We start from the raw sequence: 101277 nt of genomic DNA on the forward strand, positions 1-101277 counted from the left end.
GCATTTGGAAACACAAAATATGTGTATGCTTGGAGATTGACACCCACAGACCCGACACCAAAGGGAAAACGGGAAAAACCCTCACTTCGTGAACTGGAACAGCAGATAAGACGGGATATAGAGGACGGTATCGACAGCACAGGCAAGAAAATGACGCTTTGCCAACTCTACGCCAAACAGAACGCACAGAGGACAAATGTGAAGAAAAGCACACAGAAACAACGGGAACAGCTCATGCGGTTATTAAAAGAGGACAAGTTAGGTGCTAGGAGTATTGACACAATCAAGCTCTCTGACGCTAAGGAATGGGCGTTACGCATGAAAGACAAAGGCTTTTCCTACAATACCATTAACAACCATAAACGCTCGTTAAAAGCGTCATTCTATATCGCCATACAAGACGACTGTGTAAGGAAAAACCCTTTTGATTTCAAGTTGAGTGAAGTCTTAGAAAATGATACCAAAGAGAAAGTCGCATTGACAGAAGAACAGGAACAAGCACTACTGTCATTCATCAAGACGGACAACGTGTATCATAAGTATTACGATGATGTACTGATACTGTTAAAGACAGGACTTCGTATCTCGGAACTGTGCGGACTGACAGTAGCCGATATTGATTTCAAGAATGAGGTTGTGATTATCGACCACCAGTTACTAAAGAGCAAGGAACAGGGCTATTACATTGAAACGCCTAAGACAAAGAGCGGAACAAGGCAAGTGCCATTAAGCAAAGAAACGATACAGGCATTTCAACGGGTTATGAAGAAACGCCCAAAGACAGACCCATTTGTGATAGACGGACGAAGCAATTTCCTATTTGTCAATCACAAAGGCAAGCCGAAAGTTGCCATTGATTACAATGCCTTATTTGTCCGCATGGTAAAGAAATACAACAAGCACCACATGGATAACCCCTTGCCACATATCACACCGCATGCGTTGAGACATACGTTCTGCAGTCGATGCTTTGAAAAAGGAATTACCCCAAAGGTTGTTCAGCAGCTCATGGGACATGCTCATTATTCCACAACAATTGATATATAAACACATATATCAGAAGAGATGATGGGAAATGAATTGGAGAAATTCAAAGTAGCAATGAATGCCTGATGGACGGCTGCTTACGAAGAGAAGTTTTCGTAAGACTTCGTAAAATAAATCCTACGAAAATGATAAAAACCTTTACGAAAATAATGACAAGGCGGGTATCGGGGGTAGAAAAATAGTAAAAAAGTTGTACGAAAAAAAGCTTCGTAAAATAAAAATGAAATGAAGCAAAGCTGCTAGTGGAAAACACGAAAATAGTCAGTAAGTAAGCCAATTTTGAGGGTTGAGTCCAAGAGGCTCAGGTTCAAGAAGTTGCAAAACAGATGGGCATGTAAGCGAAGCTTGCACTTCAAATTAAATAAGATTTTTTAAAGGCTCTGAAAGCCTTATAAACACTTTATTCTCTGGTGATTATAAGTTTTTCGGAGCTTTTTTCTATGGAAAAAGGGAAATATAGGCAGTCTGTACCACCTGCATCCTGCAATTTTTTTCGTAGATTACTGATGTGCTTCTTAAGCGAACGTTCTGTGCAGTCTTGTGTATCCAGGCTTAAGTGACCGATCGACAATGACTGTCTCTCTGTCTGTATTTCATTTCCGAAGCTGAACAGTAATCCGTGCAAGAAGTTCTTTTATTTCAAACGGTTTGGTCATATAGTCAGCAGCATCACCGAGCAAAAGATTCAACATCAATCTTGGCACTGAGGACAATTACAGGAACATTCTGAATCTAGGGCAGAACTTCTGCCAGCATATCTCCAATCGAAATATCATCATCAATAATTTCTATGGTTTTCATTTTTTCCTCATTTTCTCCAATTATGGATTGCGGTGTGATCATTGGAACACAGCTTGCCATCTGTCTCTTGTTGCGGGAAAAATTATTATCAGACATATAAACGCAGGATCAAGTTTCAGAGGTGGTGTTTAAAAACTCCCCGATGAGTATCGGGGAGAAATATTATTCGTATAGAGTTACCAGAAATTCAGAAGGAGAAAAAACCGATACACAGATGAATCGTCTTTACTTAGAATAAGTTTGCATGAATCAACCGGTTACGAATCTGTGGTCCCAATATCATAGCAAGAACCATTTTGATTAAATCTCCCGGAATAAACGGGATGACACCTGCCATCAATGCGGCCAACAGATCCATGTGTGCTTCATATGCCAGACATGCAGTACCAAAGGCATAGCATACAACATGATAAAGCAAAGCAATCTGTTATTAATCTTGCGGTTAATTACCATTCCTGCTATGATAGCCATTGGAATAAATCCAATAAGATAACCGCCTGTCGGTCCAAACAGTTTTCCAGGACCACTGGTAAATCCGGAAAATACAGGAACTCCCACCAGTCCGATCAGTAGATACACCAGATAGCTGATGGTCCCTCTTTTTACCCCCAACATATACAGTGCAAAATAAATAGCCAAGTTCGTCAGTGAAATCGGTACCGGCCCGATTGGCAGTGAAAAAGGTGCCAGCACACAGATTACTGCGGTCATTACTCCAATCGCAGCAATCTGCTGAATGGAAAATTTTTCTTTTGTATTAATTGTAAGATTACTCATTTTTTTAAGCCATCTTCCTGTGATAATCTCTTTCACAAGGTTTCTCATAATCCCTACTCCGAAGCTGTAATAAACCATCTAATGTAATTCGATTTTATCATTGACTTGGAGAAATAGCAAGTTGATTGAGGAGTGACCAGGGTCACCCTGCCCCGCTATACATGCATCAGTTTTTTCCGAAACTGCGAAGGCGAACAGTGGTTATACATCTGAAAACTCCGATTAAAATTACTGACAGAAGAGAATCCCGAGGCTAGTGCAATATCAGTGATTGAGATTTTGGAATCGGTCAGCAGTTCTTCTGCGTGGCGGATACGCTGGCGTGTGAGGTATTCTTGGAAGGTTATTCCTGTAAATTCTTTAAAAAGTCTGGAAAAATGATATTTGCTGAATCCTGCGATTTCTGCAGCCTGTTCAAGTGTCAGATTTTCCCGAAATGAGGTATCGATATACTGACAGACCGTTGTGAATTTTTCCATGTATTCTCTTCGGGAGGAAAAGGATACATCGGTAAATCGAGGAGTATGTTCGAAATTATGGCGTACTAGCAGAAGAACAATCTGAATAACAGCAGAGGATACCCAGGCATCGGCCAGATAATTACTTTTTTCAGCCTCCCGGATGATTTCCTTGAATTTTGCAGACACTTCCTGAAAGAGTTCCGGACAGGAAGCCGGCGTAAGGCAAACAGCTTCCGGTAACAGCAGCAGTGCGCTTCCCATACCGGGTATAGAATAAAAAAGCGACAATGGTGCCTGAAAAATCAAGCGCTTACCGGTGGCAGGCGCCTGCAGTGAATGAATTTCCCCACTGTTGATAAATAACAGATCAAGGGGATTTAGTTTGTAGCACTCATTTCCTATTACGGCCTGATAGCCGTTTTCTAAAGGCATGATAATTTCAATACTTGTATGCCAGTGTGGCGGATAATCTTCAGTCTCCTGATTTTTCATCAATCGAAACTGTGAAGAATCATATGCAATCGTTTCTTTCATTCCTTTGAGATCTTCAATCATAGTAAAAGATAATCCCTTTCAAAAATAGCAAAATATAGGAAAAGTATAGCAAGAATCAATAAGGAAAACAATAGATTCTTTTTTATAATATAGAAAATGAACAAAAAAGGAGATTACTTATGGCTAAAACATTTAGAGAACGGGCGGAAGAACTTGTAGCACAGATGACGCTGGAGGAGAAGGTTTCCCAGACACTTCACGGAGCGGCAGAAATCGAGAGATTGGGAATTCCCAAATATAACTGGTGGAATGAGGCACTTCACGGAATTGCCAGAACGGGAACAGCGACATTATTTCCACAGGCAATAGGTCTGGCTGCATCTTTTGATGAAGAACTGGTTGCGGAGATGGCTGATATCATTGCCACTGAAGGACGTGCAAAATATAATATGCATGTGAAATATGGTGACAGAGACATCTATAAAGGTTTAACATACTGGGCACCTAATGTAAATATTTTCCGTGATCCGCGCTGGGGAAGAGGTCATGAAACGTATGGTGAGGATCCCTATCTTACATCACGCCTGGGCGTGCGGTTTATTCAGGCACTTCAGGGAGATGATCCTGTATATATGAAGGCAGTAGCCTGTGCAAAGCATTTTGCTGTACATTCCGGACCGGAAGGAGAGAGACATCATTTTAATGCTGTTGCATCCAAACAGGATATGTATGAGACTTATCTGCCGGCATTTAAAGCCTGTGTGCAGGAAGGAAAAGTAGAAGCTGTGATGGGTGCATATAACAGGACAAATGGAGAACCATGCTGCGGCAGTAAGACACTTCTGCAAGATATTTTGAGAGAAGAATGGGGATTTGAGGGGCACGTTGTCAGTGACTGCTGGGCAGTGCGTGATTTCCATGAAAATCATCATGTAACAAATGCACCGGTGGAGTCCGTAACGATGGCTATGAATCACGGTTGTGACTTGAATTGTGGTTGTACATACCCTCATCTGGTTCAGGCAGTACGTGAAGGAAGAGTTGATGAAAAACGAATCAATGAGGCGGTCATCAATCTTTTCACCACACGTATGAAGCTTGGTATGTTTGAAGAACCGGGAACAGTTCCATTCGATAGTATTCCTTATACAGAAAACGACACACCGGAACATAACCGTATAAACGAAAAGATTTCTGAAAAAACTCTGGTTCTTCTGAAAAATGAAGGAGGACTTCTTCCTCTGAATAAGAATAATATGAAAACCATCGGAGTCATCGGGCCAAATGCCAATAGCAGAGCAGCACTTGTGGGTAACTATGAGGGAACTGCTTCCCGCTATGTAACAGTTCTTGAAGGAATTCAGGATTATGTAGGCGATGATGTTCGTGTCATGTACTCGGAAGGATGTGCTTTATTTAAAGACCGTGTCTGTGTTCTCTCAGAACCAAACGATCGTCTGGCTGAAGTGAAAGGCGTATGCGAGGCCAGTGATGTGGTTATTGTCTGCCTTGGATTGGATGCTACACTGGAAGGTGAAGAGGGTGATACAGGAAATGAATTTGCCAGCGGTGACAAACCGGATCTGAACTACCCGGGGCTGCAGAATGAAATCCTCAAAGCGGCATATGAAAGTGGAAAACCGGTGGTTCTCGTTTCATTGACCGGAAGTGCTATGGATCTTAGCTGGGCTGACGAGCATATTCCGGCTATCGTACAGGCATGGTATCCTGGATCAAGAGGTGGAGAGGCTGTGGCACGTCTGTTGTTTGGAGAGTGTTCACCAGAAGGTAAACTGCCGGTAACCTTCTATCGTTCCGTGGAAGAACTGCCGGAGTTTACGGATTATTCCATGAAAGGAAGAACTTACCGTTATATGGAACAGGAAGCGTTATATCCCTTTGGCTATGGACTGTCATATACAGAGTTCAGTCTGTCAGAACCTGAGATTACAGTTTACGAAGGAGATAAGGTGTCCGAAACAGGAATCATTAGAAAGGGTACAGGAATGACTGTACGGACAGTGATTCGAAATATCGGTAAGATGGCCGGAGGAGAAACCGTACAGGTTTATGTAAAATCCTGCTGTGACGGAACTCCAAATCCCCAGTTAAAGGCTTTGAAAAAGGTATTTCTGAATCCGGGCGAGGAGCAGGAAGTCGTTCTGACTTTAAAACCGGAAGCTTTCGAACTGTTTGATATCGATGGCGCTGCACAGATTCTATCCGGTGAATACTGTGTTTATACAGGCACTTCACAGCCGGATAAAAGAAGTAAGACCCTGACAGGAAAAGGTGGATTTGTCAATACATTCGCAGCTGAAGTGTAAAACTGTGGTCTGGAAAGGAGCATGGGAAAAGTGATGAGATTATCTTCATTAGTCAGTGACGGGATGATTCTCCAGAGAGATGTAGAAAACAGTATCTGGGGATATGGTGAAAAGGGAAGAACGGTAGAACTGTCTTTTGAAAATTTTCAGGTTAAAACCATCTGTGGTGATGACGGATACTTTGAACTGATGATACCGGAAATGCCTGCCGGCGGTCCGTGGGAGTTCAGGATGACAGATGGGGAAGAAGAACTTGTGATTCATGATGTACTGTTTGGTGATGTATTTCTTCTGGGAGGGCAGTCTAATATGGAACTGCCAATTGAGCGGGTGATGGACCGGTATGCAGATGAAATTCTGCATACTTCAGAGGATGAAATCCGCATGTTCGAAGTCCCCAAGGAATATGTATTTGGAGAAAAACGTCAGGAATTAGAAAAGGGCTGCTGGATTAAAGCGAAAGGAGAAGAACTGCAGCTGTTCAGTGCTGTGGGATATTTTGCTGCAAAAGAAATTCATGATAGGGAAAGAATACCGGTTGGACTTCTGCAGACTGCTGTGGGAGGTACACCGGTGAAATCCTGGTGCAGCGAGGAGACTGTTACAGCTCTGGGTTATGATGCTGCGGAGATTGAAGAATGCCGCCAGAAAGGATATCCGGAAGCGACCATCAAAGCGGAAGAAGAAAGAGAGCTTTGGTGGAGAAAAGAGGCGTTGAAGGAATCCGGTGTGGATTGTGCTACAGATAGTAAGGGCAGTTTTTGTATTCCGGGATTCTTTGAAAATACTGTGTTGGATCAATTTTATGGCGGATTGCGCTTTACAAAAACCTTTGTGCTGGATGAAAAAGATGAACCGGAAAAAGGAGAAGCTATTCTTTATTTCGGTGCTATGATTGATGCAGATAAGATTTTAATTAATGGCACATTGATCGGTGAGACGGAATACCAGTACCCACCCAGAATTTATCGGATACCGGAGGGAATCCTTCATGCTGGAGAAAATATCATTGAAGTAAAATTGATGGTTTTCAGACAGGAAGGAGGCTTTGTACCTGGAAAGGTGTATGAACTTTGCTTTGGCAGTAATCTGGAGAAAAAGGTTTCTCTTTCCGGTGACTGGAATTATGAAATCATCCACCGGATGGAATCGCTGCCTCAGATGACATTTTTCCAGTATAAAGCATGTGGACTTTATCAGGGAATGCTCTATCCCATCAGAAGATGGAAAATCAAAGGATGTTTCTTTTATCAGGGTGAATCCAATACCGGGCGGCCGGAAACCTATGAGGAGGAATTTGGCACGATGATCGAGGAATGGAGAACCCTCTGGCAGATGCCGGATATGCCGTTCATTTTCGTTCAGCTGGCAGGATTTTCTGATGGCAAACTTTATACGAACGGCATACAGTGGGCAAGACTTCGTGAGGCACAGAGAAAAACAGCCGGTTTGCCATATGCCATGATGGTACAGGCTTATGACCTGGGAGAATACAACGATCTGCATCCTACCGATAAGAAAACAGTCGGCGTACGTGCAGCACTTGCGGCAGAAACATTGATTTATGGCAGAAACGTATCATACCGAAATCCGGAGCTTGCTGCAGCCATTAGAAATACTGGAAGTATAAAGTTTGTTTTTGAACCGTCAGGCATTGTATTGCATACAGAGAAAAGAACTCCGGATCTGAAAGAAGTACCGGGAGTTTCTCTGCGACAGGATAAGAATGAACCGGTCAGAGGTTTTGATATTATTTGTAAAGATGGAAGCAGTAAGGCAGTTGAGGGAAGACTGACAGGAGAAAATACTGTCGAAGTATCCATAACGGAAGACACCGTTGGAGTATCCTATGCATGGAATGACTGTCCGTGGGAAGCAAATTTATACAGCGATGAGGAATTGCCGGTAGTTCCTTTCCAGATTATATTTCAGGAGATATCATAAGAAATGAAAATATTTGATGGTGGGTACTGTGTACCTTTTCTAGTAGAGGAAGATGCTTATGAGGGTGTAAAAATGAAGATGGCTGCCGATATCCGGTGAGAATGTATGTGGAACCTTTTGGAAAACCTCGCCTGATGGTTTCACGTGCAGATGATGACAGAATCCTTGTGAAAAATTATGGGATCTGTGAATCAATGGAAATCCGAGATTTTCTCTATGCGGGAAATCGTGAGGTCATCCTTGAAGTGGCGAATGACGGTGAAGGCTCTTTTCTCTGTGAAATAGAAGCAGAACCCTGTAAATGGCTGAAACTGGAAATGAGCAGCAGAGAGGTAAAAGATCAGGAAATTCTCAAGCTGATTTGCTGCCCGGGCAGTTCCGGTGAATGCTGATGGGGACTGGTGCGAAGATAATCCGGTTGTTTCGTATTATTTGATGGCTGAGGAAGAGGCTGTATATACAGCAGAAATCTGGACATCACCATCAAATCCTGATGTACCTGGAGACCATCTGTCTCTTGCGGTGAGAAATGCAACAACAGGTGAACTATGGAAAAAGGCAGACACTGTTCCGGAGAACTATCGGGCGGGAAATCCGGATGATGATTTCTGGGCTGCGGGTGTCATAGAACAGGTTCATAAAACCTGCGTACCGATTTATCTGCACAAAGGATTCAATGAAGTGCAAATAGAACTTTTAAGCAAAATTCCTGCTGTAGAAAAAATTATTTTCTACAGGGAAGGCACCACCCCCCGGATCTCATGTATGGGTCCTGCAGAAAGCTGGAAGAGATAGTGCTGGATGTTTGAGACATGATATGGTATGATAGCCACAGGAGGGCAGCGTATGAAGAGACTGATTGTTAGATTAGAACATATTATGAATGACTTTAACCTGAAGAAAAAGCTTCATATTCTGTATATCTATTGTATGCTGATACCACTTATCATTACAGACAGTGTTATCCTATTTATTGTGGTTCAATCCGAGAGAGTGGAGCAGCGGCATGTGATGGAAAATGATGCAAGTGCTGTTATATATAATCTTTCCCGGGAAGTGGAAAATGCCGCAATGAAAGCAAAAAATATTTATATGAACGAGTATATCGAGGAGTTTTTGAATCGACAGTATGAGACTCCTCTGGATTATGTGACGGGACATCAGGAATTTATGAAGAATTCACTGTTTGAGACCAGTATGGGTACGGATAATACAGTGGTTACGATTTATGCGGACAATGATACTATTATCAATGGCGGACATTTCATCCGTCTGTCTGATGTGCGTGAGACAGAATGGCATAGATATTTGCAGGAAGCGGGAAATAATTCAGTATTGTATTTTTATTATGACCAGTGGAAAAGTCCTGCAGTGCAGCCGCGGCGCAGCGTGTTATTTATCAGAAAACTAAATTTTTCCGGACAGGACAGCTGTGAAAAAATAGTGACGATTGAAATGGATTACAGTAGTCTTGTACGCAATCTGGATAATATGAATTATGAGTCTGAGATCTATATATGTAAAGATAATAAGATTTTGCTTTCTAATAACGGATATAATCAGCCAGGGCGGCCTTTTAGCGAATGGAAGGAAAACATACAGCCGGATTATCAGAAAGAATACAGTGCTTATGGAGAACATCTACAGATTGCAGTCTGTAAAAGAAGTCGTGGGATACGGGCACAGATATGGAATCATATGCCGTTGATTGTTTTTCTGGTGTTGATTAATACGGTGATGCCGTGGATTCTGATGCGGCTTATTAATCGTTCTTTTACTGCCAGGGTGGAAGAATTGAGCAAAGCATTTGATCACGTAGATGCGGATCATCTTCAGGAAATCTCATATGTGCGGGGGAAAGATGAAATAGGCAGTCTGATGCTCAATTATAATCACATGGCATCCCGCCTGAATGATCTGATTCAGACGGTGTATAAGGATCGTCTGAGAGAACAGGAGATGGATATTGCCAGACAGAATGCAGAACTTCTGGCACTGCAGAGTCAGGTGAATCCTCACTTCCTGTTTAATGCCCTGGAGAGCATTCGGATGCACAGTATCTTAAAGAAAGAGTATGAAACTGCGGATATGGTGGGAAAACTGGCCGTGATGGAACGTCAGAATGTGGATTGGAGTACAGATTTTGTCAGAATGAAAAAGGAACTGGAATTTGTGGAGGCATATCTGGGACTTCAAAAGTATCGTTTTGGAGACAGACTTTCCTATGAGCTGGACATAGAACCGGAATGTGAGGATATTCAGATTCCAAGACTGACTTTCGTAACTTTTGTGGAAAATGCATGTGTACACGGGATTGAGAGTAAAACAGCTTCCTGCTGGATTTTTGTCCGGGTTTATCGTAAACATGAGGATATCTGGATCGAAGTGGAGGATACCGGAAGCGGTATGGATGAGGACAAAGTGGCTGAAATAAAGGAAAAGATGTGTAATGCAAGCATCGAGAAACTAAGAGAAAAGGGGCGTGTAGGTATTATCAATGCCTGCCTCAGACTGAAAATGATAACGGATAACAAAGTGTGTTTTCATATAGAGAGTGAAGTGGGAATCGGTACTACTATTCAGATCAGGATGCCGATAGACTCTCTGGATGATAGAATACAGATGTACAGATAAGACTTCAACAGGGGTCTTGGGAATGGAAAAGAAACAAAGGAGATAAGAACATGCTGCGGGTTTTGCTGGTTGATGATGAACCTTTTATTGTACAGGGACTTATGGTGTTTATTGACTGGGAACAGGAAGGGTATGAGATTGTATATACTGCTGCCGATGGAGCAGAAGCACTTACATATCTGAAAGAGCATAAGGTGGATCTGGTCATTGCAGACATTAAGATGCCGGTAATGAGTGGACTAGAACTTTTGGAGACAATACGCAGAGAAAATATTTCAGATGCTTATTTTATAATTTTAAGTGGTTACAGCGATTTTTCCTATGCACAGCAGGCAATTCGTTATGAATGTATGGAATATATTTTGAAACCGGTGGAAAAAGAGGAACTTTTGGGTGTACTGCGCAGAGTAGCCAAAGTGTCAGAAGCTGCCAGGGAAAATGAAAAGAAAAAACAAAAGCTGGAACATGAGTATCTGGCCAGAAATATCATTTCACTTCTTTGCGGAAAATACGACCGAGTTAATCTGGAATATATAAAAAGTCATATGAATCTTTCAGACAGTGTCAGATATGTTTATTTGGAACCCTATAATATAGGAGACATGTCCGAACAGGAGGATGGGGAATACCGTCTGATTCAGAGAAAACTGTATCAGGCCTGTCAGGATTTCCTGAAAGAAGACTGCAGTCACTGTTTCTTTGATGTGTCCTGGAATGAGAAGAATTACGATATAGGTTTTATTTACTGTGATTATATGGCGAAGAACCGGGCAATCAGTGAAGTTGAGTATCTGAGCGACTTTCAGGAGAGTCTTGAACTGGCAATTCAGCGTCCTGTAAAATTGCTGGCGGGTAAAAAAGTATCAGACATTTCTGGACTGGCAAAATCCTATAGTACCGCCTGTGTATTGAACTCTCTGGAAGCATTTCGTGCAAAAAAGAAAATGTATTTTTATGAAGAAGAGGTACAGATTCATAATGGGGGTATTATCCTGTGCAAACAGAACCTGGATGCGTTGATATCAGCCATTGAGCAAAACGATAAGATACAGATCCGTAAATGTGTGGAAAATCTGTATGAAGAAATGCAGCAGATGGGACTTGCCGCAGATACAGTGAATCTTAACATTAATTATTTCCTGTTTCAGCTGATTTATCTGGCAACCGAGCAGGATGATTGTGTCGATCAGAAAGAAATTCTACATTTCATTGGTGAAAGTACATTTGAAGAGGGAGTCACCAGAGGCAGCAGTGTGCATATGGTGCATTTTGCTCTGGAGTATGCAGAATATCTGGCTCAGCTTCGCAAAAATATTTCCAGGGGAGGCGTACTTGGAGATATTGAGAAAGAAATACGCGAAAATTATGCAGAGAATCTTACTTTGAGAGAATTGAGTAAAAAGTACTATGTGAACAGTGCTTATCTGGGACAGATATTCCGGAAAAAGTTCGGACAGTCATTTAAAGAGTATCTGAATAACTATCGGATGGAGCAGGCAGTTCAGAGACTGTTGTATACCAGTGATAAAATCTATCAGATTGCTATGGATGTGGGATATAAAGACTGCGATTATTTTATTAACCGTTTTATTGCAGCAAAGGGATGCACACCTGCAAAGTTCCGCAGACAGGGCGGAGTATTGAAAAACTGAGAAAATGGAAGAAATTTTCCAAATGAAAAAAGACAGGATAAATGATAGGGTTCTATAATTTGTCCTGTCTTTTTGTATGCTTTGTCCGGTTGAGGTTTTTTTTGTAGAAGGTACAATATAGTAAATTGATAAGTCGTATTTGTTCTGCAGACGAATAGGAAAATATTTATAGTATCAAAAGAAATAGGAGGATGGGGTCTATGAAAAGAAAATGTTTAATATCCCTTATGCTGTTAGCGGCGGTGTCAATGGCGGCCTGTGGCAAAGCAGAAAAAGAAACAGACACAGGTGCAGAGTCATCTGATGGCGAAGTAAAAGAATTTACTGCATTCTTTGCAGTTCCCGGTTCAGAAATCAATGATGATAATGAAATTCAGCAGAAAATTGCTGAGATTACAGGTGCTAAATGTAAAGAGACATGGCTTACAGGACAGACTGCTCAGGAAGCAGTAGGAACATTAATCGCCGGTGGTGAGTATCCGGATATGATTGATGGTGGAGATGGTATGGCACAGCTTTATGATGCTGGTGCACTGGTTGCACTGGATGATTATATCGATAAGTATCCGAATATCAAAGAATATCTGACTGAAGAACAGTGGGATAAGCTTCGTCAGGATGATGGACATATTTACTGGATTCAGCAGTTCGGCAATATTTATGGTGAAGAGAAAGCAACTACTCATAATGATGAGGCTTTCTGGATACAGGCTCGTGTTCTTGAATGGGCAGGATATCCTGAAATCAGCACAATGGATGAATATTTTGACCTGATCGAAAGTTATAACGAAGCAAATCCTGTGATGGAAGACGGAACAGCCCATATTCCTTACACAATCCTCTGTGATGACTGGCGTTATTTTTGTCTGGAAAATGCTCCTCAGTTCCTGGATGGATATCCAAATGATGGTTCTGTTATTGTAGATCCGAATGAATTAAAGATTATCGATTACAATACAACACCTACTGCTAAAAGATATTTCGGAAAATTGAATGAAGAGTATCAGAAAGGCATTGTAGATCCGGAATCCTTTACACAGACTTATGATGAATATATTGCAAAACTTTCCACCGGACGTGTGCTGGGTATGATTGACCAGTGGTGGGATTTTGCTTATACCGTAAATGATGCACTGAAACAGCAGGGACTTGATAAAAAGGGATGTGACTACATACCACTTCCGATTACGATTGAAAAAGGAATGAAGAACCAGTGGCATAACTCCGGCGGTGCTCTGAATGTTGCCAGCGGTCTTGCTATTACCACTAGCTGTGATGATGTAGAAGGTGCTCTTCAGTTTGTGAATGATCTTCTTTCTCAGGAAGTACATGACCTTCGTTACTGGGGTATTAAAGATGTTGATTATTCTGTAGATGAAAATGGAGAGTATTATCGTACAGAAGACATGAGAAAGAAGGATTCCGATACAGCGTATAAGGCTTCTCATAAATGTGTATATTCTTATTTCCCACAGTATATCGGAACAAGCCGTGATGGAATCAACGCAATGCAGCCACAGTATCAGGCAAAAGAGTTTTATGAGGGATTGTCAGATGATGTAAAAAAATGCTTCGATGCTTATGGTGCTGAAACATATGTAGACATGCTTGGAACCAGTGAGGCTCCGGGACCATGGTATCCAATGTATTCTTTCTCAAGTGCTATGACAACAAGCACACCTGGTGGTATTGCATGGACAAAGATGGGAGAAATCAAGCATGAATATCTTCCTAAAGTAGTAATGGCATCAGATTTTGAAGCTGCATGGGATGAGTACATGAGTGTATACGAAAAATGTAATCCTCAGGATTTCCTGGAAGAAATGCAGACAGAACTTGATCGCAGAATGGAAGAAGCCAAGAAGTATCAGTAGAATATAAGTGAATAAATCGGGCAGATGTCGGTTTCGGTATCGCGTGACAGACCGGTTCATCTGCCCTCTCTTTTTAGGAGGAGACTATGGCTGCTATAGAAAAAAGAAAAAAAGAAAAAGTAACAGAAATGAAAGTGAAAATCACTTGGAAAGAAATAAAAAGACAGAAAGCTCTGCTGATCTGGTCAGCCTTTATTGTATTATATGGTGTGATTTTCTGCTATTTGCCACTGGGAGGATGGCTGATGGCTTTCCAGGATTACCGTCCCAAGGATGGACTTCTGCATTCTCAGTTTGTAGGATTGGCAAAGTTCCAGCAGTTGTTTTCTGATGCCACATTCCTGCGTGTTATCAGAAATACACTGGCTATGGGTGTAATCAACCTGGTAGCAACCTTCTTTATGGCAATTTTATTTGCTATTTTGTTGAACGATGTAAAATCTCAGGGTGGAAAAAAAGTAGTGCAGACAATCTCTTACCTGCCGCACTTCCTGTCCTGGATTATCGTTACTGGTATTCTGCATGACGCACTGTCCGGAACGGGTATTGTAAATGAGTTTCTTTTGAAATTCGGTATTCTTGATCAGCCTCTGAATTTCTTCGCTCATCCAAAATTCTTCTGGCCAATCGTGGCATTTGCCAATGTATGGAAGGAAACAGGATGGAATGCCATTATTTATCTTTCTGCAATTACATCCATTGACCCTTCCCTTTATGAAGCGGCCAATATTGATGGGGCCGGAAGATGGCAGAGAATCCGCTATATTACATTACCGGGAATCCGTCCGACTATTATGATTCTTCTTCTGATGAATGTAGGTAACGTATTAAATGCAGGTTTTGAAATCCAGTACCTGTTAGGTAATGGTCTGGTACAGAGCGTGGCACAGACAATTGATATTTACGTATTGAAATGGGGTATCAGCCAGAATGACTTTGCAATTGGTACTGCGGCAGGTATCTTCAAGAGTTTTGTCAGCATCGTGCTTGTTGTCATCGCCAATGAGATTGCAAAACGGACCGGTGACGAGCGGCTGTTTTAGGAAAGGAGAAATCAGACTATGGAAAAACTTCACAAAAGGAAAAAAACATCGGTTGGGGATACCATCTTCGTGATATGTAATACCCTGTTCATGATTCTATTCGTGCTGATTACACTATATCCGATTCTGAATACAGTGGCAATTTCACTTAATGACGGTACGGATGCATTGAGGGGTGGGATTTATCTGTGGCCCCGAAAATTTACCTGGAAGAACTATCTTACCGTTTTACAGAAAGATAACCTGCTGACAGGTGCTTATATTTCTGTGGCAAGAACAGTAGTTGGAACTTTGCTGGCCCTGATTGCCAATGCAATTCTGGCATTTATCGTCAGCAGAAAACGTTTCCTGTTCAAAAAACAGTTGTCACTGTTCTGGGTTATTACCATGTATGTAAACGGTGGCATGATTCCAACATTCCTGCTGTACAAAAACCTGGGAATGACAAACAGTTTCTGGGTTTATGTAATTCCTGGTATGTTCAGTGCCTTTAATATGTTAGTTATCCGTACCTATATGAACGGTCTTCCGGAGAGTCTGGAAGAGTCTGCACAGCTTGATGGTGCCGGATACACAACGATTTTCTGGAAAATCACTTCACCGCTGTGTAAACCGGTGTATGCGACCGTAGCTTTGTTTGTGGCAGTTGGTCAGTGGAACTCCTGGTTCGATGCCATGCTGTACAACCGTATGAGCGACCACCTGACAACCTTGCAGTATGAGTTGATGAAACTGCTTTCTTCCGTTACCAATCAGGGTAATTCTGTAGAAGCTATGAAAAATGCAGCAGGTGCAGTTACTCCAACATCTGTACGTGCAGCAGCTACCGTATTGACCATGTTGCCGATTGTCTGCCTGTATCCGTTCCTTCAGAGATACTTTGTAGCCGGTCTGACCATCGGAGGAGTAAAGGAATAAGATAAAGATGGAAAAGGGAGCCGTTTACACAGGAATTTATCCAAATATATTCGAATTAGCCGGATATGAGAAAAAGGAAATAGAAAATAGAATAGATCAAATATTTCAGACTCTTTTTTATGGGAGTGATGAGGAAAGAATTTATCATTCCGTTGGTTGTGAGCTTGGATACATAGAGGATACCGGTAATCTGGATGCACGTACGGAAGGTATGTCTTATGGTATGATGATGTGTGTGCAGATGAATAAAAAAGAAGAGTTTGACAGGATATGGAAATGGGCAAGAACTTATATGTATATGACCGAAGGTGAAAATGCCGGATATTTTGCATGGTCCTGTGGAACAGACGGCACAAGAAACGCTGATGGTCCCGCACCGGACGGAGAAGAGTTCTTTGCAATGGCATTATTTTTTGCCTCTCATCGCTGGGGCGACGGGGAAGGGATTTTTGCTTATAGCGAAGAGGCAAAAAAGTTGCTGCATACCTGTATTCATAAAGGAGAAAACGGAGAAGCGGGACGTGCCATGTGGGATCCGGATAACCACCTGATACGTTTTATTACCGAAGTGGATTTTTCAGATCCTTCCTATCATCTGCCTCATTTTTATGAATTATTTGCACAGTGGTCTTACGAAGAAGACCGTTCTTTCTGGGAGGAAGCAGCGAAGGCAAGCAGGGAATACTTGAAGAAGGCATGTCACCCTGTGACCGGCCTGTGTGCAGAGTATGCAGAGTATGATGGAACCCCTTGCACAAAAGGGCAGAATATCTGGGGGAGACATGACTGGTATTACAGTGATGCCTATCGCACGATTGCTAATATTGCTCTGGATTATGCCTGGTTTGGTGCAGATGAGTGGGAAGTGGAAGAAGGAAAGCGCTTTCTGAAATTTTTCTGTGAGACAGCAGGGGAGGAACATCAGGATGGAATTTTTGCCATTGATGGTACGGTGATTCCCGGGAAAGCCCTGCATCCGGTGGCTATGACAGCAGTAAATGCACAGGCAGGATTGCTGGTACAGAATGAACATGCTCTTGCCTGTGTCCGCAAGTTCTGGAATACACCTCTGCGCACAGGAAACAGGAGATATTATGATAATTGCCTTTATTTCTTCGCTTTTCTTGCATTAAGTGGAAATTATAGAATCTATTAACAGGAGATATTGATATGCATTTTGCAAACAATCCAATTTTGCCGGGTTTTCGTCCGGATCCTTCCATCTGCAGAGTGGGAGACGATTATTATCTTGTAACATCAACCTTTGCTTATTTTCCTGGTGTTCCTGTTTATCACAGCAAAGATCTGGCTAACTGGGAGCAGATTGGTCATGTACTTACCCGGGAATCTCAGCTTCATCTGGAAAATGCCGGACATTCCAGGGGAATTTATGCACCGACCCTACGGTATTTTCAGGGGCGATATTACATGATTACAACAAATGTTTCTCATCGAAACAATTTTATTGTAACTGCTGAAAAACCGGAGGGACCCTGGTCTGATCCTTATTATCTGGATGAAGATGCTCCGGGGATTGATCCCAGTCTGTTTTTTGACGAAGATGAAGATGGAACAGTTCATTGCTATTATGTAGGAACAAGACCAAACCAGAAGCACGGAGTTCGTTATAATGGGGACTGGGAGATATGGGTTCAGGAACTTGATTTGAAGACAATGGAGCTTATTGGTGAAAGCAAAAAAATCTGGAAAGGTGCCATGCATCATGTGATCTGGCCGGAAGGACCTCACCTTTACAAAAAGGATGGTTATTATTATCTGATGAATGCTGAGGGAGGTACAGGACCAAATCACAGTATGACGATTTCCAGAAGCAGAAGTGTGTGGGGACCATATGAGGGCAATCCCAATAACCCTATTCTGACTCATCGTCATCTGGGAAATGATTATCCCATCACTGCTGTGGGTCATGGTGATCTGGTGGACGATGGCCATGGAAACTGGTATGTGGTTATGCTGGGTTCCAGAAAATGCGAAGGCTATGTAAATACAGGTCGCGATACATTTCTTGCGAAAGTGACATGGGAAGATGGATGGCCTGTTGTGAATCCGGGAGTCGGTATGCTGGAGTCGGTAGTCGAACTTCCGGGAGATGGGGCAGAAATGAAACCTGAAAGCCAGGTATACCATTTCTTCGAGAAGAAACTCCCGATGGAATGCATGACTCTTCGGAAGCCTCTTTGGGAAAAATACGATCTTTTCCAGAGAAGTGGATATCTGAGACTTCCGACTTTGCCGCAGACATTAAATGAAACATCCTGTCCTGCTTTCGTTGCTGTAAGACAGAAGGAATATCTGTATCTTGCATCTGCGGGAATAGAGTTTTCCCCCTGTGTAAATGGGGAGGAAGCTGGTCTTGCCATTCTGTGTGATGAGACACATCATGTTCGGTTTACCAAAATGATGTGTGACGGTAAGGTGCAGCTGGTACTCGATCGTCGTCTGGGTGACAAAGAAGAAAAACTGGCTGCTGAAGAAATCGAAGACGGATTTGTAAATCTGGAAATCAGAGGCAGAGGACAGAAGACAGATTTCTACTATAAAGTTCAGGGAAAAGAAAAGATGCTGCTTGTTTCTGATGTGGATATGACAGGATTGAGTACTGAACTGGCGGGCGGTTTTACAGGTTGCTGCCTAGGAATGTATGCATCCTCCAATGGTGAAATTTCAGAAAATCATGCGGACTTTGCATGGATGGCTATTGAAAACCAGTAAGAGTATCCGTTATAATAATTAAAGATTCTAAGCTGTGTACCCCCGGAAATTCCAGCGGAATTTCCGGGTACTATTATCTTGAAAAGGGTATCATGTTATGCAAAGCATGGTGCACCCCTCATAGCAGGTACACCGAAGCATACTTTAATTTCTAAGAGAGGAAACGGATATATGAGAAAGTACTGGAAACAATGTACACTTTTATGCTGCGTCGTAGCTCTGGTGGGAACAGCATTTTGGCAAATAGGAAATAGGAAAAAGTCGGAGATTAGAAAATATTCGGCTTTTTTTCCGTTCCAGGACAGGAGATTGATGAAGATAATGAGATAAAAAAGAAAATCGCGGAACTGACAGGAGCAGAATGTGAAGAGATATGGCTGGTAGGACAGACTTCCGATCAGGCTATTGCTTCCTATATTGCCGGAGGAGAGTATCCGGATTTTATTTCCGGCAATATTGATTTATATGAAGCAAATGCTTTGATTCCGGTTGATGAGTATTGGGATGAATACCCGAATCTGCGCAGTTATTTTACTGATAGTCAGTGGGAGCTGTTAAAACAGGAGGATGGGCATATTTACTGGATCCCCCAGTTTGGGAATCAAAAAAATCCATCAGAAGATATTCTGCATAATGGCGAAGCATTCTGGATACAGACAAGAGTATTAAAATGGGCGAAGTATCCGGAAATACGTACGTTGGAAGAATACTTTAATCTTATTGAGGCTTATGTGGACGCTCATCCTCTGGATGACCTTGTACCATATACTGTTCTTTGTGATGACTGGCGATATTTTTGTCTGGAAAATGTGCCGCAGTTTTTAGATGGCTATCCTAATGATGGCTGCTGCATTGTGAATCCAAATACATTAAAAGTGGAGGATTATAATACCACAGCCACGGCAAGAAAATATTACCGGATATTAAATGAAGAATTTCAGAAAGGAATTCTTGATCCAGAGTTCTACACACAGACTTATAGTGAGTATCTGGAAAAACTTGCTACCGGACGTGTTCTTGGTATGTCAGATCAGTGGTGGCAGTTTTATTATACCGTGGATGATATGTTGCGTCAGCAGGGAGAGGGAATGAATTATGTGCCTCTTCCCATTACAATCGACAGAAATGTACAAAATAAGTGGCATACCCAGAATGGAACTCAGCCAGATGTTTCAGGAGGAATATCTGTCACAGTAAGTTGTAAAGATGTAAAGGGGGCTTTTCAGTTCCTTAATGATTTGCTCAGAGAGGATATTCAGAAACTTCGTTTTTGGGGAATTGAAGGGGTAGATTATGAAGTGGACGAGAACGGATTGTTTTATCTGACCGAAGAGCAGAGAGATATGGTTGCTGATTCGCAGTATAAAAATACACATTTTTGCTCTTATGCTTATTTTCCACGATTAGAAGGAAATTATGAAGATGGAATCAATGCTTTTTCACCGGAATTTCAGCCGGAGGAATTTTATGCTGCTCTGCCGGAGGATGTGAAAGAATGTTTGTCAGCGTATGGATGTAATGACTATGTAGATATGCTGGGAAATCATGATATACCGGGAGAGTGGTTTCCCGTGTATGCCTATGCGGATATTCTGACAACGGGTTCTGAGGCAGGACTGGTATGGAAGAAAATGGATCAGGTGAAACGTGAATATCTGCCACAGCTGGTTATGACAGAGGATTTTGATTCTATCTGGGAGAAGTATATGGAAAGTTACGAATCCGTTCATCCGGAGATATTTTTTGCAGAAATGCAGAAAGTAGTGGATGAGCGGACGGGAAACAAAAGTGAATGATGACAAGGAGACTTATACAATGAAAGATTTTTACAATCCTTTAATTGGCATGGACTATCCGGATCCTGATCTGATACGCGTGGGGGATACCTGGTATATGATCAGTACAACCATGCACTTTATGCCGGGGGGTGAGATTCTTCGTTCTTATAATCTGGCAGATTGGGAGCGTGTGGGTTACGTTTTTGATGATCTGGATCATACACCGGCACAGTGTATGGAGAATGGAGAAAATATTTACGGACAGGGTATGTGGGCAGCATCCCTGCGGTATCATAATGGCATATTCTATGTGTGTTTTGTTGCCAATGATACCCATCGAACTTATCTGTATCAGTCAGAAAATATAGAAGGGCCGTGGAAAAAACAGTATATCGAAGGATTTTACCATGACTGCTCTCTTTTGTTTGATGATGACAGAGTTTATATTGTATATGGAAATACACAGATTTATATTACAGAATTAACTGCTGATCTGAGCAGTCCGAAACCTGGAGGATTGCACAGAAAGATAATTGAGGATACAGGAAATGTGCGTCTGGGATATGAAGGAGCTCATGCATATAAAATTAACGGTAAGTATTATGTATTTCTGATCCATTGGCCCAATGACGGAGCAGGAAGAAGAACAGAGGCATGTTTTATATCAGATAGCCTGGAAGGTGAATTTATCGGACGGGATATACTGGATGATGATCGAGGATATTTTAATTTCGGTGTGGCACAGGGAGGAATTGTAGATACCCCGGAAGGCGAATGGTATGCCTTCCTTTTTCAGGATTCTGGAGCTGTAGGGAGAATTCCGATTTTGGTTCCGGTAGATTTTACCCATGGATTTCCGGAATTTGGAAGTAATGGTAGAATAGTGGAACCAGTTTTGCTACGGGACAGAAAACCGGAATATGTATACGAACCCCTGACTGCGAATGACAAGTTTCAGTATAAAAAGGAAGATGGAAAAATATCGTTTCATAAAGCATGGCAGTGGAATCATGTGCCAGATGATCGCCTGGTTGACTGTGATGAAAATGGAGGATTAAAACTAACTGCTGGTTATTTGTACCATGATTTGTGTGAAGCACGAAATACATTAACGCAGAGAATGATCTGGCCCGGGTGCCGTGCTTCGGTAGTTGTTGACGGAACGAATCTTAATAATGGTGATTATGCAGGAATCTGTGCACTTCAGGGCTGTTATGGAATGATTGCCATAACGCGTGAAGGGGAGCGGTATTATCTGGTTATGCGTGCAGGAAGTCCTGCTGATGACAGTCGATATCCTGTCATCCGAAAAGGCGGAAAACCTGTGGAGTATGAGAGGGTTAAGTTGGATTGTGCGGTTGCTCATCTGGAACTCTGTGCTGATTTTTCTGATATGAAAGATATTGTAGTTTTCCGATATTGGAGTCATGGCGAGTGGAAAAGATTAGGGAGCGTACATAAATTGTATTTCAAGTTGGACCATTTTACAGGCTGCAGAGTTGGATTGTTTTGTTATGCATCTGAGAAAACAGGGGGAACTGCAGTGTTTCGTGATTTTACATTGCAGAATTTATGTATTGACAACCGATACCAGCCTTAGTATTATCTCATCTTTGACACTTAAGTAGATTAAAACACCTCGCAAACCCAGTGTTTATGCTGGTTGCGAGGTGTTTTGCTCTCGTTTTGAAGTATGGTAATTTATTCCCTGCCCTTACTTTTTTTCTGAATCGTTTTCATCTGACTTTTCGTAATGAACTGAAAGTCTGTTTCAAAACCGCACACTGAATGCAGAGTATCGGTTAGCTTATCCCGTGTATACAGAGGCATGAATCCCTGTTCCTGTACATCAGCAAAATTCATGGTTTTGAGTTTGTCCAAAATCGTTTCACAAGTATAAATGTTTCCTAAACTCTTTTCCAGATAACGGTAGATGACTAATGAAAGAAAACAGATCAAAAAATGTGCTTTGATGCGTATTTCATCTTGCAGATATACAGGTCTGGCTTCAAAATCGGTTTTCATGATGCGGAAACATTCTTCGATTTCCCATCGTCCCTCACTTACTTTCAAGATATCTTTTACATCATCGTACAGCAGATCTGTTGTTACTGCATACAATCCATCATAAAGTGCTTCGTTTTCAATCTTATCTGTATCCAGATAGTTTTTGATCTTCGCAATCTCACCATCTTCAGTAACAGCGGTCTTTCCGATAAATCTGGCTGGATCGTTTGGATTTTTTCGTTCTTTTTTTATCTTCCCGGATTTGAGCATTTTTTCAGCACGCTCCACTTGGGTATCACGTATCGCTTTCTGATATTTGGCATATTTAGGAGAGTATGTGATGATAAGACGTTGGTGCAGGGAATGCGGAGTATAAGGCTCATCCTTATAATATAATCCAGAATCGTCTTCTGGAATCCTTGAAAGATCAACCGGTGAATCATCCGAGACACGCTTAAAGCCTGTCTTATCCAAAGCCCAATTTTTATCCTCTTTATTTAGCTTTTTAATAGACTGAGTAACGATAAATGCCCGTTCTCCTGCATGATTGATTCTTTTAATGGCTTCTGAACCAAGCCCTGCATCGCTGCAGTAGATAAATTTAGTGCAGCCAAAATCCCGAAGCACTTTTTCTTCCAGAGGTTTTAATGAAGTCTGTTCATTTGCATTTCCTGGGAAAAGTGAGAAAGCAAGAGGGATTCCGTCTCCATCCATGAACATTCCCATCTGTATGATTGGGTTTGGACGGTGTTCTTTGCATTTACCGTATTTTTTGTCACCATCTTCCTGCTCGAGCTCAAAGAAATAGTTTGTACAATCATAATAGAGTATCTTATCATTTCTCTTTTCAAGAAGATGGCTGTTTTTGTATACCTCAGCTTGAATAAAATCACATTCGTTTCCTAATACATCAAGAGCCCGGTATATGTCATGCAGCTGATAGGAAGGTTTTTCCAAAAATTCAGAAGCTACTTTAAATGAGGAACGTTTACTTACTGGTTCTAAAATCCTGGCATAGATCAGGTCAGAAAGAATGGCATTGATATCATATTTGAATTTATGTTTGTCCCGAAGCTTTCGGCAAGTCTTATCAAGATGAAGACGATAGTAAAAAGCCTGCGGAAAAAGATATCCTCCCCGATAAAAGGCCTGCTGATTATAATCAAGCTTTTGGTCAGCATGAAAAGTTATCTGGACAGATTTAGTCTGTTGCTCTTTTTTGTATTTTATTGTTTCCAATCTGGCTTCTTCTCTAGCCCATTTCATAACATCATCACGAGTCGGTCCGTGCTCAGGGAGTAAATCTTTGAGTGTACCAAGTTTACGGACAATCACAGAAGTACTAACCCCTTTGTTGTTGATGTATCCTTTTGAAATATAAAAGGATTCTGAATTTTTTGATTTTGATGTCGTAACTCGCATAAAAAAATCCTCTATACCTTATTCTATCATATACTGCAATAAAATACAATAGATTAAAACAATAGATCAGGGTTGTTTCACGAACTATTTCAAGAGCATTTCTAACTCATACAATCTTAATTCTACATCTCCCATATTGTTTCTGTCGATCTGCTCACATAAAAAAGCGCAAATTATCCCTATCCCCTTTACAATGCCTTTTTTCAGAGATATTCTTTATACATAGTCAATACAGACCGGCTATGCCTTTAAACACATATCGTTCTCGCAAGTCTGCGTTGTCACAAAAACAGTCCATCATTTCTGTCATTATATTTGTGATACCTGTCTCGTGCATTGCCAGACGCAGGATGTTATATGCATATTTTCTGATGAGCGCCAGATTATTTCGGGATTTTTTGGCAGGTGAGCGATCTTCCCTGAATGTGTCGTCCAACACATGATGGAGCCGGTTTTCTATTGACCAGTGCATTCTTTTTATGCTGCCCAGCTCCTCTGCGGTAAGAATAAGGTCTGTTATCAGTGCGGTACACTGAATATCCTTTCCGACCCCTTCTTCCGCAGATGGTCCTGGAACTCTTCTGGATCCTTTTTTCATAAACTCTTCCCTGGATGGAGTGACATCGTTCTTCTGGCTGTCCTTTTCAACCGGCACTCTTACCTGCTTGATCCGTCCAATACTCTGAACGTTCGCCCATTCTTTTCGGCTTTTGGTCAGGTTTGAGGCATCTTTACATATTTGACAAGTCCTATACTCATTTCTGTCCCGATTTTTTTCCATCTGACTGATTTCTTCATATTTCTCAAGATACTCCCGCATTACAGGATCTGTAGTTTCGCCTTTTTTCTTTTTAGCAGTTTCCGCTTCCAGTTTGTCCATGAACGTATGGATCTCCTCATAAGCCTCTGGTTGGTTTTTCTTTACTGTCAGCACAAAATGTCCTTCCTGTTCATGGATCTGGTCCATGATTGCGGTCTGCGTTCCAATCGCATCAATCGTTATAATACTTCCACTGATATCCAGAAGTTTCAACAATTCAGGAATCACCGCAATCTCATTCGTCTTTGAATCTACAGGAAGCTGTGCAAGCAGCAATCCCCGGACAGTTTCCACGACGTTCAAAATCATTGGAGTTGCCGCACATTTTGTCTTTTCCGTTGCGCCACAGAGTGCTTTCCCGTCAATTGCAAGATGGGTATTCTTCGAGTCCACGATTTCTCCAATCCATTCCATAAAAGCACACAAGGCTAATTCCTCATCAATTCCGCTCAGCATCCGACTAATCGTGGAAGGCGAGGCGATCCCGTATTTCAATTCCATATGTTTCCGCAGCCATTCCAGGTTATGTTTGCACCAGTTAAGACTCCTGCGGATCGTTGTCCTGCCACAAAGAAATCCGATTGTGACACATACCAGCATTTCTGCCAGATCGTGTCTTTTCTCTCTGTTGCATCGATAATCTGGAATCTGCCTGAAATAATGAATCAGTTTTTCTGTCAGAAATGGTTTTTCAGCACATTTCCAGAGCCACCTGTATTTTCTCCAGAAGTTCCTGCTGTTCCTCATTAACTTTTGAAATGATTTCAGTTTTATCCAGACATACTAAATAGATTGTCTCTAACTTATGCAGTTCTTCCAGACCCACGCCCCATTTTTTATATATTCTGCGGGACAAAGACGATATCTGAGCTGCAAACTGATAACGAAAATCCGATTCTTTTTTCATCGTTCGTTTTTTCTGGATATAAGAAGTTGGAGATTGCTTGAAAAGAATAATAGAAAGTACATCTTCCCAATCATCCCCTAATGGTTTTTTCCAGTCATCCGGGCACAATTCCCAGACAGTTTTTGAAAACCCGTATTCCCATACTTCTGCATCTGTTAAAGATACCTTCTTTTTGTTGCTTTGTATTACCCCTTCCGGAGTAATAATGCCGATATAAGTATCGACCGGCTGCGGATATTTTTTCCCTTTTACACGCCGGGATGTTCTTTTATAAAGGTAATAAGAATCCCCCTTTTTTTCACGGTAGTTCCCTTTACACGGTGTTTTTGAACCCATTCTGGATATTTTTTCTCAGTTACTGGCATAATGTCCTCTCCTTTTCATATAGGTGGTACATACCTATACTTTATAGACATTACAGAATAAACGCATGAATGATAATTCCTTTAAAGTCTATCTTATAATTGGCATTATTTCCGATGCAATCTGTATGCGAAACCGACTAAATCTATCTTGTAACACACGATTACGTACATTTTGTGGAATTAGAAAATATAAATTCATACAAAAATATTTTATTACAGGTGCTAATTTCTGTTCATGCGTTTATTCTGATAGACATTATACCTCTACTTGACCTAAAAGTCGAGGGTTATACACGCTTATGTATAGCATATATAACCCTCGATGAAATCTGATCTTTTTAGAATTTTAAAATATCTTCATGAAACAACCCTGACAATAGATTTGACACAAAAAAAGCAGGTTTTATGCGACCTGCAAGTACTTTTTCTATAATTCAACTGTCAAACTCCCGCGTACACTGGTTGCGTATTTTCCTGATTTGGATTATACTTAAACTATCAGGAGAAAGGAGGAACGATTGTATGCCACAAACAATTCAAACACTGCTTACTCAGTATTTATCAGAAGTACAAAAGATTTACGGTGCACATCTCAAGAGCGTTATTTTATATGGTTCCTATGCAAGAGGTGATTATTCATCCGATTCTGATGTCGATATCATGTTGTTGGTGGATCTGACGCCGGAAGAAATGGATCCTTACTCCGATGCATTGTCGGAACTGGGATATGAGTATAATGTAAACTATGATATCTGGATGATGCCGGTTGTGAAAAACCTTCAGCATTTTAAGCAATGGGCAGCAGCATATCCGTTTTATACCAATGTACAGAAAGAAGGGGTGCTTTTATATGAAGCAGCCTGATTCGTTGGATGTTGGAACAAAAATGGATGTGGTCCGTCATCGTTTAAATGTTGCAAGAGAAGACCTGGATACGGCTAATCTTACATTTGAGGCAGGGCAGTATCGAGCAGCCAATAACCGTGCATATTATAGTATCTTTCATACCATCTGTGCGGTGCTTGCAAAAGAGGGTGTTGCTTTTAAACGACATAAGGATACGCTCAGCTACTTTAACAAAAATTATGTACAGCCGGAGATTTTTCCTCGTGAACTGGGAAGGAAAATTGTAAAGGCAGAGGAAATACGTCATGCAAGCGATTATGATACCTTTTATATTGCTTCCAAAGAGATAACTGCACAACAGATAGAGACAGCTACAAAGATTTTAGGACTTGCAGAACAATACCTGTTTGTGGAAGAAAAACAACAGGATAAAGGGTAACAGGGACATTAGAAACCGGTACATGGACAGAAAATAGTCTGTGTGCCGGTATTTTTTTATGGAGAAAATATCTGTGAACTATTATATGGATAATTTGTACTTTCCGATGATTTTAATGAACTTTTGGTGTCTGATTACGGACACTTTCTGAACTTTGTTCTGATACAATGGTTATGCTGATGAAAGAAGGCATAGAAAACTGAATTAAATTTGAGAGACGGAAGCCTCAGTAGTTAAAAAAAGACTACTGGGGCTTTTTTTCGTGCCTGAATTTCTCAGCCAATACCTGCAGGTTTTACCTGGCAGTAGTTGGTGGAGCAGGCATGAACCAGATCAGAGGACCGCCTTCTGAATTTGAAACTGGCAAACAAATTTCAAATTCAGGAGGACGGATATGTATATTGAACACCCATATTTTGTTGGAGACAAATATTTCGCAAAGGTAGACGGCGAATTTATAGAGATCACGAAAGAAGTGGCATATGCCATGAGTAATTTTTATCGAAGCAGCAAGCCCAGAAAAATTGAAGTAAAAAATGAAAAGGGGGAAGTCATTGGAATGAAAAATAGAGAAATACCATTCAGCAGCACAGGAGATGAAGAAAACGATTTTTCAATAGAGGATTACCCGGATATGAGGTGCTGCGTAGAAAACAGTGTAATTGAAAAAATCGAAGCTCAAAAGATCCATAAGGTAATCAATGGTTTGAGTCCGGAAGAAAGAATGATTATCTATGCGATTTATTTTGAAGATAAGACACAAGAAGAATTGGCTTCAATTATGGGAGTGTCACAACAGGTGGTAGCATACCGGTTGAAGAAGATTTTGAACAAAATGCGGGAGATTTATATGAAAAATAAAAAAAGTTGAAAAAAATTTTTGTAAAATCCCGAGTCACTTGACTTTAGTAATTAGGGAGAGTTTTAAGGACTCCTCAAAAGTACATTGACAGCTGAATATCCAGTAGTAACTGACGTGACATCTTATGCAGGGAGCACAAGGAAACTGCCGCCAAGACTCTGATGAATATCGGACGAGCGAATAAGCACTGACCGAAAATCAACTGGCAGGTTGATGATGCGACGATCTGTATAGGGTGCGATACACTTGCGGACTGTGAAAAGTCCGTAACCGGCAAACCTATGAACTGTCGGAGCCTGCGTGCGTGAGCATTTGGGTTGTGATCTGGCGAATGCAGTCAGATAGGTTATTATTCCCTACCTGCGAAAGCAGGATAAACGATTCGGGGTATCGAGGATAAATAGAATCGAGCGAGCACTGTTTAATAATCGAAAATTGGCTATAGAGGTTATGCGGCAGAGCGTTCAATTTGAATGACTCTGCCGTATTCCTGTGGAGCTAATAATGGATGCTTTACGATTAAATGTCAGGATGGGAGGAACAAATAAATGAAAATTGAAAGAGGCGATATCCTTATGGTTAATTTGGGACAGGTTCCGGGTACTTCCCTTCAGAGTGGAATCCGTCCGGTAGTGGTTGTCAGCAATAACAAAGCGAATACATACAGTCCGGTGGTAACGGTAGTGCCGTTTACTTCAAGGGTGTACAAAAAACGGTATCTTCCGACCCATGTGTTTATTAACTGTTATGAAATGGTTGGCTTGAAACGGCATGGGCTGGTACTGGCGGAACAGATCACAAGCATTGATGTTCAGAGTATCATCCAAAAATGTGGTCATGTCAGTTCTGATGCAATGCGGAGGATTACCAGAGCGGTGGAGATTCAGACAGGAGTTTATGAGGAGGGGGATTATGACAGCAGAAGAATATAGAAAGTATCTGGAACAGGATTTTAGAGATGTAAATATTGATGAAATGACAGATTTACTGACTGTGAAAGCAGACAGGAATAAAAGCCTGAAGGAACGGCGGGAATCATATCTGAATAAGGTAGGAAATCCGTATCTGGTCCGGATCGGCAATATGAAGGTCAAAGTAAGGTTTGCCAATAACGGGATATCTTTGGAGCAGGCATTTGAAAATATGCTTCTGAGTGTCTGAAAAAGTACTGGAAAGTTTGGGGTGGCTGTGCTAAAATGTCTGTAAGGACAAATTATGCAGCCCCCTTTTATTACATGGGTTTTTTGACGTAATAAGAGGAGGTAAGATATGTATCAGAATTTCAATAAAATCTATCGTGCCGCCATCTATGTCAGATTATCCAAAGAAGATGGCGATCTTTCCAGTTCTGCAAAAATGGAAAGTAACAGCATTTCTAACCAGAAGGCTCTGATTCTGGATTTCCTGAAAGACAAAAAAGATATAGAAGTTGTTTCCGTCCGGGTTGACGATGGCTACTCAGGCTCTAATTTCGAGCGCCCTGCATTCCAGGCTATGCTGGAAGATATCAGGCGTGGGATTGTTGATTGCGTAGTGGTGAAAGATTTATCTCGGTTTGGGCGGGAATACATTGATTCCGGGAAGTACATTGAACGTTTATTCCCGGCTCTTGGTGTGCGCTTTATTGCCATAAATGACAATTATGACAGCCTTCAGGGAAAGAATCAGGCCGATGAAATTATTATCCCATTCAAAAAATTAATCAACGATGCTTATTGCCGTGACATTTCCATTAAGATCAGAAGTAACCTTGAAATTAAGAGGAAAAAGGGAGAATGTGTGACACCTTTTGTGGCATTCGGGTATCAGAAAGTTAAGGCAGACAAGCATAAGCTGGAGATTGATCCGGTTGCAGGCAGTGTAGTACAGGACATCTTTAAGATGAAACTGCAGGGAATGAGCCAGGATGCGATTGCCAACCGCCTGAATGAATTGGGTGTGCTTTCACCATTTGAATATAAGATCAGCAGCGGGAGTCATTATGAAACCGGGTTCCGACAGAAAGAGCAGGCTCTTTGGAGTTCTGTTGCGGTACGCAGAATACTGGAAAATGAGGTTTACATTGGAAACCTTGTGCAGGGGAAACGTACGACACCGAACCATAAAGTGAAGCAGTCCTACGTAAAGCCGGAAGATGATTGGATCCGTATTGAAAAGAACCATGAGCCGCTGGTAAGTGAAAGGGATTTTGAGATCGTCCAACGGCTTTTGGGGATGGATACCCGTACTTCTCCTGACCAGAAGCAGGTGTATCTGCTGTCCGGCATTGCTGTATGTGCGGATTGCGGGGCACCGATGACGAGAAAGGTCTCAACAGTTGGTGGAAAGAAATATGCCTATTATTTATGTTCCACAAATAAAGAAACGAAACGCTGCTCCAGTCACAGAATCCCGGAAAAAGATCTGGAAAACGTGGTATTGGTAATGCTGAAACAGCATATCCATAACATCATGCATTTGAAAAGGGTGTTGGAGTTTATCGGGACTGTACCATTTCAGGAAATCAATGTGAAAAAACTCCAGGACAGGCTGGAAAAGAAAAAAATGGAAACAGAACGCTGTAAGGAACTCCGCATGATGCTTTATTCCGATATGAAAGAGGGCATCGTATCAAAAGAAGATTATGTAGAACTTCATGCAGCATATGGAAAAAGGCTTAGGAATGCAGAAGAGAGTATCCGGGCAATCCAGAAAGAAATGGATAACATGTTGGAAAAAGCAGATGCTTCTAACACATGGCTGGATTATTTTGTGAAATATCAGGATATTGAAGTGCTGACCAGGACGGTAATCGTGGAACTGATTCGGGAAATCAGAGTCCATGACAAAAAGAATATTGAGATCATCTTTGACTTTAATGACTGCTACCAGGCATTGTTGACACAGCTTCCGGCTATGGGAGTGGAGGTTGCAGCAGATCCGGATAACAATCTTCAGGTCAAGATAAAGGAGGTTGTATAAAATGGCACGAAAAAGCAGGAAAAGCATTCCTGAAACGGTCAGCAGTGCAGCCGTCCAGGAAGAGATCAAAAGACCGTTCCGGGCAGGGTTATATGCAAGGATTTCTATGGAAACAGAGGAAACGATAGAGAGGGGGACGATAGAAACCCAGGTGGAACTGATGAAAAACTATGTGGCTGATACAGAGGATATTTCGGTTGCAGAAGTTTATAAGGATTCTGATTATTCCGGTACAAATTTTGACCGTCCTGGATTTACGCAGATGATGGAAGATATCAAGCATGGGAAAATCAACTGCGTGATTGTAAAGGATTTGTCCAGGCTTGGCAGGAATTATGTAGAAACAAGCAATTATATTGAGCGTGTATTCCCGTTCTTTCATGTACGGTTCCTGGCAGTGACGGATGATTTTGATTCTTTCCGTGAGGGAGTAGATCTGACTGTTCCCTTAAAGAATATTATCAATGAGTTCTATTCCAAAGACCTTGCAAAAAAGAGCAGCAGTGCAAAAAAAGCATTGTGGAGAGAAGGGAAATTTACCGGTGCCTGGGAACCCTATGGATATAGGAAATCAGAACAGGACAGGCACCAGCTGGTAGTTGACGAGGAAGCTGCCGGACATTTACGGGCGATTTTTTCTATGTATATGAATGGATGCAGTTACAGTGATATTGCAAAAAAACTCAACGCTGATGGCGTCTTGTCCCCAACTTTGCAGAGGGAATATTATAGATCCGGGGAAAAGCCATCCCCAGAGTCCAAACCGTGGAATAATTATGAAGTAAAACGTGTGCTTCAGGATGTTCATTGTACCGGGGATTCCGTATATGGAAAATATCAGCAGAGCGTTTTCCAGGGAAATAAGCAGAGAAACAGACCGGAGAGTGAGTGGATCTATGCAGAGAATACCCACGAAGGGATTATAGATAAAGAGCTGTTCCGCCAGGTACAGGAAAAAATCCGGGAATTTACGGAAGAATATAAAAAGAGGCATCAGCTGAATAATGGAGCCATCCGGAGCCAGAATTTTTATACCGGCAAGATCAGGTGTGGAGGATGTGGCAACCGCATGATCCTGTCCAGAGAAAAGTCCGGAACATTTTATTATATCTGCGGTGCCAATGCAAACCATAAATCAGGAGGAAACCAGTGCAAGGGGCACAGGGTCAAAAAAGAATACGTGGATGAAGATGTCCTTCGTCTGATCCAGTCACATATGAAAAACGTACTGGATACAGAAAAAATGATCCGGGAAATGAACTCCGCTTCCAGAAACCAGACGCAATATTTGCTTTTGGACAAGGAAGTAGGGAAATTTCGGCGGGAACTGAGCCGGATCAGTAAGCGTAAATCTGATTTATATGAGGATTATTCGGAACGCCTGATTACAGAAGAAGAGTACATGCAGTTTTCCCGTATCTATTCCAATGAAATAGAAAACATCAAGAGCCGTCTGGATGCAGTATTGACGGCGCAGGTACGGTATTCCCAAGATTATCATATCGAAGAAGGATGGGGGAAAGTGATACATACTTATATGTCTAAGCGGAAGCTGACAAAAGAAATGGTGGATGCCTTTGTGGATTCCATTATTATCCATGGTAAGTATGATTATGAAATCAAACTGGTATATGATGACCAGTTCGCTGAATTGCAAAAGATAATGAAAGAGAAGGAGGCACAGTCAAGATGACAGAAAATAGGAAAACAGCTGTCTATATCCGTTTATCTATGGAAGATGAGAATGTGGATGGCAGAACCAAACTGGAAAGTGACAGTGTGACTTCTCAGAGGATCCTGTTGAAATCGTTTGTGATCGATCAGCTTGGTGTGGATGAGTCGGATATCCTTGAATATGTGGATGACGGTGTCAGCGGCACCCATTTCAAACGCAATGGTTTTCAACAGTTGCAGGAGGATATGAAAAGCGGACAGATCGGCTGTGTAGTTGTGAAAGATTTCTCCAGGTTTGGCAGGGACTATCTGGAAGTGGGATTTTATATTGAGTATATTTTTCCGCTTCTTCAGATCAGATTTATTTCCATTAATGACAGTTATGACAGTGAAGCCAGCTCTGGAATGACCGGCGGTATGAATGTAGCTTTGAAGAATCTGGTTTATAACATGTATAGCCTGGATTTGTCGAAAAAAATCTCATCCGCAATGCAGACCAGAATGAAAAACGGAACAAGGCTTCCGGTAAATGCCAGATATGGTTATAGAAAGGGCAAAGATGGAAGGTTGGAAATTGATCCGGATTCGGCTAAGGTGGTGAAGATGATTTTCCAGATGGCTGCAGAAGGTATGAGCTTTGCAGAGATCACAAGGGAACTGAACAAACAGGAAATTGCCACCTGTGATGAGCAGAAAATGTCAAGAGGAGAGCAGGTTCAGTTCCGACGATTTGATACCATCATGAAAAAACGCTGGAATCCAACCACAGTATCTGCAATCATACGGGATGAGATTTATATCGGAACCCGGATATGGGGTAAAACACGCTGTAGTATGCACACCGGTCATAAGGCGGTTCTTAATGACGAGTCTGACTGGATCAGGCTGGAAAACCACCATGATCCGATTGTTGACAGGGAACTGTTTGAAAAAGCGAACAGACTGCATCCGAAAAAATCCAGAGGTGTTGCAGAAACAAGAACCAATTATACGCTGGCAAGACGCAAGAAACAGCCAGCACTGATGCTGTGTGCACACTGTGGTCATTGTCTGGTAAGAGAAACGGAGCATCTACTGAAATGCTCGGATGGGCGTACCAGCGGTGATCATGTCTGTCGAAGCCTGGTGGTCAGACGTGAGCCAATGGAAAAGCATATCCTGGAACTTGTTCATCAGTTTGCATCTTCCATGCTGGAAAACCGGAAGATTGTTAAATCAAAGAACCAGAGCAAAGGTATGGGGACGAATGTTGCAGAATTGTTGAAACAGAGCCGCCAGTTGTCTTCTGAAAAAATGAGACTTTATGATGGGTACAAAGATGGTTGTATTGATCGGGAACTGTACAAGCAGAAAGCAGAAAAGATAGGCAGACAGCTGGAAGAAATCAGACGAAAGATAGCAGAGTCTGAACGTGATGCAAAGATGCTTGAGCAGGACAATACTGCGAAGGAAATGAAACTGGAAGAATTTCTGAACATGGAGAAATTCGATACAGAGAAATTACGGGAGATCATCAAGGTTATCCGGGTGCATAGCCAGGAGGAAATCGAAATTGAATGGAATTGTGATGATGTATTTTTAGGGCAGAGATAAAATGTTCTGGACAAGAGCGATTTTGTGGAAGATAATAAAAGTGTTGGGTACCTGATTGGAATGGTCAGGTACTTTCCGGCAAGAAAAAAGAATTATTTTTTTTGTCCCATACTTGACACGTCCTCATACGCTACGCCATACGTTCTGCACAAGACTGGCAAGCAAGAACATGAACCCGAAAGATTTACAGTATATCATGGGGCATTCAAATATCAGTATCACAATGAACTGGTACGCTCATGCGTCCATAGATACCGCAAAATCAGAGGTTCAGCGTCTGATTGCATAAGAAGTATTTACCACGATTTTAACCACGATTGACAGGGAAAATATAAGAAGATAAGCCTAGATATGTGAGGTTTACCACAAAAGCAAAATGCCCGTAGAGCCGATAAAATAAGGCTTTGCGGACATTTAAGAAGATATAAAAAGATAGTCAAAAAGATATATATAATTTAATATAAATATTTAATAATTATGTAAGAGGATTCTAAACGAAGGGAGGATTATAAGAATTATGCAGTAATTGTATTTTGAGGGGAGAGAAAGGAGAAAAGAAAGATGAAGAAAAGATTTCAAAGAGTTATGGCCTGGATGTTGACTGTCCTGATGATATTGACTTACATACCAACAGATGTATGGGCCGATGGTCAGAATGTACAGGAGAATACAGTACAGCAGGAGGAGACAGATTCAGCAGGGTTAAACGATGTGAATAAGGAAGAATCCGGTGAATCGGAAGATAATGATCAGGAGAAGAAAAACGATGTATTGTCAGAAGATGCAGAAGGGAATGCAGAAACGGACAGTATAGATGATAACAGTGTGACAATGCTGGCAAATGAGCAGGTAACAGTGGAGTCTCTGGAAATCATATCCATGCCATACAGAACCAGTTATTACTGTGGATTCGAGGAGATTGAACCATATGTCTCTATATATGGTATTGAACTTCTGGCATCTTATAGTAATGGACATACAGAAACTATAACTGCTGATTATACAGAGAGTCCTCAGGACAGTTATGGAAACATGCTGTATTTGGAGAAAGACAGCAGATGGCTGGAGACGCCGGGAGAATATGAGATAATACTGCATCTGGGCGATGCCGAGGCAAAAGTTCCGATCAAGACGCAGGACGTGTTTGAAACGGCACCTGTATTATATGAACAGGATACAGAACTGAAGTTTGAAAAAGATACTTCCGGAAACTGGTGTACATGGGCAGTAATAAAGCCTTCAGAAACAGGCACATATGCATTGGAGCGGAATTTTGATAATACGCGTCTGGAAATGTATAAGTCTGATGGTACATTTGTGGGAGGATATTGGGGGGCAGTATCCAGGTGGAAATTAGAGGCCGGTGAATCCTATGTCTGTTTCTGCAGAGATTATGATTATTCTGAGGACAATTTATACAAGGCTTCTTTACAAAAGACAACTGCGGTTGAAAAGGTTGAGATTATCCGTCAGCCATATAGTACCTCTTATGTTCAGGAGCTGGACCGCCAGTTTGGCTTCTCGTCAGAAGGAATTGGATTGAGAGTCACATATGATAATGGTGATACCACGTTCCTGGGCTATGATGAGGATGGAAATTATATAGATGAGGACAAGTATGGAAATTATTATTGGCAGAGAGAGTCAGATTGGGATGAAATCATCTCTAAGCCGGGAATTTATGATGTGCATGTAGGCGTTGATGAAGTGGAGGCGGATGAGCCTGTTAAAATCCAGGTACTGCCTCTTGAGAATATTCCTCAGATAACAGAAGCAAATTATTTTTCCATAGGTATGTCAAAGGAGAAAAAAGAGTGGAAAAAAGTAGTTCCAAGCAAGAGTGGGCAATATAATATAAGCGTTTCAGAGTGGACCTATATCTATATATTGGATGAAAATTTTGAACAGATAGATGCTGACTATGCTATGGATATGTCGGCACCTATGGATGCCGGTAAAACATATTATATTTGTTTTCAAAGCGATAATTTAAGAGAATATGCCGGAATCGTACAATCAGTACCACAGGTAACAGCACTTACCATGCTCCAGGAGCCAGTCAAGAAGAAATACATTAAAAATTTAGATTATAATTATTATCTGAATGACCTGGAATTGGAACTGACCTATGAAGATGGAAGTACCTATACCATGTCATGGGATGAAATTGGAGAGAATGGAGACTGGAAAGACTCATACGGTAATTATCTCAGAGTAAAGATTCTTAAGGATGGCAGTGAGGGTGAGTGGACAAGCGAAGCAGGTACCTATGAAATGGTATTGTCCGTTCAGGAACAAAGTGTAAGCCTGGAAATAGCGGTAGAAGAGATCAGCAGTGAAAATGTCCCTGTTTTGACAGATACTGATCAGGAGTTTTTCTATGAAGAGGCAGGAAATACTTATGTGCAATTTGTACCGGAAGAGGACGGCGTTTACGGACTGAGATTTCAGAACCCTGTGAACTGCCGTAAATATAATCAGGAAACAGGCGGTTACGAGTATTGTGATGGCCAACAGATTAATCTGGCATTAAGCGGCGGAACAGCCTGCTATCTGGAAATAAGCAAAATGTATGAGGAGGATGTAAGCTTTGTCGCCAGAGTGGAAAGAATCCCTGAACTGGAAAGCGCTACTATTGTTTCTGAACCGGTAGAAACCTCATATATATTGGGATTGACGGATGGAGAAATAATTTTAGACGGAATGAAGCTGCAGCTTAACTACAGGGACGGAGAAACTACATATATAAATTACAAAAAGGATGAGTATAATCAGGATAAATATGGCACACAGGTAATATATCAGGGATTAAAAGATGTCAATGGTGAGGTGACAAAGCCGGGTATTTATAAAGCAGAAATACAGATAGGTACTATTGTAAAAGAGGTACAGATCACCATAAAATCTCTTTCTGAAATAGAACCCATAAACCTGGAAGCGGGAAACACCGTAGAAGGAAAAACGGGGATTGGATTTCAGTATTTCAGTTTTACTGCACCAGAAACGAAAGACTATTATATAAAAATGGATGAAGAAAGACATGTGCTCTGGAAGGAGAAAGATGCCGGAGCATTGAATTCCATGTGGACAGATAATGGTTTGCTGAAGTTTAAAGGCGGCAGAACTTATATATTGGCAGTTGAATTTCGGGAAGAGAGCAATTATAAGATAACGGCTGGTCAAATTCCGGAAATCAAAGCTTTACAGATTAAACAACCTCCGCGTACTGAGTATTATTACGGTTTGCAGAAAAGTCTGGAAGATTATGAACTCAGATATGAAGTGATTTATGAAAATGGTGAGAAAGAGGTCCTTTCCAGATATGAAACATCGAAATATGGTATGAATTTATCAGAGGAAAGTCCGTTTGATCAGTGGAATCTAAAAGATGAAAAGGGTAATCTCCCGGTAGGAGATTACCAGATGATATACAGACTGGGGACGGCCAGTATGAATGTAACAATTTCGGTACTTTCCCTGGATGGTCTTGACAGCTTGAAAGAAGGGGGATATCAGTTCCTGACAGGGGATCAGGTGTTACGGTTTGTACCGAAAGAGACGGGAAACTACCGTCTGATGTTCCGGGTGACCGGTAACATAACAGTATATGATTCTGAATATGAATACTATTGCGGCGATTCTTACTGCAGCGATATACTTATAGAATCAATGGAGAAGGATAAGACGTATTATTTTATGTTGCAAGATACCCACAGTTCAAACATGGACCAAGCGGTAATGATTGAAAAAGAAAAGACAGTGGTCAGCCTGCAGGCAGATACCTCAAACATACAGACGGTATATCGCCAGTATCTGGACAATGTTAATTTTGATGAGCTTTATTTAAAAGCTATATATGATGATGGCACCAGGGAAACAATTTATAATTATAGTTCAGGAGTTTCCATAGATTTTCAGACTGTAGGATTTCCTTTGGAAAAAGTGGGTACTTACCCTGTAACAATTTCTTACAAAGGAGCAGAAACTACATTTAATATTGAATGTGTTCCAGCGGATACAGGGGAGTTAGCTCTGCTGGAGGAAGATGAAACCAATATAATACCATTCTTAATGGATGAAGCCAGAAAGACTGTACTATTTATTCCATCTCAGACCTCTAAGTATGTGTTCTCTGCAAGAGATGGATATCATGATGAGAGTATACAGATTTGGGATGATACCGGAAACTGTATTGTAGAGAAAACAGATTGGCTCGATCATGGTGTGGCAGTTGATTTGGTAGGGGGAAAAGAATATCTCATTAGTTTGACATCGGGCTACAAGTGCAGTGTGGAATTAAAGGTTTCCAGGATATCTGATAAGATTGTAAACATGCAATTTGATAAATCCTCCATAAAAGATTATTATTTGTATGATGACTGGGGACCAGGGAGTGATGAATATGCAATTGCGGTTGATGTTGAATATGAAAGCGGAGAAAAAGAAATACTGAAAAGCGGTCAAAAAGGAAAATACGGAGCTGCCATGACGATATCAGTCAGACAAAATGGCAGGGAAGATAATAAAGTTACAGCTTCGTATCTTGACCACAGTATAGACGGAACACTGAATCTGTGTACAATAGAAAACGCACCACTTGATATAGTTAAGTTGGGAAAAAATACCTTAGATGTAAACCGCCAAGTGATCTATTACAAATTTACGCCGGAGGAAGATGGAATTTATAAATATAGCGTGAATTATGATATGATTACGCAGACCTCCCGTTTTACGAGTGCGGATGGCAGCAGCCAGACAGAATTAAAAAAGGGAACCACATATTATCTGAAGCATTATATTGCTCCTGAAACCAAGCGTGTAGAAATCACTGTTGAGAAGGTAAAGGAAGTCAGCAAGATAGAAATTAAGAGGAAACCTGACAAGACAGTTTATGCAGCAGATTGGGATTATAATGTGGAGAATGAGGGTCTGGTAATACATGCTGTTTATTCGGACGGTACAAGCAGAGATATAGCACTTGAGGACCTTGCTTTTGAAGGATTTTCAGTTGATTACCCGGGTATAGAAAGCTCTCTTTATAATACAGAACCTGGAGACTATAAAGGAGTGGTGAGCTGGAGAGATGTATCGGCATCTTTTGATATAAAAGTTTTGTCTTTAAAAGACATTTCACAGGAAGTTAAGGAAAATGAGATACAAACTTCTGAAAGCAAAGGACGTAAACTGTATAAATTCATGCCCCAAAAGGATGGCATCTATTGGTATGTTTCTGATGTATATACTGCGGTAAGAGATGAATCCGGATACGAAGCTGACATACTTTATACACAGCAGATGGGATTTCAGAAGCTTATGCGGCTGAAAAAAGGAAAATGGTACTTTTTTAGTGTGGATTTCACAACCAGTAACCAGAAGTTCTGCATCTGTCCACAAAAATCAGTCGCGGATATCCAGGTGAAAAACAATACGGTTACAGTGATGGAAAATTCCAGTTTATACAGTCTGGAAGAGGATGCAGTAATCATCTATGAAGATGGTTCAAAGGATACTATAAATTTTGGCGAGGTATTGGATACAGGCGGTTCTCTTGAGCTGATTTCCCTCAAGGGAACGAGAGTTATAGGAAAACAGCCAATCGTGCTGAAGTTTTTAGATAAAATGATAAACTGTACACTTAATGTGATTCCTGAAGAAGAATATGAAATGAAAGAATTTAAAATAGGGGAATCACAGAGCTTGGAACAGAGCTGGGTTTACTTCAAATTCAGGACATCTGATAAGCCTTATTACAGGTTTTTTACAGACTCAGAAGAAAGTGTGAGACTACAGTTTTATTCCAAAGGCTATATCAACACTAGTCATTTGATGCCGGTTTATGCGAGCAAGGATGTACCTGCAATTGTTAAGCTGGAACCAAACACAACCTATCGATTAAGTGTCAATGGAAAGGCTGGTAATTCATTAAGCGCAGTCGGAGTATCAGGACTTGAAAAAATTGAAGTGCTCAATAAGGGACAGGAAGAATTATTCCAGGGCGAATATATCAACCAGGATACAATTGAGGCCTATTACTATGGTTTAAAGCTTAAAATAACAGATACAGATGGAAATTCCTGGACAGAAGTTTATAATCCTTATATGAATAGGAGTATAATTCAGGTAGGATTAGAACAGCAGGCCGGAATAGAAAAGTCAGGAAAATGTAAGACGTGGATTGATTACTGCGGTAAAAAAATCACACAAACACTTCCAATTACAGTTATTTCCAAGTCGAAAAATCTGATAGATTTGGGAGATGGGGCTAAAAGTCAATTTAAACGAAATGCATCAAGGTGGAAACAGGTATATAAAATAACTCCAAGTATGGATGGAGCCTACAAAATCAATATGAACACATTGGAGCCTGTCTGGAATGTGGAGATTAAGTTAGTAGATGAAGAAGGGCAGAAACTGATTGACACCCAGAATAATATAGGAAAAGCGTTTGCTATGGAAGAATCACTGACAAAGGGAAAAAGTTATTATTTAATTATTACGTCATACCCATTGCTTACCGGTGAACAGACAGCATCCGTGGAATTCCTTCCGAAAACAATTCTGGTACCGGTTAAAGAGGTTAAGTTAAATGCTGCTCAGCTGAATTTTGCAAAACTAAATGAAACAAAACAGCTGACAGCATCTGTGACACCGGAAAATGCAACGAATAAAACCGTCATCTGGACAACAAGCAATGAAAAAGTTGCGCAGGTGTCCAACGGAAAAGTGACATCTAAGGGGCCCGGAACCTGCACAATTACAGCGAGTGCAGGAGGTATATCAGCAATCTGCAAAGTGAGTGTGAAGTCTCCTGCAGAAAAAATAACTTTAAACAAAACTTCTGCGACAGTTTATACTGGGAAAACGTATACTCTGGTACCTGATTTGACGCCGTCCAACAGTACAGATTCTGTAACATGGACTTCATCAAATACAAAAGTGGCAAAAGTATCATCTAAAGGCGTTGTGACCGGAGTAGCAAAGGGAACTGCCACAATCACTGCAAAGACAACCAGTGGAAAAACGGCTGCCTGTAAAGTGACAGTGAAAACAGCAGCAACAAAGGTGACACTGTCCAAGACGTCAGTGACTGTGAACAAAGGAAAAACATATACACTGAAAGCCACTATGTCACCGTCAGGTGCAAATGACAGTCTGCAGTGGAGCAGTTCAAACAGTAAAGTGGCAAAAGTTTCCACTTCCGGTGTTGTGACCGGAGTTGCCAGAGGTTCAGCAACGATAACTGTAAAGACAGGAAGTGGAAAAACAGCTTCCTGTAAAGTGACAGTAAAAGTACCTTCCACAAAAGTGTCTTTAAGTAAAACTTCGGTTTCTTTAAATAAGGGAAAAACCTATACCCTGAAAGGCACTATGTCACCAAGTGACAGTACAGACAGTCTGAAATGGAGCAGTTCAAATACAAAAGTGGCGAAAGTATCCTCTTCGGGTGTGGTGACCGGAGTGGAAAAGGGAAGCGCTGTGATTACAGTGAAGACTACCAGCGGAAAAACAGCTACCTGCAAAGTGACAGTAAAAATTCCATCTACCAAAGTAACTATGAGTAAGACTTCCATTTCCGTTAATGTTGGAAAAACCTATACTTTAAAAGGAACCATGTCACCAAGCAATACAACGGATACTTTGAAGTGGAGCAGTTCTGATACTAAGATTGCAAAAGTATCTTCAACAGGTGTAGTCACAGCCGTGGCAAAAGGAAGTGCTACGATCACGGTAAAGACCACCAGCGGAAAGACAGCTACCTGTAAAGTTACGGTAAAAGTACCGTCCACCAAAGTGACCATGAGCAAGACTTCCGTATCCATCAATGTGGGAAAGACCTATACCCTGAAAGGGACCATGTCACCCAGTAATACAACGGATACATTGAAATGGAGCAGTTCCAATACCAAGATAGCCAAGGTATCCTCAACAGGTGTAGTCACAGCCGTGGCAAAAGGAAGTGCTACGATCACGGTAAAGACCACCAGCGGAAAGACAGCTACCTGTAAAGTTACGGTAAAAGTACCGTCCACTAAAGTGACCATGAGCAAGACTTCCGTGTCGATCAATGTGGGAAAAACCTATACCCTGAAAGGGACTATGTCACCCAGTAATACAACGGATACATTGAAATGGAGCAGTTCCAATACCAAGATAGCCAAGGTATCCTCAACAGGTGTAGTTACAGCCGTGGCAAAAGGAAGTGCTACGATCACGGTAAAGACTACCAGCGGAAAGACAGCTACCTGTAAAGTTACGGTAAAAGTACCGTCCACTAAAGTGACCATGAGCAAAACTTCCGTGTCGATCAATGTGGGAAAAACCTATACCCTGAAAGGGACTATGTCACCCAGTAATACAACGGATACATTGAAATGGAGCAGTTCCAATACCAAGATAGCCAAGGTATCCTCAACAGGTGTAGTCACAGCTGTGGCAAAAGGAAGTGCTACGATCACGGTAAAGACTACCAGCGGAAAGACAGCCACCTGTAAAGTTACGGTAAAAGTACCGTCCACTAAAGTGACCATGAGTAAGACTTCCGTTTCAATCAATAAAGGAAAGACTTATACGTTAAAAGGAACCATGTCGCCCAGTAATACTACAGATACCCTGAAATGGAGCAGTTCTAATACAAAGGTAGCCAAAGTTTCCTCAACAGGCGTGGTAACTGCAGTGGAAAAGGGAACAGCGACTATTACAGTGAAGACTACCAGCGGAAAAACCGCCACATGTAAAGTGACAGTGAAAATTCCATCCACAAAAGTAGCTCTCAGCAAAACATCAATCAGTGTTTATAAAGGAAAGACATATACACTGAAAGGAACTTTGACTCCGGGAAATTCTACGGATACCCTGAAATGGAGCAGTTCCAATACAAAAGTGGCAACTGTATCGGGCAGCGGAGTGGTAAAAGGTATCAGTGCAGGAACAGCTTCGATTACAGTGAAAACCAGCAGCGGAAAAACAGCAACCTGCAAAGTGACTGTAAAAGAAATAAAGGCTGCCTCTATTCAGTTTGACAGTGGAGAGATGAATTTGACTTCCGGCCAATCGGTAAAGGCTGGTATTACTGTTCTCCCGGTCAATACAACGGATAGTATTACCTGGAGCAGTTCCGATGACAGTATAGTGCGTGTATCGTCGGATGGTGTTATAACCGCAGTAAAAGAGGGAGAAGCGAGTGTTGAAGCGAAAACTTCCAGTGGAAAGAAATGTAGTTGTAAAATTACAGTATCTGCTTCGACAGATAATACAGAAGAAACAGCACAATGAAATAGTTTAACGATTTGAGGAATCAGGCTGCAGAGAACTGTTCTGCAGCCTGATTCCTTTTCGCAATAGTTGTCTAAAGATTCCTTAATAATTATATTGCAATCACTTGGCAGAGTATGTTATCTTGTATAAAGAAGGTTTGGCAATGGTGAGCAGCCGAAAAAATATATATGTAAATGTTGGAGCGCAGTATGGACACAAAAGATGAAGCAAAAGAAGAATTAAAACAGGATTCCCCGGAGAATGAAAAAATAAAGTTTACTGTACATAAGAAAATAATAAGGATCATAGTAATTGCAATAGGATTTCTGGCCGCTTTTATTTCCCTGCTGATAGCTACCAGTATATCCTGGATGTTCAGGACATGGACAGGTCTTACGATGAATGAGCTGATGTTTCATATACAATCGCCTATACAGGGAACAGATCATGGCATCATTATCAGCTACATATTATCATGTATTCTTGTATCTATAGGCATCACTATGCTGATAGGCATTATATATAAATTTGTGAAGAAAAAAAGGGGGCTGATACTTTTAGCATCTGCGGTTGTATCCGTCATAGCTGCCGGTACTTCTATAAATCACATGTGGAGCAGATTGGATATTAAGGCCTATGCCAGCAATAAAAATACATATTCCACATTTATTGATGATAACTATATAGATCCAAAATCAGTCAATATTACTTTTCCGGAACAGAAGAGAAATTTAGTATATATCTATTTGGAATCTATGGAAAATACTTATGCAGACGAAAACCATGGCGGCGCATTTGAGAAAAATGTTATTCCGGAACTGACGGAACTTTCAAATAAGAATGAGAATTTTTCCGGTGATCATAAAACATTAAACGGCGGTATTTCCCTAAATGGCACGGGATGGACGGTTGCAGCCATGTTTGCGCAGAGTTCGGGACTTCCCCTTTTGATTCCTATTGAAGGTAATTCCATGAATGAGCAGGATTCATTTCTGCCGGGTCTGACTACAATTGGAGATATTTTAAAGGAAGCGGGATATACGCAGAGCCTGGTTTTGGGATCGGATGCAAATTTTGGCGGCAGAAAGTTGTTTTATACACAGCATGGAATGTATGATATTTATGATTATTACTACAGCAAAGACAATGGTCAGATACCGGAGGATTATCATGTTTTCTGGGGATACGAAGACAGTAAATTGTTTGATTTCGCAAAGCAGCACCTGTTGGAAGCCGGCGCTTCCGATGAACCTTTTAATATGACTATTTTAACAGTAGATACCCACTTTGAAGATGGCTATTTGTGTGAAGATTGTCAGGATACTTTTGGGGATAATCAATATGCAAATGTTATGGCATGTTCCAGTAAACGTGTGACTGATTTTGTGAATTGGATACAGGAGCAGGATTTTTATGAAAATACAACAATAGTTATTTCCGGAGATCATCCCACTATGGACAGTGACTTTTGTGAAGATGTGGATAATAGTTATGACAGAAAAGTCTACACTACCTACATAAATTCTGCTGCAGATACGAAGAATGATACTTACAGACAATATTCTACTTTTGATAATTTCCCGACCACACTGGCAAGTCTGGGCGTGGAGATAGAGGGCAACCGATTAGGTCTGGGAACCAATCTATTTTCATCAGAGGCAACCTTGATGGAAAAATACGATAAAAACACAATAGACATTGAGCTGGACAAAAAGTCAAAATTAATGGAAAAGCTTACGAAAGATATTGTAGTACCGGAGCCGGAAGAAGAGCTGACGGCCGAAGCAGAAGAGGATTCATCTGAAGAGCCGGAAATCATACCTGCAGAGATAGAAGTGACACCATACGATTTCAGAACCGGAAAATATGAAGTCATGGTGAAAAATCTGCCGGCAGACACAGATGTTCAGGCGCTGCGCTGCGCGGTATGGGCGGAAGAAGACCAAAGTGACTTAAAATGGTATGAAGCGGAATTACAGGCAGACGGTTCTTATATTACGAAAGTATGGGCAGCGGATTTTGCTTACAAGGTATCAGAGTATAATATTCATATCTATACATTAGATACAGAAGGGGAACCGCATCTGCTTGCAGAAGCAGCAGGAGAGATAACGAGATAATAAAATCCCAGGTGCAAACAGCCACCTGGGATAAATTTTAATATTTAAATAAAAAAAGGATGCAGGAGATGGGACTTGAACCCACACGATATTGCTACCACAGGCACCTGAAGCCTGCGCGTCTGCCAATTCCGCCACTCCTGCATCTTCTATTAAGTTGGTGTTCTCTCGAACACAAGTGATATAATACACGATTCAAACAAGAAAGTCAATACCTTTTTTAAGAAAAAATAAAAAATCTGCCGGCAACCGCAGTCACCGCCAGAAAGTATTGTCAAAAACAAAAAAAGGATGCAGGAGATGGGACTTGAACCCACACGATATTGCTACCACAGGCACCTGAAGCCTGCGCGTCTGCCAATTCCGCCACTCCTGCATCTTCTATTAAGTTCGTGCTCTCTCAAGCACAAGACATATATTACACGATTTTACAGGAAATGTCAACACTAATTTTCAAAGTTTTTAAAAAAATTAACGCAATTCTATTTCCCGACATATTCCGAAGGTTTTTCCGCGTTTTCCGGCCTTGTTCTTTCCTTATAAAATGACAAAAACACCCCAGAATAAAATCAGTATATATTCCCATCATAATAAGGAAATGCCAAATACATAAACCGCATTTCTGCTCCGAAATTCCTGTTTATTATTATCCGGTTTTCGGGCTGTCGAATTTTTTAAAATACAACCGCGAAAAAACAAGAAAAAAAGGTTGAAAAACACCAGATGTTGTGATACACTTTTTACAATTTGGGGAAAATTTGGGGAACCATTAACAGTACGCTATAGAAAGGAAGACAGGTGAAAGCATGAAAGCATTTTTAATACTGGAAGACGGCACCGTCTTTACCGGGACCAGCATAGGGTCGAAGAAAGAAATTATCAGCGAAATCGTCTTTAATACCTCGATGACAGGTTATCTTGAAGTTCTTACAGATCCTTCTTACGCCGGACAGGCAGTCTGCATGACATATCCTTTGATTGGTAATTATGGCATTTGCCATGAGGACCAGGAATCTTTAAGACCGTGGCCGGATGGCTACATTGTCAGGGAATTATCCCGTATTCCAAGCAACTTCCGCTGTGAAGACACCATACAGAATTTTCTGAAGAGATATGATATCCCCGGGATCGCAGGGATTGATACAAGGGCCCTTACCAAGATCTTGAGGGAAAAAGGAACCATGAACGGCATGATTACTACCAATGCAGACTATAAACTGGAGGAGGTTCTTCCAAAATTAAAAGCTTATACCACCGGCAGGGTCGTGGAGCGTGTGACATGTGAGGAGAAGAAAGTGCTGAAGGGCAGCGGACCCAAGGTGGCTCTTATGGACTTTGGGGCAAAAGATAATATTGCCCGTTCCCTGAATAAGCGCGGATGCCAGGTTACCATATATCCGGCATTTACAAAAGCAGAGGAGATTCTGGGAGATGATCCTGACGGCATTATGCTCTCCAACGGTCCTGGTGATCCGAAAGAGTGTACGTCTATAATAGAAGAAATCAAAAAGCTTTATGATTCCCAGGTACCGGTTTTCGCGATCTGTCTCGGACATCAGCTCATGGCACTTGCAACGGGCGCGGATACCAGGAAAATGAAATACGGCCACAGAGGCGGAAATCACCCCGTAAAGGACCTGGAAACCGGAAGGGTATATATTTCATCACAGAACCATGGATATATGGTAGATACGGACACTCTGGACCCTCAGGTGGCTGTACCGGCATTTGAAAATGTCAATGACAAAACAAATGAGGGTTTAAAATATATAGGAAAGAATATTTTTACCGTACAGTTCCATCCGGAGGCTTGTCCGGGACCACAGGATTCCGGATACCTGTTTGACAGATTTATGAAAATGATGGAGGTGAGCGAATAATGCCGAAGATTCAGGATATTAAAAAAGTGCTTGTGATCGGCTCAGGCCCGATCATCATCGGTCAGGCAGCAGAGTTTGACTATGCGGGAACGCAGGCCTGCCGCTCCCTGAAGGAAGAGGGAATTGAGGTCGTTCTCCTGAACTCCAATCCCGCTACCATTATGACAGATAAAGATATCGCGGATAAGGTATATATTGAGCCTCTGACCGTGGAAGTGGTAGAGCAGCTTATCATCAAGGAAAAACCGGACAGCGTACTGCCCACTCTGGGTGGACAGGCCGGACTGAATCTGGCTATGGAGCTGGAAGAGAGAGGCTTTTTAAAAGAACAGAATGTGCGCCTGATCGGTACCACCTCTGAGACGATCAAGAAGGCGGAGGACCGTCAGGAATTTAAGGATACCATGGAGAAGATCGGTGAGCCGGTGGCAGCTTCCCTGGTTGTAAAAACCGTGAAGGATGGTATTGATTTTACAAATAAGATCGGCTACCCGGTCGTTCTGCGCCCGGCATACACTCTGGGCGGCAGCGGCGGCGGTATTGCCTATGATGAGGCGCAGCTTGTGGAAATCCTGGAAAACGGCCTTCGTCTCTCCCGTGTGGGTGAGGTGCTGGTGGAGCGCTGTATCGCAGGATGGAAAGAGATTGAGTATGAGGTTATGCGCGACGGTGCAGGCAACTGCATTACCGTATGTAATATGGAAAATATTGACCCGGTCGGCGTGCATACTGGTGACAGTATCGTTGTGGCACCTTCCCAGACGCTGGGCGACAAGGAATACCAGATGCTGCGTACCTCTGCTTTAAATATCATCACAGAGCTGGGAATCACCGGCGGCTGTAACGTGCAGTACGCTCTGAATCCTGACAGCTTTGAATACTGCGTCATTGAGGTAAATCCCCGTGTATCACGCTCCTCTGCACTGGCTTCCAAGGCTACCGGATATCCCATTGCCAAGGTTGCGGCCAAGATCGCCCTGGGTTATACACTGGATGAGATCCCGAACGCCATCACAGGCAAGACTTATGCCAGCTTTGAGCCTATGCTGGACTACTGTGTTGTGAAGATCCCGCGTCTGCCCTTTGATAAATTCATCAGCGCAAAGAGAACCCTGACGACACAGATGAAGGCAACCGGTGAGGTTATGAGTATCTGCAATAACTTTGAGGGTGCTCTTATGAAGGCCATTCGGTCTCTGGAACAGCATGTGGACAGCCTTATGTCTTATGACTTTACCGGGCTTACCGAGGAGGAACTGACAGAAGAGCTGAAGATCGTGGACGATATGAGGATCTGGAGGATCGCTGAGGCTGTCCGCAGAGGGATTTCCTATGAAACGATCCATGCAGTCACGAAGATTGATCTGTGGTTCATTGACAAGCTGGCAATCCTTGTGGAGATGGAACAGGCGCTGGCTTCAAAGGAACTTACGGAAGAACTGCTCCGTGAGGCAAAGCGGATTGAATTCCCGGATAATGTAATTGCGCGCCTGACCGGTAAAAGGGAAGAGGACATCAGAGAGCTGCGCCGGGAGTGGGGCATCACTGCCGCTTATAAAATGGTAGATACCTGCGCGGCTGAGTTTGCAGCTGCCACACCGTATTATTATTCTGTTTACGGTGGGGAAAATGAGGCGGATGGGAAGTCCGATAAGAAAAAAGTTCTCGTTCTGGGTTCCGGTCCTATCCGTATCGGCCAGGGAATTGAGTTTGACTTCTGTTCCGTGCACTGTACCTGGGCATTCAAAAAAGAGGGCTATGAGACGATCATTATCAACAACAATCCGGAGACTGTAAGTACGGACTTTGACATTGCAGATAAGCTGTATTTTGAACCGCTGACTCCGGAGGATGTGGAGAATGTGGTAAATATAGAAAAACCGGACGGCGCTGTCGTGCAGTTTGGCGGACAGACGGCTATCAAGCTCACAGAAGCCCTGATGAAGATGGGTGTGAAAATTCTGGGAACATCTGCGGAGGATGTGGATGCTGCGGAGGACCGGGAACTTTTCGATAAGATTCTGGAGGAATGTCATATTCCGAGACCTCAGGGGCATACAGTATATACGGCAGACGAGGCGATCCGTGTGGCAAATACACTGGGATATCCTGTGCTTGTCCGTCCTTCCTATGTGCTTGGCGGACAGGGCATGCAGATTGCCATAAACGATGAGGACGTGGACCAGTATATCGGCATCATCAACAGAATTGCCCAGGAACATCCGATCCTGGTAGATAAATATCTGCAGGGCAAGGAGATCGAGGTGGATGCCATCTGTGACGGTGAGGACATTCTGATCCCCGGTATTATGGAACATATTGAGCGTGCGGGTATTCACTCCGGCGACAGTATTTCCGTATATCCCGCGCGTACCATCAGCGATACAGCAAAGAAAACCATTGAAGAGTATACCAGGAGACTGGCAAAATCCCTGCATGTTATCGGTATGATCAATATACAGTTTATCGTGTGCGGCGAGGATGTGTATGTGATCGAGGTAAATCCCCGTTCCAGCCGTACGGTACCGTATATCAGCAAGGTGACTGGCATTCCTATCGTACCGTTGGCAGCCAAGATGATCCTGGGATATAAGTTAAGAGAACTGGGATATGAGCCGGGCCTGCAGCCTGAGGCAAAGCATATTGCCATCAAGATGCCGGTGTTCTCCTTTGAAAAAATCCGTGGGGCTGACATCAGCCTGGGACCGGAGATGAAATCCACAGGTGAGTGCCTGGGCATTGCAGAGTCTTTCAATGAGGCACTCTACAAGGCATTTTTAGGGGCAGGCATCAATCTGCCGAAGTACAAAAATATGATCATTACCGTGAGGGATGAGGATAAGCAGGATATCGTACCGATCGCCCGGCGTTTTGAGGCACTGGGATACCGCATTTATGCAACCAGAAGCACTGCCAGAGTCTTGAATGAGAACGGTGTGAAGGCTGTCCGCACAAATAAGATTGAGCAGGCATCCCCTAATCTGATGGACCTGATTCTCGGACATAAGATCGATCTGGTGATCGATACACCGTCTCAGGGCGTGGAAAAGGCAAAGGATGGGTTTATTATCCGCCGGAATGCCATTGAGACAGGTGTCAATGTGCTGACTGCCTTAGATACGGCTGAGGCGCTTGTGACCAGTCTGGAGAATACAGATATCCAGAAGCTGGAGCTGATCGATATCGCAGCAATATAATACTGTGACATAATGAGAGACAACCGCCGTATGAAATTTTGCGGCGGTTTCTTGAGTATTTTGTCAGGTCTGCGCATGACTGTGCAGTTTCTTACATAAGGGAGGGTGTAATGGATTTTATTGAATTACTGAAGGTTATTTTTCTTGGGATTGTGGAGGGCATCACGGAATGGCTTCCCATCAGCAGCACCGGCCACCTGATACTGGTGGAGGAATTTGTAAAGCTGGATGTGAGTAAACAATTCTGGGAAATGTTCATGGTGGTGATCCAGCTTGGCGCTATCATGGCAGTGGTGGTGCTGTATTTTAAAGATCTCTGGCCATTCCACAACAGAAGACCAAAACATCATAATGTGACAAAGATAGAGAAAGCAGCCGGTTTTATCTGCCGTTTTGTCCAGATAGATAAAATGATCATGTGGTTTAAGATCGTTGTGTCCTGTCTGCCCGCTATCATCGTGGCGCTTCCTTTTAATGATTTTATTGAGGAGAAGTTCAATAATTATTTTGTGGTGGCTGTCATGCTGATCGTGTATGGTGTGCTGTTTATTCTCATTGAGGACTACAACAAGAAAAGAGAGCCGGCGGTAAACTCCATTGCTGAGATATCCTGGAAGATGGCCCTTCTCATCGGTGTATTCCAGCTTCTGGCCGTGATTCCGGGAACTTCCCGTTCGGGAGCTACCATTATTGGCGGAATCCTACTGGGGGCTTCCAGAACCGTTGCGGCGGAGTATACATTTTTCCTGGCAATACCCACCATGTTTGGCGCAAGTCTCTTGAAGCTGGTCAAATTCGGCCTGCATTTTACCGGGGCGGAGCTCATGATACTGGTTGTGGGAATGGTGGTTTCCTTTGTGGTTTCCATTCTGGCTATTAAATTTCTTATGGGATATATCAAGAAGCACGATTTCAAGGTGTTCGGCTGGTACCGGATCGTACTGGGCGTTATTGTGCTCCTCTATTTTACGATTGCCGGTTAAGGGGCAGTCTGAAGACGTGTTAAATGGGCATTGCAGCTGCAATGCCCTTTTGTTGTCTGTAAAATAGGGGTAAGCTATTTTACAGACAATAGAGAAATGGGAAACAATATGTCAGTAATCCCTGCCTATATTTCTGGCTGTCATATAGGCAGTAGATGTAGCTGCCGTGATATTCTGCGGGGTCACACAGTCCCCCAGCATGTAAAATTCAGGTGCGCAGCAGGCAAGAGCTGTGGTCTCCTCCCTCAGCGGCTTCTGACCGGCTGCATAGACAACCTGGTCTGCCTCGTAAAAGCTGTCGCCCTCCGGTGTCCGGCAGGCAACCCCTTCGTCTGTGATCTGTACAGCCTGGGTGTGAAAGAAAATCTTAAGGCCGCGCTTTTTGATTTCTGTATGCAGCCCGAGCATGTGGAGAAAATTGCCTCCGTCGCTCATGTGGTCTGTCATCTCCAGGATCGTGACCTGTTTTCCATAGCGTATGAGATGCAGTCCAAGTTCAATTCCTACCAGGCCGGCTCCCAAAATGACCACTTTGGGACCCAGCTTGTCTGCCAGAGGATAAGCCTCCTGGGCAGAAAACACGTTGTTACTGTCTATACCTGGTACCTGCGGCCGGGCTGCTTTTGCACCCAGGGCTGCGATGATGACGTCTGCGTTTAAGTCCTCCGCATATTCTGGCGTCACTTTCGTCTGCAGGCGAAGTTCTATATTTTTATCTTCCTCAACACATTTCGTCTGCTGGTTTAAATAGTAATCCAGGTTTTTCTTAAAGGCGACGTTTTCTTCACAGCGAAGTACACCGCCCAGCCGCTCATTTTTTTCACAGAGAATGACTTTATGTCCCATTTTGGAACAGGTAAGGGCTGCCTGCATGCCGCCCACGCCTCCGCCCACTACCAGAACTTTTTTCTTTACCTGCGCACAGACAGGCGCATGGCGCAGTTCCAGTTCACGGCCGGATTCCGGGTTGATGGCACAGTAGGGTTCCCCGTTGGTCAGTTCGCTGGAAAAGCAGGAGAGACAGCGCATGCATTTTCTTGCCTTGTCCTCATGCCCGGTACGGATTTTATTGGGAAAATCCGGGTCCGCCAGCAATTCTCTGCCCAGTTCCACAATATCGGCTTTTCCCGAAGCAAGGATGTCTTCCATAAGCTCAGGGTCTGAGAGCGCGCCGATGGTGGCTACCGGAGTGTTTACGTGTTTTTTGATCTCTGCGGCCAGATGCACATTGCATCCATCCTCCAGAAACATACTGGGATGGGTGACAGCGAAGACTTCCTCCACCTCATGATTGCCGGCGGAGACATGGATCAGATCCGCATGTCCGTCAAGCTGTCTGGCAATGGCAATGCCGTTTTCTATGTCATAGCCTCCATCATAGCATTCAGAGCCGCTTATGCGGACTTCCACGGGGAAACCTGCCCCGCAGGCTTTGTGAATACCGTCTACGATGGAGAGCAGCAGTCTGCTTCTGTTTTCAATGTCCGGTCCGCCCCATTTGTCCATTCTGGTGTTGGTGATGGGGGACAGGAACTGGTGCAGCATCCATCCGTGTCCGGCATGTACCAGAACCATGCCGAAGCCGCATTTCTTTGCGAGAAGAGCAGCGTCTATGTATTTTTGGATGGTGCGTTCAATGATTTCCTCTGTCATAGGGCGGATCTTTCTGCCCGCGCATTCACACTCCACCGGGCCGTAGGCTATGCCTTTGGCCTCCGCACCGAAAAAGGACAGGTCACGGTTGGCGAACATGCCGGTATGCTGCAGTTCCAAAGTGGCTACGGCGCCGTACTGGCTGATGCCGTAGGCAATCCTGGAGATGCCCCGGTCTATATTGGGAGTGTCGAGAGCAATGTGTGTTGCCCCGCCTCGTCCAAGCTCCCCGTCTACAATTCCCTCGAAGGTGGCAACGCTGGCAGCGCCTCCCATGGCTTTTCTGCCATAGTAGGCTGCAGCGCCGTCGTTTAAATAGCCATCGCCATTCAGATTCTGGTAACCGGTCGGGGAGGCGAAGATTCGGTTACGGAAAAGAACGTTGCCGAGCTGAATGGGGGCAAACAGATGAGGGTATTTAAAATCTGATTTTTTCATTAAGGATATACTCCTTTCACATGGCTCCCGCCAGCGCGAAGCCTGGGAGGCTGGCAGGAGAGAGTTAGGATGCTCTGTCTTAATAGTATCCCGGAATCCGTAAAGTGTAAATCCATGAATCTGATTGCTTTTTTTGTCGGATGGTGTACAATGTGTATGATGGGTTGAAAAAAGGAGAAGTATATATGAGACTGAACAGTATTATGATATATTACCAGTTGTCCAAACGGTTTAAAATAAATCATGCACAATATTCACAACAATATTCTGTGGGACGCCCTGTCTTTTATGAGCCTTCTGTCTATACGGAGGGGAGAGCTGTCATTGTGGACGCGGAGAATGCTCTACATTGTGTCAGGCATTTGACAGGCTGCGTCCTTCTCTTGGCAGGTTATCCTAACGGGAGCTTTGACTGTGGGAGGAACGACGCAGTCTTTCTGGATGCAGGGATATCGGAGCGGACTTTGTTCAATGCGCTGACAGAGATATTTGATACCTTTGATACCTGGGACGAAAAGCTCAGCAGGATAGTAGGCGGAAATGTGGGATATCAGGAGATCCTGGACAGCTGCCGGAGTGTGCTTCCGGAACCGGCTGCACTTATGGACGGGGATTTTAAATATATCGCATACACAAGCGATGAGGGTATGCGCCGCAAATTCGTGGATGATATGAACCAGCTTCCCCTGGATGATGTCAATGATCTGACCAGCATGCCGGGGTTCAAGGAACTGGAGGAGAGAAAAGAGGCTTTTGTCTATACGGCAGGCGAAGTGGTGATCTATAAAAATATATATCATGAGGGTGCTTATGTGGGCCGCCTGTCCCTTCTGATCGAGGAGGGCCAAAGTGAGGAAAAGACAGAATATGAGAAGGCGGTTTTTAACCACCTTGCCGGTTATGTGGAACAGCTCTATGATCAGTGCGGAGGGTTTGAACTTGGGTCTCCGCGACTGGCTGACCTGCATCACATGATGAAAAAATGTCTGGAGACAGACGGGGCGGACGAGGGCGAGCTTCTGCGCCTTTTGTGGGCCAACAAAAATCTGCCGGGAGACGTTTACTATATGCTCACCATCCGTGAGAATATCCTTCAAAGAGGAAAGGCATATAATATGAGGTATCTCTGTTCACAGATGGAACGGATGTGGCCCGGGGCATACTGTGTGACGCATAACGGGGACATTGCCATGCTGTTTAACCGGAATATGTTTTCAAAATCCACGGATCTGGAATTTCACAAGGAAATGGTGTATTTTCTCAGGGAGAGTGTGCTGGCAGCCGGCTGCAGCCGGGAGTTCACGGATATTTCCTGCATGCGCAGCGCTTACCGGCAGGCAGAGTTTGCCATGGAGATGGGGCTTAGAAAAAATTTTACCTATTGTTATCACAAATTTGATGATTATGCCCTGGATTTTCTGTTAAAATACGGTGTGGGAAATTTTCTGCCGGAACAGCTCTGCAGCAGGGAGCTGCTGTCCTTGTACCGGTATGACAGGGAAAATGAAACTTCCTATTATAAAACACTTTTAACTTATGCGTGTCTGCAGTATAATGCAGTGGCATCCGCCAAGGCGCTGTACATACACCGAAGCTCCTTTATAAACAGGATGGAGCGGATACGGGAACTGATACATCTGAACCTGGAGGATCCGGAGGAGAGGCTGTATCTGCTGTTATCCTTCCGGATCATGGAGGAATACGGTTCCAAAAGCGGGGAAAAATGAGAAGAAGAGGAAATAGAGATGGAGTGCATTTATGGAGAGCAGAGATAAACAGATCCTGGATTTGGCTATGGAGGCCGGCAAGACCCTGCTGGATGCCGGGGCGGAAATCTTCCGGGCGGAGGAGACCATACAGAGAATCGCCAAAGCCTATGGAATAGAAAAATGCAGTGCCTTTGTGATGAGCACCGGGATATTTCTGACTGCGGAGAGCAAAGGGGAGGACATTTATGCCCAGGTCAGGCATATTCCCATCAATTCTGCCAGACTTAACCGGGTGGCAGCCGTGAACCAGCTTTCCAGGGAGATTGTGGAGGGCAGATATACCGTGGAGGAGGCCTGGGAGCGTCTGGAAGCCATTAAGCAGATGCCGGGTAAAAAGAATATTACAAGGATTCTGGCATCAGGCGTAGGCTCTGCCAGCTTCTGCTATGTGCTGGGCGGCGGTATCTGGGATGCAGCGGCAGCCTTTTTGTCAGGTTTTTTACTGTACGTGCTTCTGGTTGCGCTGGAAAAAAGAGAGAAGAAGACATCAAAAATCGTACTGAACTTACTGGGAGGATTCTGGGCTTCCTTTCTGGCTGTGGTCTTTTACCGTCTGGGAATCGGAGAAAATTACGGGAGCATCCTTGTGGGTTCCATCATGCCCCTGGTACCGGGTGTCTCTTTTGTGAACTCCATCCGGGATTTTGCGGACGGTGATTATATCGGAGGCGGTGTCCGGATGCTGGATACCCTGCTGGTGGCTCTGGGCATTGCCCTTGGGGTGGGCCTTATGTACATGCTCTATTACAAAGTGACAGGAGGGGTACTTTTATGATCATGATACAAGGTGCTGCGCAGTTCGTGGCTGCGTTTTTGGGTACTGTGGCTTTTTCCGTGCTGTTTTCCGTCCCGAAGGAACATTATCCCCTGTGCGGGACCATAGGCGGATTGGGATGGCTGATCTGCTGGATCTGCACCAATCCCTTCCATATGAGTGCCGTGACGGGAAGCTTTATCGCCACAGTCTTTATTGTGACAGCTTCGCGCATCGGAAGCACTGTGAGAAAATGCCCGGTCACACTGTTTCTCATTGCCGGCATATTTCCACTTGTACCGGGAATCGGCATCTACAGAACGGTCTACTATACATTGATGCAGGAGAGTGCCCAGAGCCTGTACTACGGGAGACAGACCATCGGAATCGCTTTGGCCATGGTGCTTGGAATCGTGTTTGTATTTGAGATACCTCAGAAAACCATCAACCGGGTCAACCGGATATTCAAGGGAAAAAACAGGAGGAAAAACTGATTATTTCCAGTTTCATTTAAAATTTCTTTAGAGTTTTTCGTTTTATTTTAGAAAATCGTCATAGTTTCATCACATTTTTTCCCTATAATAGGTCTTGGATAGTTGATAAACCACTCACTATCTCCCCCCTCAAGTTGAAAAGGCCCGATACGCGAGTATCGGGTTTTTTCTTTTCCACGGTTGCTTTTTTTCGGCGCCCTGTTATAATAATATCATCACACCAGTTTGAAAAGGGGTACTTTAATATGACAAAAAAAAGAGTAGTAGTGGCATTGGGACACAGAGCATTAGGTACCACATTGCCAGAACAGAAAAATGCAACGAAAAGAACAGCAAAAATAATCGCCGATCTGGTGGAAGCTGGAGCAGAGGTGATCATCACCCACAGCAACGCTCCCCAGGTGGGGATGATCCATACAGCAATGAACGAATTCGGAAAGGTACATCCTGACTACACCGCAGTGCCCATGTCTGTCTGCGCGGCAATGAGCCAGGGCTACATCGGCTATGACGTACAGAACGCCATCCGTGCAGAGCTTTTAAGACGCGGCATCTACAAACCGGTGAGCACAGTCCTCACCCAGGTCACAGTAGACCCCTACGATGACGCCTTCCACGAACCGGTAAAAGTGATCGGAAGGACCCTGACCGAGGAGGAAGCGGAAGCGGAGGAGAAAAAAGGAAACTACGTGACAAAGACCAGCAGCGGCTACCGCAGAATCGTAGCAGCACCGAAGCCTCAGGACATTGTGGAAATTGATGCCATCCGTGCCCTGGCGGATGCGGGCCAGATCGTCATTGCCTGCGGCGGCGGCGGAATCCCCGTCCTGGAACAGGGTGAAGAGCTTCACGGAGCCAGTGCGGTCATCGAAAAAGACCTGATCAGCGGCAAGCTTGCAGAGATGCTGGACGCAGATGAGCTCCTCATCCTCACAAGCGTAGAGAAAGTGTCCTTAAACTACAAATCCGACACCGAGCAGTACCTGGACCACATCACCACCGCCCAGGCCAGACAATACATGTCAGAGGACCAGTTCGAGCCCTCCACCATGCTCCCCAAAATAGAAGCTTCCGTAAACTTCGTCGAAAAGAAAAAAGGCCGCCGTGCAGTCATCACCTCCATAGAAAAAGCCAAGCCCGCCTACCTGGGCAAAACCGGCACCATCATAGAGTAAGCGTAACTATTCAGCCAGCTGAATCGTTACGGGTATTCGCCCATTAAAAATCGCTTCGCGATGGGGCGAATACCTGCCGCCACTACTCTTTTGCACGGTCAGCGCAGTAAATGCGCAGACCTGACTGAACAGTTACGAATAAGCAACGATGTGGTGAACCAAATACCAAAGCTATGACCGAGTCCTCATAATACCCATACTATAATACAAAAGAACTAAAGCCCAATCCCTGAACCGCCGCCCCCAATTTACCGGCTGCCTTTCAGAATCTCCAGCTTTAGTTCTTTTTTGTTTCTTTTCATCTTTTTACCACCGCTGCGAAGAAAGTTGTTCCTATGTTCCGCCTGAGAAAACCAGGGATGAGGGGAGGGGCGGCGTGTATGTTTGTGGCAGCGAGGTTAAGTGGAAGGTTCTGTGAGATCCACCGCCTACGGAGACTTAGGCGAGAGCCCATTGGCGAGCGTCTTAGTCGCAGTTGGCGGTTAGCTCACAGGTTCTGCAACGTCGAGCGGCCACAAACATACACGCCGCCCCTCCCCTCATCCCGTCCCCCAGCCACAAGACTTTACTTCCCCCACCCACCCATTTTCCACAAAACCCTTGCCTCCACAACAACCCCTATGTTATTCTATATTCCAAAGGGCACCCCGTACACCTCACCATTCCCGGCAGCAGCATACCTGCTTCCGGTATCCATGAAAAGGGCAGACGATTCATCTGTCTGAATCATTACGGATATCAGCCCGTCTAAAATCGCTTTGCGATGGGGCAAATACCTGCTGCGGCTGCTCTTATATACAATCAGCGCAGTAAATTACGCAGATCTGATTGAACAATTATGAAAGGGGACAGATTGAGAATGAGACTGACTGAACTTTTACAAAACCTTGAATATATATGTGTACAGGGAAGCCTGGACACAGAAGTGAGGAGTGTAGTCTTTGATTCCAGAAAAGCGGATAAAGACTCTCTTTTTATTTGTATCAAAGGCGCCGTGTCCGACGGACACAAATACGCGGAGGACGTTGCTGCAAAGGGCGCCTCTGTTCTGGTCGTACAGGACCATGTGGCCGTACCGGAGCACGTGACTGTGATAAAAGTGCCGGACAGCCGGTATGCTATGGCCTGCATCTCTGCGGCATGGTTCGGGCACCCGGCCGAGAAGCTTAAAGTCATCGGCATCACAGGAACAAAGGGAAAGACCACAACCACCTACCTTGTAAAATCCATTCTGGAAAATGCAGGCCACAAAGTGGGTCTGATCGGCACGATTGAAGCCATTATCGGTGACAAAGTCATCCCGGCAGCCAATACGACTCCGGAATCCTATGTGGTACAGCAATATTTTGCAGAGATGGTGGAGGCCGGATGCGACAGCGTGGTCATGGAAGTTTCCTCCCAGGGCCTGATGCTCCACAGAACCGCGGGCTTTCTGTTTGACCTGGGAATCTTCACCAATATTGAACCGGACCACATCGGCCCGAATGAGCACAAAGACTTTGAAGATTATATGCACTGCAAGGGCATGCTGTTCAAACAGTGCAGAGTCGGCATTGTGAATGCGGATGATGAACATCTGGAAAAGGTACTGGAGGGCCATACCTGCAGTCTGGAAACCTTTGGATTCAGTGAGAAGGCTGACCTGCGGGCAAAAGACCTGCACCTGGTCACAGGAAAGGGCACGCTGGGCATTGCCTATCAGGCAGAAGGACTCATGAATTTTCCGGTGGAGATTGACCTTCCCGGCAAATTCAGCGTGTACAATTCCCTGACGGCCATTGCCATCTGCCGTCATTTCGGAGTCAGTGTGGAAAATATCCAGAAAGCCCTGAAAGCGGCTAAGGTAAAGGGAAGGATTGAGATGGTCAAAGTCTCCGATGACTTTACCCTTATGATTGATTATGCCCATAATGCTATGAGTCTGGAGAGCCTGCTGACCACCCTGCGGGAGTATGAGCCTGCGCGCCTCGTATGTCTGTTCGGATGCGGCGGAAACCGTTCCAAGCTCCGTCGTTATGAAATGGGGGAAGTATCCGGCCGTCTGGCTGACCTGACCATCATAACCTCAGATAACCCAAGGGATGAGGAGCCGCAGGCCATTATAGATGACATTAAGATCGGGATCAGCAAAACAGCAGGCCATTATGTGGAGATCGCAGACAGAAAAGAAGCCATTGCCTATGCGATCCGTCACGGACAGCCGGGGGATATCATTGTGCTTGCAGGCAAAGGCCATGAGGATTACCAGGAAATCAAAGGAAAGAAATATCCCATGGATGAGAGGAATTTGATCAGGGATATTCTGGCAGAGCAGGCCTGAAGGGGCCGGCCGGAATACGGAGTGGATATATGAGCAGATTATATGCAGATATCATAGTGGATATCTCCCAGGAAAAGCTGGATCGGACGTTTCAGTATGAGATTCCGGAACATCTGCAGGACGACATTCAGATAGGAACCAAGGTAAGAGTCCCTTTCGGAAACGGCGGCAGGGAGATTACCGGCTATGTCATAGACATAACCGGACAGCCCAAGGTGGAGGCTTCCAGGATGAAACAGATCCTGGGGCCTGAGAGCCAGGGGATTCCCATTGAATCCCGGCTCATATCCCTGGCATCATGGATCGCCAAAAACTATGGCTCCACCATGAACCAGGCCCTTAAAACGGTGCTTCCGGTTAAGGAGAAAAAGAAAAAACAGGAGAAGAAATTTCTGGTACTGAAGGCTTCTCCCAGGGAGGCACGACTGTTTTTGGAGGTGTGTGAAAAAAAGCATTTTAAAGCAAAAGCACGTCTCATGACAGGTCTTCTCGAACAGTCTCCTATGCCCTATGAACAGGCGGTGAGTGTGTGGAAGGCCTCCCCTTCTGTGATCCGCGGCCTGGAAGAAAAGGGCATGATTTCCGTGGAGAGTGAGCGGATCTGGAGAAATCCGGTGCATACAGAACAGCAGGATATCATCAAAAAAGAGTTGAACGCCTGCCAGAGAGAAGCGGTGGATCAGATTCTGGATGAGTGGAAATCAGAGACACCGCGTCCCACACTGCTCTACGGTGTCACAGGCAGCGGCAAGACGGAAGTCTATATGGAACTGATCGAGGAGGTCCTTGCAAAAGGACAGCAGGTCATTGTCCTTATCCCGGAGATTGCCCTTACCTATCAGACGGTGGAACGTTTCAGCCGGAGATTCGGTTCGGGTGTCTCTTTTATGCATTCCCGCCTGTCAGCCGGAGAGCGTTTTGACCAGTTTGAGCTGGCCAGAAAGGGGGAGATTTCTGTTGTGGTGGGGCCGCGCTCGGCCCTGTTTACCCCATTTCCGAACCTGGGGCTGATTGTCATTGACGAAGAGCATGAGTCTTCCTATAAAAGTGAGAAGACACCCTGCTACCATGCCAGAGAAGTGGCAGTCCAAAGAGGACAGGTGGAAAATGCCAGGATCGTCATGGGTTCCGCCACCCCTTCTCTGGAGAGCTATGAGAAAGGTATGAACGGTTCCTACCAGCTTCTGACCCTGGACAGCAGGTATGAAAACCGGGCGCTGCCAAAAGTGTACACTGTGGATCTGAAGGAGGAGCTGAAGGCAGGGAACCGTTCCATCTTCAGCACACTTCTCCAGGAAAAGATCAGGGAGAGGCTGGAGAAAAAGGAACAGGTGATCCTGTTTTTGAACCGCAGGGGATACACCGGTTTTGTAAGCTGCCGTTCCTGCGGGCACGTGATGAAATGCCCTCACTGTGATGTCTCACTGACTTCCCACAGAAACGGAAAATTGATCTGCCATTACTGCGGCTACACCATCCCGGATGTGCAGAAATGTCCCTCCTGCGGTTCTCCTTTTATCGGAGGCTTCAAGGCGGGGACTCAGCAGATCGAGGAGATGGTACACCGTCTGTTCCCACAGGCCCGGGTGCTCAGAATGGACGCGGATACCACGAGAAAGAAGGACGACCATGAGAAGATACTGGCCGCTTTTGCCAGAAAAGAGGCAGATGTGCTGGTGGGTACCCAGATGATCATAAAGGGCCACGATTTTCCGGATGTGACTCTTGTGGGGGTTCTTGCAGCGGATCTTTCCCTAAATGGGGAGGACTTCCGGGCAGGAGAGAGAACTTTCCAGATCCTGACCCAGGCTGTGGGCCGTGCGGGAAGAGGAAGAAAGCCCGGAGAAGCAGTGATACAGACATACCAGCCGGAGCACTACAGTATCCGGGCGTCAGCCGGACAGGACTATCCCGGATTTTACAGAGAGGAGATCGCCTACCGGATGCTCATGGGCTATCCCCCCGCAAGAGCCATGGCGGCTGTGCGGGGCGCCTGCGCAGATGAAAATCTTTTGTATCAGGGGCTTTCTTATTGTAAAAAATATATAGAGAAGATATATCCCGGAGAGGATCTGATCCTCATCGGACCGGCGCCTGAGAGCGTGTCAAAGGTCCAGGATATGTATAAGATGGTGCTCTATATGAGACACCGAAACCGCAGGACTCTGGTACAGATCAAGGACTGTCTGGAACGGTATATTGCGGTAAATAAGGGATTTGACAAAATGTTTATCCAGTTTGATTTTAATATATGATTAGTCAGAATGAAAAGGAGAAAAAAGAGATATGGCACTGAGAAATATCAGAACACAGGGAGACAGTATACTGACAAAGAAATGCAGAAAAGTGGAGGCTATGACACCAAAGCTGAAAGAACTCATTGAAGATATGTTTGAGACTATGTATGACGCCTATGGAGTGGGCCTGGCAGCTCCCCAGGTGGGCGTGCTGAAACAGATCGTGGTGATCGACACCACAGGGGAGGACCCTCACGTGCTGATCAATCCCGAGATCATTGAGACATCCGGCACCCAGACCGGGGACGAGGGCTGTCTGAGCCTTCCGGGAATGTCAGGTACTGTGACACGCCCCAATTACGTGAAGGTGAGAGCGCTCAATGAGGATATGGAAGAATATGAACTGGAGGGAACGGAGCTGCTGGCAAGGGCCATCTGCCATGAGACAGACCATCTCCAGGGAAAAATGTATACAGAACTGGTGGAGGGCGAGCTTCGCAGGAACAGCTATGAGGAGGATGAAGAATGAGAGTAGTCTTTATGGGTACCCCGGATTTTGCCGTGGGTACGCTGGAAACCCTGATTGCAGCCGGTCATGAGGTGGCAGCCGTGGTAACACAGCCGGATAAGCCCAAGGGCAGAGGAAAAAGCCTGATGCCCACTCCGGTGAAGGAGGTAGCCCTTGCCCATCAGATTCCTGTATTTCAGCCGAAAAAGGTACGGGACCCGGAGTTTGTGGAAACCCTCAGGACGATCGCACCGGATGTGATCGTGGTGGCTGCTTTCGGGCAGATCATCTCAAAGGAAATTCTGGATATGCCCAGATATGGCTGCATCAATGTGCATGCCTCTCTTTTACCCGCTTACCGGGGGGCAGCGCCTATTCAGTGGGCTGTCATCAATGGGGACAAAGAATCAGGCGTCACGATCATGCGTATGAGTGAAGGCCTGGACACCGGTGATATGATAGATAAAGTGGTAGTCCCTCTGGAGGAAAAGGAGACCGGCGGCAGTCTGTTTGACAAGTTAAGCAAAGCAGGTGCCGCACTCTGTGCAGAGGTGCTGGTAAAACTGGAAAATGGCACTGCCGTCTTTGAAAAGCAGCCGGAACAAAGTACCACGGCTTATGCTTCCATGATTGACAAGAAGATGGGAAAGATCAACTGGGAGCGCCCGGCAAAAGAGATTGAGCAGCTCATCCGCGGATTGAATCCATGGCCCAGCGCATACACATCCGTGAACGGTAAAAACCTGAAGCTGTGGACCGCTTCTGTAGTCCACGAGGCAGGCAATGGCGTTCCGGGAGAAATTCTGGAGGCCGGAAAAGAGGGGCTGCTGGTAAAAACAGGAGATGGGCTTCTGCTCATTCAGGAGCTGCAGCTGGAAGGAAAGAAAAGAATGGATACCGCAGCTTTTCTGCGGGGATATACAGTAGATAAAGGATGTATCCTTGGGGAGTAAAGAGGAAAACAAATGACAGGCAGAGTGAATATAAGGGAGTTAATCTTAGGAATACTATTAGAAATAAACAAAGAGGGGCAGTACAGTCACATTGCCATACGCGGCACGCTGGATAAATACCAGTATCTGGAGAAGACAGAACGGGCATTCATCACCAGAGTATGTGAGGGAACCCAGGAGAACCAGATACGGATTGATTATATCATCAATTACTTCTCAAAAGTGAAGGTGGAGAAGATGAAACCTCTGATCCGGGAGCTTCTGCGAAGCAGTGTATACCAGCTTATTTATATGGACAACGTTCCGGACAGCGCGGTATGCAACGAGGCGGTTAAGCTGGCAAGAAAAAAGGGATTTTACAATCTGACAGGATTTGTGAACGGGGTTCTCAGGGGAATTGCCAGAGATTACAAAAAAATCCCCTTTCCGGGCAGGGAGAATAAGGTGGAGTACCTTTCTGTGACCTACTCCATGCCTGTGTGGCTGGTCGTTCGTTTTATGGACCAGTTCGGGTTTGAGAATACGGAGAAAATGCTTCAGGCCTCCATGGAAGAACGCCCGGTGACCGTCCGTATAAAAGAATATCTCACGGACCGGGAGCAGGTGATACAGAGCCTTAAAAAAGAGGGCGTGAAGGTGGAGAAAGCGCCCTATGCAGACAATGCCTATTATTTGAGCGGTTATGATTATCTGCCTGCGCTGACTGCCTTCCGCATGGGAAATATCCAGGTGCAGGATGTAAGCTCCATGCTGGCCGGTGAGGCAGCCAATCCGCAGAAAGGCAGTTTTGTCATTGACCTTTGTGCAGCTCCTGGAGGAAAGTCCCTCTGCGTGGCAGATAAAATGCGGGGAACCGGTATGGTGGATTCCAGGGATGTAAGTGAGAAGAAAGCGGACCTGATCCGTGAAAACGTGGAGCGTATGGGCATGGCTAACATCAGTGTCTCAGTACACGACGCTACCGTGTTTGACCATGAGTCTGTGGAAAAAGCTGACCTTGTCCTGGCAGATGTTCCGTGTTCAGGTCTGGGTGTTATGGGAAAAAAGACGGACATCAAGTACAAGATCACGCCGGGAAAGCAGGAGGAGCTTGTGGAGCTTCAGCGGAAGATTCTGGAACAGGCAGCCTGCTATGTAAAACCCGGCGGTATACTTCTGTACAGCACCTGCACAGTATGCAGGGAGGAGAATCTGGAAAATGTGCTCTGGTTTACCAGGGAGTACCCGTATAAACTGGAGAGTATCGATGATTTTCTCTGCGAGGAATTGAGAAGCGAAACTACAAAACAAGGATATTTACAGCTTCTGCCGGGAGTCCATAAGTGTGACGGATTCTTTTTGGCAAGGCTTAGAAGGATAGAGTAGAATGGAACCAACAGATATAAAGTCTCAGTCCCTGGAAGAATTGAAAAAGACTGTGGAAGCTCTGGGAGAAAAACCATTCCGGGCAAAACAGCTCTATGAGTGGATGCATGTAAAACTGGCCAAGAGCTTTGAGGAGATGACAAACCTTTCCATGACGTTCCGCGGGAAATTAAAGGAGTCCTGTATTCTCACCACGCTTACGGCTCTGGATGTGCAGACATCTAAGATAGACGGCACACAGAAATACCTTTTTGCTCTCCATGACGGCAATGTGGTGGAAAGTGTGCTCATGCGGTATAAGCATGGGAACAGTGTATGTATCTCCTCACAGGTGGGGTGTAAGATGGGCTGCAGATTCTGTGCCTCCACCATAGGCGGATGGACCAGGAACCTGACGCCTGCAGAGATGCTGGAGCAGGTATACCGGATTCAGGAAACCAGCGGCGAGCGGGTGTCCAATGTGGTGGTCATGGGTACCGGTGAACCTCTTGACAATTATGATACCCTGCTTCGCTTTATACATATGATAAGCGATGAAAACGGTCTTCATATCAGTCAGAGAAACATTACAGTCTCCACCTGCGGGCTCGTACCCAAGATGGAGGCGCTGGCAGATGAAAAACTGCAGATCACACTGGCTTTATCGCTCCACGCGTCCAGCCAGGAGAAGCGGGAAGCTCTTATGCCCATCGCTAAAAAATATACCATCACACAGGTGCTGAACGCCTGCAGGAATTACTATGAAAAGACCGGGCGGCGCATCACATTTGAATACGCTTTGGTGGGCGGCGAGAACGATTCCCAGGAGGATGCAAGGCGCCTGGCACAGCTGCTCAAAGGCCTGAACTGTCATGTGAATCTCATACCTGTGAACCCCATAAAAGAGCGCAGTTACGTCCGTTCTGATAAAAAAGTTATCGGGAATTTTCAAAATAAACTTGAAAAATACCAAATTAATGTTACTATTAGAAGAGAAATGGGCCGGGATATCGATGGGGCCTGTGGACAATTAAGAAAAAGTTATATCGATAAGAAAGAGGATTCGTAGGATGAAGTCATATTCTATCACGGATGTGGGACAGAAGCGGACAGTGAATCAGGATTTCGTATTCACGTCTGAGACCCCTGTGGGCAATCTGCCAAACCTCTTCGTAGTTGCGGACGGCATGGGCGGACACAAGGCAGGAGATTTCGCTTCCAGTTATGCGGTAGAGGTTCTGCTCTCTACCATCCGGGAAGATGAGAACAGCAATCCGGTGAAGATCATACGGGCTGCTATTGAGAATGCCAACACCCAGCTTCTTAGAGAAGCATCGGACAATGAGACTATGAGCGGTATGGGTACCACCATGGTGCTGGTGACCATTGTAGGACATTATGCATATGTGGCCAACGTGGGAGACAGCAGGCTGTATCTGGTTGATGAAAATAAGATATCGCAGATTACCAAAGACCATTCCCTTGTGGAGGAGATGGTCCGCATGGGAGAGATATCCAGGGATGATGCAAGAAATCACCCGGATAAAAATATTATTACCAGGGCACTTGGAGCAGGAAGAGATGTGGATGTGGATTTCTTTGACATTCGTCTTACTCCGGGTGATATTTTGCTGCTGTGCTCAGACGGCCTTTCCAATATGGTGCCGGACGAGGATATCAGGCAGGTGATACGGACCAGCGAAACGCTGGAGGAGACTGGCCGCAGGCTTGTTTCCATGGCAAACGACAACGGAGGCAGAGATAATATAGCAGTAGTTCTGGTAGAACCAGAAACAAAAGAGGTGGAAGTATGTTAAATGTGGGAGTTATCGTAGGAGAGCGGTATGAGATTGCCGGCAGAGTAGGCTCCGGCGGTATGGCCGATGTCTACAAGGCAAAGGATCATAAATTAAACCGTTTTGTGGCCATGAAAGTTCTGAAGCCGGAGTTCAGCGCTGACACGAACTTCATTAAAAAGTTTCAGAGGGAGGCGCAGGCCGCTGCAGGTCTCGCCCATCCCAATATTGTAAATGTATTTGACGTAGGAGAGGACCAGGGAATTAACTACATTGTTATGGAACTGGTGGAAGGCATTACATTAAAAGAATACATCTCCAAAAAAGGAAAACTGACTGTAAAAGAGGCAACCAGCATCGCCATTCAGGTGGCAATGGGACTGGAAGCTGCTCACAACAGAAATATCGTGCACCGGGATATCAAGCCCCAGAACATCATTATTTCTACAGACGGCAAGGTAAAGGTCACAGACTTTGGTATTGCCAGGGCAGCGTCCTCCAATACCATCAGCACCAACGCCATGGGTTCTGTACATTACAGTTCACCGGAGCAGGTGCGCGGCGGCTACAGTGATTACAAGAGTGACATCTATTCCCTGGGCATCACCATGTATGAGATGGTGACAGGCAAGGTTCCCTTTGACGGGGATACCACAGTGGCAATCGCCATCAAACATCTGCAGGATGAGATGCTTCCTCCGTCTGAGTTTGTGCCGGAGCTTCCCCACAGCCTGGAGGAGATCATTCTGAAATGTACACAGAAAAGCCCGGACAGACGTTACAGCACCCTTGCGGAGCTGATCAACGACCTGAAGCATTCCCTGATCGATCCCAACGGAAGCTTTGTCAATCTGGCACCTCTGAGCAATCACGCACAGACTGTGGTCATTTCACCGGATGAGATGAAAGAGATCAAGAATGCGGCCTATGCGCCGTCCGGTTCCAATTCCAGCCGCTACAATGACGAGGATGAGGATGATGACGACGACTACGGTTATGATGACGACGATGATGACGAGGATGAGGATGATGATAACGGCAAAGGAATCAGCACAAAGCTGGAGAAGGCCATGACCATCGGCGGACTGATCGTGGGAGCTATTATCATCTGTATTCTGGTTTACTTCATTGTGTTCGCATCGGGCGGGCTGAAGTTTAACAATAAAGATAAAGACAATGATAAAAAAGTTGAAAATACAGGCGGCACAGATAAAGAAAGCACCGAAAAAGTGGAGGTTCCTGACCTGACCGGCAGCACCCCGGATGAGGCGCGGACAGCCCTTAATAACCTGAAGCTTGGTTACAAAAAAGGCGGCGAGGAGCCGTCCGATACTGTGGAAGCAGGTAAGATCGTCCGCCAGGAGACAGAGGCTGGATCAAAAGTGGATCCTCATACAGAAATCGTATGCTATATCAGCACAGGAACCCAGGAGGTGGAAATCCCTGACCTGGAAAATGAGACCCAGACCTCCGCAGAGGCAACGTTAAAGGAACTGGGACTGCTGACACAGATCAGCAAGGCAAACAGCAGTTCTGTGAGCATTGGAAATGTCATATCCACAGATCCCGCTGCAGGAACATCTGTAAAGACAGGCACCACAGTCACCCTGACCATCAGTACCGGTGAAGGGGATACGGCTGCAAGGGTACCGGATGTGCGCGGATGGGCAGAGGAAGATGCTAAAAGTGCAATCTCAGAGGCAGGTCTCGTACCTGTAGTACAGACCGGTTCTGACCAGACTGTGGACGTAGGTGAAGTATATGACCAGAGTATTGCTGCGGGAACGAGAGTGGACTCAGGTACAACAGTCACCATATATGTGAGAAGCCAAGATGCCGCCGGTGAAACACCTGCAGATGAAGGTGGAACCTGGAAAGCAGAAGGCCAGGCGCTTGGACAGCCGGCAAGCTACCAAGGCGGTAAAGTCAAAATAGAGCTGGTCCAGACAGATGACCAGGGGAATACCTACTCTGACCAGTCCATGGAAGTGGAAAATCCGGAGTTCCCGCTGTCTATCAGCGACCTGACGGGACGTCCGGGAATCGCAACCGGCACGGTAGGCCTCTATGAGTGGATTGGTGACAGCTATCAGATCATCGACCAGTACGATGTAACATTCCAGAAGGTAGATTAATGCAGGGAAAGATTATTAAAGGAATTTCCGGATTCTACTACGTAAAAGTAGCAGAATCCGGAATTTATGAATGTAAGGCAAAAGGAATATTCCGAAAAGAAAAAATAAAACCCCTTGTGGGTGACAATGTGGAGATTGAGGTCCTGAATGAAGAGGAAAAGCTGGGAAATGTGGTGGATATCCTTCCCAGAAAGAATGAGTTGATCCGCCCGGCAGTTGCCAATGTGGATCAGGCGCTGGTGATATTTGCCGCCAGGGAGCCGAAACCCAATTTCTCTTTGCTGGACCGCTTTTTGGTTATTATGGAACGTCAGGAGATTCCCGTGGTCATCTGTTTTAACAAGCAGGACCTGGCTGACGCTGAGGAAGCAGGCAGGATGCAGGAAATCTATACTTCCTGTGGTTATCAGGTTCTGCTCACAAGTGCCGCCCAGGGGGAAGGCACGGAGGCGCTCAGAAATATCCTGAGAGGAAAGACCACGACCGTGGCGGGTCCTTCCGGAGTGGGGAAATCCTCTCTCACCAATCTTCTGCAGCAGGAAGTGGTGATGGAGACAGGAGAGATCAGTAAAAAGCTGGGAAGAGGACGCCATACTACAAGACATTCCCAGATCATTGAGGTGGAGCCTGACACGTACCTTCTGGATACGCCGGGATTTACTTCTTTTTATGTGGAAGATATGGATAAGGAAGAGCTGCGCCATTATTTCCGGGAATTTATAAAATACGAGGGAACCTGCCGGTTCCAGGGCTGCACCCATACCCATGAACCCGGATGCAGCGTAAAAGCAGCACTTGAGGCGGGAGAAATCCCGAAAGAACGATATGAAAGTTATCTGGAGCTTTACCGGGAGCTTGCAGACAAGAGGAGGTATTGAGATGAGATATGAACTATCACCGTCCATTCTGGCAGCGGATTTTGCGTGTCTGGGGGAACAGATAAGCAGGGTGGAGCAGGCCGGGGTAAAATGGCTGCACATTGATGTGATGGACGGCAGCTTTGTGCCCAGTATTTCCCTGGGAATGCCTGTCATCACATCCATCAGAAAAAAGAGCAGTATGTTCTTTGATGTCCATCTGATGGTGCAGGACCCGGAGCGTTATATTGAGGACTTCAAAAAGGCAGGTGCAGATATGCTCACTGTACATGCCGAGGCATGTACTCATCTGGACAGGACGCTTAACTGTATCCGGGAGGCTGGTATGAAGGCAGGTGTTGCCCTGAATCCTGCAACACCCCTTGTGATGGTGGAGCAGGTGCTGGAGCTGGTGGACATGGTCCTTCTTATGACTGTGAATCCTGGGTTTGGCGGACAGAAATACATTCCCTACTCCGGTGACAAGATCAGAAGACTGAGGAGAATGCTGGATGAGAGAGGTCTGGATACGGATATTGAAGTGGACGGAGGCATTTCCGCCAACACCATTGACCGGGTCCTGGAGGCAGGCGCCAATATTCTGGTAGCCGGCTCAGCCGTGTTCGGCGGGGATATTGAGGCAAATATCAAGGTTCTGACCAATCATATAGAAGAATTCAGGAACAGGCAGTAATAAACACGTTCTGAGAGAGGGACAGGAAATATGGACACAATACTTTTGTGCGGCGGGCATATGGATGATGCGTTTGTACTCGGCTGCATAGAGAACATCGGCCCGGACTGCATCATCGGCATTGACAGAGGGCTGGAATTCTGTTACAGGAACCGGATCGTTCCCCAGTATATCCTGGGCGATTTTGACAGTATCAGTCCGGAGGTGATCAACTGGTACAGAAGCCGGAAGGAAATCCCCATCCGGGAATACAAACCGGAGAAGGATGCCACAGATACCCGTATGGGAATGGAACTGGCAATGGAGCTTGGCAGTGATCGGATTTTCCTGTTTGGAGCTACCGGCGGCCGCCTGGACCATTATATGGGGAATCTGCAGTCTCTGATCGTTCCGGCAAAGGAAGAAAAAGAAGCCTGGATCCTGGATGAGCAGAATGCCATCACCGTGCTTTTCGGCAGCAGAATGATCAAAAAAGAGTGTGCTTTCGGCAAATATATCTCTTTTTTTTCCATGGGAGATGAAGTGCGCGGAATCACTCTTTCCGGGTTTAAATACCCCCTGAAAGAGTATGATATGACAAATTTCGACGGAATCGGTGTGAGCAACGAGCTGGCCGAAGATACAGCATTAGTGGAATTTCGACAGGGATTTCTGCTGATGGTCATGTCAAAAGACAGGTAGAAAGAACGAAAAAAGTCGATATTTTTTTAATAGATGTCGAATAACAAGGCGGGTCAAAGGCTTGATTCGCCTTTTTAGGTGTGTTAGAATGAGGTCATGTGAAGGAATACAGAAGAAAAGAGGACATAAAAATGAAGTTAGGAATTGTCGGTTTACCGAATGTAGGGAAGAGTACCCTTTTTAACTCTCTGACAAAAGCTGGGGCGGAATCAGCAAACTATCCGTTCTGTACTATAGATCCCAATGTGGGCATTGTGGCTGTGCCGGATGAGCGATTGAAACTCTTAGGGGATTTTTATCATTCCAAAAAAGTGACGCCGGCGGTGATTGAATTTGTGGATATCGCAGGACTTGTGAAGGGGGCTTCCAAAGGTGAGGGCCTTGGAAACCAGTTCCTTGCCAATATCCGGGAGGTGGATGCCATTGTACACGTTGTAAGATGCTTTGAAGATGAAAATGTAGTACATGTTGACGGAAGTATTGACCCGCTGCGCGACATTGAAACCATTAATCTGGAACTGATATTCTCGGATCTGGAGATCTTGGAGAGAAGGACTGCTAAAACAACAAAGTCTGCCCGTATGGATAAAGAGGCAGCAAAAGAGCTGGAACTCTTAAAGAGACTGAAAGCTCACCTGGAGGACGGAAAACCGGCCTCCACATTTGAACCCGATAACGAGGATGAGGAAGGGTTTATGAAAGAGTATAACCTCCTCACCGGAAAACCGGTTATCTATGCGGCCAATGTATCCGAAGATGACCTGGCAGACGATGCGGTCTCCAATCCTCATGTACAAAAGGTAAGGGAATATGCAGAAGAAACAGGAAGTGAAGTATTCGCCCTGTGCGCTCAGATAGAGCAGGAAATCGCGGAGCTGGATGATGATGAGAAGAAGGAATTCCTGGAGGATCTGGGAATAGAGAAGTCAGGGTTGGAGAAACTGATAGTAGCCAGCTACAGGCTGCTTGGACTTCTTAGCTTCCTCACATCCGGTGAAGATGAGACGAGAGCATGGACCATAAAAGTAGGAACAAAAGCGCCGCAGGCGGCAGGAAAAATACACACGGATTTCGAACGAGGCTTTATCAAAGCTGAGGTTGTGAATTACAGGGATCTGCTTGACTGTGGTTCCTATGCGGGAGCCAGGGAAAAAGGACTGGTCCGCATGGAAGGAAAAGACTACGTTGTGCAGGACGGCGATGTGATTTTATTCCGCTTTAACGTTTAAAGGAGGCTTACTTATATGGATATGTCCATTCGCTTTCCGCACCTGGGGATCACGCTTCCCCATGTGGGAAAAACAATAACGGTCTTTGGCTTTGATATTGCCTATTACGGAATGGTTATCGCACTGGCTATGATCGTTGGGATCTCCATTGCCATGAAAGAGGCGAAGCGCACAGGACAAAATCCGGACACTTATCTGGATATGCTAATGATTACCATGGTAACTTCTGTAATAGGGGCGAGAGCTTATTATGTCATCTTTAGCTGGGAAGACTATAAAGACGACCTGTTACAGATTTTCAATACCAGAAACGGCGGACTGGCAATTTACGGGGGGATCATAGTCGGTGCTGTTACGGTCTACGTCTTTGGCAGATTAAAGAAGATGAACTTTCCTCAGGTGGCGGACACGGTATGTATGGGGCTTGTTGCCGGCCAGATCATCGGACGGTGGGGCAACTTTTTCAACAGGGAGGCTTTCGGAGGTTACACGGACAGCTTTCTTGCCATGCAGCTGCCGGTCTCCGCGGTGCGGAAGGGTGAGATCACATCTGCTATGTGGGACCATCTGGTAACGATAGGCGGTGTGGAATACATCCAGGTCCATCCCACATTCCTCTATGAGGGAGTGTGGAACCTGGGAGTCCTGCTGTTCCTGTTCTGGTTCCGGAAAAAGAAAAAATTCCAGGGAGAACTGTTTTTATGCTACCTGGCAGGTTACGGAGCCGGAAGGCTTTGGATAGAAGGACTTCGTACGGATCAGCTTTTGATTCCGGGGATAGGAATTCCGGTATCACAGGTGTTATCCGCCGTTCTCGTGGTATGTTCCCTTATGCTTATCGTACACAACAGGAGGAAGAGGCAAAAAGAACAAGGAGTGTAGCGATGAGAGATAAAGAGTTAGAAATACGAATAGAAGACGCACGGCAGAGACTGGACAGAGCAATCACAGAAAAACGAGGCATGCAGACCATTATGGGACTCAGCCTGGTATTGGACCGTTTGATAGAAGAACATATTTGTATAGACCAGAAAAACGCAGAACTTGTGGGTTGATCCCACCACCTCTGCCATATATTGGAAACTCTTGAAAAGAATCGGCAAAATGGCGTAAAATCCTTGATTTTACGCCATTTTTCGATTCTTTTAATATTTCTAAAGAATATATGTTCCCCTTGCTTTTTTCCCGGTTGTGTTATAGAATGGGCATGTAAGTGGTAGAAAGTGGTGAAAAGTGGTGGCAAATGGGGAGCTAGTGGCAGAAGCGCCCGTTGTCCCATGGAGGGTGCGAAGGGGAGACTCGCATCTTCACGAAAGAAGGTGACATTCATATGTTCATGGGAGAGTATAGTCATACGATCGACGCAAAAGGAAGGCTGATCATTCCGGCTAAGTTCCGCGATGAATTAGGCGAGGATTTTGTGCTGACAAAAGGTCTGGACGGTTGTCTGTCTATCTACCCAAACAATGAATGGAAGGATTTCGAAGAAAAGCTGAAAGCTTTACCGCTTAATGATAAAAATGCAAGGGCCTTCGTACGTTTTTTTGTTTCCAGTGCAACACAGTGTGAACTGGACAAGCAGGGGAGAATTCTCGTACCGGTAACGCTGCGGGAGTTTGCTGGTCTGTCGAAGGACGTAGTGCTCACAGGAAACCTCACCAGGATTGAAATCTGGAGCAAAGAAAAATGGATGGAGAACAGCAATTGTGAAGATATGGATGCCATCGCAGAAGGGATGCAGGCAATGGGTATCTTAATATAATTGCAGGAAGGTCGAGGAAACTATGGAATTTAAACACAAATCCGTATTGTTAGAAGAGACGATCCGGAATCTGAAGGTAAAACCGGATGGGATTTATGTTGACGGAACGTTAGGAGGCGGCGGCCACGCCTATGAGGTGTGCCGGCAATTATCTGCCAAGGGGAGCTTGATAGGTATAGATCAAGACGAAGCTGCAATCGAGGCTGCGGGTGAACGGTTACAGGAATTTGGAGACAGAGTTACGATTATCCGCAGCAACTATTGCAACATGAAAAAAGAACTGCAGAAAATAGGGATTTCGTCTGTGGACGGGATCGTGCTGGATTTGGGTGTTTCGTCCTACCAGCTCGACAACGCTGAGCGTGGGTTTACCTACAGGGAGGACGTGCCCTTAGATATGCGTATGGACCGAAGAGGAAGCCGTACCGCAAGAGATATTGTAAATACTTATACTGAAAACGAACTGTATCGTGTACTCCGGGACTATGGGGAAGAAAAATTCGCTAAGAAGATTGCCAGAAATATCTGTACGGCCAGGAGTGAGAAGCCTATAGAGACCACCGGAGAACTGATTGAACTTATAAAACAGTCCATTCCCATGAAAATGAGAGCAGTGGGTGGACATCCTGCGAAAAAAACATTTCAGGCAATTCGTATCGAGCTGAATCAGGAGTTGGAAGTCTTGAGAAATTCCCTGGATGATATGATTGAACTATTAAATGACGGCGGACGTATCTGCATTATCACGTTCCATTCTTTAGAAGACCGCATTGTGAAGACTATATTCAGAAGGAATGAGAACCCATGCACATGTCCGCCGGATTTTCCGGTCTGTGTTTGTGGAAAGACGTCGATGGGGAGAGTCATAACCAGGAAACCAATACTTCCGGATGAGGAGGAGATTGCTGTAAATAAGCGTTCCAAGAGCGCAAAGCTGCGTGTCTTTGAACGGACCAGAAATGAATAGGCGGAGAAATCTGAATCGGGGTTGATTTCATGAAAAAAGTATCCGGGAGTGAGGGATATGACAGCAGAAAAGTAAATAGAGGCACCGGGTATTATGTGGATGGGAACACGGTCCGCCGTGTTGAGGAAGTACCCCAGCGTAAAAAAAAGCAGGTAAGTACAGCCGCACAGAAGAACAGAGCCAGAAACATGCAGATGAGCAAAGGGTATGTTATGTTTTTGGCAGTGATGTGTGTGGCTGTCTTGTTTGCATGCGTACATTTTCTGAAACTGAAATCCGAACTGACAGAGCAGAAGAGCCAGCTTACCGCAGAAGAACTCAAATACAGCCAGTTAAAGGCTGAAAACGACGCGTACTACAGTGAGACCATTTCCAGTGTGGACCTGGATGCCATCAGAAAAAAAGCCATTGAAGAGCTGGGAATGAAATTTCCCACTGAGGATCAGATCAAGTATTATACACCGGGCGGCAGCAGCTATGTGAGACAGTATCAGGATGTGCCCGAAAAGTGACGGTACATAGGACAAAGCAGGTGATAGATTGAATAAACAGGAATCAAAGAAAAGAAAAATGACAGGCACCATGAAGAAAAAGCTGGCGGGATTGTTTGTGTTGATTCTGCTGGCTTTCGTATTTCTGGTTATCGGGATTACCATTATCAATGCCAAGAGTGGTGACAAATACACCAAACAGGTGCTGGCCCAGTCCCAGCAGCAGTACGACAGCACCACCATCCCCTACAAACGGGGAGATATTCTGGACAGAAGCGGAAATATCCTGGCTACCAGCATAAAGGTCTACAATGTGATCCTGGACTGCCAGGTGGTGAACTCCAATGAGAATTACAAAGAGCCCACAAAAAAAGCACTGTCCGAGTATCTGGGGATTGATGAGGATACGGTGGAAGATCTGCTCACCAGCGCGGAGACAAAAGAGAGCCCTTACCAGATCTTAAAGAAGCAGATCTCCATGGATGAAAAGAAGAATTTTGAAAAGATGACAGAAATTCCGGCGGATAAGAAGGAGGCAGAGGCACTCTCCGAGGAGGAAACAGTCCGCAGGAATAACACACAGGGCGTGTGGTTTGAGGAGGATTACAAGAGAACCTATCCCCTCAATGAGCTGGCCTGTGATGTGATAGGTTTTACTTATTCCGGGAACACCGCGGACTGGGGACTGGAGGGCTACTACAACAGCACCCTGAATGGCACAGACGGCAGAAAGATCGGTTATTTCAACGATGACGCTTCCCTGGAACAGAACATCATTGACCCGGTCAACGGAAACAGTCTGGTCACTACCCTGGATGTGAATATCCAGAGTGTGGTGGACAAATATATTGAGGCTTTTATGGAGAACCTGAAGGACGGCCCCAATACCGATTACCGCGGTGCCAAGAATATAGGTGTGATCGTGGCAAATCCCCAGAACGGGGAAATCCTGGCTATGGGCAGCAACGATCCCTATGACCTGAATGAACCAAGAGATCTCACCTCCCGGTATTCCGACAGTGAGCTCAAAGCCATGAATGATGAACAGACAAAAGAAGCCCTCTACAAAATGTGGAGGAATTACTGCATAACAGATGCCTACGAGCCGGGATCTGTGGTAAAGCCCATCACCGTGGCATCCGCTCTGGAGTCCGGCAGCATCACAGAGGAGGACACCTTTGTATGTGACGGCGGGGAACAGGTGGCAGACCGGTATATCAACTGCGCGGTCTATCCGGATTCCCATGGAACGGAGACCGTGGGGGAGGCCATCCAGAATTCCTGCAATGATGCCCTCATGGCCATCGGCCGGAAAATGGGGAAGGAGACTTTGCTTTCCTACCAGGATAAGTTTAATTTCGGGACAAGGACAGGGATTGACCTTCCGGGCGAGGGGACAGGAATCCTGTTCAGCCTGGACAACATGTTTGACACAGAACTTGCAACCACCACCTTTGGACAGGGATTTACCTGTACCATGATCCAGGAGGTTGCGGCGATCAGTGCCTGCATCAACGGCGGCACTTATTATCAGCCCCATCTGGTGAAAGAGATCAAGGACCAGGACAACAATACCATAAAGAGTATCAGCGGAAATGTCTTAAAGGAAGTGATTTCCCAGGAGGTCTCCGCGGATATCAGAAAATATATGGGAATGAGTGTGGAGAGCGGTACCAGCCAGACAGCAAAGATACCGGGTTACTCCATGGGAGGCAAGACCGGAACTGCTGAGAAGGTGCCCAGGGGGAATCATAAATACCTGGTATCCTTTGTGGGATTTGCCCCTCTTGATAATCCTGAGGTTGTGATCTATGTTGTGGTGGATGAGCCGAATGTGGAGGAACAGGCAAGCAGCACATATGCCCAGTATATTGCACAGGCGATCCTCTCAGAAATCTTTCCGTATCTGAACATATATCCGGACCAGGAGACAGACCAGAAGCTTCAGCTCTGGGATGAATTCACGGGAACCACAAGGATGGATGAGAGCGTCAACGGGGAGGACGGCAACGGCCCCTCCGGTGTAGTCATTGACGGCACGGAGAATCCGGATATGCCGGAACCGCCCCAGGATGATTCGGAAGAAGAAGGGATTGACAGCAACAATGCGGAGAGCGACGGCATTACCAATGAGGATGCCGGGTTCGACGAGGATGATATGGAAGAATAAGCGGGAATGCTGTACAGATGAGAAATCTGTGCAGCATTCCCTTCTTTTTTCCACAGGGCTTTGCATATATTTATAAGGATAAGCTGCAGGGGAACCGGGAATGAAGAAAAACAGAACATACCACAAGAAGAAAACCGTGATCGTATTTGCCGCCTGTGTGCTGATGCTTGCAGGGCTTATGGGCCGTATGGTCTATCTCATGGTGATAAAGTCTGACTACTATGCAAAGAAGGCGGAACAGCTCCACGAGAGAGAACGTGACATTAAGGCAGCCAGGGGCAGGATCATCGACGCAAAAGGGGAGATACTGGCCGACAACAAGGCAGTCTGTACCATATCTGTGATCCACAGCCAGGTAAAGGAACCGGATAAGATCATTGCCATGCTCCAAAAAGAGCTGGGGCTTTCCGAGGAGACTGCCAGAAAAAGAGTGGAGAAAGTTTCTTCCATTGAAAAGGTAAAGACCAATGTGGAGAAGGAGGTGGGAGACAGAATCCGGGAATACGGTCTTGCAGGGGTCAAGGTGGATGAGGATTTCAAGCGCTATTATCCATGCAATGAACTGGCCTCCAAGGTACTTGGGTTTACCGGTGGAGACAACCAGGGTATCATCGGGCTGGAGGTGTGGTATGATGATATCTTAAAAGGCATAGACGGCAAGATCCTCACCACCACGGATGCCAGGGGTGTGGAGATTGACGAGCTTGGGGAAAGCCGTGTGGAGCCGGTGGCGGGATATGACCTGCACATCAGTCTGGATAAAAACATTCAGATGTACGCTCAGCAGGCCGCGGAGAAGGTGATGGAGGAAAAGCAGGCGGATGCCGTCTCCATCCTGTTCATAAATCCCCAAAACGGGGAGATTTACGCGGACGTGAACGTACCGGAATTCAATCTGAATGAACCCTTTACCCTGAACACAGACGCAGATACTTCCGGTATGACGGATAAGGAGAAACAGGATGCCTGCAACCGGATGTGGAGAAATCTGACCATCAACGATACTTATGAGCCCGGTTCCACATTTAAGATCATCACCATGGCGGCAGGGCTTTCCGAGGGAGTGGTCAGCATGAATGACACCTTTTCCTGTCCGGGATTTAAAATCGTGGAGGACCGTAGGATCCATTGTCATAAAAGGACAGGACATGGCGCGGAAAACTTTGTACAGGGAGCGATGAATTCCTGCAACCCGGTATTTATCGAGGTGGGGCTGCGGCTTGGCGTGGATAATTACTATAAATATTTCAAGCAATTCGGACTCCTCAAAAAAACCGGGATTGACCTGCCCGGGGAGGCTGCAACCATCATGCATAAAAAATCAAACATCGGGCAGGTGGAGCTTGCAACTATTTCTTTCGGTCAGTCCTTCCAGATCACCCCCATCCAGCTCGCCACAACGGTAAGCTCCATCATCAACGGCGGCAGCCGGATCACCCCCCACTTTGGAGTGAAGGTGACAGATGAGGACGGAAATCTGGTGGAGACCCTTCAGTACCCTGTGGAGAAAGGGGTGGTGACAGAAGAGGTGTCCGGGGAAGTGCGCTACATCCTGGAAAAGGTAGTCTCTGAGGGGTCCGGCAAGAACGCGGCGATCGAGGGCAGGACCATAGGAGGCAAGACAGCCACGTCCCAGACACTGCCCAGAAGTGCCAACCGGTATATCTCCTCATTCCTGGGATTTACACCGGCTGAGACGCCACAGATACTGGGAATCTGCCTGATCCATGATCCTCAGGGGGTCTATTACGGAGGCACCATAGCAGCTCCTGTCATCCGGGATATCTATGAGAATATCCTCCCTTACATGGGGATTGAAGGTTGATAATTGATTATAAAAGCTTTATACTATAACCAGTATTGCCGACACAGGCATATGGCGGCAGCCCTGTCTTTTGCCGGGCTGCCGGGCATGATACAAAAATACATAAAAATGAGGTGTGTTATGACAGAGTATAAGATGGTGCTGCCTGTACTGGCAGCATTCATAGTCAGTGTGGTTCTGGGACCTATTATCATTCCCTATTTACGAAAGCTGAAAATGGGACAGACTGAGCGGGAAAACGGTGTGCAGTCTCATCTGAAAAAAGCGGGGACGCCTACCATGGGAGGGATTATTTTTCTGCTCTCCACAGTGGTCACATCCCTGTTTTATGTGAAGGATTACCCTAAAATCATCCCTGTACTGTTTTTGACGCTGGGATTCGGACTGATCGGCTTTTGGGATGACTATTTGAAAGTAGTCCTTAGGCGGTCGGACGGGCTTCTGGCCTGGCAGAAGATGCTGTGCCAGCTTGTGGTGACGGGAATCTTTGCCTTTTATCTGATGAAATTCACGGATGTATCCATGACGATCAAGGTGCCTTTTGCGGCAGGATATGAGATAAATCCGGGATTTCTTACGGTTCCGCTTTTATTTTTTGTGGTCATCGGTACAGTGAACGGTGTGAATTTTACGGACGGTCTGGATGGACTGGCCTCCTCGGTCACAATTATGGTTGCCACCTTCTTTTCCGTGGTTGCCATTGGCACAAAGAGCGGCATTGAACCCATCACCTGTGCGGTAGTGGGTGCGCTCATGGGATTTCTGCTGTTCAATGTCTATCCCGCCAAGATTTTTATGGGAGATACCGGTTCCCTGGCCCTGGGCGGATTTGTGGCAGGCACGGCGTATATGCTGCAGATGCCCTTATTCCTGCTGATCGTGGGACTGATCTATGTGGTGGAAGTGCTCTCTGTCATGATGCAGGTGACGTACTTCAAGATATCCCACGGCAAAAGAATTTTCAAGATGGCGCCTATCCACCATCACTTTGAATTGTGCGGCTGGTCCGAGACAAGGGTCGTTGCCGTATTCTCCATTATTACAGCCATCCTGTGCCTGATCGCACTGCTGGCATTATAAGAAAGGAAAAAGAGAAATGGACAGAACAGAGTTAAAAGGAAAACGTGTGCTTGTATTTGGTTCGGGAATCAGCGGCATCGGCGCGGTGCGCCTGCTGGAGGCAGTACAGGCTGATGTGATATTATATGACGGAAATGAAAAGCTGGACAAAGAGGAGATTAAAAAACGCCTGCCGGAACATTCATTGTGTGATATTGTTCTGGGAGATATGCCCCAAGACCTGCCGTCAACCCTTGACCTGGCAGTGATGAGTCCGGGGGTGCCTCTTGACATTCCACCTGTGGAGGCCCTTAAGCGCGCGGGCATTCCGGTATGGGGCGAGGTGGAACTGGCTTACCGCATGGGAGCGGGCACGGTTCTTGCCATAACAGGCACCAACGGAAAGACCACGACCACGGCACTTTTGGGAGAGATCATGCGGGCGTATGCCAAATCCGTCTTTGTGGTAGGCAACATCGGAAATGCCTATACAGGCGCAGCTCTCTCCATGACAGAAGAGAGTTATACCGTAGCGGAGATCAGCAGCTTTCAGCTTGAGACCACCATATCATTTCGCCCCAAGGTATCTGCTGTCCTGAACATTACAGAGGACCATTTAAACCGCCATCACACCATGCAGGAGTATATCCGGGTGAAGGAGATGATCGCGGGAAACCAGACAAAAGAGGATTTCTGTGTTCTCAACTATGAGGATGAGGAGCTTCGCCGGTTTGCAGAGGTATGTCCGGCTAAGACTCTCTTCTTCTCAAGCTTACATAAGCTGGATCATGGAATCTTCCTGGACGGCGGGCAGATCATCCTGCGCACCGGGACGGAGGAGATTTTGGTGGCAGAGACCAGTGGGCTTAAGCTGCTGGGACGCCATAACCATGAAAATGTCATGGCGGCTGTTGCTATGGCCTACTGTGCAGGTGTTCCCATGGAAACCATCCGGCAGGTGATACAAAGCTTTACAGCAGTGCCCCACAGGATTGAGTTTGTGGATGAGATTGACGGTGTGGCCTATTATAATGATTCCAAGGGAACCAACCCGGATGCGGCCATCAAGGGTATTCAGGCCATGAACCGGCCTACCCTGCTGATCGGCGGCGGTTACGACAAGGAGTCCTCCTATGAGGAGTGGATCCGGGCATTTGACGGCAAGGTGCGGTACCTGGTCCTCATTGGGCAGACAAAAGAGAAGATTGAAAAAGCTGCCCACAGCTGCGGCTTTATGAGTACCATTCTGGCGGAGGATCTGGAGGAAGCCGTTAAAATCTGTGCGGAGAAGGCAAATCCCGGAGACGCGGTCCTTCTCTCACCGGCCTGCGCAAGCTGGGGCCAGTTTGACAACTATGAGCAGAGGGGCGATAAGTTCAAAGAATACGTGAGAAATCGTAAGGAATAATATAAACCGTCAGACAATATAATGCAGTATGAGCAAAAAGGAAAGGGAAATGCGTGTGGAGAAGAGATACCTGAAAAAGCATCCCGTGGCGGGTGCGGCAGCAAGTGCTGCGGATGATAAGGTAAACGGGCAGAAAAGACGCATGGATGGAACGCTTTTGATTCTCGTACTGCTGCTGGTGGTCTGCGGTCTGATTTTTCTATATAGCACGAGTGCATATAATGGCAGGGTGAAGTTTCATGACCCTGCCTATTATTTTAAAAAGCAGCTTTTTGCAACCTCCCTGGGAATGATGGGCATGTATCTGGTATCATGTATGGACTATCATATCCTTACCAGGATGGCGCCATTTCTCTATGTGGTATCCATGGGGCTGTCCCTGGCAGTGCTTCTGTTCGGAGATGAATATAACGGCTCCAAACGCTGGCTGTCTATTGGACCTTTGTCGTTCCAGCCCTCGGAGTTTGCCAAGGTGGCAGTCATCCTGCTGCTCACCTATGTGATAACAAATTCCGAAAAGCGACAGGACAGTCTTCTGCATATGGCGGGAACCATGGCCCTGCTCCTCCCTATTGTGGGGCTTGTGGGGACCAACAACTTAAGCACTGCCATAATCATTCTGGGCATTGGCGTAATTCTGATTTTTGTATCCAATCCCAAATACCTTCCGTTTGTGGGAATCGGAGGGGTGGGGGTGCTTTTTATCGGTATTTTCCTGAGTATGGCCAGCTACCGCCTGGAGCGTATCGCCATCTGGAGAAACCCCGAAAAATATGAAAAGGGTTTTCAGACCATCCAGGGTCTGTACGCCATTGGAAGCGGCGGCATTTTCGGAAAGGGTCTGGGGAGCAGCCTGCAGAAGCTGGGATTTGTCCCTGAGGCGCAGAATGACATGATATTTTCCATTATCTGTGAAGAGACAGGTCTTATCGGTGCCTGCCTGCTGATCCTGGTCTTCGCCCTGCTGATCTGGAGGCTTATGGTGATTGCCACACATGCCAGAGATCTGTGCGGTGCTCTGATCGCTGCGGGGATCATGGGGCATATGGCAATCCAGGTGATCCTCAACATAGCGGTTGTAACTAACACCATACCTAACACGGGAATTACCCTTCCCTTTGTCAGCTACGGCGGAACCTCTGTACTGTTTCTGATGGGAGAGATGGGTCTGGCGCTGTCTGTGAGCCGGACGCGTTCGCCCTGAACCTTTTTCGCCTCTCTGCATACAATAGTGTATAGCCAGGAGGCGGGAGGAAAGGTAAGACTTGAATGAAATTAGGATAGAAGGCGGAAATCCGCTCACAGGCGAAGTAAGGATACAAGGTTCTAAAAATGCGGCGCTGCCAATGATGGCTGCCGCTCTTTTGCATAAAGGGAAAAGTGTACTGCATCACTGCCCGAAGATCGCAGATGTCTTTGTTATGGAAGAAATCCTGCGGGAACTGGGCATGCAGATTCGGCATGAGGGAGATACCCTGACGCTGGACCCTGCCCATGTGGAGAAAACAGAGATTGACTGCTGTGAGGGCCAGAAAATGCGCTCCTCTGTCATTCTGTTGGGAAGTCTGCTGGGCAGATTCAAAAACGCGTCCGTGCCTCATCCGGGAGGCTGTGTCATAGGGGAACGCCCCATTGACCTGCATCTGTACGCTCTGGAGCGGCTGGGTGCCGTATTCGAGGAGAAAGAGGGTGTTCTCACTGCCAGGACAGATGGGCTTGTGGGCAGCACCATTCATTTTCCAAAGGTAAGTGTGGGAGCTACCCAGAACGCAGTGCTGGCCTCTGTGCTTGCAAGAGGAACCACACACCTGGAGGGATGTGCCAGGGAGCCGGAAGTGGTATGGCTGTGCCGTTTTTTAAATGCCTGCGGTGCCAGAATCGAGGGAACAGGCAGTGATACCCTGACCATCACAGGAGTGGAGGAACTGCATGGGACAGAGTTCACTGTGCCTGCGGACAGGATTGTGGCAGGTACTTATGTGTGCGCCTGCGCGGCTACCAGAGGAGAGATTATCCTGGACGGCGCGCCGTTGGAGGAAATGGAAGCCCTCATGAGAGTGTACGAGAAAATGGGTGGACAATATGAAGCAATCGGTGGTAAACTGTCTTTGTGCAGCAAATGGGTGCAGGTTCCGTTAAGAAGGCAGTGTACGGAGGTATATCCGGGATTTCCCACGGATCTGCAGTCGCCGCTCATGGCGGTGCTGTGTACCATACCGGGAGAAAGCTGCCTGGTGGAAACGATTTTTGAGGACAGATTTAAGACAGCATCACAGCTTCTGCGCATGGGAGCCTATGTCCGGGTGGACGGCAGAAAAGCTGTTATCCGCGGCGGGACGCTTCGGGGCGCGGCTGTGGAGGCACAGGAACTGAGAGGCGGAGCAGCCCTTGTCATTGCAGGGCTGGCGGCGCAGGGGGAGACCCGTGTGAGAAACAGGCAGTACATTGAGCGGGGATATGAGGATATCTGCCGTGATCTGTCACAGCTCGGCGCCGTAATTGAGAGAGATTAAAGGGGAACATGTATGGACAGGAAAAAACACAGGATATTCTGGGGCTGCCTGGCAGCGGCCGTGTTAATAGCCATTGCGGTATTCTTTACCTGCTTTCAGATTACCAGTGTTAAAGTAGAAGGAAATCAGAATTATACGGAAGATGAAATCAAAAAAATGGTGCTGTCAGGCCCGCTTTCGGGCAATTCAGTGCTGGTGCGGTTTCTCAATCCTGATGAAAGAACAAAAGATGAGGAATTTATCAATAAAGTCTGGCTGGAGAGGACAGGCCGTCACAGTCTTGTGATCCATGTCAGGGAAAAAGAACTGATCGGCTATGTGAAATTTCTGGACGGCAACTTATACTTTGACAGAAACGGTATCGTGCAGGTGAGTACCACAGAGGAACTGGAGAATATACCGAATGTGGAGGGCCTTACGCTTGACAAGGTAGGGGTAGGCGAGAAAATTCCCGGGCTTGAAAAAGGCAGTCTGAGCCTGATCTTAAGCGTCACCAAGATGATGGAGAAGGGGGACAGGAAGCCGGACAGGCTGGTACTGGATGAAAAAGGACAGCTTGTGCTCTATTACGGCAAGGTGGAAGCCCGCATGGGCTCTGACAAAAATATGGACGAAAAAATGAGCAGACTTATGGGAATCATACCTCAGCTTGAGGGAATGGAAGGTGTCCTTCATCTGGAAAATGTGGACGAGACTTCAAAAAACGTGGTCTTTGACAAGGTTCTGAGTGAGGCGGAGCAAAAGGCGCTGGAGGACAAGGAGAACAAAAGCGGCGATGGTACAGATGAATCGGATACCGGTGATGAGGATTCTGACGGTTCCGATGATGAGTCCGGCTATGAGGATTCGGATGAGGGCGGTTATGAGGAGTATGACACCGGATATGAGGACTCAGGAGACGGGGATATGGATTATAACGAGGAAGATTCCGGCTACGGGGACGGTTCCGGGTATGAAGACTATGGTTCAGATGATGGTTCCGGGGAAGAATGACAGAGGAATTTTGTTTTTTATGGGACACAAATCGGGAAATTTTGATAATTTTTTTAAATTTTTTGTGAAAAAATAAATTTACCAGTTGATTAATTTTCCAAAAGACTATATTATATATCTATATGCATCATAAAGGTACTTAGAATTAAAGTACCTGGGTTTTCGGGTATTTATCATAAATACCCATGAGAACATGAAAAGAAACAGAGACAGATAAACCTGATTACAGAAAATCATACACGTCAGTGTATCCGAATGCGGATAAGATGCAGATATCTGTGTTCATGAAGAAGCAGCGAAGTGGATACAACAACCCGCTTTACAACATACGAGGGAAGCTAAAGGAGGAAGTACTTTGTTAGAGATAATGACAAACGAAGCTGAATCATCTGCAAAAATTATAGTGATTGGTGTAGGTGGAGCTGGTAATAACGCAGTCAACAGAATGGTGGAAGAGGCTATCGGCGGAGTGGAATTCGTCGGAGTCAATACAGATAAACAGGCCCTGACCTTATGCAAGGCACCGACTGTAGTGCAGATCGGTGAGAAGCTGACAAAAGGTCTTGGTGCAGGCGCTAAGCCGGAGATCGGCGAGAAAGCGGCTGAGGAGAGCATCGAAGAGATCAAACAGGTACTGCAGGGCGCAGATATGGTATTCGTTACCTGCGGTATGGGCGGCGGAACCGGAACAGGTGCCGCACCGATCGTGGCAGGCCTGGCAAAAGAAATGGGTATCCTGACCGTCGGCGTTGTCACAAAACCTTTCCGTTTTGAAGCTAAGACCCGTATGACAAACGCACTGACAGGTATTGAAAAATTAAAAGAGAATGTGGACACACTGATCGTTATCCCAAATGACCGTCTGCTGGAGATTGTAGACCGCCGGACAACCATGCCGGAAGCGCTCAGAAAAGCAGATGAGGTTCTGCAGCAGGCCGTACAGGGCATCACTGACCTGATCAACCTGCCGGCACTGATCAACCTCGACTTTGCGGATGTTCAGACCGTCATGATCGACAAGGGTATTGCACATATCGGTATCGGTGAAGGAAAAGGCGACGACAAGGCTATGGAAGCTGTACAGCAGGCCGTATCCAGTCCGCTTCTGGAGACCACTATCGAGGGCGCTTCCCATGTTATCATCAATGTATCCGGAGATATCTCTCTTATGGATGCCAACGATGCAGCCAGCTATGTACAGGATCTTACCGGAGAAGATACCAATATTATCTTCGGTGCCCTGTATGATGATAAAGAAGCTGATTATGTCAGAATCACTGTGATCGCTACAGGACTTGATGATGAGACAGCAAGGAAACCAAGCGTGAGCAGAGATAAGAAAGCAGCGAGACAGGAAGAACCGGTACAGCAGCAGACACCGGTACAGCAGCAGGCACCGGCATACAGCCAGCCTCAGCAGCAGCCGGCATTCAAGATGCCGTCCTTCCAGCCGCAGCAGGGCTTCGGAAGTACACAGCAGGGTACATTCACAAGCAATGTGCCGAAAAAGGATATCCAGATTCCGGATTTCCTGAAAAACAGAAGATAAGCGTTAAAATTACACAGGATAAAAGGGCAGTCCGGGAATTATTGCGGACTGCCTTTCGTGTATCAAAAGAGCTGTATTTCTGCATCGGGAGAGCAGATACAGGGTACTGTTCACCGCAGATGGTGCTTTCGGGCATGGCGTGGACCGTATAACGATACAGTAGAGGAGAACAGTTATGGATAATAATGGACTGACCCATTTTGACGGGGAAGGAAATGCGATCATGGTGGATGTGTCCGGCAAGGATGTGACAAGCCGTACAGCCACAGCAAAGGGCAGCATTCATGTAAACCGTGAAGTCATGGACGCGGTGGTGAACCACACAGCAAAAAAAGGTGACGTGCTGGGTGTGGCCCGTGTGGCCGGCATCATGGCAGTGAAACAGACGTCATCCCTGATTCCCATGTGCCACACACTGCTGATCAGCAAATGCAGTGTGGACTTTGAGACAGACCAGGAAAACCTGACCATTACAGCCATCTGCACAGCAAAAGTGGAAGGAAGGACCGGTGTGGAGATGGAAGCTCTCACAGGAGCCAGTGTGGCGCTTCTCACCATCTATGATATGTGCAAGGCCATTGACAAAGGCATGGTCCTGTCGGGGATTCATCTGGTGGAGAAAAAGGGCGGCAAAAGCGGGGATTTTTATTTCAAATGACAAATATTCCATATAAACATGCTTTTTATTGCAATCAAAAGGATTGGGGGAATTTTTATGAGAAGAGCAGCAGTGATAACATCGAGTGACAGCGGATATGCAGGAGAGAGAGAGGATATGAGTGCGCCTGTCATCTGTGAGATTCTGGAGAAAGCCGGCTATCAGATTACATACAAGATACTGCTCCCTGATGAGAGGGGCATGCTGAGCCGTGAGATGGCAAGGCTGGCAGATGAGAACATCGCAGATCTGATCCTCACCACAGGCGGAACGGGCTTCTCGCCCAGAGACTGCATGCCGGAGGCTACCATGGACATCTGTGAAAGACAGGTACCGGGTATTCCTGAGGCTATGCGGGCATACAGCATGCAGATCACGAAACGGGCCATGCTGAGCCGTCAGGCAGCAGGCATCAGAAAACAGGCACTGATCATCAATCTTCCGGGGAGCCCGAAGGCGGTGAGAGAATGCCTGGAGTATATTCTGCCGGAACTGGAACACGGCCTGGATATCCTGCAGGGAACCGCACACAATTGCGCCAGAACGTGACCATAGAGGACAGGCATCTGTGAACAAAACGGTATAATAAGCTTGAAAACAGACAGGGATGTGATACGGAGACCAGGATCAGCCGTAGAACATCCCTTTTTAAATTTAAAATTATTTCATATGTGCACCCAAATACCCTTCGGATTCGTCTAATGTATGTAAAAGACAATGAACCGGTTCAAAATATACAGCCAGTGTACCACTCCCCAAAAGGGAAATGCTTAGGCAGGACGCTGACAGAGAGGAGAACAGCATGTGGCTTGTAAAAAAGGCCCAGAGAGGGGACGCCGATGCTTTTGTGGAGCTGATCGAGCAGAACAAACAGGCAATGTACAAAGTAGCCAGAAGCTTTCTGAGCTGTGAGGCAGATATTGCCGACGCCATGTCAGAGGCAGTGCTTTCTGCCTATGAGCATTTGGCAGAGCTTAAGTCCGCCGCGTATTTCAAAACCTGGCTTACCAGAATCCTGATCAACTGCTGCAAAGACATCCTGCGGCAGCAGGGCAGATGCACCGTAGTGGAACAGGTGCCTGAAGAAGGAGCGGTGGAAGAGATGCAGAGCAACAGTGGATTCACAGATCTGATACAGGAACTTCCGAAGGATTTCCGGATGATTTTTGTCCTGTACTATGGGGAGGGTTTCTGTACCAGAGAGATAGCAGAACTTCTCGACATCAGTGAAAATACAGTAAAAAGCCGTCTGAGAAGAGGACGGATGAAGTTAAGTGATATCTTACAGCATCAATAAAGGAGGCACACTATGAATTATACAGAAAATGAAATGAAACAGATCCTGGAACAGGAAGTAGAGATACCGAAAAAAGTGGATGAACGCCTGCAGGACACTTACAGCCGGATCCGCAGCCAGAACAAGACAAGAACCAACTATGCCAAAAAGTCCTGGCGCAAGATTACGGCAGCAGCGGCAGCCGTAGTCCTCACCCTCACCGTAACCGGCGGCACAGCAGCGGCAGCTTACCTTTCCGAGCACACGGATTTCTTCCAGGGCATGTTCGGAAACACCACAAAATCTTCCCAGGAACACACCCAGATCCTTGCGGACCCGGATAAAGAGGACGGCATGATGGCTGACCTCCCAGGCAAAGAATACGTTCCGGTAGATGAGGAAAAAGCTGACGCCCTCATAGGCGGCAATATAACCGAGGTGAACATCACCAAAGAGATTGGTGATCACACCCTTACCATAGAGAACATTGTCACAGACGGCAACGGCATGCTCATGTCTATGACCCTGGAAAGACAGGGAGGAGTCACTGCACTGTACGCGGATGACGAGACAAACCGCACAAAAGGTGCCTATTTCTCCCAGGAATCCAACTTCTCCTTCTGTTTTGAAGATCAGGAAGGAAACCCTGCCGGTGAATTCATGTATGTAGACACAGAAAAGAGCACACCTGATAAATACTATATTTATGATTACATGATATGGGGCAGTGCAGAAAACACCTCAAACCAGCCCAGACTGCACATTTACACCTATCCCGTTACCTTCGGCGAGCTTCAGGAGATGAACGAGACAGACCCGGAAAAGAGAAATCAGATAGAAGTGACAGAAGATTACGTGGACCTTCCCCAGTGCGAAACCGTCTCCATGCAGTCCCTGTCCCGGGATGATACCTGGATATGTTCCTATTCCCCCATCTCCATGAACATCAACATGTCCGCCCAGGCCCCCGAAGAAGAGGCTCAGGACCCGTACTGCATCAAATACATCGAACTCAAATACAAAGACGGCACCAGCTACGTCATCTACGATCAGGACGAACTTGACAACACAGGCTACATCTGCGGCGTAGACACCGAATTCCGCCTGACCTACAACCGCATCGTAAACCCGGAAGACATTACCCAGATCCTCATCAACGACAACGTTTACGATGTAAACGAATAACCAACAACAATTCAAACGAACCGACAGTTTTATAAAAAATGAGCTGTCCCCTATTTCCGGGAGACAGCTCATCTTAAATTATATAACCTTCCGCCTGCAATATCATTAACAATGCTCTGTGGGAGTAAATTTCAACAGAACAATAAGAAAAATAACCGCTGCCACTGTCAGGGGAAAGAAAGGGCCGGCCTCCGGCCCTTTCTTTCCCCGTCCGCTAAGCCACCTATTTCCCCAGCCGTTCTCTGACTACTTCCATCGGCATCTCCCGCCCCGTCCATATCCGAAAGGCCTCCGCCCCCTGATACAACAACATGGCATACCCATTAAACCCCTTACATCCCATCTCCTTCGCCATCCGCAGCAGCTTTGTCTCCCATGGATTATAAACAATATCCCCCACAGCCAGCCCCTCATGCAGAAAATCCTTTCCCGGCAGAATACAACCATCTTCATCCGGTGCCATCCCCACAGAAGTGGCATTCACAACCAGCACACTATCCTCAAGACTCCTTTTCAGCCCATCCTTATCCTCATTATCACAGAGACAGATCACACATCCGGTTTCCTTTTCCAGCCGCCCGATCAAGTCTTTCATCCGAGGCAGAAACCTGCTCGTCATTCTGGCATACACATCAATTTTTCCTGCCCCGTCAAGCGCCGCCTGTGTACAGATAGCCGTGGCGGCTCCTCCGATACCCATAAGTGTTATATTCTTTCCTCTTACATCGATTTCCTGCTCCCTCACAGCCCGCATAAATCCGATTCCGTCCGTATTATGCCCGACCAGTTTCCCATCCCTGTTCTCCACAGTATTCACAGCTCCGATCAGACCTGCAGCGGGGGACAAGTCATCCAGATAGTCCAATATCTTATTTTTATTGGGCATAGTCAGATTAAATCCCTTTACACCCAGTGCGCGCAGTCCTTTTACGGCGTCTTTTAAAGTTCCTTCATTTACATCGAAACAAAGATAAACGAAATCAAGCCCCAGAGCCTGAAAGCCTGTATTATGCATCATAGGTGAAATACTGTGTTTCACCGGGCTTCCAAGCAGTCCGGTAAGCTGTGTTTGTCCCGTAATTGGTATCATGATTTTTCATCCTTTCTGAAACCTGGCGGCCATCTTTCTGTTACATGAATCTGAACAGTCTTCTGCCTGTCACATGAATCCATGCAGTCCGCCGCCTTTTTTCGCAGGCCGCCACCCGTAACGATTCAATAAAACCCAACTATAACCTGCACCTGCATTAATTTAAAGTGTAAAAGGAAACTTTCGTGGTGTCAAGAGAAAAAGTATGTTATAATAGCGGCAGTAATTTATCAGTTACTGTTCATACACCACTGTCCCGCCGGATGTTTTCAGGCCAAAGGCATGAAAACCCTGAGGCAGCCAGCGCGATATGGAGCAGAATGCTTCATATCCGTGCATCACGAAGCGTGTTGCTGGGCACGCAGTGAACAGTAACATTTACCAGGAGGAAAAAGGAACATGAAAACCGTAGAGATAAAAGGCATAAAGATCGGGGAGGGAATTCCGAAAATATGTATTCCCCTCACAGGAAAAACAAGAGAAGAAATCATAAAAGAAGCAGAAACAGTGAAAAACATGGAACCGGATTTCGTCGAATGGCGCGCAGATTGTTATGAGGAGGGAAAGAACAGCGAAAATAGTTTGGAAATGTTGAAAACCATTCACTGCGTTTTAGACAAGATTCCCCTTCTTTTTACCTTCAGAACCGACAAAGAAGGAGGCAGTCAGTCCATTACCTGTGAGGATTATGTAAATCTTCTGGAAAATGCCGCCAAAACCGGCTTTGTGGACCTGATTGACGTGGAAGCTTTTTTTGACACGGACAGGACAGAATCTTTGATGAAAAGATTGAAAGAATGCGGCGTTTATGTGGCTGCTTCCAACCATCATTTTGACAGGACACCTTCTATAGAAGAGATGGTAAAACGGATGGAGACCATGGACCGTTTCGGGGCCGATATTCTGAAACTGGCTGTCATGCCAAAAAGTGACGAGGACCTCATGTCTCTTTTGACAGCAACCGTCATGATGAAGCGCAGAACAGAGAAACCGGTCATCACTATGTCCATGGGAAAAACAGGAGTTTTGAGCCGTCTTTGCGGAGAGGCGTCAGGCTCAGCCGTCACATTTGCGGCGGGCATCAAGGCCTCTGCACCGGGCCAGATCCCGGCGGAAAGGATGCGCAGAACCCTGCAGCTTCTCCATGAAAGCTTTACATAAAGAGGATAACATAACAAGAAAAAACGGGACCAAAACTGTCGAAAAGATTTTTGATTCGTCCAAGCGGTTTTGACAAAATAAACACCCCCTATCACCTATAATGAACATTACTTATTCCAGATAAGTATGCAGCAGAAAACGCACTTAGCGGATTTTCTGCTGACATGAATGAGTCATACAAGGTTTAGGGGGTGTTTTGTGTACTACGAATTTTACATTGACGTTTTTTTCGTAGTCAATCTGGTAATGGATTTTTTGCTGCTGCGTCTGGTGAACCGGGTGCTGAAGGGGACTGCCACTCCTCTTCGTTCTCTGGCAGGTGCAGCGCTGGGAGCTGCCGGTATCTGTGTGATCACACTGCTGCCTTTATCGTCCCCCTACATAAGGGTATTGCTTTCACACGGCGTCCTGGGCATCCTCATGGTGTGGGTGGGCTGCTGCTGCAGGTCATGGAGAAAACTGTTTACAGGGATTTTACTTCTGTACGGTTTTTCCTTTCTCACAGGAGGGATACTTACGGCCCTGCCGGGCGGCACAAAGGAAGGCTTACTTACGTTTTGTTTCATCACCACAGCCACTTACTGGATTCTCATCTTAGGAATGCGACTCTTGGAATACTTAAAAGGAAAAAGCTCCGCCATTTGCGAAGTTATCATTCGCGCGGGCGGCAAATCAGTGAAAGTCAAAGGACTGTATGATACTGGCAACAGGCTGCGTGACACACTCACCAGAAAACCGGTGAGCGTTGTGGAATACGGGAGGTTTGAGGAGCTTCTTGGCGAGGACCAAAAGGCTTCTTTTGAGAGACTTCTAAGCGGAACCGGGAGTACGGAGGACATCTGTGCCCAATCGGTGCTTAAGTTTCATCCTCATTATATTTCCTATCGCAGCGTGGGGCAGGATAATGGACTAATGCTTGCCGTCACTGTAGATGAACTATATGTATCAGCAGGAGAAGAAGGCAGTGTGGTAAAACATGCAGTTTTAGGGCTTGCAGGGAACCAGCTTTCCACTGCCGGAAACTTTCAGATAATCGTCAATCCGTGCATTGTGAACGCAGAATAGAATGGTATTCTGCATTTCCGGGCACACAGCAGAGCAAAAGTCAGGATTTGCTTTGACAGTTTTAGGGAGGAGCATAAATGAATATGGAAGCAGCAGCAGAGAGAAAAGTACAGATGCCTGTTTTTTCGGGGTTTTCCAATATTATATTCAGAAGAGGGGAAGAAATTCATTATATCGGAGGAGCAGAGGTCCTTCCGGCGCCTTTGGACGCAGAAGCAGAGGCGGAAATGATAGGAAAATTACAGACAGAGGACAATGCAGATGCAAAATCACGTCTGATCGAACATAACCTGCGTCTGGTCGTTTACATTGCCAAGAAATTTGACAACACCGGGGTAGGGGTGGAGGATTTGATCTCCATTGGAACCATTGGCCTGATCAAAGCCATCAATACATTCAACCCCACAAAGAAGATCAAGCTGGCAACCTACGCATCCAGATGTATTGAAAATGAGATCCTTATGTATCTCAGGCGCAACAGCAAGACTAAGATGGAGGTTTCCATTGATGAGCCGCTGAACGTGGACTGGGATGGAAATGAACTGCTTTTATCCGATATTCTGGGGACGGATGAGGATGTGATCTATAGGGGAATCGAAAGTGAAGTGGAGCGGTCCCTTCTGGGGAAGGCGATCGGCAAGCTGACCAAAAGGGAACAGACCATTGTGCGGCTGCGGTTCGGCATCAATATGCCGGATGGCAGGGAAAAGACACAGAAGGAAGTAGCAGATCTTCTTGGAATCTCCCAGTCCTACATATCCAGGCTGGAAAAGCGGATCATGAAGAGACTGAAAAAAGAGATTGTAAGGTACGAATAACACATTACCGGGTTGACTGGGGAACCTCATTAAGGCTATACTTACTAGTGACAACACGAAGAGTTGATAATGAGGTGATGAGGATGCAGAAGGCTCTGCCAATCGGAAATGACCAGTTTCGTATAGTAAGAGAAAAAGATTATTATTATATTGACAAAACACTTCTTATAAAAGAATTTTTAGAGCTGAGGGATACGGCTTCCCTGATCACAAGACCGAGAAGATTCGGGAAAACACTAAATATGACCATGCTCCGGGAATTTTTTGATATCACAAGAGACAGCAGAGAGATTTTTAAGGGGCTTGCCATTATGGATACAAAATACGCATCCCTTATAAATACGAAACCTGTCATTTATTTTTCCTTTAAAGACTGTAGCGGTAAGACACAGGATGAGCTGAAGGTGCGTCTCTCGAAGGAAATCCTAAAAGAATATCAGAGATATGCAGTCATTTTTGAAAGCGGCAGCCAGGATAAAAGAGATGTATATGTAAGGATATTCTACAACAATCTTGAAAAACTAATTTCATGTTCTATGTCATTTGCAGAGTTGTCTGCCTATGTGGAAGAACTTATCAGGGTGGTACATGATCATTATGGGGCTGCTCCGATTCTGCTGATCGATGAATATGACCAGCCGGTTTTATCCAGCTATGAAAATGGATACAGAAAGGAACTGGGAGATTTCTTTTCCAGCTTTTACGGGTCTGCCCTGAAGGGAAATGAGTACATGGACCAGGCGCTGCTTACAGGAATCCAGAGAGTGGCAAAAGAGAGTATATTTTCCAAACTGAATAATATCAGTATCTATACAGTGATAGATGAATGTTATTCTGACAAATTCGGCATCACAAAAAGAGAGGCAGAAAAACTGCTCTGTGATTTTGGCATGGAACTGTCTGCAGTGGTGAAAGAAAAGTATGATGGATATCGGTTTGGGAGATATGACATTTATAATCCGTGGTCCCTGTTATGCTATATCAGGAAGGGCAGGGCTGAGAATTTCTGGGTGAATACCTCCACCAATTATCTGGTAAAAGAGGCTGTGAAAAAGGCAGATGAACGGTTTCGCAGGGAATTTGATGAGCTGATCGAAAAGAAAACCGTACGGGTTGGAATTAATTTGGAGACTTCATTTATAGAACTGCAGGATAATTACAGTTTGTGGGGCCTGCTGGTAAACGCAGGATATGTGACCGTGGAGGATGTGGAGGACGAAAGTTTTATGAAAGTCCGCATTCCGAATGAGGAGGTGTGCGCTGAGTTTCGTAAAATCCTGGCGGAGCAGGCGAATATTTCCGATATGGACCTGCAGGGAATGTTCCGCTGCCTGCTGGAAAAAGATATGGAGGGATTCCTGAAAATTTATCGGGATATTGTCATATCCTGTACCAGCTATTTTGATGCCAGGGAGAATGCTTATCATATGCTGTTTCTGGGAATGTGTATCAGTGTAAGAGGAATCTACGAGGTGAGCAGTAATCTGGAACAGGGGCATGGACGCAGTGATATTACGCTGAAGGCTCTGGAACCGGGACGTCCGCATATCATTTTGGAATTTAAGCAGGGAAGTGATGTGGAGACACTGAAAAAATCTGCATTGAAACAAATACTAAAAAAGCAGTATTACAGCGGTCTGACAGGAGAAGTCCTGTGTGTAGGCATTGCACATGACAAAAAGCAGTGTGCGCTTACGTGGGAATCTATAACTGTCACGGGCAGCGGGCAGGCCGTGAGGGAAAATATTTAGGGGATAAATTTTAAAATATAAAACAGCCGTCTGGTAACACGGGGAGACATATCCAATGGGATTTGCAGCTTCCGGTTATGGGACGGCTGTTTTATTTGCGTTCATTTTTAATGCGTTTTTCTGCAATCATATATACTGCTGTTCATCAAAATCATATATTTAATGATTCTGCTGAATTACATATTCTGCTGTATCTCCTGTTTTTCTTTCAAAATGATCTCTGCGAGCTGGGCAATCCGTTCATCGGACATTCTGGCAGCTGGGGCGGAGATGGAGAAGGCGTAGCGGGCACGTCCCTTATAATCAGGGAGACTTACCGCGATACAGCGCACACCAAGCTCATTTTCCTCATCGTCCAGGGCATAGCCTTTTTTTCTCACTTCTTCTATTTTTTCCTGAAAACGGGAAAATTCCGTAATCGTATGGGGGGTCAGGCACTCAATACTGCTTGCATCCCAGAAACGGCGTATCTGTTCCTCGTCCATATCAGCAGCCATGGCTTTTCCAACACCGGAGCAGTAAAGGGGAATTCGGTTGCCTACCTTGGATACCATGCGGACAGAATTCTGGTAGGATTCTTCTTTATAGATATATACAGCTTCCGCGCCGTCAAGCTGGACAAAATGCACGGTTTCCCCTGTCTTTTCGGAGAGCTTTTTCAGATGAGGGCGCACAACCTCCAAAATGTCCATACGGCTTAACAGACGGTTGGAGAGGCTTAATAATTTCAGGGACAAGTCATATTTCTGTGTGTCCGTATCCTGTTTTACATATCCCATATAGATAAGGGAGCAGAGCAGACGGTGCACTGTGCTTTTGTTGAGCGCAAGCTGCCGGCTTAAGTCTGCCAGCGCAATAGGGCCGTCAGATGCCAGGGTTTCCAGGACGAGAAACAGCCTGTCAGCCACCTGGATGGGATTCTTTTCTTCCATAATATATTCCTGCCTTTGGTTATTTTTCACGAATAGGCTTTGGCGTTATTGTAACACTTTCCCATTCAGGAAACAACCGGAATTTTTTTTCATTTTACTCTTGACAATCTGAGCGAGAAGAGTATAATTCAAGATAAAGATACCACAATACGAAACGGAGTTTCATAATGTGGAATGAATAAACACGAATAGGCAAACACAGCAAGGCCCATAAAACGAAAAATCAATCATTCATTTCAAGGAGGAAGTTATGAACGCAATCTTAGAACAGCTTTCAAAATTCGGTGTTGTACCGGTAGTCGTATTAAACGAGGTCAAAGATGCAGAGCCGCTGGCAAAAGCATTATGTGAGGGAGGACTTCCCTGTGCAGAGGTAACATTCCGTACCGCAGCAGCCGAGGAATCTATCCGCACCATGACAGAGAAATTCCCGGAGATGCTGGTAGGTGCCGGTACAGTCCTGACCACAGAGCAGGTGGACCGCGCAGTTGCAGCAGGCGCCAAATTCATTGTAAGCCCGGGATTTGATCCGGAGATTGTGGACTACTGCCTGAATAAAGACATTTTGGTTCTGCCCGGATGCGTAACTCCTTCTGAAGTGGCACAGGGCGTGAAACGCGGCCTGAAAGTTCTGAAATTCTTCCCGGCTGAGCAGTACGGCGGAGTATCCACGATCAAAGCTATGGCAGCAGCCTATGTGGGAATCAAATTCATGCCTACTGGCGGCATCAATCCTAAGAATGTAAAAGATTACCTGACCTGCGACAAAATCTTCGCATGCGGCGGAAGCTGGATGGTAAAAGGTGATCTGATTGCAGCAGGAGAGTTTGACAAGATCAAATCCCTGACCGAGGAAGCCGTTGCCCTGGTAAAGGAAGTAAGATAAATACAGGAGATATGTAACTGTCCATTACCCTTACAGTTACGGAAATATATTATTTCAAAGGAGAATTAAAAAAATGGCAAAAAGAGTGATTACATTTGGTGAAATCATGTTAAGACTGGCTCCGGAAGGATACTATCGTTTTGTACAGGCAGATACTTTCGGCGCAACATACGGCGGAGGAGAGGCTAACGTAGCTGTTTCCCTTGCTAACTACGGATTCGACGCAGCATTTGTTACAAAGCTGCCAAAACATGAAATCGGACAGGCTGCTATCAATTCCTTAAGAAAATATGGTGTAGATACAACGGAAATCGCACGCGGCGGCGACCGTGTGGGAATTTATTTCCTTGAAAAAGGTGCATCCCAGAGACCCTCTAAGGTTATTTATGACCGTGCTGGCTCCTCTATCGCTACAGCAAAATCCTCTGACTTCGATTGGAAGCACATTTTCGACGGCGCTGACTGGTTCCATTTTACGGGAATCACACCGGCCTTAAATGATGAAGTAGCAGCTATCTGTCTGGAAGCCTGCAAAGCAGCCAAAGATGCAGGCCTGACCATCTCCTGTGACTTAAACTACAGAAATAAACTGTGGTCCAAGGAAAAAGCAGGACAGGTTATGGGTGAGATCTGCAAATATGTGGATGTCTGCATCGCAAACGAAGAGGATGCTGCCGATGTATTCGGCATCAAAGCAGCCAACACAGATGTTACTGCAGGTACTGTAAACCACGAGGGATACAAAGATGTTGCAAAACAGCTTGCTGACCGTTTTGGTTTCTCAAAGGTTGCCATTACACTGAGAGAGTCCCTGTCTGCAAATGACAATAACTGGTCCGCTATGTTATATGACGGAAATGATTACTTCTTCAGCAAAAAATACAAAATGCACATCGTTGACCGTGTAGGCGGCGGCGACAGCTTTGGCGGCGGATTGATCTGTGCATGCTTAAACGGCTATGACGCACAGGCCACCATCGAGTTCGCAGTAGCAGCTTCCTGCCTGAAGCATTCGATTGAAGGTGACTTCAACATGGTTTCCATGGACGAGGTTTCCAAACTTGCAGGCGGAGACGGTTCAGGGCGTGTGCAGAGATAAGGACAGAATAAATAGTTATAAATGATAGCCCTTTTGCCATGGGTGAACATTTAAATAAAAATGGGATGTTGTGAAAACAGCATCCCATTGTTTATAACAGCAGACCATTTGGAAAGTATTCTCTGCTGAAGCAGATTGGGCTGGACAGCAGTTTTATGGTTATTGATAGATAAGAGAATCAGGGAGGGTTTTAGGATGAAAAAAGATTTTGATTTGCTTTCATTAGGAGAGATTTTACTGAGGCTGTCACCGCCGGATAATGAGAGGATCGTGCGCGGTGAGACATTTCAGAAGCAGGTGGGCGGCGCTGAGTTAAACGTGGTGTCAGGTGCGTCTCTTCTGGGCCTCAGGACAGGAATCATATCCAAGCTGCCGGATAATGCGCTGGGTGTTTATGCCAAGAACAGGGTTCGTTTCTGCGGAGTCAGTGATGACTATCTGGTGTATGACGAGGAGCCGGATGCAAGGCTTGGTATCTATTATTATGAAAACGGAGCATATCCCAGGAAACCAAGTGTGGTTTATGACAGGCGGCATGCGTCTTTCTGTAAGATTGGGGTGGAAGAGCTGCCGCAGGAGATGTTTGCAAGCACCAGGTGTTTCCATACCAGCGGGATCACACTGGCATTGGCGGAGAATACCAGGAATACAGCGGTGGAGATGATCAGGAAGTTTAAGGAGAATGGGGCGATTATTTCTTTTGATGTGAATTTTAGGGGAAATCTCTGGACCGGGGCGGAGGCGAAAGAATGTATTGAGAAGATTCTGCCCTATGTGGATGTTTTCTTCTGTTCTGAGGATACGGCAAGGCTGACATTTTTGAAAGATGGGGATGTGAAGTCTATGATGAAGAGTTTTACGGAGGAATATCCGATTTCTATTGTGGCTTCTACGCAGAGGATTGTGCATAGTCCTAAGGTGCATACGTTTGGGTCTGTGATCTATAATGCGGAGGAAGACAGGTACTATGAGGAGGAGCCGTATCGGGATATTGAGGTTGTGGACAGGATTGGGAGCGGGGATGCTTATATTTCCGGAGCGCTTTATGGGCTGCTGGCACATGAGTTTGACTGTCAGAAGGCGCTTCAGTATGGGAATGCGACCAGTTCTGTGAAGAATACGATTCCGGGGGATCTGCCTTCTTGTGATTTGAAGGAGATTGATCGGATTATTCGGAATCATATGGGGATGGGGGCGCAGGTGGAAATGGAACGATGATGTAGGGACGTATAAAAGGAGACACAAAACGAAAGATGGTCGAAGGGGGACGCCCAAAGGGGAAGACCGGCAGGGGCAGCAGGCCCGCAGGGGGTTCTCCGGCTGATGCCTTCGTCGGCTAGTCTTGCTAAGAAAAAAATGAAGCCCCGGACAAGGCACCGGGCAGAACCGCAGTCCAGCCTTTATGGCTGAACTGCTCAACTGCCCTGAAATTTCGGATGGTAACCGAAATTTCTCCTTGTCCGGGGCTTCATTTTTTCCTAAGCAAGTCTACGCCTCCTACGGAACACCAGCCGGAGAACCCCCTGCGGGCTTGCTGCCCCTGCCGGTCTTCCCCTTTGGCCTGAGAGCGTCGCTTGGGAGGAAAAGAGAGAGCGTCGTTTGGAAGGAAAAGTCGGAGAACCGTTCGGAAGGAAAAGAGAGAGCGTTATTTAAACTGTACCCCTTGTCAAGGACATTTTGAATTTGTGTAGTACCTATTTTTTAGACAAATCTACACAAAACATATCCTTGATTTTAAACAACTGAGAATGGTGACAGATCCTGGGC

75 protein-coding genes, 2 tRNA genes and 3 pseudogenes are annotated in these 101277 nt (G+C 45.4%); 68 read left to right on the forward strand and 12 right to left on the reverse strand.

Translation table 11 applies throughout. From position 1 onward, the window contains the following. The coding region (locus MUB35_RS23935) for a tyrosine-type recombinase/integrase (RefSeq protein WP_244806960.1) at positions 1–1047 on the forward strand (1047 nt) is incomplete at its 5' end. A gap of 400 nt (positions 1048–1447) precedes the next feature. On the opposite strand, the pseudogene MUB35_RS31075 reads toward MUB35_RS23935, so the two are convergent. From MUB35_RS31075 to MUB35_RS23950, 4 genes and pseudogenes are all read right to left on the reverse strand, one after another. Further along, positions 1448–1779: pseudogene (locus MUB35_RS31075) on the reverse strand (hypothetical protein); the annotation flags it as partial. Then, positions 1780–1908: a hypothetical protein gene (locus tag MUB35_RS30720; RefSeq protein WP_330411496.1), complete on the reverse strand. Its 129-nt coding sequence runs from the start codon at positions 1906–1908 to the stop codon at positions 1780–1782. A gap of 169 nt (positions 1909–2077) precedes the next feature. Beyond that, positions 2078–2625 (reverse strand): annotated as a pseudogene (locus MUB35_RS23945) (biotin transporter BioY). 155 nt (positions 2626–2780) lie between these two features. Further along, on the reverse strand, positions 2781–3641 hold the full coding sequence (locus tag MUB35_RS23950; protein WP_115625141.1) for an AraC family transcriptional regulator: 861 nt from the start codon (positions 3639–3641) through the stop codon (positions 2781–2783). Positions 3642–3760: 119 nt separating this feature from the next. On the opposite strand from MUB35_RS23950, the gene MUB35_RS23955 reads away from it, so the two are divergent. From MUB35_RS23955 to MUB35_RS24015, 13 genes are all read left to right on the forward strand, one after another. Then, positions 3761–5908 carry a glycoside hydrolase family 3 C-terminal domain-containing protein gene (locus MUB35_RS23955; RefSeq protein ID WP_115625142.1) on the forward strand — a complete coding sequence of 716 codons (2148 nt, stop codon included), beginning with the start codon at positions 3761–3763 and terminating at the stop codon, positions 5906–5908. 33 nt (positions 5909–5941) lie between these two features. Then, positions 5942–7852 carry a sialate O-acetylesterase gene (locus MUB35_RS23960; protein ID WP_187370520.1) on the forward strand — a complete coding sequence of 637 codons (1911 nt, stop codon included), beginning with the start codon at positions 5942–5944 and terminating at the stop codon, positions 7850–7852. Between the two features lie 134 nt (positions 7853–7986). Then, positions 7987–8244 (forward strand): hypothetical protein, encoded by a 258-nt coding sequence (locus tag MUB35_RS23965; protein ID WP_147298910.1) that lies wholly within the window; start codon positions 7987–7989, stop codon positions 8242–8244. Continuing rightward, positions 8234–8647, forward strand: coding sequence for a hypothetical protein (locus MUB35_RS23970; protein ID WP_115625145.1), 414 nt, complete (start codon positions 8234–8236; stop codon positions 8645–8647). The genes MUB35_RS23965 and MUB35_RS23970 overlap by 11 nt, the downstream gene beginning before the upstream one ends. A 51-nt stretch (positions 8648–8698) precedes the next feature. Further along, positions 8699–10486, forward strand: a complete 1788-nt coding sequence (locus MUB35_RS23975) for a sensor histidine kinase (RefSeq protein WP_115625146.1) — start codon at positions 8699–8701, stop codon at positions 10484–10486. 50 nt (positions 10487–10536) lie between these two features. After that, positions 10537–12138, forward strand: a complete 1602-nt coding sequence (locus tag MUB35_RS23980) for a response regulator transcription factor (protein WP_115625147.1) — start codon at positions 10537–10539, stop codon at positions 12136–12138. A 200-nt stretch (positions 12139–12338) separates the two neighbouring features. Next, positions 12339–14012: an extracellular solute-binding protein gene (locus MUB35_RS23985; RefSeq protein WP_115625148.1), complete on the forward strand. Its 1674-nt coding sequence runs from the start codon at positions 12339–12341 to the stop codon at positions 14010–14012. Between the two features lie 86 nt (positions 14013–14098). Beyond that, positions 14099–15055, forward strand: coding sequence for an ABC transporter permease (locus MUB35_RS23990; protein WP_115625149.1), 957 nt, complete (start codon positions 14099–14101; stop codon positions 15053–15055). Between the two features lie 18 nt (positions 15056–15073). Beyond that, entirely contained in the window at positions 15074–15973 is a 900-nt protein-coding gene (locus MUB35_RS23995) for a carbohydrate ABC transporter permease (RefSeq protein WP_115625150.1), read from the forward strand. 7 nt (positions 15974–15980) lie between these two features. Beyond that, positions 15981–17129, forward strand: coding sequence for a glycosyl hydrolase family 8 (locus MUB35_RS24000; protein ID WP_115625151.1), 1149 nt, complete (start codon positions 15981–15983; stop codon positions 17127–17129). A 14-nt stretch (positions 17130–17143) separates the two neighbouring features. After that, the gene (locus MUB35_RS24005) at positions 17144–18706 is read left to right on the forward strand and encodes a glycoside hydrolase family 43 protein (protein WP_115625152.1); all 1563 of its coding nucleotides are present in this window, start codon (positions 17144–17146) and stop codon (positions 18704–18706) included. Between the two features lie 479 nt (positions 18707–19185). Next, complete coding sequence (locus MUB35_RS24010) at positions 19186–20502, forward strand: sugar ABC transporter substrate-binding protein (protein ID WP_244806961.1); 1317 nt, start codon at positions 19186–19188, stop codon at positions 20500–20502. 19 nt (positions 20503–20521) lie between these two features. Then, positions 20522–22084, forward strand: a complete 1563-nt coding sequence (locus MUB35_RS24015; RefSeq protein WP_115625577.1) for a glycoside hydrolase family 43 protein — start codon at positions 20522–20524, stop codon at positions 22082–22084. Between the two features lie 101 nt (positions 22085–22185). Here MUB35_RS24015 and MUB35_RS24020 read toward each other — a convergent pair whose 3' ends face one another. The 3 genes from MUB35_RS24020 to MUB35_RS31080 all read right to left on the reverse strand — a co-directional run bounded on the left by MUB35_RS24020 (position 22186) and on the right by MUB35_RS31080 (position 25640). Next, positions 22186–23913, reverse strand: coding sequence for an IS1634 family transposase (locus MUB35_RS24020; RefSeq protein ID WP_115625154.1), 1728 nt, complete (start codon positions 23911–23913; stop codon positions 22186–22188). A 226-nt stretch (positions 23914–24139) separates the two neighbouring features. Then, positions 24140–25414, reverse strand: coding sequence for an ISAs1 family transposase (locus MUB35_RS24025; RefSeq protein WP_306799936.1), 1275 nt, complete (start codon positions 25412–25414; stop codon positions 24140–24142). Positions 25415–25424: 10 nt separating this feature from the next. Further along, the gene (locus MUB35_RS31080) at positions 25425–25640 is read right to left on the reverse strand and encodes a hypothetical protein (RefSeq protein WP_243107841.1); all 216 of its coding nucleotides are present in this window, start codon (positions 25638–25640) and stop codon (positions 25425–25427) included. An 887-nt stretch (positions 25641–26527) separates the two neighbouring features. On the opposite strand from MUB35_RS31080, the gene MUB35_RS24035 reads away from it, so the two are divergent. The 11 genes and pseudogenes from MUB35_RS24035 to MUB35_RS24085 all read left to right on the forward strand — a co-directional run bounded on the left by MUB35_RS24035 (position 26528) and on the right by MUB35_RS24085 (position 45755). Beyond that, on the forward strand, positions 26528–26869 hold the full coding sequence (locus MUB35_RS24035; protein WP_115625155.1) for a nucleotidyltransferase domain-containing protein: 342 nt from the start codon (positions 26528–26530) through the stop codon (positions 26867–26869). Beyond that, positions 26856–27290, forward strand: a complete 435-nt coding sequence (locus tag MUB35_RS24040; RefSeq protein WP_115625156.1) for a HEPN domain-containing protein — start codon at positions 26856–26858, stop codon at positions 27288–27290. The genes MUB35_RS24035 and MUB35_RS24040 overlap by 14 nt, the downstream gene beginning before the upstream one ends. 394 nt (positions 27291–27684) lie before the next feature. Continuing rightward, a complete protein-coding gene (locus MUB35_RS24045) occupies positions 27685–28161 on the forward strand; it encodes a sigma-70 family RNA polymerase sigma factor (RefSeq protein ID WP_115625157.1) in 477 nt (158 codons plus the stop codon). A gap of 539 nt (positions 28162–28700) precedes the next feature. Further along, a complete protein-coding gene (locus MUB35_RS24050) occupies positions 28701–29084 on the forward strand; it encodes a type II toxin-antitoxin system PemK/MazF family toxin (RefSeq protein WP_115625158.1) in 384 nt (127 codons plus the stop codon). Then, the gene (locus MUB35_RS24055) at positions 29065–29313 is read left to right on the forward strand and encodes a DUF6870 family protein (RefSeq protein ID WP_115625159.1); all 249 of its coding nucleotides are present in this window, start codon (positions 29065–29067) and stop codon (positions 29311–29313) included. The genes MUB35_RS24050 and MUB35_RS24055 overlap by 20 nt, the downstream gene beginning before the upstream one ends. Positions 29314–29421: 108 nt before the next feature. Further along, positions 29422–31113 (forward strand): recombinase family protein, encoded by a 1692-nt coding sequence (locus MUB35_RS24060; protein ID WP_244806962.1) that lies wholly within the window; start codon positions 29422–29424, stop codon positions 31111–31113. Between the two features lies 1 nt (position 31114). Next, positions 31115–32806: a recombinase family protein gene (locus MUB35_RS24065; protein ID WP_115625161.1), complete on the forward strand. Its 1692-nt coding sequence runs from the start codon at positions 31115–31117 to the stop codon at positions 32804–32806. Beyond that, positions 32803–34380: a recombinase family protein gene (locus MUB35_RS24070; protein WP_115625162.1), complete on the forward strand. Its 1578-nt coding sequence runs from the start codon at positions 32803–32805 to the stop codon at positions 34378–34380. The genes MUB35_RS24065 and MUB35_RS24070 overlap by 4 nt, the downstream gene beginning before the upstream one ends. A 103-nt stretch (positions 34381–34483) precedes the next feature. Continuing rightward, positions 34484–34669: pseudogene (locus MUB35_RS24075) on the forward strand (tyrosine-type recombinase/integrase); the annotation flags it as partial. 272 nt (positions 34670–34941) lie between these two features. Continuing rightward, the gene (locus tag MUB35_RS24080; RefSeq protein ID WP_244806963.1) at positions 34942–43653 is read left to right on the forward strand and encodes an Ig-like domain-containing protein; all 8712 of its coding nucleotides are present in this window, start codon (positions 34942–34944) and stop codon (positions 43651–43653) included. A 191-nt stretch (positions 43654–43844) separates the two neighbouring features. Further along, positions 43845–45755: a GBS Bsp-like repeat-containing protein gene (locus MUB35_RS24085; protein WP_244806964.1), complete on the forward strand. Its 1911-nt coding sequence runs from the start codon at positions 43845–43847 to the stop codon at positions 45753–45755. Positions 45756–45815: 60 nt separating this feature from the next. On the opposite strand, the gene MUB35_RS24090 is transcribed toward MUB35_RS24085, so the two are convergent. Both MUB35_RS24090 and MUB35_RS24095 read right to left on the reverse strand, forming a co-directional pair. Beyond that, positions 45816–45899: transfer RNA gene (locus MUB35_RS24090), tRNA-Leu, on the reverse strand. 148 nt (positions 45900–46047) lie between these two features. Next, a tRNA-Leu gene (locus MUB35_RS24095) sits at positions 46048–46131 on the reverse strand. A 430-nt stretch (positions 46132–46561) separates the two neighbouring features. Between MUB35_RS24095 and MUB35_RS24100 the strand changes: the two genes are divergently transcribed. From MUB35_RS24100 to MUB35_RS24110, 3 genes are all read left to right on the forward strand, one after another. Beyond that, positions 46562–47635, forward strand: a complete 1074-nt coding sequence (locus tag MUB35_RS24100; protein ID WP_033143132.1) for a carbamoyl phosphate synthase small subunit — start codon at positions 46562–46564, stop codon at positions 47633–47635. After that, a complete protein-coding gene (gene carB / locus MUB35_RS24105) occupies positions 47635–50832 on the forward strand; it encodes a carbamoyl-phosphate synthase large subunit (protein WP_033143131.1) in 3198 nt (1065 codons plus the stop codon). Before MUB35_RS24100 ends, carB begins: the two co-directional genes overlap by 1 nt. A gap of 110 nt (positions 50833–50942) precedes the next feature. Continuing rightward, positions 50943–51815: an undecaprenyl-diphosphate phosphatase gene (locus MUB35_RS24110; protein ID WP_054352278.1), complete on the forward strand. Its 873-nt coding sequence runs from the start codon at positions 50943–50945 to the stop codon at positions 51813–51815. Positions 51816–51926: 111 nt separating this feature from the next. Here MUB35_RS24110 and MUB35_RS24115 read toward each other — a convergent pair whose 3' ends face one another. After that, positions 51927–53906: an oxidoreductase gene (locus MUB35_RS24115; protein ID WP_244806965.1), complete on the reverse strand. Its 1980-nt coding sequence runs from the start codon at positions 53904–53906 to the stop codon at positions 51927–51929. 185 nt (positions 53907–54091) lie between these two features. On the opposite strand from MUB35_RS24115, the gene MUB35_RS24120 reads away from it, so the two are divergent. The 33 genes from MUB35_RS24120 (at position 54092) to MUB35_RS24280 (ending at position 90708) form a co-directional block, all read left to right on the forward strand. Next, positions 54092–55633 (forward strand): helix-turn-helix domain-containing protein, encoded by a 1542-nt coding sequence (locus MUB35_RS24120; RefSeq protein ID WP_244806966.1) that lies wholly within the window; start codon positions 54092–54094, stop codon positions 55631–55633. A gap of 31 nt (positions 55634–55664) precedes the next feature. Further along, positions 55665–56450 (forward strand): threonine/serine exporter family protein, encoded by a 786-nt coding sequence (locus MUB35_RS24125; protein WP_033143127.1) that lies wholly within the window; start codon positions 55665–55667, stop codon positions 56448–56450. Beyond that, the gene (locus tag MUB35_RS24130; RefSeq protein WP_103732099.1) at positions 56447–56923 is read left to right on the forward strand and encodes a threonine/serine exporter family protein; all 477 of its coding nucleotides are present in this window, start codon (positions 56447–56449) and stop codon (positions 56921–56923) included. The genes MUB35_RS24125 and MUB35_RS24130 overlap by 4 nt, the downstream gene beginning before the upstream one ends. Before the next feature lie 245 nt (positions 56924–57168). After that, complete coding sequence (gene arcC, locus MUB35_RS24135) at positions 57169–58098, forward strand: carbamate kinase (RefSeq protein ID WP_033143126.1); 930 nt, start codon at positions 57169–57171, stop codon at positions 58096–58098. Positions 58099–58957: 859 nt separating this feature from the next. Continuing rightward, the gene (locus tag MUB35_RS24140; RefSeq protein ID WP_244806967.1) at positions 58958–60418 is read left to right on the forward strand and encodes a UDP-N-acetylmuramoyl-L-alanyl-D-glutamate--2,6-diaminopimelate ligase; all 1461 of its coding nucleotides are present in this window, start codon (positions 58958–58960) and stop codon (positions 60416–60418) included. 29 nt (positions 60419–60447) lie between these two features. Then, on the forward strand, positions 60448–62673 hold the full coding sequence (gene priA, locus MUB35_RS24145; protein WP_244806968.1) for a replication restart helicase PriA: 2226 nt from the start codon (positions 60448–60450) through the stop codon (positions 62671–62673). Between the two features lie 31 nt (positions 62674–62704). After that, positions 62705–63184, forward strand: coding sequence for a peptide deformylase (def, locus tag MUB35_RS24150; RefSeq protein ID WP_033139074.1), 480 nt, complete (start codon positions 62705–62707; stop codon positions 63182–63184). Then, positions 63181–64116: a methionyl-tRNA formyltransferase gene (gene fmt, locus MUB35_RS24155; RefSeq protein WP_033139073.1), complete on the forward strand. Its 936-nt coding sequence runs from the start codon at positions 63181–63183 to the stop codon at positions 64114–64116. The genes def and fmt overlap by 4 nt, the downstream gene beginning before the upstream one ends. A 12-nt stretch (positions 64117–64128) precedes the next feature. Further along, the gene (rsmB, locus tag MUB35_RS24160) at positions 64129–65481 is read left to right on the forward strand and encodes a 16S rRNA (cytosine(967)-C(5))-methyltransferase RsmB (RefSeq protein WP_033139072.1); all 1353 of its coding nucleotides are present in this window, start codon (positions 64129–64131) and stop codon (positions 65479–65481) included. Position 65482: 1 nt separating this feature from the next. Continuing rightward, entirely contained in the window at positions 65483–66529 is a 1047-nt protein-coding gene (gene rlmN / locus MUB35_RS24165) for a 23S rRNA (adenine(2503)-C(2))-methyltransferase RlmN (protein WP_103731675.1), read from the forward strand. Position 66530: 1 nt separating this feature from the next. Then, positions 66531–67277: a Stp1/IreP family PP2C-type Ser/Thr phosphatase gene (locus tag MUB35_RS24170; RefSeq protein ID WP_033139070.1), complete on the forward strand. Its 747-nt coding sequence runs from the start codon at positions 66531–66533 to the stop codon at positions 67275–67277. Then, the gene (gene pknB, locus MUB35_RS24175) at positions 67271–69391 is read left to right on the forward strand and encodes a Stk1 family PASTA domain-containing Ser/Thr kinase (RefSeq protein WP_244806969.1); all 2121 of its coding nucleotides are present in this window, start codon (positions 67271–67273) and stop codon (positions 69389–69391) included. Before MUB35_RS24170 ends, pknB begins: the two co-directional genes overlap by 7 nt. Further along, on the forward strand, positions 69391–70269 hold the full coding sequence (gene rsgA, locus MUB35_RS24180; RefSeq protein WP_033139068.1) for a ribosome small subunit-dependent GTPase A: 879 nt from the start codon (positions 69391–69393) through the stop codon (positions 70267–70269). Before pknB ends, rsgA begins: the two co-directional genes overlap by 1 nt. Before the next feature lies 1 nt (position 70270). Further along, the gene (gene rpe, locus MUB35_RS24185) at positions 70271–70942 is read left to right on the forward strand and encodes a ribulose-phosphate 3-epimerase (protein ID WP_103731676.1); all 672 of its coding nucleotides are present in this window, start codon (positions 70271–70273) and stop codon (positions 70940–70942) included. A gap of 30 nt (positions 70943–70972) precedes the next feature. After that, on the forward strand, positions 70973–71623 hold the full coding sequence (locus MUB35_RS24190; RefSeq protein ID WP_033139066.1) for a thiamine diphosphokinase: 651 nt from the start codon (positions 70973–70975) through the stop codon (positions 71621–71623). A 131-nt stretch (positions 71624–71754) separates the two neighbouring features. Further along, complete coding sequence (gene ychF / locus MUB35_RS24195; RefSeq protein WP_033139082.1) at positions 71755–72852, forward strand: redox-regulated ATPase YchF; 1098 nt, start codon at positions 71755–71757, stop codon at positions 72850–72852. Positions 72853–72867: 15 nt separating this feature from the next. After that, positions 72868–73734, forward strand: coding sequence for a prolipoprotein diacylglyceryl transferase (gene lgt / locus MUB35_RS24200; RefSeq protein ID WP_033139065.1), 867 nt, complete (start codon positions 72868–72870; stop codon positions 73732–73734). 2 nt (positions 73735–73736) lie between these two features. Continuing rightward, positions 73737–73907, forward strand: coding sequence for a Spo0E family sporulation regulatory protein-aspartic acid phosphatase (locus tag MUB35_RS24205; RefSeq protein WP_118593809.1), 171 nt, complete (start codon positions 73737–73739; stop codon positions 73905–73907). A 275-nt stretch (positions 73908–74182) separates the two neighbouring features. Next, complete coding sequence (mraZ, locus tag MUB35_RS24210; protein WP_033139064.1) at positions 74183–74614, forward strand: division/cell wall cluster transcriptional repressor MraZ; 432 nt, start codon at positions 74183–74185, stop codon at positions 74612–74614. 22 nt (positions 74615–74636) lie between these two features. Further along, positions 74637–75581 carry a 16S rRNA (cytosine(1402)-N(4))-methyltransferase RsmH gene (gene rsmH, locus MUB35_RS24215; protein ID WP_033139063.1) on the forward strand — a complete coding sequence of 315 codons (945 nt, stop codon included), beginning with the start codon at positions 74637–74639 and terminating at the stop codon, positions 75579–75581. Between the two features lie 29 nt (positions 75582–75610). After that, positions 75611–76093, forward strand: coding sequence for a septum formation initiator family protein (locus tag MUB35_RS24220; protein ID WP_033139062.1), 483 nt, complete (start codon positions 75611–75613; stop codon positions 76091–76093). Positions 76094–76121: 28 nt separating this feature from the next. Beyond that, on the forward strand, positions 76122–78242 hold the full coding sequence (locus tag MUB35_RS24225) for a peptidoglycan D,D-transpeptidase FtsI family protein (RefSeq protein ID WP_033139061.1): 2121 nt from the start codon (positions 76122–76124) through the stop codon (positions 78240–78242). 100 nt (positions 78243–78342) lie between these two features. After that, the gene (locus tag MUB35_RS24230) at positions 78343–80067 is read left to right on the forward strand and encodes a peptidoglycan D,D-transpeptidase FtsI family protein (protein WP_033139060.1); all 1725 of its coding nucleotides are present in this window, start codon (positions 78343–78345) and stop codon (positions 80065–80067) included. A 120-nt stretch (positions 80068–80187) separates the two neighbouring features. Beyond that, on the forward strand, positions 80188–81147 hold the full coding sequence (gene mraY, locus MUB35_RS24235; RefSeq protein WP_033139081.1) for a phospho-N-acetylmuramoyl-pentapeptide-transferase: 960 nt from the start codon (positions 80188–80190) through the stop codon (positions 81145–81147). A gap of 16 nt (positions 81148–81163) precedes the next feature. Further along, a complete protein-coding gene (gene murD / locus MUB35_RS24240; protein WP_103732707.1) occupies positions 81164–82534 on the forward strand; it encodes a UDP-N-acetylmuramoyl-L-alanine--D-glutamate ligase in 1371 nt (456 codons plus the stop codon). 142 nt (positions 82535–82676) lie between these two features. Next, entirely contained in the window at positions 82677–83738 is a 1062-nt protein-coding gene (locus MUB35_RS24245) for an FtsW/RodA/SpoVE family cell cycle protein (RefSeq protein WP_052098752.1), read from the forward strand. Between the two features lie 61 nt (positions 83739–83799). Then, the gene (gene murA, locus MUB35_RS24250; protein ID WP_033139058.1) at positions 83800–85047 is read left to right on the forward strand and encodes a UDP-N-acetylglucosamine 1-carboxyvinyltransferase; all 1248 of its coding nucleotides are present in this window, start codon (positions 83800–83802) and stop codon (positions 85045–85047) included. A 12-nt stretch (positions 85048–85059) separates the two neighbouring features. Next, positions 85060–86040 carry a cell division protein FtsQ/DivIB gene (locus MUB35_RS24255; protein WP_052098749.1) on the forward strand — a complete coding sequence of 327 codons (981 nt, stop codon included), beginning with the start codon at positions 85060–85062 and terminating at the stop codon, positions 86038–86040. 367 nt (positions 86041–86407) lie between these two features. Next, the gene (gene ftsZ, locus MUB35_RS24260; protein WP_244806974.1) at positions 86408–87589 is read left to right on the forward strand and encodes a cell division protein FtsZ; all 1182 of its coding nucleotides are present in this window, start codon (positions 86408–86410) and stop codon (positions 87587–87589) included. A gap of 175 nt (positions 87590–87764) precedes the next feature. After that, the gene (moaC, locus tag MUB35_RS24265) at positions 87765–88247 is read left to right on the forward strand and encodes a cyclic pyranopterin monophosphate synthase MoaC (RefSeq protein ID WP_033139057.1); all 483 of its coding nucleotides are present in this window, start codon (positions 87765–87767) and stop codon (positions 88245–88247) included. Positions 88248–88304: 57 nt separating this feature from the next. After that, entirely contained in the window at positions 88305–88796 is a 492-nt protein-coding gene (locus tag MUB35_RS24270) for a MogA/MoaB family molybdenum cofactor biosynthesis protein (protein ID WP_033139056.1), read from the forward strand. 253 nt (positions 88797–89049) lie between these two features. After that, the gene (locus MUB35_RS24275; protein WP_244806970.1) at positions 89050–89544 is read left to right on the forward strand and encodes an RNA polymerase sigma factor; all 495 of its coding nucleotides are present in this window, start codon (positions 89050–89052) and stop codon (positions 89542–89544) included. A gap of 12 nt (positions 89545–89556) precedes the next feature. Then, positions 89557–90708, forward strand: a complete 1152-nt coding sequence (locus MUB35_RS24280) for a DUF4179 domain-containing protein (RefSeq protein ID WP_033139054.1) — start codon at positions 89557–89559, stop codon at positions 90706–90708. 223 nt (positions 90709–90931) lie between these two features. Here the strand turns inward: MUB35_RS24280 and MUB35_RS24285 are convergent, their stop codons facing one another. Then, the gene (locus MUB35_RS24285) at positions 90932–91798 is read right to left on the reverse strand and encodes a shikimate dehydrogenase (RefSeq protein WP_033139053.1); all 867 of its coding nucleotides are present in this window, start codon (positions 91796–91798) and stop codon (positions 90932–90934) included. 399 nt (positions 91799–92197) lie between these two features. On the opposite strand from MUB35_RS24285, the gene aroD reads away from it, so the two are divergent. The 4 genes from aroD to MUB35_RS24305 all read left to right on the forward strand — a co-directional run bounded on the left by aroD (position 92198) and on the right by MUB35_RS24305 (position 96593). Next, positions 92198–92959, forward strand: a complete 762-nt coding sequence (gene aroD, locus MUB35_RS24290; protein ID WP_148393323.1) for a type I 3-dehydroquinate dehydratase — start codon at positions 92198–92200, stop codon at positions 92957–92959. Positions 92960–93157: 198 nt separating this feature from the next. Beyond that, positions 93158–94024, forward strand: a complete 867-nt coding sequence (locus MUB35_RS24295; protein ID WP_244806971.1) for a sigma-E processing peptidase SpoIIGA — start codon at positions 93158–93160, stop codon at positions 94022–94024. Positions 94025–94137: 113 nt separating this feature from the next. Next, the gene (gene sigE / locus MUB35_RS24300; protein WP_225305410.1) at positions 94138–94842 is read left to right on the forward strand and encodes an RNA polymerase sporulation sigma factor SigE; all 705 of its coding nucleotides are present in this window, start codon (positions 94138–94140) and stop codon (positions 94840–94842) included. 83 nt (positions 94843–94925) lie between these two features. Beyond that, the gene (locus MUB35_RS24305) at positions 94926–96593 is read left to right on the forward strand and encodes an AAA family ATPase (protein WP_052098743.1); all 1668 of its coding nucleotides are present in this window, start codon (positions 94926–94928) and stop codon (positions 96591–96593) included. Positions 96594–96769: 176 nt separating this feature from the next. Here MUB35_RS24305 and MUB35_RS24310 read toward each other — a convergent pair whose 3' ends face one another. Beyond that, positions 96770–97525 (reverse strand): IclR family transcriptional regulator, encoded by a 756-nt coding sequence (locus tag MUB35_RS24310; RefSeq protein ID WP_244806972.1) that lies wholly within the window; start codon positions 97523–97525, stop codon positions 96770–96772. Positions 97526–97775: 250 nt separating this feature from the next. On the opposite strand from MUB35_RS24310, the gene eda reads away from it, so the two are divergent. The 3 genes from eda to MUB35_RS24325 all read left to right on the forward strand — a co-directional run bounded on the left by eda (position 97776) and on the right by MUB35_RS24325 (position 100728). Beyond that, complete coding sequence (gene eda, locus MUB35_RS24315; protein ID WP_103732364.1) at positions 97776–98411, forward strand: bifunctional 4-hydroxy-2-oxoglutarate aldolase/2-dehydro-3-deoxy-phosphogluconate aldolase; 636 nt, start codon at positions 97776–97778, stop codon at positions 98409–98411. A gap of 73 nt (positions 98412–98484) precedes the next feature. Then, the gene (locus tag MUB35_RS24320) at positions 98485–99510 is read left to right on the forward strand and encodes a sugar kinase (protein WP_148393319.1); all 1026 of its coding nucleotides are present in this window, start codon (positions 98485–98487) and stop codon (positions 99508–99510) included. A gap of 195 nt (positions 99511–99705) precedes the next feature. Further along, positions 99706–100728, forward strand: coding sequence for a sugar kinase (locus MUB35_RS24325; RefSeq protein WP_244806973.1), 1023 nt, complete (start codon positions 99706–99708; stop codon positions 100726–100728). The last annotated feature ends 549 nt before the right edge of the window (positions 100729–101277 follow it).

This window comes from Blautia sp. NSJ-175 (genome assembly GCF_022867815.1).
In the GTDB taxonomy this organism is placed as follows: domain Bacteria; phylum Bacillota; class Clostridia; order Lachnospirales; family Lachnospiraceae; genus Blautia; species Blautia celeris.

Coding starts and splice junctions, on each gene's coding strand:
- MUB35_RS30720 (WP_330411496.1), bottom strand. CDS start 1,908: ATGGCAAGCTGTGTTCCAATGATCACACCGCAATCCATAATTGGAGAA.
- MUB35_RS23950 (WP_115625141.1), bottom strand. CDS start 3,641: ATGATTGAAGATCTCAAAGGAATGAAAGAAACGATTGCATATGATTCT.
- MUB35_RS23955 (WP_115625142.1), top strand. CDS start 3,761: ATGGCTAAAACATTTAGAGAACGGGCGGAAGAACTTGTAGCACAGATG.
- MUB35_RS23960 (WP_187370520.1), top strand. CDS start 5,942: ATGAGATTATCTTCATTAGTCAGTGACGGGATGATTCTCCAGAGAGAT.
- MUB35_RS23965 (WP_147298910.1), top strand. CDS start 7,987: ATGGTTTCACGTGCAGATGATGACAGAATCCTTGTGAAAAATTATGGG.
- MUB35_RS23975 (WP_115625146.1), top strand. CDS start 8,699: ATGAAGAGACTGATTGTTAGATTAGAACATATTATGAATGACTTTAAC.
- MUB35_RS23980 (WP_115625147.1), top strand. CDS start 10,537: ATGCTGCGGGTTTTGCTGGTTGATGATGAACCTTTTATTGTACAGGGA.
- MUB35_RS23985 (WP_115625148.1), top strand. CDS start 12,339: ATGAAAAGAAAATGTTTAATATCCCTTATGCTGTTAGCGGCGGTGTCA.
- MUB35_RS23990 (WP_115625149.1), top strand. CDS start 14,099: ATGGCTGCTATAGAAAAAAGAAAAAAAGAAAAAGTAACAGAAATGAAA.
- MUB35_RS23995 (WP_115625150.1), top strand. CDS start 15,074: ATGGAAAAACTTCACAAAAGGAAAAAAACATCGGTTGGGGATACCATC.
- MUB35_RS24000 (WP_115625151.1), top strand. CDS start 15,981: ATGGAAAAGGGAGCCGTTTACACAGGAATTTATCCAAATATATTCGAA.
- MUB35_RS24005 (WP_115625152.1), top strand. CDS start 17,144: ATGCATTTTGCAAACAATCCAATTTTGCCGGGTTTTCGTCCGGATCCT.
- MUB35_RS24015 (WP_115625577.1), top strand. CDS start 20,522: ATGAAAGATTTTTACAATCCTTTAATTGGCATGGACTATCCGGATCCT.
- MUB35_RS24020 (WP_115625154.1), bottom strand. CDS start 23,913: ATGCGAGTTACGACATCAAAATCAAAAAATTCAGAATCCTTTTATATT.
- MUB35_RS31080 (WP_243107841.1), bottom strand. CDS start 25,640: ATGAAAAAAGAATCGGATTTTCGTTATCAGTTTGCAGCTCAGATATCG.
- MUB35_RS24035 (WP_115625155.1), top strand. CDS start 26,528: ATGCCACAAACAATTCAAACACTGCTTACTCAGTATTTATCAGAAGTA.
- MUB35_RS24040 (WP_115625156.1), top strand. CDS start 26,856: ATGAAGCAGCCTGATTCGTTGGATGTTGGAACAAAAATGGATGTGGTC.
- MUB35_RS24045 (WP_115625157.1), top strand. CDS start 27,685: ATGTATATTGAACACCCATATTTTGTTGGAGACAAATATTTCGCAAAG.
- MUB35_RS24050 (WP_115625158.1), top strand. CDS start 28,701: ATGAAAATTGAAAGAGGCGATATCCTTATGGTTAATTTGGGACAGGTT.
- MUB35_RS24055 (WP_115625159.1), top strand. CDS start 29,065: ATGACAGCAGAAGAATATAGAAAGTATCTGGAACAGGATTTTAGAGAT.
- MUB35_RS24060 (WP_244806962.1), top strand. CDS start 29,422: ATGTATCAGAATTTCAATAAAATCTATCGTGCCGCCATCTATGTCAGA.
- MUB35_RS24065 (WP_115625161.1), top strand. CDS start 31,115: ATGGCACGAAAAAGCAGGAAAAGCATTCCTGAAACGGTCAGCAGTGCA.
- MUB35_RS24070 (WP_115625162.1), top strand. CDS start 32,803: ATGACAGAAAATAGGAAAACAGCTGTCTATATCCGTTTATCTATGGAA.
- MUB35_RS24080 (WP_244806963.1), top strand. CDS start 34,942: ATGAAGAAAAGATTTCAAAGAGTTATGGCCTGGATGTTGACTGTCCTG.
- MUB35_RS24085 (WP_244806964.1), top strand. CDS start 43,845: ATGGACACAAAAGATGAAGCAAAAGAAGAATTAAAACAGGATTCCCCG.
- MUB35_RS24100 (WP_033143132.1), top strand. CDS start 46,562: ATGAAAGCATTTTTAATACTGGAAGACGGCACCGTCTTTACCGGGACC.
- carB (WP_033143131.1), top strand. CDS start 47,635: ATGCCGAAGATTCAGGATATTAAAAAAGTGCTTGTGATCGGCTCAGGC.
- MUB35_RS24110 (WP_054352278.1), top strand. CDS start 50,943: ATGGATTTTATTGAATTACTGAAGGTTATTTTTCTTGGGATTGTGGAG.
- MUB35_RS24115 (WP_244806965.1), bottom strand. CDS start 53,906: ATGAAAAAATCAGATTTTAAATACCCTCATCTGTTTGCCCCCATTCAG.
- MUB35_RS24120 (WP_244806966.1), top strand. CDS start 54,092: ATGAGACTGAACAGTATTATGATATATTACCAGTTGTCCAAACGGTTT.
- MUB35_RS24125 (WP_033143127.1), top strand. CDS start 55,665: ATGGAGAGCAGAGATAAACAGATCCTGGATTTGGCTATGGAGGCCGGC.
- MUB35_RS24130 (WP_103732099.1), top strand. CDS start 56,447: ATGATCATGATACAAGGTGCTGCGCAGTTCGTGGCTGCGTTTTTGGGT.
- arcC (WP_033143126.1), top strand. CDS start 57,169: ATGACAAAAAAAAGAGTAGTAGTGGCATTGGGACACAGAGCATTAGGT.
- MUB35_RS24140 (WP_244806967.1), top strand. CDS start 58,958: ATGAGACTGACTGAACTTTTACAAAACCTTGAATATATATGTGTACAG.
- priA (WP_244806968.1), top strand. CDS start 60,448: ATGAGCAGATTATATGCAGATATCATAGTGGATATCTCCCAGGAAAAG.
- def (WP_033139074.1), top strand. CDS start 62,705: ATGGCACTGAGAAATATCAGAACACAGGGAGACAGTATACTGACAAAG.
- fmt (WP_033139073.1), top strand. CDS start 63,181: ATGAGAGTAGTCTTTATGGGTACCCCGGATTTTGCCGTGGGTACGCTG.
- rsmB (WP_033139072.1), top strand. CDS start 64,129: ATGACAGGCAGAGTGAATATAAGGGAGTTAATCTTAGGAATACTATTA.
- rlmN (WP_103731675.1), top strand. CDS start 65,483: ATGGAACCAACAGATATAAAGTCTCAGTCCCTGGAAGAATTGAAAAAG.
- MUB35_RS24170 (WP_033139070.1), top strand. CDS start 66,531: ATGAAGTCATATTCTATCACGGATGTGGGACAGAAGCGGACAGTGAAT.
- pknB (WP_244806969.1), top strand. CDS start 67,271: ATGTTAAATGTGGGAGTTATCGTAGGAGAGCGGTATGAGATTGCCGGC.
- rsgA (WP_033139068.1), top strand. CDS start 69,391: ATGCAGGGAAAGATTATTAAAGGAATTTCCGGATTCTACTACGTAAAA.
- rpe (WP_103731676.1), top strand. CDS start 70,271: ATGAGATATGAACTATCACCGTCCATTCTGGCAGCGGATTTTGCGTGT.
- MUB35_RS24190 (WP_033139066.1), top strand. CDS start 70,973: ATGGACACAATACTTTTGTGCGGCGGGCATATGGATGATGCGTTTGTA.
- ychF (WP_033139082.1), top strand. CDS start 71,755: ATGAAGTTAGGAATTGTCGGTTTACCGAATGTAGGGAAGAGTACCCTT.
- lgt (WP_033139065.1), top strand. CDS start 72,868: ATGGATATGTCCATTCGCTTTCCGCACCTGGGGATCACGCTTCCCCAT.
- MUB35_RS24205 (WP_118593809.1), top strand. CDS start 73,737: ATGAGAGATAAAGAGTTAGAAATACGAATAGAAGACGCACGGCAGAGA.
- mraZ (WP_033139064.1), top strand. CDS start 74,183: ATGTTCATGGGAGAGTATAGTCATACGATCGACGCAAAAGGAAGGCTG.
- rsmH (WP_033139063.1), top strand. CDS start 74,637: ATGGAATTTAAACACAAATCCGTATTGTTAGAAGAGACGATCCGGAAT.
- MUB35_RS24220 (WP_033139062.1), top strand. CDS start 75,611: ATGAAAAAAGTATCCGGGAGTGAGGGATATGACAGCAGAAAAGTAAAT.
- MUB35_RS24230 (WP_033139060.1), top strand. CDS start 78,343: ATGAAGAAAAACAGAACATACCACAAGAAGAAAACCGTGATCGTATTT.
- mraY (WP_033139081.1), top strand. CDS start 80,188: ATGACAGAGTATAAGATGGTGCTGCCTGTACTGGCAGCATTCATAGTC.
- murD (WP_103732707.1), top strand. CDS start 81,164: ATGGACAGAACAGAGTTAAAAGGAAAACGTGTGCTTGTATTTGGTTCG.
- MUB35_RS24245 (WP_052098752.1), top strand. CDS start 82,677: ATGGATGGAACGCTTTTGATTCTCGTACTGCTGCTGGTGGTCTGCGGT.
- MUB35_RS24255 (WP_052098749.1), top strand. CDS start 85,060: ATGGACAGGAAAAAACACAGGATATTCTGGGGCTGCCTGGCAGCGGCC.
- ftsZ (WP_244806974.1), top strand. CDS start 86,408: ATGACAAACGAAGCTGAATCATCTGCAAAAATTATAGTGATTGGTGTA.
- moaC (WP_033139057.1), top strand. CDS start 87,765: ATGGATAATAATGGACTGACCCATTTTGACGGGGAAGGAAATGCGATC.
- MUB35_RS24270 (WP_033139056.1), top strand. CDS start 88,305: ATGAGAAGAGCAGCAGTGATAACATCGAGTGACAGCGGATATGCAGGA.
- MUB35_RS24275 (WP_244806970.1), top strand. CDS start 89,050: ATGTGGCTTGTAAAAAAGGCCCAGAGAGGGGACGCCGATGCTTTTGTG.
- MUB35_RS24280 (WP_033139054.1), top strand. CDS start 89,557: ATGAATTATACAGAAAATGAAATGAAACAGATCCTGGAACAGGAAGTA.
- MUB35_RS24285 (WP_033139053.1), bottom strand. CDS start 91,798: ATGATACCAATTACGGGACAAACACAGCTTACCGGACTGCTTGGAAGC.
- aroD (WP_148393323.1), top strand. CDS start 92,198: ATGAAAACCGTAGAGATAAAAGGCATAAAGATCGGGGAGGGAATTCCG.
- sigE (WP_225305410.1), top strand. CDS start 94,138: ATGCCTGTTTTTTCGGGGTTTTCCAATATTATATTCAGAAGAGGGGAA.
- MUB35_RS24305 (WP_052098743.1), top strand. CDS start 94,926: ATGCAGAAGGCTCTGCCAATCGGAAATGACCAGTTTCGTATAGTAAGA.
- MUB35_RS24310 (WP_244806972.1), bottom strand. CDS start 97,525: ATGGAAGAAAAGAATCCCATCCAGGTGGCTGACAGGCTGTTTCTCGTC.
- eda (WP_103732364.1), top strand. CDS start 97,776: ATGAACGCAATCTTAGAACAGCTTTCAAAATTCGGTGTTGTACCGGTA.
- MUB35_RS24320 (WP_148393319.1), top strand. CDS start 98,485: ATGGCAAAAAGAGTGATTACATTTGGTGAAATCATGTTAAGACTGGCT.
- MUB35_RS24325 (WP_244806973.1), top strand. CDS start 99,706: ATGAAAAAAGATTTTGATTTGCTTTCATTAGGAGAGATTTTACTGAGG.